The sequence below is a fragment of the Citrobacter sp. VF227 genome (genome assembly GCF_052950715.1).
In genome coordinates this window covers 57672-173014 of the sequence record NZ_JBRFVF010000007.1, presented here as the reverse complement: position 1 = coordinate 173014, position 115343 = coordinate 57672, and the positions used below count along the sequence as shown (strand labels likewise).

Sequence of the window (115343 nt, the reverse complement as noted above, 5' to 3'; positions counted from 1 at the left end):
TGGCGGTGAACAATCATCACCAGCAGGCGCTGGAAACGGCAAAAATGCTGCATCAGCAGCGTCAACATTATGCTCAGGAACTGGGACAACTTATTACAGAGAGCATGCATGCTCTCTCGATGCCGCACGGTGTCTTTTGTATTGATGTGAAATTTGAGGAACACCATCTGAGCGCAGACGGTGCCGATCGCGTGGAATTTAAAGTTACCACTAACCCCGGTCAGCCGTTACAGCCCATTGCGAAAGTCGCTTCTGGCGGCGAGCTGTCTCGCATTGCGCTGGCTATTCAGGTCATCACCGCACGTAAAATGGAAACCCCTGCCCTGATTTTCGATGAGGTGGATGTCGGTATTAGCGGCCCGACTGCTGCTGTGGTGGGTAAAATGCTGCGTCAGCTAGGTGAGTCAACCCAGGTTATGTGTGTGACTCACCTGCCGCAGGTTGCTGGCTGCGGTCATCAACATTTCTATGTCAGCAAAGAAACTGACGGCGCAATGACCGAAACACACATGCAGCCGCTTGATAAACGCGCTCGTCTGCAGGAATTAGCCCGCCTGCTTGGCGGGAGCGAAGTGACGCGCAATACCCTCGCAAATGCAAAAGAACTGCTGGCGGCATAAACTTTTTTACCTTGTGAAGGTCTGAGTTCAACATAAAATCGCCGACCGACCCGACAGCAAAAGGTTTTAAAGTGGTGAAAGGTCTATTATCATCGGCATATTACATATGAGCCGCGTACTGCTCGGGCCCGAAAAGGAATCAAATCACTATGCGCTGTAAAACGCTGACTGCTGCTGCAGCAGTACTACTGATGTTGACTGCAGGCTGTTCCACTCTGGAGCGAGTGGTTTACCGCCCTGACATCAACCAGGGAAATTATCTGACACCTACCGATGTCGCCAAAGTGCGTACAGGTATGACGCAACAGCAAGTTGCTTATGCTCTGGGTACACCAATGATGTCCGATCCTTTTGGTACTAACACCTGGTTTTATGTGTTCCGTCAGCAGCCTGGGCATGAAGGTGTAACACAGCAAACGCTGACGCTGACCTTTAACAGCAGCGGCGTATTGACCAACATTGATAACAAACCCGCTCTGACCGACAACAAGTAGGTTTGAGAGATCAAAAAAGGTGCTCAATGAGCACCTTTTTTATTGTCTGTTATTTTTTAGCGGATTTTTCTGCTCGCTGCCTGCGCAGTTCTTTTGGATCAGCAATCAATGGCCGATAAATTTCCACCCGATCGCCGTCATGCAGAACATCAGCTAGCTTAACCGGACGGCTGTAGACGCCCACTTTATTTTTACTGAGATCGATATCGGTACGTAATTCCAGCAGCCCGGAAGCACGAATAGCCTCTTCCACCGTTGCACCCTGCTGCAGCGTGACGCGCTGTAAATACTGTTTCTCGGGCAGCGCGTACGCTACTTCAACAACAATTTTAGCCGACGCTGACACTGTAAACCTCTTTCGCGCGAAGCGTGAAGGCCTGCACCATGTTAGAAGCCAGCTCTTTAAAGATGCGGCCAAACGCCAGCTCGATTAACTTATTGGTGAACTCAAAATCGAGATGAAACTCGATACGACACGCTTCATGGCTTAGTGGCGTAAACTTCCAGCCGCCAATCAGTTTCTTGAACGGTCCATCGACCAGATGCATCAGGATGCTCTGATTACTGGTCAGTTGATTGCGCGTGGTGAACGTTTTGCTGATCCCTGCTTTCGAGACATCCACAGCGGCCGTCATTTGTCCTGGAGTCGACTCCAGCACGCGGCTACCGGTGCAACCCGGTAAAAACTGGGGATAGGATTTAACATCATTCACTAGCTGATACATCTGTTCCGCACTGTAAGGTACTAAAGCGGTCCGGCTAATCTGAGGCATAACAATTTCCATCAATATCAATCACGCAAATAATACCATTTATCCCCTGCTAAAAAAAACGCTATAGCCTAACTCGTGCTAAGATAGCGCCTTGCGCCCCGCTGGATGAAATGGGGTGTTTTTCGATTCCAGATTACCTATACTGAGCGGCATTATGACGAAGAAAAAATCACACAAACCTGGCTCAGCCACAATCGCGCTTAACAAGCGCGCACGACACGAATACTTTATTGAAGAAGAGTTCGAAGCAGGCCTCGCCTTGCAGGGTTGGGAAGTCAAATCCCTGCGCGCGGGTAAAGCTAACATCGGCGACAGCTATGTCATTCTTAAAGACGGCGAAGCGTTCCTGTTTGGCGCCAACTTCACGCCGATGGCGGTGGCCTCAACGCACGTAGTATGCGATCCCACTCGCACCCGTAAGTTGTTGTTAAACCAGCGCGAGCTCGACTCCTTGTATGGTCGAATGAATCGTGATGGTTATACCGTTGTTGCGCTTTCGCTGTACTGGAAAAATGCCTGGTGCAAAGTGAAAATTGGCGTTGCAAAAGGTAAGAAACAGCACGACAAACGCTCTGATGTCAAAGAACGCGAATGGCAGTTAGATAAAGCGCGTATTATGAAAAATGCTGGCCGCTAAACGCCACTCCACTGCAACCAGTCTCTCATCTTGAGGCTGGTTCTTATTTTTTAGTTATTGAACCCGCCCAATACATTCACTCAACTTATAGTATATTTATGCTGAATCGTCCAAAGATGAAATAACCCCTCTATCATTATGGTAGCTGTCTATAGTCTAATAATATAAAAGTTCAAGATCATAAATTCGTATTTTATTTTATTGAATAACACTATTATTACTGGCGTTTATTATATTATATAAAATCCAAATAAAGACAATTAATACAAGAGGTTAACAAGTAAACCTCCGTTAAAATCATACTGGAAAGAATCCTTTTCAAATGACTAAATATTTTTTTAAAATGGATAAGTTGCAGAATAGTTTCTTTCTGACTATATCATCTAATACGAAAGAACTATTCAGCCAAAAGGGCCCAAACGCAATACGTCAATAAAATAACATCTGCTTGACCTAATCAATGTAATTACATGTGTAAATTCATTTTTATGATGAACCGGGCCCCTGTCTGCTCATTTTCCCAGCGCTGTTGCGGATTAATACTCCCGGCATGCCATCAGGAGTGAACATATGCGTCTACTCGCCGTTGTATCAAAATTAACTGGCGTTTCCACAAATGTTGAAACCTCTGAAGTTACGCTCAGTTCACCTTCTATAGTGAAACTGTCGGTGTCGCGTGAGGAAGTAAGCCAACTGACACGCGTTAATCAGGATCTGGTTGTCACACTCCGTTCAGGTGAAACCATCACCATTAAAAACTTCTACGTCGGAAAAGGTGATGCGCAAAACCAGCTTGTTCTGGAAGACAGCAATGGCGCGCTGTGGTGGGTCCAGGATACCGATGGCGCTTTCCACTTCCAGCATTTAGACGATCTCACTCCGCTGATGACAGCCGAAGGTGGTCATGAAGGTGGAGCTGTCTGGCCCTGGGTTCTTGGTGGGATCGCGGTTGCTGGTGGAATAGGCCTTGCTGCAGGAGGCGGTGGCGGTGGTGGCAGCGGTGGGAGTGATAACAATGCCGGAAACGGTAATAGTGGCAACGGCAACGGCAATGGCAATGGCAATGGTGATGGTGATGGTGATGGTGATGGTGATGGTAACGGCGATGGCGGCACTCCGCCAACGACAACACCTAACATACCAGGCGTGCCCGTTATTACCAGCGTAATCGATAATCAGGAGCTGATTACAGGTCCTGTCAATCAACAGGAATCTACCAACGATAATACGCCTACTCTCCAGGGCACCGGCCCCGCTAATGCCACCTTACATATTTTTGATAACGGTGTCGAAATAGGCCAGGTCACTATCGATGCCAACGGCAACTGGTCGTTTACGCCATCATCTCCGCTCGCGGACGGTACCCACCAGTTTACCGTCAGCGCCTCAGACAGTACGGGCAGCAGTGGAATGTCGGACAGTTGGGAAATTACTGTTGATACGCTTGCCCCCGACGCCCCTGTAGCGACAGAAGTCGCTGATGATTTTGGTTCAATCACCGGTCTTATCGCCAATAATGGCGTAACCGACGATGCCACACCGACGCTCACTGGCACTGGCGAAGCTGGTTCTTACATCAGTATTTCTGATAACGGCATTCTGATTGGCATGGTCCAGGTGGATGACAATGGTTTCTGGACGTTTACACCGGACACGCCGCTCAGCGACGGTGTTCACAACCTGACGCTGACGCAAACAGATGCCGCAGGTAACGTGAGCGCGCAAACAACCGTGCCAACATTTACCGTTGATACGACTCCGCCTGCAGCCGCGATCATTTCTTCCGTTAATCCGGAAGGTACAACGGTAACCGGTAGCGCGGAAGCTGGAAGCCTGGTCATTATCATCGGCAGTAATAATCAGGTTTTAGGTTCTACAACGGTCGACCAAACCGGCAATTTCTCCATCGCGATTTCACCGTCACAGACGCACGGAGAAGCGCTGATCGCGAAGATCCAGGATCAGGCAGGTAATATCGGGCCAAATACGTCCTTCAATGCCACCAATTCAGGCTACCCGGGCGTACCCATTATCGTCAGCGTTATGGATGATGTCGCCCCCTCAACCGGGCCATTGAGCAACAATCAGGCCACCAATGACCCGACGCCCACGCTCTCAGGTATCGCAGACGCCAACAGCACGGTAAACATTTATAACAATGGCAGCCTGCTGGCGAGCGTTACTGCTGATGCTAACGGAAACTGGAACTGGGCTTCGCCAACCAACCTGCCTGATGGTCCTCACGCCTTTACCGTCGATGCAACGAACGCATCAGGAACCGGAGGAATGTCGGCAGCATTCACTATCAACATTGACACACAACCACCGTTGCCACCGGATGATCTGAGTGTATCCGCTGATGGCACTGTCGTCACCGGAACCACCGAGCCCGGCAATACCGTGGTTATCACCGACGCTGGCAATAATCCTATCGGCAGCGGTGTCGCCGGACCCGATGGCTCATTTTCTATCACTATTAACCCGCCGCAGACCAATGGCGAAACCATTACCGCTGTCGCTACCGACCCGGCAGGAAACCTAAGCCCATCGGAAACGGCGCTCGCGCCAGACATCACGGCCCCGCAGCCGCCTGCTAATCTGGTGATTAATCCCACCGGCGATCAGGTGACCGGCACCGCAGAACCCAACAGTACGGTGCATATCCTGGCTCCCGGCGGCGCGATTATTGGAACAGCAACCGCAGGCTCAGGTGGGAGTTTCACCGCCACGCTGGTTCCACCACAGACCAATGGAGAACATCTCGTCGCCAACGCGACGGACGCGGCAGGTAATACCAGCGCCAACAGCCCAGTTACCGCACCGGATACCACAGCGCCTGATGCGCCAACTGGCGTCACCGTCTCAGGAGACGGCAGTTCTGTGAGTGGACATGCTGAAGCGGGGAGCACCGTCACCGTCAAAGACAGCAACGGTAACCAGATTGGCGTAGGCCAAGCTGACAGCGGCGGCAACTTCGCCGTGTCTATAACACCGTCGCAAAAGAACGGCGAAATGGTAAACGTCACCGCAACGGACAGCAGCAATAACGAGAGTCTGCCGACTTCCGCGTTGGCGCCGGATATCACCGCCCCCGACACCCCGATCATTACCGCCGTGACGGATGACCAGCCCATGTACCAGGGCCCTCTCAATAACGGCGACGTCACCAACGATAGCAAGCCTAAACTGGAAGGCACCGCCGAAGCGGGTTCTCAGGTCAAAATTTACGATAACGGCACCCTGCTAACAACCATTACCGCTGATATCAACGGTAACTGGAACTATACACCCACCTCTGCGTTGGGCCAGGGGGCGCACGTATTTACAGTGACGGCAACCGATGCCGCCAACAATACCAGCAGCGCGGCAAGCTGGAAAATCATTGTCGATAGCATCGCGCCGACAGCACCCGCCATTACATTGGTGAACGATGATGTCGGGACGATAACCGGCAATGTCGCCAACAATGGCGGCATCACCAATGACAACACGCCGACGATTTCAGGTACCGGTGAACCCGGTTCGTTGGTCAGTTTGTTTGATAATGGCGTTTTGCTAAATACTGTCCTGGTCACCAGTTCCGGCACATGGCGCTATACGGTGCCGGATAGCGCTCCACTCACTGATCGGGTGCATAATTTCACGGTATCGGCCACGGACATGGCAGGTAACGTCACCACCTCACCAATCGTGGTGTCTGTTACGGTGGATACGCAAGCGCCCGCCGCACCTGTCATTGTCAGTATGACGGATGATGTCGGTAGCATCCAAAGCGATCTGCCCACCAACAAGAGTACGGACGATACTCTGCCAAAACTGAACGGTACGGGGGTTGCAGGTTCAACCGTCACGCTCTATGACGGTACGACGCCTGTTGGCAGCGTGGTAGTGCCGCCTGGAGGTAACTGGAGCATCCAGTTGACTCAACCGCTAAGCGAAGGGCCACACACTCTGACAGCTGTGGCGACGGATGCCGCAGGTAATGCCAGCGCGCCGGGAAGCTTTACGTTAACCATTGATACCACCCCACCAGCGGCTCCGGTGATTACCGTCGGTGAAGGAATCGTGGGCAACACCACCGTTGCTCTGGCGAACGGAGGTAGTACGAAAAGTACCGCACCGGCCCTCTCCGGTACGGGTGAGCCGGGCGCAACCATTACTATTTTTGACAATAACGCCAGTATTGGTATCGCCACCGTTCAGCCAAATGGCACCTGGACATTTACCCCGGACCCCGTACTCATAGAGGGTCCACACAAATTTACCGCCACGGCAACTGACGCTGCAGGTAATACGGGGATCCCATCGGCTAGTTTCACTCTGACGGTAGACAACACGCCTCCCGCTCAGCCTGGTGCCCCCATAATTACTGACGATGCGGCTCCGATAACAGGCGTAGTCACGAATGGCAATACCAACGACACCACGCCTACCTTTAGCGGCACCGGCACGGCTGGTGATGTGATCTCGGTGTATCTCGACGGTAGTGCCACGCCGCTGGGCACCACAAAAGTTGGCGCAGATGGCACCTGGAGCTTTACACCAACCACACCTATTAATCCGGACACTTATCAGGTTACCGTTACCGCAACCGATCCAGCGGGCAACGTCAGCCAGGCTTCGACTCCTGTTACCTTGAACATTGATATTACCCCTCCCGCAACGCCCACAATCCTTGCCGCAAATGACGACGTAGGCGCTGTTCAGGGAGACATCGCAGCAAACGGCACTACCGATGACAGCACACCAACTGTGCGCGGAACCGGCGAAAGCGGCTCGATCATTACGCTGTATAACGGCACGACGGTTATCGGCACCACCACCGTCGTGAATGGTTTGTGGAGCATCACGCCGACGACGGCGCTGCCCAATGGCACCTACACGCTGACGGCGGTCGCCACCGATGCCGCTGGCAACCCCAGCAACGCATCAAATAGCATCTCGTTTACGGTGAATTCGACGCCGCTTACCGCCCCGCTGGTGACAGATATCGAGGATAACGTCGGCGTGATTACCGGTACACTCGGCAGTGGCAGCGTGACGGACGATCTCTCACCGACCGTCAGCGGTACCGGAACGCCGGGTAGTACGATCCTAATCTATGATAATGGCAATCCCATCCCGCTGATCATCACAATGGTGGGAGCCGATGGTAAGTGGAGCGTGGACGTCCCACTCTCGGCCAACGTGAAACACACGCTGACCTTTGGCGCGCAGGATGCAGCAGGTAATAGCCTCCCGGCGGTCAACCCGATCGTTATAACAACCGATACGCAAGCGCCGGGCGCCCCCGCTGTAGACACCATAGATAATAGCGGTACGCTGGTGAGCGGGACAGCCGAACCGGGCAGCACCGTCATCATCAGAAACGGTACAACGGTGCTGGGCCAGGCCGTCGCAGATAGCATTACCGGCGCTTACACCATCACAATTTCACCGGCACAGACGGCGGGTGAATCATTGAACGCAATTGCCCAGGATCCAGCGGGTAACCAAAGCGGAGAAACACCGTTTACCGCCTCAATCTCGGGCCTTCCGCATCCGCCAACTCTGCAAATTATCGACGATGTTGCCCCCGGAACAGGTGATATTGGCAACGGGAAAACCACCAATGACACGCAGCCAACCTTACAAGGCGTGGCAACCGCCGGAGCTGATGTAAATATCTACCAAAACGGGCTCCTGCTGACCACCGTCCCGGCTGACGCGAGTACCGGTGCCTGGAGCTACACCCTCCCCGCCGCGCTGGCAGACGGCACAACCTGGAGCTACGCTGTGTCGCAAACGGTGGGAAATGACACCAGCGGCAAGTCGCCAAACTATGTCATTACTATCGATACCACCGCGCCGCTTGCGCCGAGCATCACCGCCGTTACTGATGACGTCGCCCCAGTAACGGGCAACGTCGGCAGTGGACAAAGCACCAACGACGCGCGTCCAACACTAAGTGGTTCAGGCGAGATTGGCGCGACCATTACGGTTTATGACGGTGGCGTATCCATCGGCACCACTACCGTTAACAGCAGCGGAAACTGGAGCTTTACCCCGCAGAACGCCCTAAATGACGGCTCTCATACTTTCACCGTACGCGCCACCGACGCCGCCGGAAATCAGGGGCTCGCATCAGCCCCCTATCCGATAACGGTTGATACAGGCCTACCTTCAGCACCGGTCATTGTGTCGGTAACCGATGATGTAGGTGTAACATCCACGCTCATTTCCGGGCAGACAACCAACGATAATACGCCAACCCTGGCAGGTACCACCGAAGCCAATAGCCTGGTCACTCTTCGCGATAACGGCACGGTGATTGGCACCACCACCAGCGACGGAAGCGGCAACTGGAGCTTTACGCCTTCTCCGGCACTCGGCGAAGGCAATCACGCGTTGACCGCCACGGTCACGGACGCTGCTGGCAACGTTAGCCCGGCGACATCGCCGTTCTCGCTGTTGGTCGACACACTCCCGCCAGCAGTACCAACGATTGTGTCAGTCATCGACGATCAGCCGGGAAGCACGCTGTTGACCAACGGCCAACTGACTAATGATGCCCAACCCACTCTGAGTGGCACGACCGAAGCTAATGCTATTGTCACCATTCGTAGTAACGGAACGATCATTGGCACCGCAAATGCCGATGGCTCCGGTAGCTGGAGCTTGACCCCAACAAACGCGCTGGCGCAGGGGGAAAATATCTTTACGGTGACCGCGACGGATGCAGCGGGCAACACCAGCGGAGCTTCTGCCTCGTTCACCGTTTTAGTCGATTCGATTGCGCCGACAGCACCGATAATTCTGACCGTTCAGGACAACACAGCCCCGACAACCGGGCCTATCTCTAACGGGCAAATCAGTAACGAAAGTCGCCCGGCGCTCAGCGGTACGGGTGAAGTTGGCGCGACCATTACTGTCCTGAGCGATGGCCAACCCATTGGCACCACTATCGTCGGCGCGGGTGGAACCTGGAGCTTTACACCCTCAGCAGCGTTAGGTAACGGCCTGCATACGCTGACCGCCACGGCGACAGATAGCGCAGGCAATACCAGCCTTCCTTCAGGTGGCTTTACCTACACCGTCGACACGCTGGCACCGACAGCACCAGCTATTACTCAGGCCGCCGATGATTTCGGGTCGCAGCAAGGGAACTTAACCAACGGTCAGTCAACGGATGACGCACGCCCCGCCTTGAGCGGCACGGCCGAAGCCAATGCCACGGTGAGAATTTACGATAACGGAGCGTTTATCGGTTTAACCACAGCAGATGGCACGGGCGCCTGGAGCTTCACGCCGGGAACCGCGCTTGGCAACGGGAATCACACGCTGACAGCGACAGCAACCGACGCGGCTGGAAACGTAAGCCCAATGTCCGCTGGATTTAACATCGTTGTTGATACCGTGGCCCCGCTAGCGCCAACAATTATCCAGGCTTTTGATGACGTACTGCCAGGTACCGGAACGCTGTCGAACGGTGCTTACACCAATGATACCCGTCCCGTACTGAACGGTTCGGCGGAAGCCGGTGCCCGGATAACTATCTACGATAATGGCACGCTGCTGGCAACAGTAACTGCGGCGATAGACGGCAGCTGGGAATATCTGCCGGCTACGCTGAGCAACGGTCAGCACGTGTTTACCGCTATCGCCGCCGATGCCGCCGGGAATGAGAGCCCCATATCAGGCGGGTTTACTCTTAATGTCGACACCATTGCGCCTTCCGTCCCGCTGCTGGTCTCAGTGGTAGATGATGTCGCAGGCGGCGTGTTCAATGCGGCGCTCAGCAACGGACAACTGACCAATGATGCACGCCCGACTCTAAACGGTACCGCTGAGGCAGGCAGCACTGTCAGCATCTATGACGGCAGCACCCTGCTGGGCACGGCGCTGGTGCAAAGCAATAACAGCTGGTCGTTCACCCCCACCACGCCACTGGCGAATGGATCGCATACGTTCACCGTCACCGCCACCGATGCGGCGGGCAACACCAGCGGTGCGACGGCAGGCTTTAACGTGGTGGTCGACACCACGGCACCGACGCAGCCTTCAATCAGCAATATTATTGACGATGTTGGACCAAACACGGGGGCGATTGGCAGTAATCAGCCAACCAACGACGCACGCCCAACGTTAAACGGCACCACCGAGGCCAACGCGCGGGTCGATATTTATGATAATGGCACCTTTGTCACCAGCGTGACGGCGGACGGCAGCGGCAACTGGAGCTACACCCCGGCAACCGCGCTGGCACAAGGTACCCACTCGTTTACCATCACCGCAACGGACAGTGCGGGGAATACCAGTGGTACATCGTCTGCGGCAGCGATTGTGGTCGATACCGTCGCCCCGGGCATCCCTACGGGGCTGGCGGTCAACGCCAACGGCACCACGCTTACTGGCATTGCCGAACCAAACAGCACGGTCATTATTACCTCCAGCGGCGGAACGGTGATCGGTACGGCAACCGCCAACGGCTCCGGTAATTTCACTTTCACGCTGAATCCACCCCAAATCAGTGGGCAAACGCTGCTGGTTAGCGCACAGGACGCCGCAGGCAACATCGGCACGGCGGGTAACGTGCTCGCACCGTTTACCGGCGTACCGCCTGCGCCGGTTATTGCCAGCGTGTTCGATGACGTCGGCACGATCACGGGGCTGGTCGCGGCCGGAAAAACCACCAATGATACCCTGCCTACGCTCAGCGGAACGGCACAGGCTAACGCCATCATCAATCTGTACAACAATGGCGCGCTCATGGGCACCACGACCGCAGACGGTAACGGGCTCTGGAGCTTTACGCCATCCGGCGCACTCAGCGAAGGTAGCCACACGTTTACCGCCACGGCAACAAACGTCAACGGCGCAAGCGGGTTGTCCAGTTCGTTCAGCGTGATTGTGGATACCACGCCACCGACCGCGCCAACGATACTGATCAGCGCCGATGGCGGTACCGTCAGCGGCGTCGCCGAAGCGGGAAGCACGGTCACCATCTCTCTACCCGGCGGCACCAGCGTGACAGCAATCGCCAACGGCAGCGGTGTTTACAGCGTCAACCTGCCGGTTCGCCAGATTGAAGGGCAGTCGCTGTCCGCCACGGCAACCGATGCAGCGGGAAATACCTCATCACCAACAAGCGCTATCGCGCCGGTATTGCCGCTGCTGGCTGAAGACAATGTCACCAGTCTGCCACTACAAACCGATGTGATCGTCAGCACCGAGCATCAAAGCGATTATGGCTTCCTGTTGGTTAATGCGCTGGGAAATGTCGCCAACGTGCTGGGGAACGATACAGCAGCCGTCAATTTCAGCATCGCCCCTGGCGGCAGCGGATCCATTACGATCAATGCCGCCGCCACCGGCGTGGTCCTGTCGCTGCTGAGCACCATGGAAATTGTCATCCAGCGCTTTGACACCGCGCTGAATGCCTGGGTAACGGTGGTGGATACCGGTAAACCAGACTTTGCCAGCCTACTCACCCTGGGCGCCTCAGGGGTTACGCTCAATTACGGTGGACTGACTGGTGGTGATTACCGTGTGGTCAGCTACAACACCAACCTGCTGGCTACCGGGGCATACACCAGCCTTGATGTCTCGGTGGTGAAAGCCAGCGCAGGGACCATCATTGGCGGTACCACAGAATCCGGCAACATCATCACGGATACCGATCCCGCTAACGGGCAAGATAATGCACCTTCCGGCACGCTGGTCACCGCCGTTACTGACGGTAACGGCAACGTCGTGAACGTCCCGGCGGGCGGCATTGATGTGCAGGGGAAATACGGCATTCTGCATATCAACCAGAATGGTAGCTACACCTATACCCTGACCAATACGTCAATCTCAGTGTATGGACGTTCCGAAAGCTTCACCTACACGCTAACGCATGGCAGCGATCACTCCTCGGCAAAACTGGTGGTCACGCTGGGTCAGGCCCCAACCACCAGTACGGTAACGGCGGCAGACGATGTGGCTGCGCTGACTTACGGGACGCAGGTTATCGCAGTTGATCATGGCTCATCCCAACAAACCGGCTTCACCCTCGCCAGCGTTGGGCTCGGCAATGTGCTGGACGTGAGTCTGGTCAACGGTCTGACTAACCCGATTAAGTTCAACGTTGACGATGGCGCAACCCGCACGTTAACCGTCAAGGCCAGCGTTCTTGGCGTAACGGTGGGCGGTTTTGATCTCTATGTTTATCGTTTCAACGAATCTATTCAGCAGTATGAACAGTTCCGCGTGAAGCCCAATTGGGTCACGGCGCTGCTGGGTGGCAACTCAACGGACTACACCATCACCCTGCCGGGCGGTGACTATCTGTTCCTGCTTAACGCTTCCGGCGGCCTGACGCTGCTGACCGGCTATACCCTGAATATTCTGGCCGATCATACCTACGCCGTTGACAGCCTGAGTGCGGCAACCAATGGAAATCTGCTGGCCAACGACTCGGCTCCGGCTAATAGCGTTATCACCGAAGTGAACGGTGTCACCGTGAATGGGACGGGTACGACCACGATTAATGGGCAGTACGGCACGCTGACTATTGATGCAAAAGGGAACTATACCTACACGCTGAAAAGCGGACTGGGCGCAGACGGTATCAACACACCGGACAGCTTCGTGTATAAGGTCAGGGCACCAAATGGCGATACCGGCAGCGCGTCACTGAACATTACAGCAACCCCGCAGGCGCTGGATGCCGTAAACGACATCAGCAGTCAAATGGCAGTCACCACGCAGGCGGATACTTCCCGGTCGTTCACCGATAGCAGCGTTGGGAGTGCCAGCTGGAACGCCCAACTCCTTTCACCTACCTCACAAAATGGTACCGGCGTCATTGAGGTCGGGACGGGAACGGCGGTGCAAAACGCCATACTGCATTTTAACGTTGCTTCAGGTCTGACGCTGGGCGGGCTAACCGTCACCTGGGCGCTGTATGACAGCAACAACGTCAAGGTTGCCGGCAGCTCATTCAATGGTGGATTACTGGTTGGCGGCAATATCGATATTGCCCTGAGCGGGGTAGTGCTGCACCCCGGCAACTATCGCCTCGACTACACCGGCAGCGTCGGGGCTCTGGGGGTGGGGAATATCACCATCACCCCCAGCGTAAAAGGCACGATAATCGACCTGCAGAACTTCGAGACTTCCGCAGCAAACAGCGTCACTGGCAATATTTATGACGGAGACCATATTGCCAGCGTACATACTCTGCTGACGGTGAACGGCGCGGGCGGTAGCACCGCCACGCTGGATCCGCTGAGCAGCACGACCAGCGCCATCATTAACGGGCTATACGGCAAACTGACCATTGGAATTGATGGTCATTACACCTACGCCCTCAACAGCGATGTCTCACTCTCCACCATCATCACCAAAGAGACATTTACCTACACCCTTAACGACCAGAATGGTCATACCGATACCGCAACGCTAACTATCAACATGAATCCGCAGGTGGTGAGCACCGTCGATGCAGATCGTTTTACCGGCAGTGTCTACGGCGATACGCTGATTTATCACCTGCTTAATGCCAACGACGCTACCGGTGGTAACGTTGGCAATGTTGGCATTGGACCTACCGACACCTGGACCAACTTCTCGCTGGCCCAGGGCGACAAAATCGATATCGGCGACCTGCTGGTGGGCTGGAACGGACAGAACGCGACGCTCGGTAACTACCTCACCGTGACCACTAACGGTAACAACACGGTAATTGCCATCGACCGCGACGGTACGGGCAACACTTATCACTCAACCAATCTCATAACGCTGGAGAACGTACACACCACGCTCGATGAGCTGGTGCAACAAAATCACATTGTGCCCTGACGTTAACGTATAGCGTTAAAGCGCCATAACTACAGCCCCGGATGCCATGACGTCCGGGGCAATAACAGTCGTCGCTGCCGTATTTTGTAAGGGATAATCTATGAGAAATGTCGCGCCTGTTGCCTTGCTGCTGGCATTAACGCTCTGTGCCATGCGGGTGAATGCCGAAGATGAACCGCAAATTATTACGCCGGAAGGTCTGGCCACCAGCCAGATGCTTCCCTCGCTGGACGGCGCGGTTGCCGATCTGCCGCTTAGTGCCGCCGCTCCCGGCAGCCTGACGCTCAATGACGCAGTGAGTCGCGCCGTGAGCTGGCATCCTTCTATTCGTGAATCCATCGGCAAGCTGCTCTCACAAAATGAGCAGATCGACGTGGCGAAATCAAAATATTACCCGCAGGTTTCTGCCGGAATGAACAACGGTTACAGCAATACTTACACCGACCACGGCTTTAGCCCGGCGCTGGTTATTTCGGTGTCGCAAATGCTGTACGACTTCGGCAAAGTGGCAAGCCAGGTCCGCGCTGAAACTGCCGGAGCCGCACAACAGCAGGCGAATGTGCTACTCAGTATTGATACCATCGCCCATGCCACCGCCAATGCGATAGTCCAGGTGCAGACGTGGCAGCAAATGGTGGACGCCGCCGAAGAGCAACTTAACGCCCTGAACGGCATTGGCCGACTGACCCGCCAGCGTAATGATGAAGGGGCAACCTCACTGTCGGACGTGGTGCAAACCGATGCGCGTATCGAGTCCGCACGTTCTCAACTGGCGCAGTATCAAGCCAATCTCGACAGCAGCAAGGCAACGCTGATGAGCTTCCTCGGCTGGAACTCGCTTAACGGCATCAGCAATGAATTTCCGGTCAAACTGGACAGCAGTTGTGATGTAGTCAAACCAGAAGATAAACTGGTTCCTGCGGTGTTGGCGGCATGGGCGCAGGCGAATGTGGCGCAGGCAAACCTCGACTACGCCAACGCGCAGATGACGCCCACCATCTCTCTGGAGCCTTCGGTTCAGCACTATCTCAACGACAAATACCCCAGCCATGAGGTACTCGACAAAACCCAGTATTCTGCATGGGTAAAAGTTGAAATGCCGCTGTATCAGGGAGGCGGACTCACCGCCAGACGCAACGCCGCCAGCCACGCGGTAGAGTCTGCACAGTACTCCATCCAGCGCACCCGACTTGAAGTACGACAGAAATTACTTGAGTCCCGTAGCCAGGCAATGAGCCTCGCCACCGCCCTGCAGATTCTGCGTCGCCAACAGCGGTTGAGCGAACAAACGCGCGAGCTTTATCAACAGCAATATCTGGACCTTGGTTCGCGTCCACTGCTCGACGTGCTTAACGCTGAGCAGGAGGTATATCAGGCCCGTTTTGCCGAACTTCAGACTCAAAATCAGCTGCGCCAGCTACAGCTGAACTGCCTTTATAACACCGGCTCACTTCGTCAGGCGTTCGCCTTAAATAATCGCAGCATTCAATCGGTGGAGATCACGCTATGAGCGACGTCGATTCACATGCTAAAGATGCGATTAGTGAACACGCCCTGAGCCAGTGGGCGCAGGCGATGACGCATATTGCCAGCCACTATCGCGTTACCTGTTCGCCAGGCGCAATCCAGGCCAACGCCCCGTGGTTTGCAGGAAAAAGTCGGGCGATGGCTCTGTCACAGCTGGCGCGGCAGGCGGGACTGTCATTTCATGCGCTGGATACTGCTGCACAGGCGTTCGGTCAGTGGCGTTTACCAGTGATAGCGGAACTGCGCGACGGCCAACTGATGGTGATAGAACATTTCAACGGTGAAGATGTCCTGGATGTTTTTATCATCGTCGATGAGGGCCAGCGTAACCGACTCGCGGTTGCAGAACTTTTGCCAGAGATCGTAAGCATTACCGCACTGCGTCCGCTGTCGGCGCTGAAGGATAGTCGGGTTGACCGCTATATTTCGCGCTTCAAGCCCGACTGGATGCGCGAACTGGTATTACAGGACATCCGCCCTTACCTGCCGGTCATGATTGCCGCCTTTCTGATTAACGTCCTGTCGCTCGCCGGGATTATCTTTTCGATGCAGGTTTATGACCGGGTAATCCCCGCCCAGTCTTATCCAACGCTGTATGTTCTCTCAACCGGCGTTCTGGTCGCAGTACTGTTTGGTTTTCTGCTGCGCGAAGCGCGTACCCACATAATGGACCTGCTCGGCAAACGCGCCGATATGCGCATTTCCGATCGCGTGTTTAGCCACGCCTTGCGGCTGCGCAACAGCGCCGTCCCCCGTTCGACAGGGAGCTTTATTTCTCAACTGCGCGAGCTGGAACAGGTTCGTGAGATGATCACTTCCTCGACTATGTCGACCATTGTCGATCTGCCGTTTTTCTTTCTGTTTATCGTAGTGCTGGCCTGTATTGCCCCGCCACTAGCGTGGATAGCCCCCGTCGCTGCCTTGTTGATGATTCTGCCTGGCTTGCTGTTACAGAAAAAGCTGGCAGTGCTTGCCAACCAGGCTGCGCATGAATCCACTCTGCGCAACGCGGTGCTGGTCGAGAGCGTTCAGGGGCTGGAAGACATCAAGCTGATGCAGGCGGAAAACCGCTTTTTACAGCAGTGGAACAGCTATATCCGTATTACTGGAGAGTCAGGGCTGCGCACGCGTAAGCTCACTCAGGGGCTGATTGGCTGGGGCATGTCGGTGCAAAGCCTGGTCTACGCCGCCATCATTATGTTCGGCGCGCCGATGGTCATTGAAGGTACGATGACCACCGGGGCCGTGGTGGCGGCATCGATGCTCGGTTCCAGAATGATTGCCCCAATGGCTAACCTGTGCGGTGTGCTGGCCCGCTGGCAACAGGTGAAGGCGGCGAAGGTGGGGTTGGACAGCATCATGCAGCTCCCTACCGAAACGCAGTACGATGAAGACCGCGTGCATCAGGAGACTTTTCACGGCCATTATCTGTTTGAAAACGCACACTTCCGCTACCACAGCGACGATCAGCGCGTTCCACTGCGGATCTCGCGTCTGGAGGTCATGCCCGGCGAACGGGTGGCGATCCTCGGGCGTAACGGCGCCGGAAAATCAACGCTGCTACAGGCCATGGCAGGTGGCGTGGAGATTATCCAGGGTGATGTCCGGCTCGATAACCTGAGCCTGGCACAAATCGACATGGCCGATTTACGCCGTAACATCGGTTTTCTCAGCCAGAATGCGCGGCTGTTTTTCGGTACCTTGCGCGAGAACCTGACCCTCGGCGCACCGCATGCCAGCGACGCACAGATCTTCGACGCGCTGGAGGTCAGCGGCGCGGCGGCTTTCGTTAAACAGCTCGCCAAAGGACTAGCGCATCCTATTATGGAAGGCGGCAGCGGTTTATCCGGCGGCCAACGGCAGTCGATCCTGCTGGCAAGAATGCTGCTGCGCTCACCCAATATTGTGCTGCTCGACGAACCCAGCGCCTCGTTAGATGAACATACCGAACGGGAGTTTATTCAGCGCCTGAACCTGTGGCTGGGCAACCGCACATTGATTGTTGCAACCCATCGCGTTCCGGTTCTGGAACTGGTCGAACGCGTGGTGGTGTTGAAAGAAGGCCAACTGGTCATGGATGCCCCGAAAGCGCAGGCGTTGAATGCGAGCCGGGCACCTGCCCCAACTCACGGTCGGGAGTGGAAAAATGAAAACCAATCCGCATGACGCCGCCATGGACGACCTCGATATTCGCCGCGAGCACCGTTTTTCCGGGGCCAGCCGCATTATTCTGCTCAGCACGCTACTGTTTGCTGTCCTGGGGATCTGGGCGTATTTCGGCAAGCTGGATGAAGTCTCGACCGGCAGCGGGAAAGTGATCCCCAGCTCGCGTGAACAAGTCTTGCAGTCACTGGATGGCGGTATTCTCGCCGAGCTGACTGTCCGTGAGGGAGATAAAGTTCAGGCCAATCAAATTGTGGCGCGCCTCGACCCCACCCGTTCGGAGTCCAACGTTGGGGAAAGCGCCGCCCGCTATCGTGCCTCGCTGGCTTCCAGCGCAAGGCTCAATGCCGAAGTTAACGATCTGCCACTGGTCTTTCCCGATTCACTGCGCGCCTGGCCGGAACTTATCGCTTCCGAAACGCGTTTGTATAAAAGCCGTCGCGCGCAGCTTGCTGATTCTATGGCGGAGCTACAAGATGCGCTGGTTTCGGTAAATAAAGAACTGGCCATTACTCAGCGGCTGGAGAAAAGCGGTGCCGCCAGCCACGTAGAAGTGCTGCGCCTGCAACGCCAAAAAAGCGATCTGGGATTAAAAATCACCGACCTGCGCTCGCAATACTTCGTGCAGGCACGGGAAGCACTGTCAAAAGCCAACGCCGAAGTGGATATGCTGGCGGCTATTTTAAAAGGTCGAGAGGATTCCGTGACCCGCCTGACCGTGCGCGCGCCGATGCGCGGTATTGTAAAAAATATCCAGGTCACCACCATTGGCGGCGTTATTCCGCCTAACGGCGAGATGATGGAGATTGTACCGCTGGACGATCATCTGCTGATAGAAACCCGCCTGTCTCCGCGCGATATCGCGTTCATCCACCCCGGGCAGCGGGCGCTGGTGAAGATAACCGCCTATGATTACGCTATTTACGGCGGTCTGGAAGGCGTAGTCGAAACCATCTCCCCGGACACCATCCAGGACAAAGTGAAACCAGAAATTTTCTACTACCGCGTGTTTATCCGTACCCATCAGGACTTCTTGCAGAACAAACTCGGACGCCATTTCTCCATCGTACCGGGCATGATTGCTACCGTGGATATAAAAACAGGTGAAAAAACCATCGTCGACTATTTAATCAAACCATTTAATCGTGCAAAAGAAGCACTGCGCGAGCGGTAAATCCTTGAGGATTAGGGGTTGCAGGGGCTGGTCACGCGTGTCACAAGTCTGTTATACTTGCTCTCACACATTGGGGCTGATTCTGGATTCGACGGGATTCGCGAAACCCAAGGTGCATGCCGAGGGGCGGTTGGCCTCGTAAAAAGCCGCAAAAAAATAGTCGCAAACGACGAAAACTACGCTTTAGCAGCTTAATAACCTGCTCTGAGCCCTCTCTCCCTAGCTTCCGCTCTTAAGACGGGGATCAAAGAGAGGTCAAACCCAAAAGAGATCGCGTGGAGGCCCTGCCTGGGGTTGAAGCGTTAAATCTAATCAGGCTAGTCTGGTAGTGGCGTGTCTGTCCGCAGGTGCCAGGCGAATGTAAAGACTGACTAAGCATGTAGTACCGAGGATGTAGGAATTTCGGACGCGGGTTCAACTCCCGCCAGCTCCACCAATCATGATTGGACAGTGCCAGGACAGCACTAGTAAAACAGGAAGTTAGCAGTCTCAGCAGGACACCGACCAGACGGTGAGGAGACAAAAAAGGATACACAAAGGAGCCGCGGCTCCCGAGTGACAAAAAAGCCCGCATCAGCGGGCTTTTTTGTTTCTGCTTTCTAGCCTCATTCGCCACGCTCAATGCAACCACAATCAACAACCCACTTTTCTTTCACCTTAGTCTGTAATCTTCCTCTCATACCTGCTTTTAGCCATAACTGATGTGAGCATCCGCTATGAGCGAAAAGTGGAGGTCACCACTATGCTTTGATTCAGCTTATGGCGTCAGCCAATAATGCGACTGCACCAGACCTGAAGGGAAGCTGCGGCTGGATAATAGCGTCAAATCGATATCATGGGGCAGAACTCCGAACAGCGGTTTTCCCGAACCGAGCAGGACAGGAACGGTAGTGATAACGATATCGGCGACCAGACCTTCGCGCAGGAACGACTGTATTAACTGCCCACCATCGATATAGACCCGGTGCACGTTCTTCTCCATCAGGTCAGCAAGAGCTTCCCCTGGCGTAAGGCATGAAAACTGCACTTTATCCTTCAGCGCCTCGGGCACGGTGGTATCGGTTAGCTGCCGGGAAAGCACCAGCACGGGCAGATCATAAGGCCATTCGTTAAAAGTCAGCACCTTCTCATAGCTGCCTCGACCCATAATGATCCAATCTTTGTCCGCGATGAATGCGGCATAGCCATGATCTTCTGTCGGGTCATCGCGCTTTAACAGCCAGTCGATATCACCATCCTGCCGAGCGATAAAACCATCAAGACTGACCGCGATGAAAACATGTGTGGTGACCATCATGTGCTCCGTGTTCAGATTGCATATATCTCGTTGAGTTTAGCAGTGTTAGCGATATTGATATGTTCCGATAAAGCCACATCACAATGTTAGCAACGTCCACCAGAGCCTCAACCACCTCCCACACCAATTACAAGGACGCCAGCCGGTGATTACCAGTGTCATCCGATAAGTCCTAAGAGCCCGCACGGCGCAAGCTCTGCGGGCTTTTTTGTGCCCTCATTTTATCCAGCGAAGTCCGAAGAGAACCCATTAAATCCGAACCTTTTAGACACTTTGTTACCAGGCATAGGCCTCAGGAGCTTCCCCGCCTGGTCCTGGCCAAATAGCATCCAGTTTTTCAAGTGTTTCAGGCGTTAACGTTACAGACAGCGCATTGAGATTCTGACGAAGTTGTTCAACCGTGCGTGGCCCGCTGAGTACGCTGGTGACGGTCGGATTTTGCAATAGCCAGGCAAGCGCAACGTCAGCCGGCGTTTCACCCATTTCATCGCAAAGCTGCTCCCAGGCTTCCAGCTGTGGCCGCAGATGATTGATTTGCACCTGCATATGCGGTGTTGCCCTGCGCCCCTCTGTCATTTTACGCAGCACACCGCCCAGCATTCCCCTCCCTACCGGACTCCATGGGATAAGGCCAATGCCGTAATGACGCAGCGCAGGGATCACCTCCAGCTCAACCGTGCGCTGGGTCAGATTGTACAGGCTCTGTTCAGATGCCAGTCCCAGCAGGTTACGTACGTCGGCCTTACATTGTGCGGTAGCAATGTCCCAGCCAGCAAAGTTACTGCTGCCCACATAACTAATTTTACCCTCACGGATCAGCTGTTCCATAGCCTGCCAGATCTCCTCCTAGGGGGTGTTCCGGTCGATATGGTGCATCTGATAGAGATCGATATGGTCCGTTTTGAGCCTTTTCAGGCTGGCTTCACATGCCCGGCGAATATGGTAAGCGGACAAATATTTATCGTTCGGACCCGTATCCATCGGCTGATAAACTTTTGTGGCCAGCACGATCCGCTCGCGCTTTCCGCTGCGCGCCAGCCAGTTGCCGATGATCTCTTCGGATGTCCCGTACCCCTTTGCCATATCCGGCGACTGCGGTCCGCCGTAAACATCGGCGGTATCGAAAAAGTTGATACCCGCATCCACCGCCTCATCCATGATCCTGAAGCTGGTTGGCTCATCCGTCAGTTCACCAAAGTTCATAGTCCCAAGACCGATACGGCTCACCCGCAGGCCTGTTCGGCCCAGATGTTTGTAGTTCATGTCGCATGCTCCTTAACTGACGCGTTATTTGAGGTTCTTACGGAAAAAGTCGGCCAATTTGTCGAAGGGGATCACGTCTGTGCGATCGTACAGATCGACGTGCCCAGCCCCCGGAACGACATACAGCTCTTTAGGCTGAGCGGCGCGTTTGAAGGCGTCCTCGCTGAACTCTTTTGAATGAGCCTGATCGCCGGTGATAAAGAGCATCGGACGCGGTGAAATGGCTTCAATATCGTTGAACGGGTAGAAGTTCATAAACTTGCCAATACTGCTCAGCATCGGTTTTGTCGTCAGTTCTTCTTTCTCGCCCTGCGGGGTGTAGCCGCCGCGTTCGGTGCGGTAGAAATCAAAGAACTCGCGCTGAATTTCTGGCGTGGAGGTGTCCAGTTTATTTACAGTGCCCGGAATGTAAGCCGTCTCTCCCCCTTTAAACTCAGCAAACCGCTGCTCAATGGCCGACTGGATGAAGGCCTTACGTTGTTCAAGCGTCTGGGAATGGTTAAGCCCGTTACGGAACGCAGCTCCCATGTCATACATGCTAACGGTGGCGATGGCTTTCATACGTGGGTCAATCTTCGCGGCGCTGATGACAAAACTTCCGCTACCGCAGATGCCCAGCACGCCGATATTTTCCGGATCAACAAATGGTTGTGTGCTGAGATAATCAACCGCCGCGCTGAAATCATCCGCGTAGATTTCCGGTGAAATCAGGTGCCCTGGCTTACCTTCGCTTTCTCCCCAGAACGAGAGATCAATCGCCAGCGTGACAAAACCCTGCTCCGCCAGTTTCTGCGCGTACAGGTTTGAGCCCTGCTCTTTGACTGCGCCCATCGGGTGGCCCACGATGACCGCCGGGTTTTTGGCGTTCTGAACGATCGTTTTCGGGACAAACAGATTGCCAACCACGTTCATCTGATACTGGTTTTTAAAGGTGACTTTTTGCTGCGTCACCTTATCGCTTTTATAAAAGTTATCCGCACCTCTGGACATATCCGCCGCGGAGGCGGCAAATGCGCTGATGAACATCCCCAGGGCTAACGTAAATTTATTCATGATGGTTTCCTTATCAGGACGAGTGTGATGAATGGCCACCGGCAGACGCGTCTGCTCGTGAGGTCAGGAATATCAGTACGGTTGCGATAATCAGCATTGCGGCGCTGACCAGAAAGGTGCTCTGGAAACCGTGATGGTCGAACAGCAGGCCTCCCACGGTGGATCCCAGCGCAATGGACAGTTGCACCATCGCCACCATTAGCCCACCTCCCGCTTCGGCATCCTGCGGGAACGTGCGTGGAACCCATGCCCACCATCCCACTGGCGCGGCGGTTGAAATCAGCCCCCACAGTCCGAGCAGTATCGTCACGATGGCCGCCTGGTTGCTAAACGCGATCAGGGCCAGCGCGATGATCGCCATCAGTACAGGAATCGCCATCAGGGTCGGGTAGAATCCGCGCTTCAATACCCGGCTAATCAACGTAGTGCCGATGAAGCCCGCCATACCGATGACCAACAGGATGAGAGTCACCGCTGAAGCGTCCACCTTCGTTACCGCTTCGAGGAAGGGTCGGATATAGGTAAAGAGCGTGAACTGTCCCATAAAGAAGATCCCCACCCCTAGCATGCCCAGCGTGACCACCCGGTGGCGGAACAGCATGAAGACGTTTCCAGCGCCCATATGCGGGCGGGTAACCGGCATAGAGGGCAGACTGAGCAGTTGCCAGACAAACGCGACGATGGCGACGGGTAGCAGGCAGAAGAAGGTCCCCCGCCAGCCGATGACCGAACCCAGCCAACTGCCCAGAGGTGCGGCCACGACAGTGGCTAGCGCATTGCCGCTGTTAAAAATAGCCAGCGCCAACGGAACACGGTGCACTGGCACCAGACGCATCGCCGTCGCCGCCGACATCGACCAGAACCCGCCGACTACAATGCCAATCAGAGCCCGACCCGTCATATAGGTCAGGTAGTTGGGGGCCATCGCAATAACGGCCCCGGACAGCGCCATGATGCACGTCAGGCCGAGCAGCAGAGTTTTCCGGTTAAGCGCGCCTGCCAGTCGGGAAATAAACAGGCTGGTCACCACCGCAAACACGCCGGAAATGGCGATTCCCTGCCCGGCTATGCCTTCGGTGACGTTCAGGGACTGCGCCATCGGCGTCAGGAGGCTGACCGGCATAAATTCGGAGGCGATCAGGGCGAAGACGCACAGTGTCATGGCAAACACGCCGCCCCAGTGCGCCGGTTGTTTTTCACTTTCTCCGTTTTTGTTTCTGGTTTCAGTTTTCTGATTACGCATTTAGCCTTTCTTTTTTGTTGATAATGCGATGCCCTCCCCTGCGCCTTCAGGAGACTTTGACGCGTCGGCGTGGGGACAAGCACGGTAGTAAAAGGGAACGATGGGTATGAAAGGAACGACTGCTCAGTCCACGATCCTGATCTGCACCTTAAGCGGTCCATGGCGCTGCAGGGCGGACAATCCCGAATCGACTTTGCCAACCGGGATCAGTGATCGGGCGTAAGGCCTGCCCTGGGCAAAAATCGCCAGGTTGCCCCAGGGCGCGTAGAAAGTAATATCCCCGGCTTCCGGCGTCATGCCTTCCGGAGCCTGTGCAGTGGAAAGCCTGCGCGGCAGATCGCTAATGCGCTCAATATCGGCGTAATCTTGCAGCGTGAGGCTGAGGGGAAGCAGTGATGCAAAATCCCGCCCTGTCGGCGTGTCATAGAGGGTGGCGGTGGCGGTCTCACCATTCACAACGATCTCAATTTTCATAAGCTTCTCCTGTACAGCGACCCGTTCGTTGCCACCCGCCATCACGGACTGCGTAACGCATAGCAGCCAGACAAGAAGGAACATCAGCAGCAGCAACGTTTTGCGGTGCATGTTTTGCATATCGTTTAGCGTTGACTTTTTCATCGCATTATTGTTACCAATAGGCAGCGGGGAAACTAGCTAATGAATGCTTAATAGGCTTATAAGTAAAATTTATAAATAGACCGGAACTGAACATGGCCAGACGCAACCTTAACGATTTACTCTCTTTCGTCACCGTGGCGCGGGAAGGCAGCTTTACGCGTGCCGCCGCGCAGCTTGGCGTGACTCAGCCCGCGCTGAGCCAGGCGATTTCCGGGCTGGAAGAGCGGATGCAAATCCGCCTGCTGACGCGGACCACCCGCAGCGTCGCCCCGACGGCCGCCGGTGAACGACTGCTGCAGTCAGTGGGCCATCGCATTGACGAGATTGAGGCCGAACTGGATATGCTGACTGAACTGCGGGACAAGCCAGCAGGAACCGTCCGCATCACCTGCGGGCCGAACGTGCTGAAAACGACCCTGCTGCCCAAGCTGACGCCGCTGCTGCGCGAATATCCGGATATTCATATCGAATTCGATGCCAACCACGGATTCCGTGACATCGTGGCAGATCGGTTCGATGCGGGCGTGCGGCTTGGCGATACGATCGATAAAGATATGATAGCGATGCCCATCGGTCCGAAACTTCGTATGGCAGCGGCCGCCTCGCCAGATTATTTCGAGCGATACCCGGTACCGCAAACGCCTCATGATCTGACGCAGCATCAGTGTATTAATCTGCGTATGGTCCGATCCGGGGGGATTTATGTCTGGGAATTCGATCACGAGGGAGGAGAGCTGAACGTTCGGGTTAACGGACAGTTGACGTTTAATACGTCGGAACATGTTGTTGACGCCGCGCTGGCAGGGTTGGGTATTGCCTTTTTACCTGAGGAGGAGTTTGGCTCACACCTCAAAGAGGGTCGTCTCGTTCGCGTACTTGAATCCTGGTGTCATCCTTTTCCGGGCTACTATCTTTATTATCCCAGCCGCAAGCAGCCTTCCCCGGCCTTTTCACTCGTTGTTGATGCGCTGCGCATTAACCGGAAAATTTAGGGGTAGATGAAGCAGATAACCTGATATCCGACACTCCTCCAGGAGAATCAATGTGGGGAGGATTTTGAAAAAATATTAATAACCAGAACCCCGGCACAAATAAGGACCATGCCTGCAATCGCCGGAAAATCAAGCTTTTGCCCACTTACTAACCAGCCCAGAAGGCTGATTAAAACGATTCCAGCACCTGACCAAATTGCGTACGCAATACCCGTTGGAATGGTCGATAACGTCTGGGCAAGAAGATAAAAAGCAGTGCAGTAGCACACTATTGTGGCTACAGATGGCCAAAGGCGTGTAAATCCGTCAGAGAACTTCATCAGGGTTGTACCTATAACTTCAGCTACGATGGCTCCTGCAAGAAAAATGTATGAATTCACAATCTGACCTCATGTGACAAGCTGAAACCGCCATCGTATCACAAAGGGTTAGGTGGTTTTAAACACTACCAAAACTACTTTAGTTTAGCCGCGAAATGTCCGCATCTTGCACAAACGCACCGAAGGAAACACCGCCCCTAAAGTTTCTACCGGGGCATCAACCAATGCGTAAAATTCTGTTCCCCCACAGCCACTCGTTATTTAACCCAATATTAAAAGTGGGTTTGACCCAACAAAAAATAACCATATTGATGGTTCGTGAGTGCATTAATCAGATAAATAGTTTTTTCTGCACTTACAGTTTTTTCCTAAAGCCAGCGCTTCGTTTACGTGCCACGCTTATTCACGCTAATAACTTATAACGCTAAGCGAGGATATTATGAAAAAGACAATTATCGCATTATCTGCAATTTTGCTGGCTTCTCCGGTTATTGCCGCTACGACACACGCAACTGATAATGATGTAGCTGCCGCACACGAAAACGCTAATACCGCAAAAGAAAAACTGCATCAGGCGCAGAATCAGGGCGAAGAGCAGAAATTAAAAGCTAAACATGCTGCGGAAGGTAAACAAGATAACCTGAGTAGCAAAGTGAGCGAAGGTTCGCAAAAAGCCTGGAATAAAACTAAAGAAGGCACTGAAAAAGGTTGGAATGCAACCAAAGAAGGCACAGAGAAAGGCTGGAATAAGACCAAAGAAGGTGCTGCATCCGTTGAGAAAAAAATCAGCGAATAATTTCCCAGCCATTTAATAAAGTCATTTAATAATGAAAGCCGCTTTCGCGTTTTTTATTATTATTTAACCACAATCCAGGATTGCTGACCTGACTCAATCCTTTTTACAGCGAAACCAGAGCAGGGCCACAGTAACGCACAGGCCCTGACTCCAAATCTGCTTTCACCGCAGCCAAACACTTTCATCCTTATTTATCGACCGGATAATCCCTGTTAATCCACGCGTGATCATCTTCCCAGGTGAACATCCATTTGCGGACCGGCCCGGCCATAACGTTGAGGTAATAGCTGTCATACCCAGCCATCGTCGCCACCGGGTGATACCCCTTCGGCACCATGACCACGTCACGGTTATAGACCGCCATACATTCATCCAACATTCTGTCGTCAGTGTAGACGCGCTGCATGCAGAACCCCTGTTCCGGGTTGAGACGATGATAGTAGGTCTCCTCCAGATAGGTCTCCTGCGGTGGGTTATCTGTGTCATGCTTATGGCTTGGGTAGGAACTGGTGCAGCCTTCATTGGTCCACACCTCCACCACCAGCAGGCTATCTGCGGGTTTATCTTCCGGTAAGATGTTATGCACATAACGCTGGTTATTGCCCTTGCCGCGCGCTTCTCCCTCGATATCCTGTGGTGCGATCAGCCGCGTCGGGTACGTTCCTTTCCCCGGCGCAGCACAAACTGCCAGCTCCAGTCTGGTCACAGCCTGAATCTGTATTGCCTCACCAGAGGTGACATACACCGCCCACGGTTTACTGCGTTCGAACGGGCTCATCCGCTCGCCGATATCCGTAAAGGTTGCGCCCGGCGTGGTGATGGTTGCGCGTCCGGCGACCAGTACCAGACAGCGTTCTTCGCTGACTGCGGGCAGCGTAAGCTGCTGCCCCTCCTCCAGTTCATACGCTGCAAATCCGACATATCCCCAGCCAGCACGTTCTGGGGTCACCGACTGCGTTCGCCCTTGTGCGTCAGGTTGCTGCCAGCGTGATAATAAACGTGACATGTCACCTCCTTAGATAAGCCCGGCATCCCGCGCCAGACGGCTAAGGTTGTTATAGCCCAGACGCGCATACGTCAGCGGGTGCGCGATGGCCGGATCCTGCTCCGCTTCCACTACCAGCCAACCCTGATATTGATTCGCCTTCAGCAAGGCCATGATCGGCGGATAGTCAACGCAACCATCTCCCGGCACGGTAAAAACACCGCTCAGTACTGCATCAAGAAAGCTGGTTTTGCGATTTTTGACATCCGCCAGCACGTCGGCACGCACGTCTTTACAGTGAACATGGTTGATACGCGATGCCCAACGCTGTGCCACCGCCAGCGGATCGGCACCTGCGAAGGTCAAATGGCCGGTGTCGAGCAGCAATCCGACTTCATCACCGGTATGGGTCATCAGGTTGTCCACGTCGTCGGCGGACTCAATCACCGTGCCCATATGGTGATGATAGGCAATCTGTACCCCCTGCTGCTGTGTGTAGCGGGCAAATTCAGTGAGTTTTTCGCCGTACTCTTGCCAGCGTGCCTGCGGGAAGCGCGGACGCAGATGTACCGGTGTCTGCTGCTCGCCGTGAATACAGCCACTCACTTCGGCAAATACCAACACCTTCGCCCCCAGTTCGCGCAGTAACGTCAGGTGCGATTGCACGGCGGCAATCTCCTCCTCTACGCTACGCTCCAGCAGACGACCGGAGTACCAGCCGGAAACCAGTTGCAGCTCGTGGCGCTGCAAAATGGGGCCGAGCAGTCGCGCCTCGCGCGGGAATTTATTGCCCAGTTCGAAACCAGCAAACCCGGCCTCTTTGCCTTCGCTCAGACAAGTATCCAGCGAGGTCTCGGCGCCCAGAGAAGGCAGATCGTCATTCGTCCATGTCAGTGGATTAATACCTAATTGTACCGTCATTATCTTCTCCTGAATTATGCTTGTCCGCGATCGCGCCACCAGGCGATAAGCTGCAGGTAGTTATCCTTAATGCGCGCCACCAGCTGCGCATCATCAATATCGTGTTTCAACCACGCGCGAGAGGCGTCGCCAAACAGCGTACGTCCCACGGCGAAACCCTTGACCAGCGTTTGTCCTGCAGCGGCTTTGAAGTCGGCGCGCAGTTGCTCTGCCGGGGCATCCAGACCGAGGATCACCACCCCACGGCAGTGTGGGTCACGGCGCGCGATAATTTCACTCAGCGCCGTCCAGCCGCTGGCCGAGAGCGGTGGCAGTTTCCACCAGTCGGGGGAAATCCCCAAGTTGTAGAAACGGGAGATGGCACGCAGGTAGAGATCGTCGCTGCGCGGCATGCTGGCGGGCAATATCACCTCCAGCAGCAGCTCATGCCCGGACTGGCAGCAGGCGTGGTACACCTCGGCAATTTTCTGTTCTTGCTCCAGACGCAGCGCATGGGCATCTTCCGGATGGAAAAAGACCAGACACTTCACCACATGCTCCTGCGGCCAGCTGATGAGCTGCGAACCTATATTGCCGTGTTCCATCTCCAGCGGGCGCGAACCCGGCAGTTCGATAGGGCGACCTATCCACCAGCCCTCTCCGGTTATCGCATTCAGCGCATCCTGACCAAACGTACCGTCGCACAGCAGCCCGGCCTTACCCTCCAGCCCGGCGCTGTTGGCCGCCTCGCGGCTGGCCTGCAGGATCAGCTGCTTCAGCGCCGGAATACGTTTCAGAGACGAGCCGCACTGCAGCGCCATCTCCTCAAGCTGACTGCGGTGATCGAAGGCCATCACACACAGTTCCGGCCATTCGCGGCGACGGGTAGTGACGCGGTGCAGATGGTTTAGACGCGGGTCAAGATCCGGACGCGGAACGAGTGCGGCGCGGGAGAGATAATCATCCAGCTCGATTTTGCTCGGCATCGCCGGGGCACAGCCATGGCGCGACACTACCAGCGCGCCGCAGGCATTGGCATAGCGGCACGCCTGCTCCCAGCCCTCATCGTTCAGGTAGCCCCGCAGCAGGCCGGACATAAACGCATCCCCTGCGCCAAGCACGTTAAGCACCTCGACGCGCACGCCGGTCACCGTCAGGCCATCGTCCAGCCGGGGTGGGATGGCATCGATATACACCGAGCAGCCGAGCGCGCCGCGTTTGCAGACCAGCGTAGCCTGACTCACACCACGCACCTTCTCCAGCGCCTGCAGCGTTTCAGTGCTGCCGCCCGCGATATGAAACTCCTCCTCGGTGCCGACGATGACGTCGAACAGGTGCAGCACATCCTGCAATTGACGCGTCACCTGCTCAGCGGCGATAAAACGCGTTTCGCCGTCGCCTAAGGACGTTAACCCCCATAACACCGGACGGTAGTCGATATCCAGCACCGTGCGCACGCCGTGGCGGCGGGCATAACCCAGCGCCGTCAGCACCGCCTCGCGGGTCTGGGGATGAGAAAGATGGGTTCCGGTGATGGCAAGACAGCGGGCAGACGCGATGTACTGTTCATCAACATCGCTGGCAGTAATCGCCATATCCGCGCAGTTATCACGGTAAAAAATCAGAGGAAAGGTATCCCGGTCTTTAATGCCGAGTAGCACCAGCGCCGTCAGGCGGTCTTTATCGGTAATCAGATGGCTGGTGTCACAGCCCACCTGGTTTAACTCTTCCCGCAGAAAACGCCCCATATGTTCGTCGCCAACCCGCGCCAACATTGAAGAACGCAATCCCTGGCGCGCCGTGCCGTACGCCACATTGCCCGACGAACCGCCAAGGTATTTGGCAAAGCTCGACACATCTTCCAGGCGTGCGCCAATCTGCTGACTGTAGAGGTCAACCGCCACGCGGCCCATGCATATCACATCAAACTGCTTTTCCACGTTGAACCCTCTTCAGACAATGTCGTTCACGTTCAGCCAGCGGCCTTCCAGGTGCGAGAGTGCGATGGCGTCAAGCACACGCGACACCTTCCAGCCCTCTTCGAAGTCCGGCCACATCGGCGCATCGGCGGCAATGCCGTCCACCAGATCGCGCACTTCCACGGTTTTTTGATCGTTAAAGCCAATCCCATGGCCTGCCCCCATGCAGAACGCACCGTAGTCCGGGTGAGCCGGGCCGACGAGCAGCGTGCGGAATCCCTGACGGTTCACCGGGTCGTCATGCAGATAGAGCTTCAGCTCGGCCATGCGCTCCTGAGTGAAACTGATGGCACCTTTCGTCCCGGTGATGACATATGACAGCCCCATCTTGCGGCCGCAGGCGACGCGGGAGGTTTCAATGACGCCCTGCGCCCCGCCCGCAAAACGCACCATCGCGTGGGCCTGATCCTCGTTTTCGACGGCAATCATCTCTGCCGAACCCGCCTTCGCCGGACGTGCCGGGACCACGATCTTCAGGTCACCGCAGACCTGCTCGATATCCCCCACCAGATACTGGGCCATATTGACGATATGCGCCGCGAGATCGCCCAGCGCGCCCAGACCCGCCGTTTCTTTAAAACAGTGCCAGTGGATCGGCGAAAGCGGGTCGGCCATATAGTCTTCGTTGTGGGTACCGTAGAAATGGATCACCTCGCCAATTTCGCCGCGCTCAATGATCTCTTTCGCCAGCTGCGCGGTCGGGTTCTTCATGTAGTTGAAACCCACCAGCGTTTTCACTCCGGCCCGTTGTGCCGCCTCCACCATTTCACGCGCGTCATGGGCGTTCAGCGCCAGCGGCTTCTCCGAGTAGACGTGCTTGCCGTGACGGATCGCCTCCAGCGCCATCTCTTTATGCAGATGGTTAGGCGAACAAATATCAACCACGTCAATGGCCGGGTCGGCCACCAGCGCACGCCAGTCTCCGGTTGAGCGATTGAAGCCAAAGGCCTGCGCCCGTTCGGCCGCCAGCTCCGGCGTGACTTCCGCCACCATTTCGCGCACCAGTTTGCCGCGCAGGTTGAACACCGTCGGGGCTTGGGCATAGGCGATGGCATGCGCCTTGCCGATATACCCGGTGCCAATTAGTCCAATACGAACTTCTTTCATCGTGATCCTCACAGTGCGCCGCGACGGCTCTTGGCGTAGGTATCGAACGCCACCGCCAGAACGATAATTAAGCCGGTTATAATTTGTTGGTAATAAGCCGAGACGTTCATCAGCACCAGGCCGTTAATCAGGATGCCCATGATGATCGAGCCGATAATGGTGCCACCGATGCGTCCGTAGCCCCCCATCAGCGACGTGCCGCCAATCACCACGGAAGCGATGACGCGCAGCTCAAACGAGATCCCGGCGACCGCTTCCGCACTGCCCAAACGCGCACTGAGGATGAAGCCCGCCAGCCCCGCCAGACAGCCAATCAGCACGTAGACGCTGACCAACACGCGCTTGACGTTGACCCCGGCCAGGCGCGCCGCCTCCGGGTTGCCGCCGATGGCGTACACGAAGCGCCCCCAACGGGTTTTATGCAGCGCCAGATAACCACCCACCGCCACCAAAGCGAAGATCCAGATCGGAATGGAAATGCCGAGCAGTTCACCACGCCCCCACCAGCGGTAACCCGCGTCGAACCCGGCAATCGGCGCGCCGTCGTTAATGACCAGCGTCAGGCCGCGCCAGATGGTCATCCCGCCGAGGGTGACGATAAACGGCGGCAGACGCAGGCGGGTCACGCCGAGGCCATGCAGAAAACCAATCGCGGTGCCCATCGCCATACAGATCCCAAGGCCAATCAGCCAGCTCATGCCGCCCCAGGCGTTCGGATCGACGGTGGTGAAGTTGTCGCCCTTAATCACATACGCGGCGGTCATGGCGCAGACTGCCAGGATGGAGCCTACCGACAGATCGATTCCGGCGGTCAGAATGACAAACGTCATACCGACAGCCATGATCCCGTAGATGGAGACTTCGGTCAGGATGTTGAAAATATTGCGTTCAGAAAGAAAATTGCTGTTCTGCAACTGAAAGAAAATCAGCAGCAGGATCATGAAAATCAGTACCCCAAAGCGCTCAAAAAAGGCTATAGGATCGAGACGTCCGCCGCGTTTGGCTGGAACCTGCGTTTTAGAAATAATCTGCGTCATGAATCACTCCGTTATGCCGCATTCAGGGCGTTGTGGTTGATGGCCATCATCGTCATTAACCGCTCTTCGTTGGCGTCATCGCCATGGATCTCGCCAGTCACCCGGCCTTCACTCAGCGTGATGATCCGATCGGAAACCGCCATGACTTCAGGCAGATCGGAGGAGATCACGATCACCGCCACGCCCTTCTTCGCCATATCAAACAACACCTGATGGACTTCTGATTTGGTACCAACATCGATGCCACGCGTCGGCTCATCGACAATCAGCACCCGCGGATTAAGTGCCATGCAGCGCGCGAGGATCACCTTTTGCTGGTTGCCACCAGAGAGCTTGCGTACCTCCTGCGCGCTGTTGACCATTTTGATCTGCAGCGCCTGACGGTAAGACTCGATCAGGGCATCCTCTTTGCGGGTATTCACAAACCAGCGCCACTGCAGCAGTGATGACAGGCTGGAAAGCGACAGGTTGTCGCGGATCGACAACCCCAACACCGCGCCCTCTTTTTTACGATCTTCCGGCACCAGCGCCAGCCCCTGATCCAGCGCAAACAGCGGATCGCGCGGCTGATACGGCACGCCATCAAGCTCAAAGCTACCGGAGGTAAACCCGTCGGCGCCAAACAGGCAGCGGGCCACTTCAGTGCGCCCGGCACCAACCAGCCCGGCGATGCCTAATACTTCTCCGGCATGAACGTGGAAACTAATGTCGTGTAGCGCGATGCCATGCGGATCCAACGGCGGCTTTTCACGGCTGAGTCCCTTTACCGCCAGACGCACAGGTTTATCTTGATGGTGAGTTTCACTGGCCGGGCGGCGATTAAAGGCCACATCACGCCCCACCATCAGGCGAATCAGCTGTTCTACAGTGGTCTGTGCAACCGCACCATTGCCGGTAAAACGTCCATCCTGGAAAACGGTAAACTGGTCGCAAAGTTGAAAGACTTCATGCAGACGATGGGTGACATAGATAATGCTCACGCCCCGCCCTTTAAGTTCCCGCACCACCCGGTGCAGACTTTCTACTTCGCTGTCGCTCAGCGCGGCGGAAGGTTCGTCCATGATGATAAGCTTTGCGTTCAACGTCAGCGCCCGCGCAATTTCCACCATTTGCTGCTGTGCCACACTCAGTCGGGCCACGGCAGTGGTTGGCGCAACGTTCAGTTGCAAATAATCCAGAATCACCTGCGCTTCCTGATTCACCGCCTTTTCATCCACAATCAGATTGCGCTTGCGCGGTTCACGCCCGAGGAACATATTCTCGGCGACGGTCATGTTGGGCAGCAGATTAAATTCCTGATAAATAGTGATAATGCCCTTGTTCTGCCGCTCGACCGGAGAGTCCTCTACCGGCAACGTTTCGCCGTTAAACCAAATCTCCCCACGCGTTTGCGGCTGCGCGCCCGCCAGCGCTTTCAGCAGGGTCGATTTTCCGGCACCGTTTTCACCTAACAGCGCGTGGATTTCTCCCGCACCAACGGTCAGTTGTGCGCTGCTTAGCGCCCAGACGCCGGAAAAGCTTTTCGCCAGGTCGGTCACTTTCAGTAAGGGTTGCGACATCGGTCTGCTCCTCCTCATAGTGAGCCGCCACTTACGCAGCGGCTCTGGACATATCAGTTACCGGCCTCACCGATACGCTCAGCCTGCTGCAGATTTTCTTGAGTTATCAGCGTTGGCGGATAGTCAGCACCGGTGATTGCGGTCTTCTCACGGACGTTATTCACCAGTTGGCTCATGGCCGTTTTCACCGCAAAACCAGGACGCTGATCCGCCGTTACCGCCAGCCAGCCGTCACGCACGCGTGCCAGCGCTTCCGGTACAGCATCAAAGCCCGTGACCAGAACTTCACCCGGTTTCAGACCTTGCCCCTGTAACGCTTCAATCGCGCCCAGCGCCATGTCGTCGTTAGCGGAGAGGATCACCTGAGGGCGTTTCGGCAGTGAAGGCAGCACGCTTTCGACAATGCGCATCCCTTCAGAACGCATCCAGTTACCCGTCTGATCGGCGACGATCTTGTACTTTTCACCGCCCGCCTTCAGGCTGTCGCGAATACCTTTAGTACGTTCTATGTTGGAGGAGGAGCCTGGCTGGCCGGTCAGCAGAATAATGTCCGCCCCGTCAGGAAATTTGGTTTTTACAAAGTCGCCAATCGCCTGGCCGCCTTTGTAGTTATTCGCGCCGAAGTGCGGCACTTTTTTCTGGCTATCGACGGAGCGGTCGAGAGTAACAACGGGTAGTTTCGCATCCTGAATTTCATCTACCGCACTGGACACCGCGTTAACATCGTTCGGTGAAACGATAAAACCCTGTGCGCCACGGGTGATGGCGTTTTCCAGGTCAGCGACCTGTTTCGGCGAGCTACCCTGCCCGTCCAGAACCTGCAAATTCACACCCATCTCTTTTGCGGCTTTCACCGCCGTGCGCTGCATGTGAACTTCAAATGGCATCGCCAGATTTGGCGTACTAAAAACAATTTGCTCATTTTCAGCAATGGCTGCCCCGGATGTCATGGCGATGAGGACAGCTAAGATCAGTTTTTTCATTATTATGTCTCTCTGTGTAGGGTTGGTTGTGATGACAATCAGAGGAGAACTTCACGCTGGCTATGCAGTGACTCCAGCGCTTTATCCGCCAGATACAGCGCACGCTCACCGTCGTCCCCGCTGCAATCCGGGACCGCTTCGCCGCGCAGTACCGCAACAAAGTGCTCCCATTCCGCGGCATAGGCCGATTTATAACGCTGCAGGAAGAAATGTTCAGGCAGCGCGCTGTTGCAGCCCTGTTTGCCGTAGTGCTGCACCTGGTTTTCGAGAATATTGCCCGCACACAGCAGCCCTTCAGAGCCGTGCAACTCAAGGCGCTGGTCGTAGCCGTAGGATGAGCGGCGGCTATTGACGATGGTCGCCATCGCGCCGGAAGCATATTTCAGAACGATAAATGCGGTGTCGATATCGCCCGCCTCACCAATCGCCGGATCCACCAGATTACTGCCCTGGGCATACACCGACACCGGCTCTTCGCCCATGATAAAGCGCGCCATGTCAAAATCGTGGATGGTCATATCGCGGAACATGCCGCCGGAGACGCGCACGTATTCCGCAGGCGGCGGAGACGGGTCGCGGGAGATAATCAGCAGCGATTCCGGCTTACCGATACGCCCGGCCAGTGCGTCGGTTTTCACGCGGCGAAACTGCGGGTCAAAACGGCGGTTAAAGCCGATAAACAGCGGCACGTCGTACTCTTTAACCACTTTCAGACAGTCGCGCACGCGGGCCAGATCCAGGTGGACGGGCTTTTCGCAGAAGATAGCTTTGCCGTGACGAGCAGCCAGTTCAATCAGGTCTGCGTGGGTATCTGTCGCGGAGGCGATCAACACGGCGTGAACGTTTCGATCAGTCATTGCCTCATCCAGACTTTGCAGACGGGCCTGGTACTGGGTGGCAAGACGAGTGGCAAATTCCTGATTCGGGTCGACGACGGACCAGAGCGTGGTGGCACTGTGACTGGCAATGTTAGCTGCATGTACCTGGCCAATTCGGCCAGCGCCCAGTAAAGCAATGTTAAACATAACGGCTCCCGGTGTTGGTGAATGCGATGAACTAACGACCCCTTAAATAAAACATTTATTTCATTTTTATAAATAGTGAAAATTATATTTTTGAGTGCAAGTTAACACTTTTGAGACGAATGAGATAAAATCTGTTATCAATATCACAACATGATATAAGGAAAGATGCAGGAATTGGCCCCCTTCCGTTCAGGAAGGAGGCGGTGGATGAGGCGGTGGATCAAGAGAAAAGAAAAATGAAATGAAAATTTCGTCGGGAAGGATTGCCGGATGGCGGCTTTGCTTATCCGGCATAACTCTGCGTCAGTACTGGCGCGCTTTTTTCACCTGCTCAAACGTCTGCTCAGCGGCTTTGCGCACCGACGGCGAATCGGCCACCTGCGCGTCGCCAGTGCGCCACCAGGCGGCGTAATCGTGGGTCATGGTTTTCGGCAGGACTTTGATATCCAGCAGCGCAGGACCAGGATGCGCACGGGAGGCTTCCAGCGCCGCCAGAAGGCTTTGTTCATCATGTACCCGCCACGCCCGACAGCCGTAGCTCTGCGCGTTTTGGGCAAAATCGACTTTTACCAAAGGCCCATCCAGTCGCCCGGTTTGCGGGTTACGGTGGCGGTTTTCCGTGCCGAAACTCCCCATCCCGTGTCCCATCTGCAGATTATTAATACAGCCGAAGCCGGCGTTATCAAACAGCAGAATGGTCACCTTTATCCCTTCCTGAACGGCAGTTTGCAGCTCGGAATGTAGCATCATGTACGAGCCATCTCCCACCATGGCATAAACCGGCTGCTGTGGCTTCGCCAGCCTGGCCCCAATAGCAGCTGCAATTTCATAGCCCATACAGGAGTAGCCGTATTCCAGATGATAGCTGTCAGGGGTTTTGACCTGCCAGATGCGCTGTAAATCGCCAGGCAGCGAGCCAGCCGCGCCGACGACAATAGCGTTGTCTTCGATGTGCTGATTGATAAGCCCCAGCACCTTAGTCTGGGTCAACCGGGTGTTAAGGGTGTCGCCATATTCTGCCAGTTGGGCGTCAAGATGCCCCGCCACTTCAGGTTCGTCGTCAGGACGCCAGTCACGATCCCACAAACGCTGGCACTCATCGCGCCAGGCCGCTTGCACCTGCGCTACCTCATTCCCCCAATCGCTGCGGTAATCTTTCAACGTTTCGGTTAGTGCATTCAGCCCGGTACGGGCGTCGGCGATAAGCGCAGTAGCATCAAGCTTCAGCGCATCAAACTCCGCCACGTTCAGCAGCAGGAATTCAACGTCCCGATGAGAAAACAGCGCTTTCGAGCCGGTGGTAAAGTCGGTGAGACGCGTGCCGATGCCGATCACCAGATCGGCCTTCGGCGCGAGCTGATTGGCGGCCATCCCCCCGGTAACCCCAATGCCACCAAGGTTAAGTGGGTGGTCACTAACCAGCGCCCCCTTTCCGGCCTGAGTTTCGGCAAATGGCAGTTGCAGCGTTTCAACAAACGTTTGAAATGCCTCATGCGCACCGGAATAGCGAACCCCGCCGCCGCATACCGCCAGCGGACGACGTTTGCGGGCAATCAGCGCCCGCGCCATCGCCAGACGCTGCGGATCGGGTGGACGACGTTCAATCAAATGCACGCGGCGCGCAAAGAAGCTCTGCGGGTAATCCCAGACTTCCCCTTGCACATCCTGTGGCAGGCAAATAGTGACTGCTCCAGTATCTGCGGGGTCAGTAAGCACTCGCATCGCGTTCAGCATCGCGCTCATTAACTGCTCCGGGCGATTAATCCGATCCCAGTAACGCGAGACAGGCCGGAAACAGTCATTCGTGCTGATGCCAAGGTCATGGTATTGCTCAATTTGTTGCAGTACCGGATCCGGCTGGCGGCTGGCATAGACATCCCCGGGCAACAGCAACAGCGGAATACGGTTCGCCGTCGCGGTCGCCGCGGCAGTCACCATATTCGCCGCCCCCGGTCCAACCGACGACGTGACGGCAAAAATACGCTGGCGTCGATGCTGTTTGGCGAATCCAGTCGCCATATGCGCAATTCCCTGTTCGTTACAGCCCTGCATCACCTGCAGGTGACCGGGATCCTGCTCCAGCGCCTGGCCGACACCCAGCACGTTACCGTGACCAAAGATGGTCGCCACACCCTCGACAAAAGGCGCTTCCTGTCCATCGACACAGATATATTGTTGATTAAGGAATTTGACCAGCGCCTGAGCCATGGTCATACGTTCGGTTTGCATAAACCCTCCTGTCAGCCCAGCGTCGGCATGGAGAACGCGGCCCCCGTGTCCTGCAGCATTTCTGGCCAGCGTGCGGTAACGGTTTTCATCCGCGTATAGAAACGTACGCCATCGTTGCCGTGAACGTTGAGCGCACCAAAAATGGAACGCTTCCAGCCGCCAAAACTGTGGAACGCCATCGGCACCGGAATAGGCACATTAACGCCCACCATACCCGCCTGAACCTCTTCGCAGAAGCGACGCGCACAGCCGCCATCACGTGTGAAAATCGCCGTGCCATTACCATATTCGTGGCGATTAATCAGTTCCAACGAGCTGCTGTAATCTGCTACGCGCACCACAGAAAGTACCGGCCCGAAAATCTCTTCTTTGTAGATCGTCATTTCCGGGGTGACGTTATCAAACAGGGTCGGCCCGACAAAATAGCCCTGCTCATGACCTTTGACGCTAAAACGTCGACCATCCACACGCAGGCTGGCCCCTTGAGATTCCCCACTGTCGATATACCCGAGCACTTTATTCCTATGTGCCGAGGAAATAAGCGGCCCCATTTCGTTTTCCGGCGTCTGATCAAGCCCCGGCCCGACACGCAGTGCAGCAATCTGTTTTTCCAGTCGTGAGCACAGCTCATCTGCCGTTTTATCGCCCACCGCCAACACGACAGAAAGCGCCATGCAGCGTTCTCCCGCTGCGCCGAAAGCTGCGCCCATAATGGCGTTAGTCGCCATATCCATGTCGGCATCCGGCATTAAAATGCAATGGTTTTTAGCACCGCCCAACGCCTGGCAACGCTTACCGTGGGCCGAAGCCGTCTGATAAATATATTCCGCAATCGGCGTTGAGCCGACGAAGCTCACGGCCTGTACGCGCGGGTCGGTCAGCAGCACATCAACGGACTCTTTATCGCCCTGGACGACGTTGAACACACTGTCCGGCAGACCTGCTTCTTGCAGTAATTTCGCCAGCGCCAATGCAAGAGAAGGATCTTTTTCCGAGGGCTTCAGTACGAAGGTATTCCCGGTCGCTAATGCGATGGGGAACATCCACATCGGCACCATTGCCGGAAAGTTAAACGGTGTGATCCCCACACAAACCCCGAGCGGTTGCATCAGCGAATGACTATCGACTCCGGTCCCTACATTGGCTGAGTGTTCACCCTTTTGCAGATGTGGGATGCCACAGGCAAACTCCACCACCTCCAGGCCGCGCGTCAATTCACCGACTGCGTCAGAGAACACCTTGCCATGTTCTTCACTGATGATGCGCGCCAACTGATCCATGTTCTCTTCCAGCAGCGCCTTAAAGCGGAACATCACTCGCGCACGTTTTAGTGGAGAGTGTCGCGCCCAGGCAGGGAACGCGTCATACGCTGCCGCGATGGCCTGTTCGGTTTCCTGTGTTGTACTCATCACCACCTGGCGGATCTGTTCGCCGGTGGCCGGGTTGAAGATCGCCTGAACGCGCTGGCCTGAACCGGTGACACATTCGCCATGAATAAAATTCGCTACCGTCTCCATCCTTAACCTCTCGCTGTTGATACGTGACTGTTACCTGAACGCTGCTATCTGTGTACTATATATGAAACAAACATTCCATTTTAAGTTGAAATAAAATAAATAATGATTAATGTGATCAAGGATGGGTTTTTATGTTAACAAGTGAAATTGCATGATTCACCTGCACTGGCAGAACGTTTCAGCAGGAGATAAGTCTGAAGCTTTTGTTTCGTTTTTTCGGTCGGATGAATGAGTGACATTTCAAAGACGCGGTTTTGCGTTTAGAATCATAAAACTATGCAACAGGAGGTAAAATGACGACAGCAACCAGCCTGAACGAACTGCAGCAGCAAATCCGCGATCGCTACGATGGACTGAGCAAGAGGCTGCAGCAGGTGTCCCGCTATGTGCTGGATAATACAAATAGCGTGGCTTTTGATACGGTTGCCGTCATTGCCGAGCGGGCCGGAGTGCCTCCCTCAACGCTTATCCGCTTCGCCAACGCCTTTGACTTCACCGGCTTCAACGAAATGAAACAGCTGTTTCGTATGAACCTGGTGGAGGAAACTGCCAGCTACAGCGATCGCGCGCGCCTGTTCCGGGAGATGGAAAGCGAAGCCGTGCCAGAAACGCCGCTTGATATCCTGCAGGAGTTCGCCCGTTCGAATACTCAGGCCCTACAGCAGCTGGCGGCCCGTGCCGAACCTGAAATGTTAGAACGCGCCGTACAATTACTGGCAGAAGCCGAGACCATCTACATCGCCGGTCTGCGTCGTTCGTTTAGCGTAGCCGCCTATCTCACCTACGCTCTGAGCCATCTTGAATGTCGCCCTATTTTGCTCGACGGTATGGGTGGGATGTTGCGCGAGCAAATTAACCGCATCAAAGCGCGCGATATTGTTGTGTCGATAAGCTTCTCGCCGTATGCGGAAGAAACGGTGATGGTCAGCGAAACCGCGGCCAATGCGGGCGCGCGCCAGATAGTCATAACCGACAGCCAGATAAGCCCGCTGGCAACGTTCAGCGATCTCTGCTTTGTGGTGAAAGAGGCGCAGGTTGACGCGTTTCGCTCTCAGTCAGCGACGCTGTGTCTGGTACAGTCGCTAGTGGTTGCGCTGGCTTACCGCCTGGGTGACGGGAGCAATGAACGCGGTCATTCTGTCGGGTAACCGGGCAGTCCACAAATTGATGGCCCGTCTTTTTATATTCCCGTCACGTGACGGGAATATGTCCAAAAATACTCTCTATTATTACCATAAGCTACAATTATACGACTATTAGCCAATCAACAATGTGCGTGCTGACAATAATGGGCAAAGGTTTACTATAGGCCTGTCTTTTTTAGCAGGAAAGTAAAAATGAATAAAGTAAAAGGGTTGCTGGTTATTGCCCTTACATTCGCCCTGGCAGCATGTGCTTCAATTCCTGAGAATATCAAAGGTAATAATCAATCCGATATTCAAAAAAACTTTATCTCAGTGCACAACCAACCCGGGTTATATACCGGTCAGCAGGCTCGCTTTGGGGGTAAAGTCATCAATGTGATTAACACCAAAACAGATACGCTACTGGAAATCGCCGTATTACCACTGAACAGCTACGCCAAACCACAAATAGACGCGAACTATCAGGGACGTATACTTGCCCAGCAGAAAGGGTTTCTCGACCCGGTAAACTACAGAAACCATTTCGTGACTATTTTAGGGACAATTCAAGGGGAAGAACCTGGATTCATCAATAAGGTCCCGTACAACTTTGTGAAAGTTGATTTACAGGGCATTCAGATTTGGCATTTAACAGATACTGTCAACACCACCTATAACCTGTGGGATTACGGATACGGCGCGTTCTGGCCTGAACCGATGTGGGGAGGCCCCTACTACACAAATACCGTAACCGAGGTTACACCGGAGCTCGTAAAATAACCCCGTAGTTAGATGGCGCTAATCTATCGCGGAATTTGATACAGGCGAAACATCCTTATCATCTTCCGTGTTTATCTTATTGCGCCATGCCACTGAATGCGATCCTTCGGCTAACATGAATTCTTCCTGTTACCTATAATTTACCCGCTAGCACTTTAGCGAAAAATGGGCTTTAGTCGTCTCATGCCTGAGCATCTTTTGTTATTTATCGATCACTCTCCCATCCTGCATGCAATACAAAAACATTTGTGTTTACACATTATTCAGGGATAACTATGAACAGAAAATGCTTACTCTTGATACCATTATTTTTTAGTAGCGTCATTATCACCGCCTGCGATAATAAACCAGCAGTAAAAAACACCGCCATAGAGCCCGAAGTCGGCGTTATTACCTTAGCGCCCTCTTCAGTAAATATTAAAAGTGAACTTCCGGGCCGCGCGGTTTCATTCGAGATCGCCGAAATCCGGCCTCAGGTTGGCGGGATAATCATAAAACGCAATTTTATTGAGGGTGATAAAGTCAGTAAAGGAGCATCACTGTATCAAATTGATCCTGCTCCGCTGCAGGCGCAACTGGATTCAGCCAAAGGCGCACTGGCAAAGGCATTAGCGACGGCCAATAATGTGCGTCTCACATTAAATCGGCAGTCAGCGTTACTTAAATCTAATTACGTCAGCCGTCAGGACTACGACACAACACGCTCCCAGCTGAATGAAGCGCAAGCCAATGTCGCTGTCGCCAAAGCGGATCTTGAGCAGGCCACCATCAACCTTCGTTACGCCAATGTCACCTCGCCGATTTATGGCATCAGCGGTAAATCATCCGTGACCGTGGGTGCCCTGGTCACTGCCAACCAGCAAAACGCACTGGTCACCGTTCAGCGTTTGGATCCTATTTATGTTGATTTAACGCAGTCAGTACAAGACTTCTTACGCCTGAAAGAAGAGAAAGCCAACGGCAAAATCGCCCAGCAACAGGGCAAAATTCCTGTTGAGCTGATGCTGGAAAACGGCAAACCCTATCGTCATACCGGTACGCTTGAGTTTGCCGATCCCGCCGTCGATGAGACCACTGGTTCGGTAACCCTGCGCGCGGTGTTCCCGAATCCTGAAGGTGAAATTTTACCCGGGATGTATGTCACGGCGTTGCTGGACGAAGGCAGTCAGCAGAACGTTTTGATGGTCCCCCAACAAGGGGTTACGCATAACGCGCAAGGAAAAGCCACCGTGCTTCTCCTTGACCAGGAAAACGTGGTGCAACTGCGCGAAATAAACGCCGTGAAGGCCGTTGGCAATCAATGGCTGGTGACCGCAGGTCTACGTCCCGGCGATCGGGTCATTGTGTCCGGACTACAACGAATTCGTCCGGGAGTCAAAGCCCGGGTCCTCCCTTCAAAACTGAACCCCCCTGATGCGGTAACAAAACAGTAATATTTCAGGTATTAAGGACACTCTCTTCATGGCCAACTTTTTTATTGAGCGCCCGGTTTTCGCATGGGTGCTTGCCATTATCATGATGTTTACCGGCGGTATCGCAATAATGAATCTGCCGATCGCCCAATATCCACAAATTGCTCCCCCGACCATTACCATCAGCGCCGCCTACCCAGGGGCTGACGCCAAGACCGTTGAAGACTCCGTGACTCAGGTGATTGAACAGAATATGAATGGTCTTGATGGCCTGATGTATATGTCATCCACCAGCGATGCGGCAGGTAATGCGTCAATCATCCTGACCTTCAAAACGGGCACATCGCCCGATATTGCGCAGGTTCAGGTACAGAATAAGCTGCAACTGGCAATGCCATCCTTGCCGCAGGAGGTACAGCAGCAAGGGATCAGCGTTGATAAATCGAGCAGCAATATTTTAATGGTCGCCGGCTTTATCTCTGATAATAACAGTCTGAGCCAATATGATATTGCCGACTATGTGGCCTCGAACATTAAAGACCCGCTAAGCCGTACTGCTGGGGTGGGGAGCGTGCAGCTATTCGGTTCACAATACGCTATGCGCATATGGCTTGATCCGCAAAAACTCGACAAGTATAACCTCACCCCGCAGGACGTCATTACCCAGCTCAAAGTTCAGAACAATCAGATCTCAGGCGGACAATTGGGGGGCATGCCACAGGCTGCCGATCAGCAGCTAAATGCGTCGATCATCGTCCAGACGCGCCTGCAAACTACCGATGAGTTTGGCAAGATCTTCCTCAAAGTTCAGCAAGATGGCTCCCAGGTTTTGCTGCGTGATGTCGCCCGCATTGAACTGGGCGCGGAAAATTATGCTACGGTTGCTCGTTACAACGGCAAACCCGCAGCCGGGATTGCGATTAAACTTGCCGCTGGCGCCAATGCTCTGGAAACATCTCAGGCGGTCAAACACGAACTGAACCGATTATCGGCCTGGTTTCCGGCCAGCATGAAAACCGTTTATCCTTATGACACCACGCCGTTTATCGAGATTTCAATTCAGGGTGTTTTTCATACATTGATCGAGGCAATCATTCTGGTGTTCCTCGTCATGTATCTGTTTTTACAAAGCTTCCGGGCAACGCTTATCCCCACAATCGCCGTTCCGGTGGTTATCCTCGGCACCTTTGCCATTCTCGACGTCGCCGGTTTCTCGATTAATACGCTCACGATGTTTGGCATGGTGCTGGCGATAGGGTTGTTAGTCGATGATGCTATCGTGGTAGTGGAGAACGTAGAACGTATTATTGCCGAAGAACACTTGTCACCCAAAGCGGCAACGCATAAAGCAATGGGCCAGCTCCAGAGGGCGCTGGTTGGTATTGCCGTCGTGTTATCCGCCGTATTTATGCCGATGGCATTTATGAGCGGCGCGACAGGAGAAATTTTCCGTCAGTTTTCCATCACCTTGATCTCCTCCATGCTGCTGTCGGTGTTTGTGGCGATGAGCCTGACGCCAGCACTCTGTGCCATGCTGTTAAAAGCACACGATGACGAGCAGGCAAATACGCATTTTCTGTTTGCCCGATTCAATCATTTCATGGAGAAATGCACTCAGCACTACACGGACAGCACCCGAAAACTGTTACGTTGCACTGGCCGTTACATGGTCGTTTACTTAGTCATTGGCGCGGGCATGATGGTGCTGTTTTTACGTACGCCGACCTCCTTTTTGCCTGAAGAAGACCAGGGGGTATTCATGACCACGGCGCAATTGCCCTCAGGTTCAACGATGGTAAACACCAGCAAAGTGCTTGGAGAAATAACGGATTACTACCTGACGAAAGAACAGAAAAACGTCGCGTCTGTTTTTACCGTAGGCGGATTTGGTTTTAGCGGTCAGGGACAAAACAATGGCCTGGCGTTTATCAGCCTGAAGCCGTGGTCAGAACGCATTGGCGAAGAAAACTCGGTTACCGCCATTATTCGACGGGCAATGATGGCCTTAAGTACCATCAATAATGCCGTCGTGTATCCGTTTAATTTACCCGCAGTGGCAGAATTGGGTACGGCTTCAGGTTTTGATATGGAGCTGCTGGATAACGGTAACCTTGGGCATGAAAAAATGATGCAGGCTCGAAACGAGCTTTTGGCTCTGGCCAGTCAGTCGTCCGGTGAGGTCGACGGGGTGCGTCCGAATGGTCTTGAAGACACGCCGATGTTCCGCATTCACGTCGACGCAAGGAAAGCGGAAGCCATGGGCGTCGCATTAGCGGATATCAATCAGACTCTCTCCACGGCCTTCGGTAGTCGCTATGTCAATGATTTTCTGAACCAGGGACGCGTTAAAAAAGTGTATGTCCAGGCTGATACGCCATTCCGTATGTTGCCGGACAATATCAATCGCTGGTACGTACGTAATGCCTCTGGCGCGATGACGCCGCTTTCCGCGTACTCATCAACCGAGTGGACCTACGGCTCTCCACGCCTTGAACGCTACAATGGTCAGCCAGCAATGGAAATTCTGGGCCAACCGGTTGAAGGGAAAAGCAGCGGTGATGCGATGAAATTTATGGCCTCGCTGATTAATAAACTGCCCGCGGGCGTCGGCTATGCCTGGACTGGCCTGTCTTATCAGGAAGCGCTGTCCACAAACCAGGCACCAATGCTGTACGGCATTTCGCTGATCGTCGTATTTCTGGCGCTGGCGGCGCTGTATGAAAGCTGGTCGATCCCATTTTCCGTGATGCTGGTTGTGCCAATCGGGGTGGTCGGCGCGTTGCTGGCAACCGATCTGCGCGGCCTGAGCAATGATGTTTACTTCCAGGTCGGCTTGCTCACCACCATGGGACTGTCGGCTAAAAACGCCATTCTGATCGTCGAGTTCGCCGTCGAGATTATGCAAAAAGAAGGGAAAACGCCGCTTGAAGCCGCGGTGGAAGCGGCCAAAATGCGCTTACGCCCTATTTTGATGACGTCACTGGCTTTCATTCTTGGAGTTATTCCACTGGCTATAAACAATGGCGCGGGTTCTGGCGCGCAAAATGCTGTCGGTACAGGTGTTATCGGTGGGATGCTGGCCGCAACGGTGCTGGCAATCTATTTTGTTCCGCTCTTCTTTGTGCTTGTTGAAAACATGCTGGCGCGATTTAAAGCACGGCGCTGATACCCTGCCCTATCCCTGGGATAAAGATATAAGATCCCAGGGATAGCGCTTCACTTGTGAGATCTACGAGTATTAGCGGACCCGGCTATCCAGCGAGTTTCTCGCGGATAGCTGGTTTTCTTGTAGGGGAACGACCGGGGTAGGTACAGAGGTTGTCAATTCTAACTAATGCCAGGCTATCAAAACGGTTAATCAATAGTGCAGGCCGGTATCCTGCAGATTTACAGCCAGTTCACCCAATTTAGCATCAGGATGTTGATGACACATTTTAACACTCACAATGCACTCCAGGGGCGCATTAATTTTTATCAGCGAGTTTATCAGTTTGTGCCAAGGTCGTATTTTTGCGCAGACTGATAAAAGCCAAAGAACTAAAGATCATCTCCACACCAATAAAGATGGAGGTAAACACATAAGATCTGTCAGGATCCATATTCAGCCACGCGCCAGCAATAAGCAGGTCAAAAATACCAATAAAGATATTCCATCCATAGCCCGGACTGCGGAACATTTTGACACCGGAAGCAACACGGAATATACCGCCGAGAATAAACAGGCAGCAAAAAACCATTGCCAGCGAATTCATGCCAATCACCGGATTAACAAGGAAACAGTATCCCAACAGTAACCACGCCATAGCAAAAAAGGCGTAAGTGAATCTGGCTTTCAACTGTTTTTTACCCGCGCTGAACAGGCTATAAATAGAATAGAAGCCACACACCAGGAACATAAAACCTGTGGCATAGCTTAAGTAAACGCCTGCGGCGATTGGATAGATTAAGCAGCAGATGCCGCAAATCAATAACAGCACTGCCATGATCGTGGCGTGTCTTTTATAGTGAAATAGTGTTTTTTCATTGAACGCTTTCAGGCTGCGCTGGTTAAAAACAAACATACATCCTCCGTCACATAGCAATGCAATGTAACCTGCAAATAAAAGAATAATACTCAGTTGATACATATCAATTACCATGGAATGATAAGACTTCCACTCAGGATTCGTATATAAGAATAAAGGAAATCCGTTATCCGTAAAATCCTACACACGTCAGACGTCTGACATCTGTAAGATTAAACGCTCATTATTCCTTCCTGGCTCTGATTCCTCTCATTTAATTTATTTAATATGCTTATTTCGTTTGGTGACATATACCAACTTTATTCAGGAGAAAGTAATGAAAAAGATTATTCTTGCGGGTCTGCTAGCAACCATGATGGGTTCAGCACCGGTAATGGCAGCGACCACTACCACTCCGGCACAAACTGCTACAGCAAATGTACAAAAAGAAGCTGCCGATATTATGCAGGTCGCGGTACAAGGTGCAAATGCGATGCGTGATATTCAGCTTGCCCGTCTGGCTCTGTTTCATGGACAACCTGACAGTGCAAAAAAATTAACAGATGACGCCGCTTCCCTGTTGGCAGGTGACAGCCACGACTGGGCGAAATTTGTAAAGGCTGCGCCTAAAGCCAAGATGATTGACGATCAGTACGTGGTCATCAATGCGACGGTTGCGCTGTCAGAAGATTATATTGCTACTCCGGCCAAAGAATCTGCTATCAAAACAGCGAATGGCAAAATGGCCAAAGGCGACTGGAAAGGTGCAGTGGATACTTTGCAACTGGCTGGTATCAGCGTACTTCAGACTCAATATCTGATGCCCCTGAATCAGACGCGTAAAGCCGTTACCAGCGCGCAGAAACTGCTGTCTTCAGGTAAATACTATGAAGCAAACCTTGTGTTAAAGGGGGCTGAAGAAGGCATTGTGATCGATAGCGAGATGCTGGGCGCAGGCCAGTAATACTCAGCACTACGGCGTGTTGAACCAGGACTTTCTCTCCTGCCCGGGCAGCTACGGCTACCCGAGCGGGAGGGTTAATGGCTAATCAGACTGTCGATCTCAATCTCAATTTCCCGCATCACAGCAACAATCTTTTGTAATGCTTCCTGACATACCGCCAGAGGAATATCCTCATGTCGCATAGATTCAAAAGGTTTGCATAGCGTCTGAAGCGCGGTAATCCCCAGAATTTGCGCTGAACCATGCAGCCGGTGCAGGGCGCGCAAAAACAGCTGAGGTTCATCTTCCCTAACGGCTTTCTCTGCCGCCTGTAGATCGCTGAGCGTGGCCTCACGAAATGTTTCGAGTATCTCGTTCATTAACGTGCGATCGCCGCCGGTATTTTCCGTCAAGACATTGAATTTCAGATGTCGGATTGCACCAGGAGACGAATAACCGGTTTCGATTTTACTCAATTCATGCGTCAGGGTCTGAATAGACACGGGCTTAAACAGACATAAATTCATTCCGTTTTGCAGACATCGATCGCGAGACTGCGGAAGTGCACTTGCCGTCAGCCCCCAGATTTGTAAATGGGGCTGCTGCTGACGTAGCGAAGCCGCGAGATCAAACCCGTCCTTCTTCGGCATATTCACATCAGTTATCAACAGATCGTATGATTTTTTAGCCAGTTTGGCTTCAGCTTCCTCACCATCACAGGCTTCATCCACACTGTAACCAATGGTGTTCAGCTGTCGCTTAAGCAGCAGGCGATTAGTTGGGTTGTCATCGGCTATCAAAATAGACAGACACGGCAGCGGCAACAGAGTACCTGGCGTGTCGCCATCCGGTACAACCGACTGGCGGGCAGTCTCGACCGGCAGCGTTATGGTAAACGTGGTTCCTTGCGACGGGATACTCATCAGCTCCAGCGTGCCGCCCATCAGCGTCACCAGCTCTTTGCAGATAAATAATCCCAGACCAGACCCCGTTTGCTGACGTCCGCAACACCCTTGAGCGTAACGATGAAACAGCCCAGCCTGCTCCTCTTCGCTAATCCCGCAACCTGTGTCGCTAATGGTGATGATCAGGGTACCGTGATTCTCCTCGTCAGGCGTCAAACGGGCCGTCACATGAATACTCCCCTGTTCGGTAAACTTCAGCGCATTGCCCACGAGGTTGGTAATAATTTGCCGCAAAGCCTGTTGGTCGACAAATACCCGCTCGTTTGCCGGCAATTGGCTCGTGCAAGCAAGCGTTATGCCTTTCTGTCTGGCTAAAGCATCAAAAGAGTGGCACTGCAATGCAAGGAGCTGTGAGAGATCCGTCCATTGAGGAACAACCTGGTATTTACCAGACTCAATCTTATCCACGTCCAGAATCTTACCGATCAGCCCAAGCAAGGACTGAGCCGTCGCCCCGGTAAGGGCAATCGCCTCTTTTCGCTGCGCCGGACTGAGTTCTGAACTCGACAGTAATTCCAGAAAGCCAACAATAGAGCTTACTGGGGTACGCAATTCATGGCTCATGCTCGCAAGAAAACGGCTTTTGGCCTTGGTCGCTTCAATCGCTTTGTTCTTTTCGATCTCCAGCTCTTGAGATAAAGCCTCTTTGAGATGAAGTTGTTCTTCCAATAGCCGCTGAGATTGTTTTCTTTTATTTACCTCACGAGAGAGTGAAATCCCCCAGATCAGGCTAACCGCTATCAGCAAAAGCGCAAACACCACCAGTTGATAGAACTGTTTGCTATATCGACTCCAGATATCGACCTGCGTATTAGAAATTTTCGACCACTTCTCCGTCATCTGCAAAATCTCACGCGGCGGAATGGCCTGGAGCGCTTTATCCATAACAGACTTCAACATGGGCTCGCGGGGAGAAACTGCAAAGCTCACGGAGGCGCCAGGCATATCCGGAAGCCTAAAAAAGTGCATATTTTTCTGGTAGTAATGATCGACCATGTACCTTGCCGACAATTCGGTAGCGATCGCCGCGTCAACCTTACCCTCCCTGAGCATAGACATCGCGACGCTGCCTGTATCAGCATCCACCCAGGTGGCCTGGGGATAGCGTTGTCTCAAATCACTTTCCAATGCATGTCCGGCGGGCAACGCAATACGGATCGGTTTATTCAGTAGCGAGTCGGCTGCTTCCTCGCGGGAAGTGATCATCACAAATGCGACATTCATCAGCGGATCGCTAAAGGTCGAGTTTCGCTGATTTTGCGTAGTCAGCGTAATGGTGGGATACATATCCCAGTCTTCACCGCTGATTATTTTCATCTGTTCGCTTTTGGAATCAGCTAAAATAGGTTCAAAATCGAGACCCGTTTGCAGATGAACAATATTCAGCAAATCACCAAGAATACCGCGAAGCTCCCCGCTGCGATCGACCAGAGTATACGGTGGGTAGTCTGGGTTGATCAAAATACGAATAGTGTGTTTTTTCTCCAGCCACGCTTTTTCCTGATGAGTGAAAGGAATAGGCGCATTCAGATAAGCAAGGTTACCGCGGTTCAGCCAGTTCTGCATGACCTGCATATGGATTTCATTACTGATTGACGTAATGAAACTATCAAGAATAGTTCTTAATACCGGCTGGTCTTCCTTTACTACAAAATAATTATATTGTTCTTGCTGATTAAAGTAGTGCGTAATAACCAGTGATTGCGAAAAATATCGTGAGATACAATGACTGCTGGTGATATTGTTACCAATATAATATTGGTTCTCATCATTTACTACCGACGCCATAGCCTGATATTCGTCGTCGTAGAATGAAACTTTAGCCTCAGGAAAAGCATCCTGGATAACATCAAGAAAAGGACAATCTCGCACACACGCGACGCTAACCTGATGCCCGGAGGTCAGCGGCAGCATGGTGTTTTTTAGCGAAGTCACCAACGTCGGCCACGTCGTCAACAAGGCAGAAGTACGCAATAAATGCCCGCCGATCTCCTGGCGCCTTGAAAGCTGGGTTATCAACGTATCAACGTCGTTACTGGCAAGTGCGGCCAACGCTTCTTTCTCATTATCATACTGCTTTATAACAATTTTTAGATTGAGAATCTTTTGCATCAGCGCCAGATAGTCTGCGTTGACTCCCCGATAATATTCACCGCTATTTTGATAAACAATGGGGGAAACTTCCGGTAACCAGGTGCCAACAACCAAGGTTTTCTTATGCGCTAACCAGTTTGTTTCTTCCTTGTTCAAGCTGATATTCTGTACTGAGGTATTATAGTTACTTTTTAGCTCAACTTGCCGAGCCGAGCTTACACCCATAGACAACCCGATGGTAAATATGACCATCAAAAAAATAAACAAGCGTGCCAGCATTACTCTATCCTATTTTATTTCTCTGCGCATAATCATAAATTTCCATTAATGATGAGCAATCTAATTTTTCCATTAAACGACTTTTATAGGTGCTTACTGTTTTATTACTGATGTTCATTTTGCTGGCAATAGTGCTGTAATCCATACCGTTAAGAATATAGCGCAACACTCTCATTTCCTGGGTTGACAACGTATCAAGCTTATCCTGCTCGCTAACAGATGAACCAGTGAAATGCTCAAGGGAAAAGGGGAAATAGCTATAGCCATTTTTTGCTGCTTCGATTGCGGCGAGAATATTATTCATACCTTCTTTTTTACTCACAAATCCGTTAGCGCCATATTCGGCGCTACGTTTGCCGTAAAAAAATTCATTTTTGGCTGAAATGATAATGATTACACCAGCATAGTGTCGCTTTCGCAGTTGCTCCAGTACTTCGATGCCGCTGATCCCCGGAATATCCACATCAATAATCAGCAGTTCAGGCTTCATTTTTTCAACGGTTTGAACCACTTGCTCCCCGCTGTCAAGCTCGGTGGTTACGGTAATACCATTAGTGTCGAGCAAATTGCGGATGGCTATGCGAGCTAATGGGTGATCGTCAACGATTATCGCGTTCATTGCGTGTAAGAATCCCGATAAATAAAGAGAGGCGATGGCTATAGAGCAGGTGTGCCTTCAACGTTATGATTTATGAAAATAAGGCTTTTTCAGGTAAATCCTAACATAATTACTCGTCTGTTTTATTCATTTTTTTATAAAAACGAAGATCAAGGCATAAACGCAACACTGTAATTTACAAATTTTAAACCTTGAACCTATCTAAATATCAAACTATTAACACAATATAAAGGAATATTCTTACACGTGTAGGACAAATCGCTCATTTATTATAATTTATTCTTAATGACCAGGAACATATAGTCGGAATATTGTTCATCAGAACTGCGGGGGCGTATATGAAAAATAGCTATCTAAAAATCAATTTTATACCCGACCAAATATAGAGAAAACCTGCTGAATTTAGAGAGAAACTCCCTGCGGCTCTGGAACAGCAGTGCCACAGGGAGGCCGCTATTAATCAGGCTTTACTGGGCAATGCCCCTATTGCATGCGAGCTTTTCACCGTCAGCGTAACGACGGCAGAACACAACAGCGCGGCAATCATAAAGATAAAAGCACTGTTATAACTTCCGCCGCTGCTTTGAATCAGCCAGCCGATGATCGGAGCAGAAACAACGCCCGCCATCTGCCCACCAAAGTTAACGATACCGGATGCCCGTCCCATAATGTTGCTGGGAATGGTATCCATCAGAATGCCCCAGAATGTCGCCATGGCGAAGAACATGAACAGGGCTGAAATACACTGATACACCACTGCCATATCTGCACTGCTCACGCTGAAAGTCAGATACAGGAAACCCGCAGCAATAACCGAGGTCACGACATACAACGTTTTACGCTGGGGTTTAAATTTATCTGAGCAATAGCCGCCCAATAATGTTCCACCTGCGCCAAACAGGAAAGGAATAGCCGCCATAACACCGGTTTTTGCCAGAGAAAACTCACGAACGGTGATCAGGTAGCTAGGCAGCCAGGTTGAAAACCCCCAGAAGGTGATATCAAACAAAAACCAAATACTTGCCATTTGCCAGAGCACCGGCATTTTCAACACATCTTTAAACGCGATACCGCTGGTGTTTTGTAGGCTCCCCTGTTCGTCAGCAGCCAGCTCCGCTAGATCCTGCTGCGTAATGGCAGGGTGATCTTTCGGGTTATCACGAGTAAATAAGTAGATGCCCGCCGCAATAAACAGACCCGGAATACCCAGCACGATAAAGACCATGTGCCAGCCAAAAGCCCCGATTATACTTGCCGCTACAACTACTGCCAGCGCTGGGCCTAAGGTGTTTACCGTCGACTGAATCGCTGTGGCGCGGCCACGCTCTTTCGACGGGAAATAGGTCGATATCATCTTCCACGACGCCGATGGGAAGCAACCTTCACCAACACCAAAGAAGAAGCGAACGGCCAGCATCAATGGCAGCGTCAATACGGCGCCGGTCAAGCTGGTGAAAACAGACCACCAGGCAATACCGATGGCCATGATTTTGCGCGAGCCAAACTTATCCGCCAGCAAACCGCCGGGAATTTGAAACGCAGCATAACCAATAAAAAAGGCGCTAATAATTAACCCTTGTTGGGTCGTATCCAGATTTAAATCTTTGCCGATATAAGGGAGCGAGACGCTCATCACCATTCTGTCGAGAAAAGAGAGCAGCCACGCCAGCCAGATCAATGTCAGGACGGTATATCTTGCTTTCCAGGTCTTTGGTTTACCTGAAGGTAAAGATGTTTGTAGGTTCATTGTGATGTCCTTAGGGTGTAGTGATCTACCGCGGCCATAAATGGTCGCGATAAATCAATGCGTGTTTAGCGTTATTTATTAATATTGTTTTCTAATAACCGTACCGCTACAGGCATAACTTTCAGTGCCATTGATTAAGGCTATGCGTCCATTAACCATGACAATTTCAATCCCTTCCGGATATTGATTAGGTTCAACAAAGGTACCCTTATCAGCAATGGTGTTCGGATCGAACATCACAATATCCGCCGCGTACCCCACCTTCAGCAGTCCGCGATCCTGCAGGCCTAATACCTCCGCAGGTTTACCCGTCATCTTACGGATTGCCGCCTCCCAGCTCAGACATCCCTCTTCACGCACATATTTACCGAGCACGCGAGGGAATGCGCCAAAAACGCGCGGGTGCGGTTTGCCAGCACCCATTAAACCGTCGGTACAAACGTTTTGCTCCGGGCGGCAAAGGAACTTAATCACATGTTCTTCAGTACCGTAAAAGTCGACCATCCCCACGGCGTTTTCTTCTTCAAACAGCAGATCGAAGGTGGCGTTGTAGGGATCTTTTCCGCGTAGCTCCCCCAGTTGCACAAGGTTCAGACCGACGGCATCCTGGTTTTTTGCCGTTTTCACGCTGGTGACAAAAATCTGATCCAACCCAGCAAAATCGATAAAGTTATCCCAGCCGGGAATGCCTTGCTGAATATCGTCAATCATTTTGGCGCGCAGTTCAGGCGAGGCCAGGCGCTCAAGCAATTTATCCGTTCCACCCGAATGGACCCACGGCGGTAGGATCACGCCGAGCATCGTGCTGCCCGCCACGTAGGGATACTGGTCGAAAGAGATACGAATCCCGGCTTCCTGCGCCTGTTCCAGCATGCCCAGCATCTGGTCAATCAGCCCCCAGTTTTTCTTACCGCAAACCTTCATATGCGAAATATGCAGCCAGACGCCAGTAGCTGTGGCGATATCAATCAGCTCCTGTGTGGAGTTGATAATATCGTCCGCTTCACTGCGCTGATGCACCACAAAGATCCCGTCATATTTCGCCGTCACTTTGCATAGTTCAATCATTTCGGCGGTATCACCAAAGGCGCAAGGCATATAGATAAGCCCAGTTGAAAGACCAAATGCTCCGGCTTTTAATTCCCGTTCCAGGACTTCGCACATCTTCGCCACATCTTCACGAGTGGAAGGACGACCATCCAGACCCATGGCTTCCATACGCACGTTGCCATGTGGCACTAAATACGCAAGGTTTGTCGCCGGATGACGCGATGCCAGCAGATTGAGGTAACCGTCAGTATTTTTATATTTCCAGTCTATTTTGTCAGTATCGCCATCCAGGCCAGCGATATTTTTACGCCAGGCCGGAATGTATTCTTCAGGCAACGGTGCCAAAGCAACACCATCCTGCCCTAATAACTCGGTGGTAATACCCTGGCGAATTTTTGCCGACAGTGCGGGGTTAATAATGGCCGAAAGGTCAGAGTGCGTATGAGTATCAATAAAACCGGGACAAATAATTTTACCTGTTGCATCAATAACCTGATCATTAACGCCAACATCAATTTCGCCGATTGCGACAATACGTCCTTCATCAACCATCACATCGGCAATTCTGCCGTCGCAGCCCGTCCCATCGATTACATTTCCGTTTTTGAAAATGGTTTTCATCGTTATTCTCCATAGCGATGTCGATTTACGACACCGCTTGTAAGGTAAGAGGTGGTTTCTTTATTGTTATTGGCGATAGAGTGTCTGGATGATGCTGTAATAGCCGCTGGCCGAGCCGGTTAACTGCTCGATCTCAATATACTCATCAATGGTGTGGGCCAGATTTTCCCGCGAAGGACCAAAGCCGATGGTTTTGATTCCCGCTTCTCCCGCATAGTGGCTGCCGTTGGTACAAAATGAGTACTGCGTGATAGTTGGATTAAACCCGGCCTCGCGAATGCCAGCCAGAGCGGCCTGCACGAATTCGTCGGACTCGTCATACACCCAACCCGGGAAGAAGCGCTCGCCCTCAATCGTGGCACCGGTATAGCAAGACTCCTGACCCACCGCGTAGGAAACACAGGCTTTAAACTGTGGATCCTGTGCGGTAAGTTCCGCGAGCGCATTTTCCAGTGGGGCAATAACGCTTTCTTTGGTTTCACCCACCAGCAAACGACGATCGTAGGTTGCGCGACAGTAATCTGGCACGACCGAAGCTCCTGGGTACGGCGAAGATTTAATGTCGGTAAGTTCAAGGATGCCTGGCCCCAGAATTGGGTGCGTTGGCGGTGTAATTGTGCGAATTTTGTCGATCAATTGCGCCATTTTGTACACCGCGTTAATTCCTGCCTGCGGGTTGGCGGAGTGCGCAGGTTTACCGAACGTTTCGACCACAATTTCTGCGCGGCCACGCTGACCAATTTTCAGGTTTAACTCGGAAGCTTCACCGATAATCACGTAATCCGGCTTATAGCGCTCGCTGACCAGCCGAGCGGCAATGCCTTCAAAGCACTCTTCATGCACAATACAGGCAACGTAGATTTTGCCGGCGAAATTACGTTGATTGTCCTGACCAAAAAAACCCACGGCGGAGATCATTGCCGCCACGGCACCTTTCATGTCAGTTGTGCCGCGACCATAAATTTTGCCATCTTCGATATCGCCGCCGTACGGATTGCGGCTCCACTTCTCTTCGTTGACCGGTACGGTATCAATATGTCCATCGAGAACCAGCGTTTTCCCCGGCTGATTACCGACAATACCACCAACTATGTTGCCGTACTTATCAACATGGATGTCATCAAACTGGTAATGCTGCATCATTATTTTTATGGCATTAACCACATCCCCTTCCTGACCCGAATAACTTTTTTGTTGGATTAGCGCCTGACAGTTTCTAATGACTTCATCAATACGGTTTGCAGATAACATGGGTTTCTCCGTTATTTCTCACAATCAGGAAACGAGTTGTTGATGCCCGGGTACTGACCGCCCCAGACAATATTCAGGTATTGTTGCGGGTCGGTATCTCCCTCGGTGCTGATCAGCAACACCCGGGAATGCACATCCAGCCCCAATTGTTCACGCGTATGCGCCAGTTCAGGCGATGTCATCAGCAGCGCCAGCAGGCCGGTAGTGACCGCACCTGACTCGCCAGATACGATCTGCGGATCGCCCGCCAGCGGATTACCCAGCATGCGCATACCCAGCGCCGCAACTTCATCAGGGCAGGAGGCAAATGCGTTGGCATAATCACGCAGCAGTTTCCAGCCGATACTATTTGCCTCACCGCAGGCGAGACCAGCCATCACGGTGAGTAAATCACCGCCCACCGCGATCGCATCCCCCTCTTTAGAACGTGCGGAGCGGTAAAGACAATCGGCAATCAATGCCTCGGCGACAATCACTTTTGGACGATTTTCCCCCCAGGCTGCCGTCACCATTCCCTGAACCATTCCAGCAAACGAACCAACGCCTGCCTGAACAAAAATATGCGTCGGTGCAACCTGATGCAGTTGATCTATCGCTTCCAGCATTAGCGTGCCGTAACCCTGCATAATCCACTGCGGGATTTTTTCATATCCTTCCCAGGCAGTATCCTGCACCACAATCCAGCCATGTTTTTGTGCCTGTTCCGCGGTCATACGCACCGCATCGTCATAGTTCATATCGACGATTTCAGCGGTAGCGCCTTCATTACGGATGGACGTCAGACGCTGCTGCGAAGAGCCTTTAGGCATGTAAACCACCGCTTTTTGCTTCAGTTGACGCGCCATCCATGCCACGCCGCGACCGTGGTTACCATCAGTGGTGGTGGCAAACGTAACGGTTTGTAGATCGCGGCGCACCTCTTCGCTGGTCATCACGTCAAACGGCAGGTCACTGATATCCTTGCCGACTAATTCAGCGATATGGCAAGCCATCGCATAGGACCCGCCCAACGCTTTGAAGGCTTTCAGGCCAAAACGTTGAGACTCATCCTTGAGATAGATATTTTTAACACCCAGCCTTTGTGCAAGAGCCGGCAGCGCATATAACGGCGTCGGCGCATAGCCCGGAATAGACCGATGAAAATTCAACGCTTTTACCAGTTCCTGGCGACTAAACGGTGCCAGCGGCGCGCTCGGATGTTCGGTAAACGGTGTCTGGTTGATAAAAAATGATAAGTTTTCCTGCATCATAAAACCTCATTGTCCTGGTATTTCATTCCCTGTAGTTAAGGTAATACAGAGATATTTACGCTATCGGTATTCCCAATAGAGCAAAATGCTTACCAGTTTTTTATGCCTTGAGTAAAATCTTAGGAATATTTTAATAAAGACTTTATTTTCAAGTAATTAAAGCAACACCATGATTGATACTAAAAATACTACAGCGTCAGTTTATCGCCTGAATTTGAGAAATTCTCACTGTTGATAAATAGTGTGATCGAGGAAGATAAAACAGAAAAAACATAATAAAACAAAGCAGTAGATTGATTTTTCGCAAATCATTTCCGTAGTGGTTCGCCTATTTATCATTTTCTTTGAGAAATACGACACACTGCCGGAGAAGTACCATGATTTCAGTACTCAGCAATATTCAGGATGATATATGCAATTATGCCGACGCGATTTCTGGCATAACCGGTACGGACGTTGAAATCATCGATGAATCTTTAATGCGCATCGCTGGTACCGGTAAATACCGGCATATGCTCAATGAGAACGTGGCAAAAAATGGCTACATCTACCGCCACGTTTTGCAGGTCAGAGAAACGGTTCTTATCAAAAACCCCGGCGAACATCCGCTTTGTCAGTTATGTGAAAAACACCGCTACTGTTCTGAAATGCTCGATTTGAACGCACCTATTTTTCTCAACAACCGCGTGATTGGAGTAATCGGCATTATTTGCTCAACCCAGACGCAGCGTGACACGTTATTGAGCCAGATTGATAAATTTGTCACTTTTATTGAGCAAATCGCGGTGATGATCTCCAGTAAGGTATTTGAATGTCTGGAGCGTTTACGTGCGCAGGAAACGCTCGGCGCATTTCGACGTCTGATAGATGCCATGGACCGCGGCGTTGTGGCAATTGATGGCAATGGTCTTATCTGGCATGCCAATCACTCAGCCGATCGTATTCTTAACCGCGAGGTTCAGGGATTACCACTGACTATTGAAATAACCGGGGACAGCTTGTATGGCGATGAAGAAGCGTGGCTGACGCTTGAAGGCCAGAAACACCATGTACTGTGCAAACAAATTTCGCTCTCCTCGCTGGATAACGATCGCTTAACTATGGTCATCTTTCGTGATGCATACGACTACCTGAGTACCCTTACCCCATCCCCTTATGAATCAGACGCGCAGGTGCGGCTGATTGGTCACTCTTCTTCAATGGAACAGCTCAGAAGCACCATTGGCAAAATTGCCAAAAGCTATGCCAGCGTGCTCATCACCGGGGAAAGCGGCTCGGGTAAAGAGGTCGTGGCATTTGCCATTCACCAAAACAGCCCACGCAAAGCCGCCCCTTTCGTGACAATTAACTGCGCGGCAATCCCCGAGCAACTCCTGGAAAGCGAACTGTTTGGCTACGTGCGTGGTGCATTTAGCGGTGCAGACCCCAAAGGACGAATGGGGAAATTTGAACTGGCCAACGGCGGCAGTCTGTTTCTGGATGAGATCGGTGATATGCCATTGCACCTGCAGGCCAAGCTGCTCAGGGTTTTGCAGGAAAAGGCAATTACCCGCGTTGGTTCTAATAACACCATCAATATTGATGTGCGCATTATTGCCGCGACTAACAAAAATATTAGTGCGATGGTGGAGAATAATCAGTTTCGCGAAGACTTATTCTATCGTCTGAATGTTGTCCCTCTGGTACTTCCTTCCCTGCGCGAACGTCGGGCTGATATCGCTGTTCTCGCACAATATTTTGCCGATGAATTTTCGGTCAGTTACCAGCGTTCACCGCAGAAGCTGCCCGACGACGTTATTAACCGCCTTTATGCCTGGCACTGGCCGGGTAACATTCGTGAATTACGCAATGTCATCGAATACATTTTTGTGATGCGCGGAGAAGCTGCCGGTATCAATGCCAGCCATCTGCCCCCTTATTTACTCACCTCGGCTGACGGCAGAAAAACAACGATGACCGAGCCCCCCCGACTTTTGGCGAACCAAGGGAAACAAGCGAAAAGGGACGCCATCGAAAATGCCATCCAGCGATTTGGATCAAGTGTGGAGGGCAAAAAACAGGCCGCGTCAGAACTGGGGATCAGTATTGCCACACTCTATCGAAAAATAAAACTGTACGGACTGTAAGCTTTCCTTATTAACTGAGAAGCCCGCACAACGCGGGCTTCTCATCGGTATAACAGAGCAAATTAAGCCCGAAAATACTTAATCAAACACACCATTAATTACCGCGGTGACAATCGCCGTACTCAGTGCAATCAACACCAGATTGTCGCCCACAACCTGCCATTCATAACCTGGATAATACGGCAATTGGTTCAGCATAGAGGATGGAACACTTTTCTTAGCGATCCCCGGAGGAAGCGGCTTTCCTCGCGCCAGATTTTTGGCGATACCCGGAGGCAGTGACTTATAGCCCGTCAAACCATATCTGACGGCATACTGTCTGGCCACGTTATAGCTGATGTCACTATCAACATGGTCCGGCTTACCATAATTTTTACGTTGTTCTGCCTGCGAACTGCTTTTCTGGCTATTGCCCTTATTCCCGCTATTACCATGATTGCTACTATTTCCATGGTTGCCACTATTTCCATGGTTGCCACTATTACCATTGCCGTTGCCATTACCGGGGTTGGCCAATACTGGGGTGGCGCACATCGTCATCGCGGCAACGGCGACTAAAGCTGTTGCTAAAGCACGAAGTCTGGACATGATGATTCCTTAAAATGTGGATACATATAAAAATGTACGGTATCGCGTGAATACTGGCTATCGCTATAACTCCGATTTATTGGCATAAAAGGGGAAAGCACGTAGCGCACATCACGCTATTCGCCTCGCCGCGGTGGAGAAAAGTTAGCCAAAGATGTTGCAGAACTGCTATAAAGTCTTTCTCTTCTGTCGGCTGGTGTTAAACTGGAAAGTGTGATCTTCATCATAACCTGCTTAAACAGAGAAAAGAGACACTGCTATGCAACATATCATTGAGGGCTTCCTCAACTTCCAAAAAGAGATTTTCCCTCAACGCAAGGAACTCTTTCGCAGCCTGGCATCCAGCCAAAATCCTAAAGCGCTTTTCATCTCCTGTTCCGATAGCCGCCTGGTGCCAGAACTCGTTACTCAGCAAGACCCCGGACAGCTTTTCGTTATCCGCAACGCCGGTAATATCGTCCCCTCTTTCGGCCCGGAACCGGGTGGCGTATCCGCGACTATTGAATACGCGGTTGTGGCACTTGGCGTGACGGATATCGTCATCTGCGGACACTCCAACTGCGGCGCAATGAAAGCCATCGCCGATAGCCAGCCTCTGGATCCGATGCCTGCTGTGGCTCACTGGCTGCACTATGCCGATGCCGCGAAAGCCGTGGTCGAGAAAAAAACCTGGGCTAACCCAATCGATAAAGTTAACGCCATGGTGGAAGAGAACGTTATCGCGCAGCTCAACAACATTAAAACGCATCCTTGTGTCGCGGTTGGACTGCGAAATAATGCGCTTCGTCTGCACGGCTGGGTATATGACATCGAAAGCGGTGAAATCCGTACCCTGGATAAAAACAGCAAAACCTACGTTTCCCTTGCTGAAAACCCGCAGGTGCATTTCGAGTAATTCTTCCACTGGAGCAAGGATGCTCTGGATAGTTTTTACCTACTTTGGTGCTATGGACAAAAAACATCCTTGTTACTAACATTAAAATAACCGCAGGTGTTACCACGCGGTTTTCGCACATTCATACAACATTGCGACATTGCGACAAGTCTCATGAGCTGCCCCGCAAGTAGCTGTTCATACATGGTGCAAGCGATAAAAAGGAGCAGGTACGAATGCAAGCGAAAATAAAAAGAATAATAAACATGTTATTCTATCATGAGTCGTGGGATATCATGATTATTAAGGATCATGGTATACACTTCTTTCCTGATAACACGCTGGAAATATTGAATAAATCTACTGCGCAGCAGTTAAAAAAGAAATATACGTTTCAGGCCGATCCTTTTCTTATTGAAAAAGACGACAAACTGTATGTTTTTTATGAAGCTTTTAGCTTCCGCAACTCGAAAGGCACGCTCCGCTGCCGCATTCTTGATCGTGAACTAACTGAAATTGATGATGTGAAACTTGAAGGATTTGACGACCTGAGGTGTCATTTGTCATTCCCTTTCCTGATTAATATTAACAATCAACTCTTCATGATCCCGGAATCATCAGAAAGAAAAGAAGTGCTCCTGTTCCAGTCGGTAGAGTTTCCTGCGCGCTGGAAGAAAATTAAAGTTCTACTCTCTGATACCGAAGTCACAGATAACATTTTTCTTTCAATAAATGAAACTTGCTATCTTTTGTCGACCACCATGGATAATAAAATAATTATTCATTCCGCAGAGCATCTTCACGGTCAGTGGCAGCGGATCACCCCTACATTAAAGGTGAGTAATCATCATCATCGAGGAGCTGGTACCCCTTATCTTGTCGATAATAAAATGTACTTCCTCACCCAGGAATGCACGCCCGAAACTTATGGAAAATCTATCTATATCAAAGAACTAGTTACACTTAACGATATTAACTTTGATGAGAATCTGATCGAACAAATCAATTCATCGATCAACCACAGTGACGGTGTTCATACGCTGAATTTCTCAAATAATTTCATTGCTTATGATACAAAAATCAATAAGTTCAGTCTGTTGGCTATCTTAAAAAAACTATCATATAAATTTATGGTAAAATACAGAAACATCTACCTTTCCCGGCAACACAACTGATTCACTGGATTCTCAGGTGACATTGGTAGAAAATTGTTCGGGTTTCTAGCATTTTTCTGGAGTCTGTATGGCAATTCTTGTCACAGGTGGTGCAGGTTATATTGGTTCACATACTGTTTTATCACTACTGGAAAGAGGCGATGATGTCGTTGTCATCGATAATCTGGCAAATGCGAGTCGGATATCGCTGGACAGGGTCGCGGAACTTACCGGAAAGGAACCCATTGTCTATATCGCCGATGTTCTCGACAGACAGGCCTTAAAAAACATTTTTACCGACCATCACATCACCGATGTCATTCATTTTGCAGGGCTCAAATCGGTTTCCGAGTCGATAAAAGAACCTCTTGCCTACTATGAAAACAACGTCACAGGAACGCTGGTTTTACTGGATGAGATGCTGGCCGCAGGCGTTAACCGGTTCATTTTTAGCTCATCAGCTACGGTATACGGTAATCCGGAAAGCGTGCCGTTGAGCGAGCAATCACGCACGGGCGGTACCACCAATCCCTACGGCACCTCTAAATTAATGGTCGAACAGATTCTGGCCGATTTCTCGCGTGCGCAACCTGATTTCCGCATTACCTGCCTGCGCTATTTCAACCCAGTCGGCGCTCATCCATCGGGTCGCATTGGTGAAGATCCTAACGGTATCCCAAACAACCTGGTGCCATACATCTCCCAGGTCGCGATTGGTAAGCTAAAAACCGTATCGGTGTATGGTAATGACTATCCAACCCCTGACGGAACCGGCGTGCGTGATTATATCCACGTCATGGATCTGGCGACTGGTCATTTAGCCGCGCTTGATTGCCAGAACAAAGGCGCTGCCTATAAGGTGATTAATCTCGGTACCGGGGTCGGTTATTCCGTGATTGATCTGATTAAGGCGTTTGAGAAAGCGGCCCAGACCAAAATTCATTATCAGTTTGTCGCCAGAAGACCCGGAGACATTGCCGAATGTTGGTCTGACCCGTCACTGGCATACAAAGAGCTCGGTTGGAAGGCGGTCTACAACCTTGATGAAATGATGCGTGACACCTGGAACTGGCAAAAAAATAACCCGAATGGTTATAACATCTGATATGCCCTGTAACGAGCCTGACGGTCAGGCTCGTTGTCGTAACGGGCTAGCGTGCAGTAATCGTTGATACGCGATACCAGCCGCTGCTCTGCTTCCCTTCGTTAGCAAAGTTAATTCGTGCCGCGCCGGATTTATCCAGTATCGCGACCTCAATCGCGTATTGACCTTTCGCGAGTTGTCCCGGGATGGGCAACGCATAGCTGACCTGATACTTTCCAGGCAACCAGTGCCGTATATCATCCGCCGCATTACCCTGCGCAACGACCTTATTAGCGCTATCCACCACACGAAATGCCAACGTGTAGGGCAGATAAATCGGTGCGTTACCCTCGTTATACCAGATACTGTTTAATACCAGCGTTGGTCCACCGTCCCACACTGATTCATGACTCAGAGACGCTAAGCGATACCGATAGCCCAGTTTGGTCAGCGCATCGTCGACAATCGGTCGATAATCGCTTGGGATCGTTCTCGATTTCAGGTTGATGGTGCTGGCGTGCTGCTTGACCGCCCAGTCAAAAATACCCTGCACTTCGGCACGCGTATAATGAAAAGTATTCTTCCAGTCTTGCATATATGAACAGATTTCCAGACTGACCGGCGCACGTTTCCAGGCATCGTTAAACCCTGCATAACTCTGCTGTGCTGCCAGTAATCGCTGCGGGTAATCATCGGCCATATGGTTCCAGTTTTCTGAAAATACGCGCAGATCACCCCAGCAGTCCGCGCGCCATCCCGCCCCTCGCGCCACCGCATTCGCCAGGCTTTGTCCACCGCTCATCAACATAATTTTCGGGGTCGAGGGGAAGGCGGAAAAATGCATTGCAACATAGCGGTCCAACTGCGCCGTGGTGTATCGCTCCAATAGTGGCTGCAGATTAGGGAAATTGCTGTTATGCCACTCTCCCCAGGCCCCCACCATGCCGATATCGACAAAAGCGAGATTCTCATTACCGTCGTAGCGTTTTCCGAATGCGTTCAGCAGACGCTGGCTGTATTCAATAAACAGAAGGTCATCTAAATCCGGAATAAATGTTTTATTATCGGGTGTCCACGTACCTTTCACGCCTTTTTTAATTAGCCAGTCGGGAATTTTTGAACCGTCCCCTGGGTCGGCTAGCGCCATAAACCGTAACCCGACGTTCATCGCAGGACGATGTGCCGCCGCGTATTTGAAGGCAGCATCCACCAGCGCAAAATTATACTGACCTTCAACAGGTTCCAGTTCTTGCCAGTAAAACCGGTCGTATTCAAACCCGGTATTGGGGTAATCAGCCAGACCCAGCGTTTCACCGTATCCCTGATGAAAACTTGCCACGCCGATCCCCGGATTGGTCAGCGGGCCAGTTAATGCTTTGGGGGTTACGGTCGTTAATGCGGAGATGACCGTTAACGGAAAGGACATTAACAACAGCGCAGAAACCCATTTACACTTCATCGCAGTAATGCCTCCACAGGTTTGTTAACGCTAGTGGTTTTTCAGACTTAACCACCAATCCCAGATACCTACGTGAAAATTTTGGAACACATCAATACCTAACGCGGATTTGATCATATACAGCGTCAACAATACGCAGCAGGTGACGAACAGCACGGCAATCAGCAGCAAAAAAGTGAGCAACATTCTCGACAGGGTCGATTCCTGGCGGTGCTGGCGGCGTAAATCTCTGCCAAACAAAAAAACCAGATAATAACGCTTACTGAAAAAGGGAAAACTTCGCCGAATATCGATCTGATGCCGCGAAGCCAGAGTCGAGGCCAGAATCGCATTTTCCACCCCTTCTTTCTGTTCAGGGGTCAATTCCTGCGCAATCGTCTCATCAAGATGAGTATAAAATCGTTCGATGACAGGGGGACGGTTTTGATAACTGGTCAAAATTAACCTATATCTTTATTAATTGAGTGATAGACGTTAACCGTCTTTTTGGCGATTTCATGCCAGTTATAGTGTTGTAAATATACACGATAGTCCACACTATGGGTTGGCGCCCACTGGGTTAATTTCTCGGCAAGACTAACCACATCTCCGACCTTAAAATAGGCCTCGGCGGGAAGTTGAACTTCGAGGTTTGCCGGAATATCACTGACGACGGCAGGAAGAGAAAATGACATCGCTTCCAGCAGCGCAATGGGCAAACCTTCATGGTATGAAGGCATCACAAACAGCCGGGCCTGCGAAAACACCGCCTGCAGCTCATCACCGCGTAAAAAACCAGTCATCACAACGCCTGGTGTATCTGCGGCAAGCTTTTTGAGGCGAATGCTGTATTCGGTTGGATGATCCGCATCGCCAATTAGCACCAACGGCATGGTCAAACCGCTGCACTGATAGGCGGCGATGGCATCATGCATCCCTTTTTCTTCCACAAACCGCCCAACCACCACAAGGTAATTTTTCGGCTGTAGCCCAAAGCGGGAGAGCGTATTGTCGATGGTCTGTTCAGATAGCAACCGCGGCTCATTGACGCCATTGTGAATTAAATGCGCATCATAGCGACCGTGTTTTTTCTGGATCAGTTGATTAATGACTTCAGAGATCACAATCACTTCGTTGGCATATCGCACTGCCCAACGTTCGCCCAGCAACAATATTTTTTTGGCAACGAATCCCCACTTCTGACGGTCGTAATCGGGCCCATGGTGAGTGAAAACCACCTTCTTGCCTAACATGCGTAGTAATGGGATCACAAGGCCAGGCCCAATAGCATGGACATGCACAATATCCGAATGGTCGATACTTGTCCTGAACGCCGCTAAAACGGAATGGACAATCGCTTCCAGCGAACGCTTTTTGGGAGCCCACAGCGCGTAAGTTTCGACCTTCTTATAGATCGAACGTTTGTAATTTACATACGGCGAGCGAGCAATCACACATATATCAACGTCAAACTGCTGTTTAATGGCTGGATAAAGATTTTGGCAATGTGTCTCCACACCGCCCAATACATCAGGAATTCCACGCGTACCAAAAACCGTTATTTTTTTACTCATGCTATGGCCTGCTCAGCAATTCTTTATACAGCGCCTGTAGGGTATCCATATGTTTACTCAACGCATATTTCTCACTCAACCGCGCACGACCCTGCAGCCCCATAGTCCGCGCCTTTTCTGGCGAGTCGGCCAGGGCGTCCATCCCATTTGCCAACTCCTGCGCATTGCCAGGTTCAAATAAAATCCCTTCAATACCGTCACGAATTTGTTCCGGGATGCCGCCGATGCGCGACCCGATCACCGGCTTGCCCAAGGACATCGCCTCTAATATCGCCATCGAACAGTTTTCATAGCATTCAGAAGGAAGGATCACCGCCCGCGCATGCTTGATAAGTTTGTCGAGAGCCTCCCCTTGTTGCACATAACCTAAAAACTCAACATCCGGGTATTGGGCAACCAATTCGTCGTGCAACGGGCCGTGGCCCACAATTTTCAGCGGCGCTTTATTCTGCATTTTCTGATGCGCCGCCAACAACGTTGCCACTCCCTTTTCACGGCTCAGGCGACCGAAGTAAAGCATATAGCCCTCATCGCTTATCTCACCCAAGGGACGGCTATCATCAACGCCATTAACGATGACATCAATGCGAGAGTTCGGCAGCTTACGTAGCAATACGCCGCGTAAAAAGACGCTTGGCGAAACGATCACATCCAGCGCCTGGTAATTTTGCGCAATATACTGCCAGGTCGCCTCTAAAGAGAGCAGTAAGCTTTTTGAGGCGGAACCTTCCTGACAACGATACCTGAAGGCATTGAAAACCGTCCCGGTAATACAAGAATCACACACTTTGCCATCGCGCAGCATCGAATAGGCGGGACAGACGATCTTGTAGTCATGCGCGGTCAGCACCGTTTTGCAGCCAAAATTGCGCGCTACTTTAATCAATGCCGGCGTTAACTGATGGTAAATATTATGAAAGTGAACAATATCCGGACGCTCTTTTTGTAATAACGCCAGCATCTTTTTGCAGGCCTGGGAATTATGAATAAAGTTAACCGCCGTTTTGAGCCCGCCCAGCAGATTACTTTCTTTATGATAATCCACATTGTTGACGAAATAATCCGCATAGTCCGAAGGGAAATTGTTCTCATGCTGCATAGAGAAATCAATAACCTGCACTCCGGCCTGTTTCAGCATATCGCGCTCTTGAAAATAAACCGTTTCCGCGCCGCCTTTAATGAAAAAAAACTTATTCACTAATAAAACTTTCATTGCGCCAGCCTTGGTTATTCATGAATGATTTTACTGTCAGGCGGAGTCAACGGATCGCGTATCGGTTTAGTCAACCCTTTAACAAGCCCCGCAGAAAGCACGGCCAGATTCATTACGCTCTGTAATCCGTTTAATAACGATCGGTTCTGCACGGTTTTCAAGACAACAAAGACAAGCAACGGAAGAAATGCAATATCGAAAAGCTCGAGATTGAAGGTCACTGCCGCAATGAACAAGGCAATCAGGTAAACAGCAAAAATCGCCTCGTTCTTAACCATTTTTAACGCTTTACTGAAATAAGGTTTTCCCCAGGCGCAGCGTAGAAGCTCGCCAGGAGCCTGATAGTATCCGCTTGTCCAGCGGTGCTTCAGCAACTGAAAGGTCGGCATGGTATGCGAAGTATGAATAAAATACGGAATATTCAGACGGCGCAATTTATAACCCGCATCAAGTAAACGCAGACCCAGTTCGGCTTCCTCATAAGCATGCAAATTACGGTTGGTAAGATAACCAATTTTCTCTATCGCCGAGCGGCGATATAATCCGCCACCGCCTAAATGGTCGCTATCCCCCAGGGGATAAATCTTATTTATTCGCTGCTTACGCGATTTAAACTCATAGTTAACGGCATCGTCCATTTCAACGGTTCCCGCGACGCCTGCATATTCCGGCTCAGCCTGCAAGAACGCGACGGCCTGATCCACAAAGCCCTCTTCCAACTCCATGTCGCCATCCATCAGCAACAGATATTCCCCTTCACTATAAAGATAACCCAACTGATGCCCGACGCCGCAGCAACGATCGTTTGGGTTAGTTAATGACACTACGGTCGCCCCTTTATCGATCGCAAGCTGTTGGGTGTTATCCGTTGAAAGACTGTCGGCCACAATAATTTTGTGTGGATAATCAACAAGCTGCTTACGGATACTGTCAATCGTTTTCTCAATACATTCAGATTCATTGAGCGTTTTAATACTCACTGAAATAAACGGTTTATAGTCCATACAATTACCCTACGCAGCGAAGGACGGTTCGACGAATCACCAAACTCGATCCTAGTGATAAATAGAACAGGAATTGTAACATCGGTATAATCATCAGTATCTGACTGTAAGGTAAGCTGATTAAGCAACTGATAGCAAAAGCGTTAAACGCTGGTGCAAAACTCAGCAACTGGAGATCCTGCTGGTCCAGCTGTGCAAGTGTCAGTAATGGCTTTGGCTGACAAACTTTCAGGATATAAATGAACAAGCTAATAAAAAGCAACGTGCCGATAACGCCGACCTCCCACAGCAGCATACTCAGAGAAGTCGAGTCGAGGATTAAGTTATAGATAATATTCAAAAAGCCCGGCGATACCGTACTACCGCTGTTAGTGGCATTGAGTCCGTAGCCAAATAACGTTCCTGTAAGTCCCCACAAATCGTTATTTTTCAACCAGAACAGGAAGGTCGTAAAACGCCCTAACTCCCCGGTAGACATAATGTAGTTCGGATCAAAGATATAGCTTAAGGAGTCAATAAAAATGCTCAACGCGCTTTTCGACGGATCGCCGCCAAACGCGGAAGAATAATAGTACGCAAGGATCACTATCGACAGACTAACGAGCAACAGCATTCCTGCGACAATAATCAGCAATGTCTTTAGATTAACCTTACTCACGTCTTTGACATAGCTCGGGGAGATCCACACCCACGCGAGGAATATTGGTGAAAGTAGTATAACGAACTTCACTTCACCCATAATGCATAACCCGATCCCAAGAACGATATGCAAGGCCATGGATTTAAACGTGGTCAGCCCGTGCTTATACTCAGAAACTTTTAACAACATAATCAACAGGCAAAACAGGCCCATTGCGGCAGTATTACCGCCCCCCATGGGATCTCCGCCGAACGTACCAACCACGGAATCCCATTTCTCATCTTCTCCACGCACCGCGACGCGCTGGGGAACGACCAGTAAAACCTGATAAATCATTACCGGGATCTGCGCGTAAAACACCCAGTACAGAAAGCGTGTAACACGATAAATCTGCGATTCCCGACAAAATCCCAGCAGCAAGCAGATCATCACCAACGACAATGCGATTTCGTTTTTGAATGCCACAATCGCAACGGTAATCCCGCCCTGAATCAGCGTTGATGTTCCGGCCAAAATAAGAAACGAGAAGTACAGCGCCAGCACAATCGTTTCCTGCGCGTCCAGTTGCAGGGAGCCATCGCGCGTCTGCATCACCAACAATCCCACCATCAACAGGGTCAGGAAAAAGGGGATCCACAGCACCGACTGCAAGCCGGTAAAGTATTGCACCAGACCACACAGAATCAGCGTGACAAAAGTATAAACCTGTAAATAGTATCCGGTATTCAGCGTCATAGTATCACCGGCTTGTCTTTCAGAAGATTGGCTCGCTTATTCATTTTCAGATAAATGAAGGCGTAGCGAATAAATGTCAGGGAAGAAAACAGAATGACCGACGTGGCGTAGTCTTTATAAAAATAAGGGACGACGACAAAAGCGAATAACACAATCGCCAGCTGTTCCAGTTGGATGCGCAGAAAGTAGCGGTGAGAGCCAAAAATAAGCTCGATCACCGTTAGGGGGCTTATCGCCAGCGCTGGGAATAAATAGGGCAACATGTAGCGTGAAGTCTCAATGGAGTTAATCCAGTCTTCGCTGAAGCCCAGCCGCATTACTATCGGATAGAAAATAAATACCCCGAGGGTACAGATAACCCCCAGTAACAACAACAGCATCCGTACCCTGGTATATTCCTGATAATTAAAGGTGTTATTTCTGAAGTCGATAGACCACTTGGAAAAAATAGTATTGCGCACCGCGTTTCCGATGATCACCACCGGCGCAAGACAGAAGCGGCTAACCACGGAAAAATAACCCGCCGTCAGCGCGGAGAACCAAAAGTTAATCAGCATAATCGGCAAATTGCTGCTGGCCATCGCCAACACCTCCGCGCTGCCGACTTTGGTAATGTGATGAATATTCTGTTTGAAAAAATGCCAATTACTGGTAGGCCGCAGATGTTGAATTGCCACCGAACGAACGTCAAACGAATGCAAAATGCAGCTGACGGTCAGTGCCATTGTCGCGCACGCCCATGCCCAATAAAACAGCTGCACATGGTGCGTCACCAGTACCGAAAGGAATACCACTACCGAGACAGAAATGCGTTGGAAAATCAGAAAACGAAAGTTAGCCGTGCGTAGAGACAGGTTCTCTGAGATTAAAACCCACGCCGTTGCCAGCGTCAGCAAATAGAGAAACAGGATATTCTGGTGAAACAACCATGCGGTCACTACGGCGTACGGTAAGGCAATAATCGTGCTTTGGATCAGACAGAACACGACGTTCTGCACCAGTTCTTCTTCCTGTTGTTTCGGAATTAACAGCTGTGATGCAAAGGTACATACCTGAGCGCCCACCACGGCGATACTGTAGTTGAGCGCATACAGCCCCACCTCCGCCATATCATACTTGTGTGAAATCAACCAGATAGACAGCGCACCAATCAATTGCGAAATGACTGATGAACCGGCTATCGTGGAAGCGCTCTTCAGTAGACTCATACGCGGCCTGGCGTGGTCATCAGTTGATCGGTACTAAAGTTGAGTGAACGTAAACCTTCTTGCGTCTCAAGATCTTTTTCTTCAACCGCATTGAGTACCGCGCCAATAACCGCGCCGTTATTTTCCTCCAACTTATCCAGCGCGTTGGCGATTTGCCCGGCGGACCCCGCCCCAGCTTTCACGACGAAAATCACCCCATCAACGGCGCGTTTAATCAGTTGAACATCCTGACTCTGATTCACAGCTGCGACATCAATAATGATGCGCTGATAGTGCGATTTCAGCTCGCGCATTAAGGGCTCAACGTGACCCGACGACAGCATCAGTAAAGAAGAGATTGCGCTCTTGCCGTGCGGAATAAAATCGAGATTATCACTGAGCGTAATCCGCGCCTGTTTAAGCTCAGTCTCCCCGCGCAACAGTTCCGCCAGACCTGCGGATGTTGCCGACGCCAGTTCAGAAGAGAGCCCATCAGTATCAAAGAAATCCGCATCAATAAGCAGAGTTTTCTGATCGAAACTAAAGGAGTTCGCCAACAAACTCGCCAGCAGAGAACGTCCTTCACCGTGCTCCGTTGACGCCACGATGAGCGTCTGTAATGACCGGTTATCGAGCATAATCCGGGTACGGATACCGTGCACAATATCGGCATTCAGCGGGTTCTTCAGGATCATGTCACGCACCTGCGCGCGCCCAGAGATCCCACTAAAACGACGGATTTCACCAAGCGGTACAACGTTCAGGCGTTTTCTCATACGACTCAACGTACCGATTGAGTTATCCATCGCCGCTTTGACAATGAAATACATGATGCTGAACACCACCACCAGCATGACCACCATCACCAACAGCAGTGATTTATTCGGCTTCGCCGGTTTCAATGCTGGAACAGCCGGATCGTATAACACCGCATCAGCATTCACGCCGGAGAGCGACAGCTCCTGAGTACGCTGATAAAGCGATTTGTACAGATCTTCCATTTTATCTAACGCCAGTTTTTGGCTGTTCCAGGCATCCCGTTTTGACGCCATTTTCTGGAAGATCGCTTTCTGCTCAGCCAATTGTTGCTGGTAGTTCTTTTCATCCGCAAGCGCCGCCAGATATTGCTGGCGTAAACCCACTTTCAGTTCACCCAACACCCGTCCCGTTTGGCTTTGGATCGACTGCACATCAGCTTCTGCTTTTAAAATGGCCGGGTTTTTTGGCCCATAGACTTTGCGCAATTCAGACAACGTACGCTGCGCCTGAATTAACGCAATGCGTAAATCCTGAATCTGGGCGTGGTTAGAGACCGAAGGTAGCGAGATAACACTCTCAGCGGACTTCCCTCCCCCGTTCACCTCGTTATAGACAGATTCCGCGGCAACACGACGCTGAGTCGCATCGGCCAGGCGATTGGTCACGATACTTAACTGCTCGGTTTCAAAACCATCAATACCGCGAAAGGTCAGCAGCCCGGCATTTTTCAGATAACTCTCCATATCTTCTTTTTGCTTCGCTATCGACTTCTGAATTTCTTCCATTTTTTCATAATTCAGTTTGCGGGCTTGCTCCACTTTCAGACGCTTTTGCTCCACCGTATAGTTGATGAAAGCCTGCGCGACACCGTTGGCGATGTCCGCCGCAACCTGAGGCGAAGTCGATTCATAGGTAATCGAGGCCAGGTTCGTTGTACGAATACCAATGACATTCAGGTTTTTCGACAACGTTTTCAGCGCCTGCTCTATTCTCAGTTGCCGACTTTCACTGCTATCCGCCCCTTGAGCATCGGTTTTTTCCCCGATAAATTCTGGGTTCTCATCCAGCTTCATATCGCGAACGGCTTGCTCGAGCACAATCCGTGAATGCATCAACGCGTATTGCGTTTCATAGTAACCACTGCGCGTTGAATCGAAACCATCAACCTGTGGAAACGGAGAAACGTTATCGGCCTGCGCCTTAATCAGCACCGTTGCCGTTGACACATACTTTGAGGACATCATGCTGATTAACAGATAAGCAACGACCCCGGCAACGATACCGGCTAGCGCGATTTTCCAGGCGTTCTTTTTCAACTCTTTAGCAAAGCGGGAGAATTCGACAGTGCTTTCTCGTTTTTTGCCGTTTTCCACTATAGATAGTTTCATCGTTAGAAGAACCCCATGCCAATAATCACGACATCCCCAGGATGAACAGAGTGCGTTAAATCGACATTCTCAAGCAGCTGATTGCTACCCGACAGGCGAATGTTGATATCTTGACGGTCTGCACGGTCTGTAAACCCCCCCGCCTGCGCAATAGACTTCTCGACGGTAAGACCTGGCTCATAGGCGTATCCATTCGGACTTTTCACCTCGCCAGAAACATAGTATTTACGGAACTCGGCAATACTCACTGTCACCATCGGAGTGGTAAAATAATCTCCAGTCAGACGCTGAGTTAATTCTTTAGTCACCTGATCGACGGTTTTATCGTTTAATTTAAGAGCACCCACGAATGGGAAATTAATCTCGCCACTCTTATCCAAAATAAACCGCATCGTCATATCGGGTTGGCCATGAACAGCGATATTGACAGTATCCCCCGCGCCAAGCCGGTAATCCTGCTGAACAGCAGCAGGATCGTCCATTAATCTCGGGCTGGACGTTGTGCATCCGACCATCAGGATACTGAATAGCAAAACCGCGCACAGTTCTATTATTTTCATTTTAGATCTGAACCTTAGCTTTAAGCATAATCATAGAATTATCATAACCCAACGTTCTAATGACTTCCTGATTGTCGTTGGGACCGATATAAAACGAGTCAGTATCCTTATTCGAATTCAATGTATCTATTTGATATTTAATCTCAAAATTAACCGACGGCGTGTAGTCATAGCTCATGGTTACGCTAAATACTCCATCTTTATCATGTCGATCCTTATTCTGTTTTTTATAATCTTCCGAGGTAAATGAGTAATCCAGTAAGGTAGAAAAACGGTTGCCTAACCAGAAATGCTGGTAAGAAAGACCATACTGGGTCACTAAAATATATCCCCCAACTTCCGATGGGTCTTTAATGCTTTGCGCCGAGTGGACGGTGAATACAGACTGTTGTAACGGTTTCCACTCTCCTTTTATGTCCCAGTTTAGACCATTAAAATCCTGCGAGTTGGCACTGTTTTCAAATGTCTTGTACAACCATGAAATATTCATGTCGACATTGGTTTTCCCCGTCAACTGCGATTTCAGGCCATACAGTAAATAATACTCATTTGTGTCTTTTTCTGAGTTGTTATCATAGTGACGTTGGTTAGTAATAAAGCTATAGCGAAAGCGCGTCCTGGATGTGTACTGGTCAAAAATTTCTGCCACCAGGCTATTTTCGTGCCATTCCTGTTCCTGAATATAATTGTAGAAATCGTCACTGCTGTCCCGTACATCAGACGTGTTGCCGAAAGTGAGTTTTTTATACAACAACGCCAGTTCAGCTTTCCCACGCCCATCAGGTGCGCCGTAACTGTAACGCAATTCACTGTTGATAAAATTCGTCGTCAGTGGAGATGTAATCCCATACTGCTCGAATTGGCCCGGGAGAAAACCCTCGGTAATACCGCGGCCACGGGATTCATGCCCAAGCGTATCTTCCAGATTGAGGGTTAGACCATGCTTGAGCCCGTACCGCCAGGCACCGTTAAAACGGAAAAAATGATCGTTATAGTTATCAGCGGAATCACTGGAGTAGTTACGATAATCTCCGGAGTACATCAGTAAATACTTATCCTGGCCGCGCTCTCCGATCATACTCAGTACAGGCGCTGCGCTCTGAAACGAGGAACCGATAGCATCGCTGCTATGTGGCTGATAAGAAACGTTATCATTATAACCATAATCCACAGCGACCTTGCCCTGGAAGTCGATTCCCGCAAAGCCAATGTGTGATTTCGGGGTTAAATCAGCCCATGCGGGCTGCGATATCACGATTCCGGTAATCACTATCAATTTAGTATGCATTCTTACCGACAAATCCTTTGAAAATAGTTTTAATGATGATTTTGATATCCAGCCATAACGACCAGTTTTGAATGTACTCAATATCGTACTGAACCCGTTTTTCCATCTTATAAAGCGCATCGATTTCCCCGCGGAAACCGTTGATCTGTGCAAGCCCAGTGATCCCAGGCTTCACTTTATGGCGGATCATGTAATTTTCGACCTGTTTGCGGTACTGCTCATTATGCGTAACCGCATGGGGTCTGGGGCCGACAATCGACATACTTCCCTGCAATACGTTAATAAATTGCGGGAGTTCATCAAGCGAGGTACGGCGCAAGAAACTCCCGAATTTCGTTACACGTGGATCGTTTTTTGTCGCCTGAATAACCGTATCGGCGTTCTCCATCACACGCATCGAGCGAAACTTCCAGACCTTAATTTTTTGCCCACTCAGGCCATACCTATCTTGCTTGAAAAATACCGGCCCGCGGGAAGTGAGTTTAATACCAATGGCTATTGCCAACATCAGTGAAGAAATCATCACCATAATGATGCTGCCCAGCACCAGATCTTCCGCTCGCTTAATAAACGACCCCGCCCCTTCAAACGGCGAACTAAAGATACCGATAGTTTGCAGATTGTGGATGGAGCGCAACTTGGACATGTTGTTACTGTAGGTATAGAAATCCGGGACAATATAGGTATCGACGGTGGTGTCTGACATCATCGCCAGGAAATGACGAATACGGTGCAAGGCCACCATCGGTAAAGCGATATAGATTTCGTCGATATTGCCCTGCCTGGCTTCCTCGACCAGATTAATCACCGGGCCACGAAAGGGGCTTTTGACTTTATCAACGATATCTCCACAACGGGATAAGGCGCGCTCATCATAAAATGACAAATCTAATGTGATGTTGGCGTATTCGTTCATTAACGCGTTTTCTGCGGCCAGACCATTGTCAGTCAGACCAATAATCGCTACGCGCATACTCTTTTTCGTTGAATATTTAAAAATGAAAAAGCGAATGTAATAAAGAAAAGGTAATGGAATGAAGTACCAGTAAATAATCGCTGAATAAAAAGGCGCAGGCAGTCGGTCTAAGGCTCCGAGCGATTCAGGTTCAGCCACGGCGACAGTGACCAGCTCGTTACAAAAAATGGCCAGAAGCGTACAAACAACCAACCGTTTTTGGTTTCGCAGACCGATTGTTTTAATCTTTTGCTGATACATTTTGATGTATTCAGCAAATAGCAAATAAAAAACTGAGAACAGAATGCTCAGGATGGCAATAGTGTTAAAGGGCTCCACTCCCAGCAGATGGGCGCTAAAGATTAACGTCGCATTGATAACAATGAAATCGACCAGTTTTAGAAAGACTGGATATCCCTGGCTGCTAATCTTTAGCGAGTTTTTAAGCATAGCTCAGCCTATTATTTATTGATCTTTAATCATTTTTTTCCCATTTAATGTTGCTAATTATATCACAAGTCTAAAAAACGCAATGGCACACTGTCAGTAAATGTAAAAAACAATGTAATACAATGTGATGAGTTTCGCACCACATAAACTTAACATATTGATTAAATTAAGCATTTATTGACGTTTATTTTTGATTGTATCATATAAAAATATGGCTAATTGCAACATAATTGCCATTGACAGATCACAACCCATAAGCTATGAACAGATAGAATCAAGTGATACCACCTGACAACAGGTTAACCTTACAAGCAGTAACACTTCTTCCAACCCTGACAGTGTTACGCCCTGCAGCAAAAGCCCCGGTGAACGACAGAGATAATCAATAATTATATTAATAATATTCGTTATAAAAAGAACATAGCAATACATTCACAGCATAATAATTAGCAACGTTATCATTACCCATACTAAAAATATGTATTACATATCACTAATGTCAACATTCTGCGTGCAAACACCTTTAACACCAGAATTTTCAGCACTCATCAACATGTTTATGAAAATAAACAAAAGAGAATAAATGACAACATTAAAAACTTGTTAAAAATAGAGCAAACCACTCCAATAAATTTTTACACACCTTTGTTAAGGCATATATACAAAAGCCTCATAAAGCTACTTAATCATTTCAAAAAATTTAGTTTACTTACTTATCGCAAATAAATAGCATCCGCAGCGGATGACTTGCTGAGCGATTTACGCACGTTAATCGTTTCATTTCAAATGAAGCCCTACATCATTTTTTGACGTTGATGTACTCCAGCTGAATTTGTGCCTCTGACAAGTAATCTTCTGGGTAAATAATAAATTTAACGGAGTTATGATGAAAAAAACTTTACTCATCAGCAGTATGCTGGTCGCTTTGCTTGCCGCGAATACTGGCGCAGCAGCGAATAACGGACGTTGATGCTATGGATGGCACTGTTCCCTGAGTCTGGAAAGTACACCTGATGAATAAAGTATCCTTTTATCTGTTGCTGTGCGTCGTTAGCACCACACACAGCGCAATTAACTTGAGGCAAACTCGCATTATTTATAATGAGAATGATAAAGCGGCGATGTTTGACGTCAACAATAATACAGACAAGCCAAATATGGTACAGACGTGGCTGGATAAGGGTAATCCCGTTGAGACGCCAGCTAACTTGCAATGTTAATTACGCCACCAATTCTGAAACTCGACGGCCATAAGTCAGCCGTTTAGGGCTAGTCAATGCGACGATGACCTTTAAATAACGGGCGCAGGGCGCCCCTGCTCTTCTCGCTCCAGACATAAAAAACGCATCCGCACGCTTAACCCACCTAGTGCTTCACTCCGTGATAGCTTCGGGTGCGTGCGGTGCAGACGAGCAATGTCATTGACCAGCGCCAGACCGATTCCTGCCCCGGGAACATTGCCGACGTTATCCAGGCGATGAAACGGGAGCAGCGCCTGATGCACCATTTGTTCATCAATGCCTGGCCCGCTATCTTCAACCACCAATACCACTGCTTCTCCCTCTCGCCGCAGTCGGGCAGTCACTACGCCATGCGGCGGCGTGTATTTCAGTGCGTTATCCAGCAGATTTCCGCACAGTTCCCCGAGCAGGACTTCATCGCCCTCAACCCACACCGCGTCCTGTTCCCCTTCATAGCCCAGATCGATCCCTTTACTGCGCGCCTGCGCCAGTCGCGTGAAACAGCTGGTTTGCACCACCTCATACAAATTAACCGGTGAAAAGTGCCTTTCTCCTTGCTCTTTACGCTTCACCGCCGACAGCTGTAACAGCCTTTCAGTCAGTTGAATGGTGTTATCCAGCGTGGTACTCATAGCCTGTAAACTCTCATACCACTGCTGCGGTTGCTGACTGGCCAGAGCCACCGCCGCCTGAGTTTTCAGCACTGCCAGCGGCGTTTTAAGCTGATGGGAAGCATCCGCACTGAAGCGTTCCTGGCGAGAGATCAGGCCGCGAAGTCGGTCCAGATAGCGGTTGAATGCCACAATCAACAGGCGGGTTTCCGACCACGGTAACAGCTCCGGCAGCGGCGTCAGCAGCCCCGGCTCACGACGCACCATCAGCGAAGACAGCTGGCACATCGGGCGTAATACCCGGCGCAGCAGCCAGCCAACCAGCACCAGCGTGAGCAGCACCAGCAGCCCTTGCGAAACCCACGATGAAAACAACAGCTGCCGCGCCAGATAACGTCGCGATTGCAGCGTTTCGGCGACATAAATCTCAGCCATGCCGACAATACCGCCCTCATTGACGGGCTGCAGCAGGCGCGCTACGCGAATGGCCTCGCCACGATATTCAGTGTGATAAAACCACGCCAGCGCCGGATAAAGCCGCGTGCGCGAAGTTGCTGGCGGCATCGCAGGTAAATCGTCATAACCAGAGATAACCTTCCCCGCTGGATCGACCACCTTGTAATACAATCTGTCGTTCATATTCAGTTCAAAGCTGTCCAGTACCACCCACGGCACATTCACTTCCAACTGTTTATTGCGTACTACCAGCCGCTCGGAGACAGTTCTGGCAGACGAGAGCAACGTCCGGTCATACGCCTGCGTCGCCGCCTGTAGCGCGCTGACATAGCTATTAAATGCCGACAGCCCCCACAACAACAGGAGCGGCAGGCCCAGAAACATCAGCAGTTGTAGATACAACGATTGGGGTTTAACCCACTTCATCGCTGCGCTCCAGCACATAGCCCAGGCCGCGTAGCGTGGCAATACGCACATCGCTTCCCTGTAGCTTTTTACGCAGACGATGGATGTACAGCTCAATGCTTTCAGGGCTGACCTCATCGCTTAGACTGAAGACCTGTTCAAATAACTGCTGACGCGAAACCGGTCGCAATCGACGATACATCAGCACCGTAAGCAATGCCTGTTCGCGCGGGGTGAGTGCCAGCGGTTGCCCCTGCAAGAGAAAATAGCCTTCATCGTGAAACGCCAGTTCCCCTAATTGCTGTATACCTTGTACCTGCCCCGCACTGCGCCGTAGCAGGGCCCGCAGCCGGGCATCCAGTTCCTCGATTTCAAACGGCTTTGCCAGATAATCATCGGCCCCAACGTTCAATCCTTTCACCCGATCGGCCACCGCGCTGCGCGCCGTCAGCAGCAGAACGGGAAGCGTCTGCCCGCGTTTGCGCAGGCGCTGAACGACTTCAAGGCCATCCAACCCCGGCATATTGATGTCCAGCACCGCCAACGCGTACGTTTCACTATGTAAAAGGTGATCGGCCGCCAGGCCATCAAAAACGCAGTCGACGGCAAAACCGTTTTGCACCAGCGCTTTCTCCAGCCAGTGAGCTAACTCACGATTATCCTCCGCTAATAAGAGACGCATATCACATCCTGTAAAGTTTCTGCCGCATTGAAAGGGAATTGAAAGGTTAATGTTTTAACAATCATGCAACCGAACTGCTACACATCGGCTCACATAATCACAAAAATAATCTTCCGTACCTGAAATCCGGTCATCCGGCGTGAGGATAAATAATGAAAAAACAATTACTTCGTACCCTTACTGCAAGCATGTTATTGATGAGTACCTCTGTTCTGGCGGAACAAGCGCCATCGCGCACGGAATGTATCGCCCCTGCTAAACCCGGCGGTGGTTTTGATCTCACCTGTAAGTTGATTCAGGTGAGCATGATGGAAACCGGCGCTATCGAAAAACCGATGCGCGTAACCTACATGCCCGGTGGCGTGGGAGCTGTGGCATATAACGCTATCGTCGCGCAACGTCCTGCCGAAGCGGGTACCGTCGTTGCCTTCTCCGGCGGCTCGCTGCTGAACCTGTCACAAGGCAAGTTTGGTCGCTACGGCGTGGATGATGTCCGCTGGTTGGCAAGCGTAGGCACTGACTACGGCATGATTGCCGTACGCCAGGACTCACCGTGGAAAACGCTGAAAGACCTGCTGACGGCGATGGAGAAAGATCCCAACAGCGTGGTGATTGGCGCGGGAGCTTCTATTGGTAGTCAGGACTGGATGAAGTCGGCGCTACTGGCGCAAAAAGCAAACGTCGATCCGCACAAAATGCGCTACGTCGCCTTTGAAGGCGGCGGCGAACCGGTTACCGCGCTGATGGGGAATCACGTTCAGGTAGTTTCCGGCGATCTCAGTGAGATGGTGCCGTATCTCAACGGCGACAAAATCCGCGTGCTCGCGGTGTTCTCCGATCAACGTCTGCCGGGCCAGTTAGCCAACGTCCCCACCGCCAAAGAGCAAGGCTATGACCTCGTGTGGCCGATCATCCGTGGTTTCTACGTTGGGCCAAAAGTCAGCGACGCCGAGTATCAGTGGTGGGTCGATGCCTTTAACAAACTCCAGCAAACCGATGAGTTTAAAAAGCAGCGCGATCTCCGTGGCCTGTTCGAGTTCAACATGAGCGGGAAGCAGCTCGACGAGTACGTGAAGAAGCAGGTCACGGATTATCGTGAGCAGGCGAAAGCCTTCGGTCTGGCGAAATAAGCACAGAGGCAAAGATGATGAGCGATCGTATTTTTGCAGGTATCTGGTTGTTGCTCTGTATAGCCGGGCTGTTCGTGGCCTGGCAAATCACCAGCGAATATAGCTATGAGCCAGTTGGGCCGCGTCCCTTTCCGCTGGGCATTATCAGTCTGATGCTGGTCTGTGCCGTGGCGCTGCTGTTGCGCCATCCCGACACTATCAGTTGGCCCCGCCGTCACGTGCTGCAAAAGCTGCTGACGATGGTAATTGTGCTGTTGATGTACGCCTGGGGTTTCGAATGGCTCGGTTTTCCCATCGCCACCGCCATTCTCACCGTAGTGATTGGCATGCTGTTCGGCGCAACCATTCCGGCTGCGGGTATTTCGGGCGCGGTGCTCGGCATTCTGCTGTGGTATGCCTTTGACCGCCTGCTTGACGTCACCTTACCTCTCGGCGCCTGGCTGGGTTAACGGAGAAACGATGGATACCTGGATTTATCTTTCACAAGGTTTCGCGGTGGCCATGACGCCGGAAAACCTGGTCATCGCCCTGATTGGCTGTTTTGTCGGTACCATTGTCGGGCTGTTGCCTGGACTGGGGCCAATCAACGGTGTGGCGATCCTCCTGCCTCTGGCCTTCGCTTTGCACCTGCCTGCTGAGTCTGCGCTGATCCTGCTGGCGACAGTCTATATCGGCTGTGAATACGGCGGGCGAATCTCGTCGATTTTGCTGAACGTGCCCGGCGATGCGGCGGCGATTATGACCGCGCTGGATGGTTACCCGATGGCGCAGCAAGGCCGCGGTGGTGTGGCGCTTTCTATCTCTGCGGTCAGCTCTTTCTTTGGTTCGCTCATCGCTATCGGCGGCATCATTCTGTTTGCCCCGGCATTAGCCCAGTGGTCGCTGGCCTTCGGTCCGGCTGAATACTTTGCCTTAATGGTTTTCGCCATTGCATGCCTCGGCAGCATGATGGCGCAAAATCCGCTGAAATCATTTCTGGCAGCGCTCATCGGTCTGGGACTCGCGACCGTCGGCGTAGACGCCAATACCGGGGTTTATCGCTTTACCTTTGACAGTGTCCATCTTTCCGACGGTGTGCAGTTTATCGTGGTGGTGATTGGGCTGTTCTCTGTCTCAGAAATATTGTTAATGCTGGAACATACCAGCAGTGGCCAGACGCTGGTGCGTAAAACGGGTCGCATGCTATTTAACGCTAAAGAAGGCGCGCAGTGCGCTGGCGCAACCTTGCGCTCGTCGGTGATTGGCTTTTTCGTCGGGGTCCTGCCCGGCGCAGGCGCGACCATTGCGAGTGCTATCACCTACATGACGGAGAAAAAACTCAGCGGCAACAGCGACAGCTTCGGTAAAGGTGATATACGTGGAGTGGCGGCCCCCGAAGCAGCAAACAACGCCTCGGCCTGCGGCTCGTTCATTCCGATGCTGACGCTCGGCGTGCCGGGTTCCGGCACCACGGCGGTAATGATGGGCGCGCTAACGCTTTACAACATCACACCGGGGCCGGCCATGTTTACCGAGCAGCCGGATATCGTCTGGGGGCTGATTGCAGCGCTGCTGATTGCCAACGTGATGCTGCTGGTGATGAACATCCCGCTGATCGGTTTGTTTACCCGTATGCTGACCATCCCGCTGTGGTTTTTAGTACCGGCTATTGCAGCGGTTTCAGCCGTGGGCGTGTATGCCGTCCACAGCACCACCTTCGATCTGGTGCTGATGGTTGCCTTAGGCGTGCTGGGCTACATATTGCGTAAAATGCACTTCCCGATGTCGCCGTTAATTTTAGGCTTCGTTCTCGGGGAAATGTTGGAGCAGAACCTGCGCCGGGCGCTGTCCATCAGTAACGGGAGTTTGGATATTCTGTGGGCCAGCGGCGTGGCAAAAGTGCTGTTGGTAATGGCGGTAGTAGTTATTGTGGTCCCGCCGGTGCTGCGCCTGATCCGTAAACGTAACAGTAAACCGCAGGTAGATGCAGGTTAGTCAATATTGCCGGCCAACTACGCGATGGCGTTGTTGGCCGGCTAACATACTGCTGGTTATGGCTGTACGCACGGACACGTTAGCTCGTGGGGACCGCAGTAATACATCACTTTATTTCTGCCTGCATTTTTTGCGGCGTAAAGTGCAGCATCAGCATAGGAAACGACTTTATCACCCGATTCATCTTTCGGAGAACTAAAATAAACCCCGATGCTTATTGTCATCTGTTCTTTAATACCAAATACATTTGGCGGTAACGTGAGTTTTTCTACATTTTGTCGAATCCGCTCAGCCACCACCATAGCCTCCTGTTTATCATTGCATTTCAATAAAATGCCAAACTCCTCTCCCCCCACCCGAGCAAATACATCGGAGTCACGAATCGATTTATTAATGATATAAACGATGGAGACGATCACTTTATCTCCCTCCTGATGTCCATAAGTGTCGTTAATCCTCTTAAATTTATCAATATCAAGCATCAACACACAAACATTTCCACGTAGCATGGCAGAGTTAAGTGTTTTATAGAACAGCTTACGATTATAAATTTTGGTTAGTGCATCTCTCATAGAGGATTCCGTTTCTCTTTTTAGTAGCAGGAAAGTATTAAACATTAAAATTGAGATTACGCATAATGCGCTTATTATTTCAAGCCCGCGACTGACGTACCAGATATACATACTGTACTCATCAAGAGTGATAAGTAATAAATTGGTTAATATCGCCGAGCAGCACATCAGAGCGATACTGACCCACAACGCATTGTTCAATCGGGTTTTCAATGTAAGGTAGACTAAAGCTATGGCCCAACCTGCAATTAACGAATAAATGTATCTTAATTCCCAATGCAACGTCACCAGATCGTCTTTTAAACAGGTGATATCTATCACGACATCGGGATTATAACTTGATAAATTATGAGCAAGAATACCTATTGCGACCACAACGATGACCGTTATCATCTCCAGTATCGGCTTCTTTTGTTTATCCTCAATGACAATCGTATCGTTTCTATACGCTTTAATGCCGATACACAGCGTAATGATAAAACTCAATTGCCGAAAGTAGTAAAAGATAGCAATGTCATTGCTTCTCTGTTCGATTGAAACACTATCATTAATCAGCGCCTGCACAATATAGATCGTTTCAATAAAATAGATATCACAGCTAATAAATGCTATACCCAGAATAAAGATATAGGATAACTCTTTTCGACATAGATATTGAAACAGCATAAACAAAAACATTATTGTATAGAGAAACAACAGTCCCACAATGACGATTAAGTATGTTGTTTGCGGGACGTTTTTTACACTTATTTTAAATTGCGAAAGACATAACCCCACGCCCAAATACAAGACGATCAATATAACATAAAAACCAATAATCCACCCATTACTAAATCTATACGTTTTTTTGTTCATACTTATCCAGGTGATGAATATTTGTGGCATTTTTATATTATTTATCTTTCCTTTGCAAATAAAGTTTATTAGTCATAATACAACTGTATGTTTTCTAAGAAAATTAAATTACTCATCAGCCAGATGTATAAAATTTATTATTGACATAAAATTCACTATTTTGTGTCGATATTGTTACCACACACAAAAAAATTATAATTTTCATAATAGCAAGTAATCCTCCTAAAAAAAATTAACGTAGGTGCCTTAGAGATTTTTAAAAATTTATACTCGTATGGCTTACACATCCAGTTACCAGAAGTACTTATGCTTTCATCACACAAAAGAGTTAATTTGCACCAGTCGGTTGTCTGGCAATGCATTGCACATTTCTTATGTTAGATCGATGCACATTTTAGTCCACATGGTAATTATTAGATTTTAATTCAAATTATATTATTTTTAATAAATTTAACATTTAATAAACATCAATTTTCTATTATATTGATTAAACCTTTATCATTATTTAATAAATACCAGGAGCATTATCGCCAAATTCATCAAAACACATAATGTTATAATTAACAAAAAAACATCTTCACAATTGATTTTATTGGATTTTTTGTAACCCCTGAATTAAATCAACCCGCAAAAATGCCAAATATAAAACTGTGAGCTATTTACTAAATCAATGTTAAAGCTATTATTAAAGAAGAGTTCATCAATGAACCATTCAAGCCAATAGTTATCATTTTGCGCCATGAGGAAGAAATGAACATTAAGGATGGCTTTGCAGAACATTACTCTTCTATTCCAGCGCCAGGGACCCTAACACCAGGAATGGTAGATAAAACCCATTTCCATTTACTTATTGATATATCCAGTATATATAGTGAAAAGATTATATACGCACTCGAACTTCATTTAGTTAATGGATTAAAACGAAATGAAGCTTGTCTTATCAGCGGCATCTCACAGAGTTGTCTGTCAATTAAACTCAGGCAATTGCAACGCATTAGTCGCTCCGTCGTACAGATGTACCCTTGGTATTGTGCAAATATTAATTAACTTACCTAATTCATATAAAATGAGTAATAATATTAAGATCGTGTGCGTATCGGCTAATAGCTATCTGAAGTTAGCCATCCAGAACCTGGTGGATTTCACATGGATAAATGAATCAGACCTTTCGCCTGCGTTTTGCTATCCATCAGCAAGCATCGGCATCATGTTGCTAGTAACCACGGGTAGTACCCTTAAACAACGTATCAAAATGCTCGATATGACGCGTAAGATTTCCAACAACTACGGCTGGAAAGGCATTGTGTTATATGATCAAAAAAATGCGAATGAAAGACGTTTTGTCGATATGACCGGACTGAGGGCCTATGACATCAGAACGCCGATTGCGGATTTAAAAGATTCCATTGAAAGAAGTACTTATCTTCGCTCCCGTCATCCTCACTGTGCTAACGGCATATTGGGGCTTACAAAATATCAATGGGAAGCATTATGGCTCTCATTTATAGGTGTTGAGATAAAAGAGATTGCAGAAAAGACTGGACGTACACCACCAACATTGTATGCGCACAGGAAAGCAGGTCTAAACTATTTAAAATTGAATCATCTTCATGAATTCAAAAATGTCATAGCTAGCTTTTAATGTAGATACTTGAGAAAATCATTCTACTCCATTTTAAGTTCCTCTCCTCTATACGTTAATGAATATTTTAACGCCCCTTATCGATGCAAATCATCAGGGGCGTAATTACGTTAAGTGGAGCAGTTTACTTAATATTAAACTGACAATTTATACATTTATTTTCTTCTTGACGGTTATGGTAGCTTAACATCACCAATAACAAAGAAAAAATAAGTCCTACAAGCGCTGACAATAAAAGAACCATAGTTGTATTGTATCGAGCCACCACTACCGGCTCTGATATAATAACAATATCGCCCTTATCCAAATAACGTTTCGTTGCCACTGCGATTAGATAGGCACGCGATAGGGTCTCTGTTGATTTATTATCAGCGTGCCGCGCATTTAACTCCTGCAATACGTTGTCGACATCATCTGCATACCATGCATTGAGTGCGGCGTTAAGAGAGAGCAGTGAGTTCTCAATTTCATTTGCTTCATTCCTGGAAACCAAGGCTTTCAGATTCAGGGTATTACTTTTTTTATTTTCATTGACACTAAAGCGACTATCAACTCTGGACACCAATAATGTTTTGAATATTTCATTACGGCATTCAACATCATCGCTGCATGAAGTGTAAAAAAATGGTGAGTAAACTTTCGGTGTAATATCAAGTGTTAACGTCACCTTATCGTTATTGATGTAACAAAACACGCCACCTATTACAATACAGAAAAACACGATAAATGATATTAGTAGATATTTATTAAAGGCATACTTTATAAAATCTAATAAATCAATTTCTTCATTAGAGCTCATTTTTTCACCCCACATTTACAAAGTGACAATCCAGGAAAGCAAGCATGCGATAAAAACTGTGCTTACAGCCAGAGCACTAATGAATATCTTTGCTGATAAAGTATACTTCATTTAATCATCCATCTATCCCAGCCATATTTAACTTTGTATTATGATAGTAAAATAAGACCAAGTGTAAACATGGAAAAAAAGTGGCTATTTTTTTTGTTATTCAGCCTAACAAATACACAGTAAATTGTTAATAAAATAGTTAACGAATTGTGACATAAAAATGCACGTATCGTTATTACAAATAAAAGTTATATAAATTTAATAAAATATATCGCTATACAAAGAATAATCCATAACTCAAGTTAAAATGTAACAATATATTTCATCAACCAAAGAAAAATAATCACCACCGCAAAATTTCATAAAAACACTTGAAAACCTACTCTATACATCGCCGCCCAGGATCGATAAACACTTAATCATTCGCTCATGGTTCACAATAGTGAACTCGTTATATATATCATTTTTTATATAAATTTATATAAAATTAGATTATTGATTTTTACGGATTTTAGATTAAATTAGAGTTATTACAAATTATTAAATTTTATATTTTTCTATGGCAAAAAATGAACTTTTGAAACCAAAGCCATGGATCCTTTTATGTCACAGCGCCATCCTTCTCAGTCACACTGCCGTCCACGTAGCTATCGTTCTTTGTCAAATGGAAGCCTCAGCGAAGAACATTTCAATGTTTTAATTAAAATCGCTCGCATCAACAGCAGGAATAATATTGCAGCACTAAAAGATTTCCTGGTCGTCGGGAAGAAACGCAAAGATGCCTGCAACGCGAATAAAACTTCATTAAGTTACTTCTCAGTTAAACTGCGTCAGTTACAGAGTATTAGCGACGATATTATTACCATCTACCCTTTCTACGCCGAGTATTCACAGTCGTATTCGGTCTCTGTCAATAGCGCAACTGAGCAATCAAAGCAGTCGCCATAAATCTGAAGAAGAAAAAGACTAATTGGCCACGTGGAACACGTGGCACCACTCAAAAAATTCATTAATAACCAAAAAGTTAGATAGACAAAAACTCTGCTGGTATGACACCTGATAGCTCGCCTTCCCGCCTCACCCCGTGATATCCACACCGTTTGCAATGTTAAATAATTGTTGCTTTTGATCACAAATAATAAACAAAGAAGCTCATTCTGTGCGCGTTTTTCAAAAATGTAGATATTTTTAATTTATGGCTACGAAACGAGCTGCGCCATATCTCCCTGACAATCTACTGAGAGGAACGATTTGATGAACGCACTGACTGCCGTAAAACCTAACGCAGAAGATCCAGCCCAGCACTACAGCGGTTTCACGTTGAAACCATCAGCCCAGTCCCCACGCCTGCTCGAGCTGACTTTTTCCGCTGAGACCACTGAGCAATTTCTGCAAGCCGTGGCGCAGTGGCCGGTACAGGCACTGGAATACAAATCCTTCCTGCGATTCAAAGTCGGCAAAATCCTTGATGACCTTTGCGGCAATCAGTTGCAACCTCTGCTGCTGAAAACGTTGCTCGATCGTGCCGAAGGCGCACTGCTGATCAATGCCGTTGGCGTGGATGATGTGGCGCAGGCAGAAGAGATGGTCAAGCTGGCGACGGCGGTTGCGCATCTTATTGGACGCTCCAATTTTGATGCGATGAGTGGGCAATACTATGCACGTTTTGTAGTGAAAAATGTCGATAACTCAGACAGCTATCTGCGTCAGCCGCACCGTGTTATGGAGCTACATAACGACGGAACCTACCTCGAAGAGGTAACAGACTATGTACTGATGATGAAGATTGACGAGCAGAACATGACCGGCGGTAACTCGCTGCTGCTGCACCTCGACGACTGGGAACATCTGGAGCAGTACTTTACCCATCCGCTGGCACGCCGCCCCATGCGCTTTGCCGCGCCGCCAAGCAAAAACGTGAGCCAGGAAGTGTTCCATCCGGTGTTTGACGTTGACCAGCAGGGTCGTCCGGTAATGCGTTACATCGACCAGTTCGTCCAGCCAAAAGACTATGAAGAAGGCGTCTGGCTGAGCGACCTGTCCGACGCGCTGGAAACCAGCAAAAGCATTATTTCCGTACCGGTTTCAGTCGGTAAATTCCTGCTGATCAACAACCTGTTCTGGCTGCACGGTCGCGATCGTTTCACTTCGCATCCTGACCTGCGCCGCGAACTGATGCGCCAGCGTGGTTATTTCGCTTACGCGACCAACCACTACCAGACCCATCAGTAAGCGCGAAGGAAAAAAGCGGATGTATGATTTTGTGATTATTGGCGGCGGTATTATCGGCATGTCGACCGCCATGCAACTGATTGATGTCTATCCGGACGCCAGAATCGCGCTGCTGGAAAAAGAGTCCGGCCCGGCCTGTCACCAGACGGGCCATAACAGCGGTGTGATCCACGCCGGGGTCTATTACACGCCTGGCAGCCTGAAGGCGCAGTTTTGCCTGGCCGGAAATCGCGCCACCAAAGCCTTTTGTGATCAAAACAGCATCCGCTACGACGTCTGCGGAAAAATGCTGGTTGCCACCTCCTCTCTGGAAATGGAGCGCATGCGTGCGCTATGGGATCGCACCGCCGCTAACGGCCTTGAGCGTGAATGGTTGAATGCACAAGAGCTTCGCGAGCGTGAACCGAATATCACCGGTCTGGGCGGTATTTTCGTCCCGTCGAGCGGGATCGTCAGCTACCGTGAAGTGACCGCCGCGATGGCGAAGATTTTCCAGGCCAAGGGCGGTGAGATTGTTTACAACGCCGAGGTCAGCGCGCTGAAAGAGCATGCCGCGGGCGTGATCGTCCATACGCGTCAGGGTCAGGAGTATGAAGGTGCGACGCTAATTAGCTGCTCCGGGCTGATGGCGGATCGACTGGTGAAAATGCTCGGTGTCGAACCCGGCTTTATCATATGTCCGTTCCGTGGCGAATACTTTCGTCTGGCATCAGAACATAACCAGATAGTTAATCATCTGATTTACCCGATCCCCGATCCGGCGATGCCGTTTCTCGGCGTGCATCTCACCCGGATGATCGACGGCAGCGTCACGGTCGGCCCCAACGCGGTGCTGGCGTTTAAACGCGAAGGCTACCGTAAGCGCGACTTCTCACTGAGCGATACGCTGGAGATCTTCGGCTCTTCCGGTATTCGCCGCGTGCTGCAAAACAACCTGCGATCCGGGCTTGGCGAAATGAAGAATTCGTTGTGCAAAAGCGGTTATCTGCGACTGGTGCAAAAGTACTGCCCGAGCCTGACACAACACGATCTGCAGCCCTGGCCTGCGGGCGTGCGGGCACAGGCGGTATCACCTGACGGCAAACTGATCGATGATTTTCTGTTTGTGACCACGCCACGTTCAATTCATACCTGTAATGCCCCTTCTCCTGCGGCAACGTCAGCAATCCCTATCGGCGCGCATATTGTCAGTAAAGTTCATGCGCTGCTTGAGAACCAGAGTAATCCCGGACGCACGCTGCGTGCGGCACGTAGCGTGGAGACATTACACGCCGCATTCACCCGCTAAAACGATGAAGACAGGAAGCAATTATGCAACTTAACGATCCAACCTTATTTCGCCAGCAGGCACTGATCGACGGCAACTGGCGTGACGCCAACAGCGGCGAGACCCTCGCGGTGACCAACCCCGCCAACGGTCAGCAATTGGGTAGCGTACCGAAAATGGGGGCGGATGAAACCCGCGAAGCGATTAACGCCGCCAACCGCGCGCTGCCCGCCTGGCGTGCGCTGACCGCCAAAGAGCGGGCCAACATTCTGCGCCGCTGGTTCAATCTGATGATTGAGCATCAAGACGATCTCGCCCGTCTGATGACCCTGGAACAGGGAAAACCACTGGCGGAGGCCAAAGGCGAAATTACCTACGCCGCCTCCTTTATTGAGTGGTTTGCCGAAGAGGGCAAACGCATTTATGGCGATACGATACCTGGCCATCAGGCTGACAAACGCCTGATCGTCATCAAACAGCCGATCGGCGTTACCGCCGCGATTACGCCGTGGAACTTCCCGGCGGCGATGATCACCCGCAAAGCAGGTCCGGCGCTGGCGGCAGGTTGCACCATGGTGCTCAAACCCGCCAGCCAGACGCCATTCTCCGCACTGGCGCTGGCAGAGCTTGCTAATCGCGCCGGGATCCCGGCAGGCGTTTTCAGCGTGGTGACCGGTTCAGCCAGCGCAGTCGGTAACGAGCTGACCGGCAACCCGCTGGTGCGCAAGCTGTCATTTACCGGTTCAACTGAAATTGGCCGTCAGTTAATGCAACAGTGCGCCAAAGACATCAAAAAAGTGTCGCTGGAACTGGGCGGCAATGCACCGTTTATCGTCTTTGACGATGCCGATCTCGACAAAGCCGTGGAAGGCGCGCTGGCCTCGAAATTCCGTAACGCCGGGCAGACCTGCGTCTGCGCCAACCGTCTGTACGTGCAGGACGGTGTGTATGAGCGTTTTGCCGAAAAACTTCAGCAGGCTGTGAGCAAACTGCACCTCGGCGATGGTCTGCAACCTGACGTCACCACCGGACCGCTGATCGACGAAAAAGCGGTCGCCAAGGTGCAGGAGCACATCGCCGATGCCCTGGATAAAGGCGCGCGCATTATCGCGGGCGGTAAACCTCACTCGCTCGGCGGGAACTTCTTCCAGCCCACCATTCTGGTGGATGTGCCTGACAACGCAAAGGTCGCCAAAGAAGAGACGTTTGGCCCACTGGCGCCGCTGTTTCGCTTTAAAGACGAAGCAGATGTCATCGCTCAGGCCAACGACACCGAGTTTGGTCTGGCAGCCTATTTCTACGCCCGTGATTTGAGCCGCGTTTTCAGGGTTGGCGAAGCGCTGGAATACGGCATCGTCGGCATTAACACCGGCATCATCTCCAACGAAGTCGCTCCATTTGGAGGAATCAAAGCCTCCGGTCTTGGCCGTGAAGGTTCAAAATACGGCATCGAAGACTACTTAGAAATCAAATACATGTGCATCGGCCTTTAATAAAACAAATACTGGAGAACACCTGATGAGCACCAACAAAGAACTCATGCAACGTCGCAGCAACGCCGTTCCCCGTGGCGTAGGACAGATCCACCCTATTTTCGCCGAGCGAGCAGAAAACTGTCGGGTCTGGGACGTTGAAGGCCGCGAATTCCTCGATTTTGCCGGTGGTATCGCAGTGCTAAACACCGGCCACCTGCACCCGCAGATTGTCTCTGCGGTAGAAGCGCAGTTGAAAAAACTGTCCCATACCTGTTTCCAGGTGCTGGCCTATGAGCCTTACCTGGAGCTGTGCGAAATCATGAACAAGAAAGTGCCGGGCGATTTTGCCAAGAAAACTCTGCTGGTAACGACTGGTTCTGAAGCGGTGGAAAACGCGGTAAAAATCGCCCGCGCCGCCACCAAACGCACCGGCACAATCGCCTTTAGCGGCGCTTACCACGGTCGTACCCATTACACTTTGTCTCTGACCGGGAAAGTAAACCCGTACTCTGCCGGAATGGGGCTGATGCCTGGCCATGTGTATCGCGCGCTTTACCCGTGCCCGCTGCATGGCATCAGTGACGACGATGCTATCGCCAGCATTCATCGCATCTTCAAAAATGATGCCGCGCCGGAAGACGTTGCCGCCATCGTGATTGAACCTGTTCAGGGCGAGGGAGGTTTTTACGCCGCCTCACCGGCCTTTATGCAACGGCTGCGCGCCATTTGTGATGAGCACGGCATCATGCTGATTGCTGACGAAGTCCAGAGTGGCGCGGGCCGTACCGGTACACTGTTTGCCATGGAGCAGATGGGCGTTGCGCCCGATCTCACCACCTTCGCAAAATCCATCGCCGGAGGTTTCCCGCTGGCGGGCGTGACCGGACGCGCCGACGTCATGGACGCTATTCCACCGGGCGGGCTGGGCGGTACTTATGCTGGTAATCCGATTGCCTGTGCCGCCGCGCTGGCGGTACTGAACATTTTCGAGCAGGAAAATCTGCTGCAAAAAGCCAACGAGTTGGGGCAAACCCTGCGTGAAGGTCTGCTGGCTATTGCGGAAACCCACCGCGAGATTGGCGACGTTCGCGGGCTGGGGGCGATGATTGCTATCGAACTGTTCGAAGATGGCGACCATGCAAAACCAGACGCCAAACTGACCGCCGAAATTGTCGCGCGTGCGCGTGATAAAGGACTGATCCTGCTCTCCTGCGGGCCTTACTACAACGTCCTGCGCATCCTTGTCCCGCTGACCATTGAAGATGCGCAAATCCACCAGGGGCTGGACATCATCGCTCAATGTTTTGCCGAGGCGAAGCAAGGTTAACACCCCTGCATCCGAGCCGGATGGCGATGCAAATGCGCCTTATCCGGCAAACAGATCAATAACAATAATACGCGTGCCCCGGCGCGGGAATGCCGGGGTGCTCTCCCAAGTGCAATACTTTCGAGAGGTTTAAACGATGGGGCAAGTGTCACAATCACATGATTTAGGGGGCGGGCTGAAATCACGCCACGTTACCATGCTGTCTATTGCCGGAGTTATCGGCGCAAGTTTATTTGTCGGTTCAAGCGTGGCGATAGCAGAAGCCGGTCCCGCAGTGCTATTAGCGTACCTGTTCGCTGGGTTACTGGTGGTGATGATTATGCGTATGCTGGCCGAAATGGCCGTCGCCACCCCGGATACCGGATCGTTTTCTACCTATGCCGATAAGGCCATCGGCCCGTGGGCAGGTTATACCATCGGTTGGTTGTACTGGTGGTTCTGGGTGTTGGTGATCCCACTGGAAGCGAATATTGCCGCCATTATTCTTCACTCCTGGGTCCCGGGCATCCCTATCTGGCTGTTTTCTCTGGTTATCACGCTGGCATTAACCGGCAGTAATTTGCTGAGCGTCAAAAATTATGGTGAGTTCGAGTTCTGGCTGGCGCTGTGCAAAGTGATTGCCATTCTGGCGTTTATAACCCTCGGCGCGGTGGCGATTAGTGGTTTCTACCCTTATGCCGAAGTCAGTGGGGTTTCGCGCCTGTGGGATCATGGCGGCTTCATGCCCAACGGTTTCGGCGCTGTGCTCAGCGCGATGCTGATCACCATGTTCTCCTTTATGGGCGCGGAAATTGTCACTATCGCCGCCGCCGAATCCGATACCCCGGATAAACACATCGTCCGCGCCACCAACTCGGTTATCTGGCGTATCTCCATCTTCTATCTGTGCTCTATTTTCGTGGTAGTGGCGCTGATCCCATGGAACATGCCGGGACTGAAAGAAGTGGGCTCTTATCGTTCTGTGCTGGAGTTACTGCATATCCCACATGCGAAGCTGATCATGGACTGCGTCATTTTGTTGTCGGTGACTAGTTGTCTGAACTCCGCACTGTATACCTCATCACGCATGCTCTACTCCCTGAGTCGTCGCGGCGATGCACCCGCTTTTATGGGCAAAACAAACCGCAGTAAAACGCCTTATGTTGCAGTGTTACTGTCGACAGGTGCCGCCTTTCTCACTGTGGTCGTCAACTATTATGCCCCGGCCAAAGTATTCAAATTCCTGATCGACAGCTCCGGCGCAATCGCACTGTTGGTGTATCTGGTGATTGCGATTTCCCAACTGCGGATGCGTAAAATCCTGCTGGCGCGAGGTGGTGAAATCAAACTGAAAATGTGGCTTTATCCGTGGCTAACCTGGCTGGTGATCGCGTTTATTATCTTTGTGCTAGTGGTAATGCTGTTTCGCCCGGCACAACAGCTGGAAGTTATCTCTACCGGGTTGTTAGCCATAGGAATTATTTGTACCGTGCCCATTATGTCGCGCTGGAAAAAACTGCTATCGTGGCAAAAAGCACCATTGCAAAATACGCATTAAACCTGTTCCCGGCTCAGGCCGGGAAATCCGTTCAGGAGTGAAACCATGACCGCCATTCACCAACCGACGGCCATTGATGGATACCGCTGGCTGAAGAACGACATCATCCGCGGTGTGTATCAGCCTGATGAAAAACTGCGTATGAGCCTGCTGACCTCGCGTTATGATCTTGGCGTGGGACCGCTACGCGAAGCGCTTTCGCAACTGGTTGCCGAGCGGCTGGTCACGGTGGTCAATCAGAAAGGATATCGTGTCGCCCCAATGTCCGAGCAGGAGTTGCTCGATATTTTCGATGCCCGCGCCAATATGGAGGCCATGCTGGTCGCGCTGGCGATTGAACGCGGCGACGATGCCTGGGAAGCTGAAATTCTGGCGCGGGCGCATATGCTCGCTAAGCTTGAAGCGATTGACGCCAGTGAACAGATGCTCGACGAGTGGGATCAGCGCCATCAGGCGTTTCACTCAGCGATTGTCTCCGGCTGCGGTTCACAATATTTGCTGCAAATGCGCGAACGACTGTTCGATTTGGCGGCGCGCTACCGGTTTATCTGGCTGCGAAAAACGGTGCTGTCGGTTGAGATGTTGGAAGATAAACACGATCAGCACCAAACGCTGATCGAAGCAATTCTGGCACGCGATGCCCCGCGAGCCAGCGAATTAATGCGTCAGCACCTGCTGACGCCGATTCCGATTATTCAACAGGCGATGTCCGGCAAATTGCTGACGCAATAAACCTGAACATTATTATTGTTGCGGAATACGTAAAACCTGCCCGGGATAAATTTTATCCGGGCTTTTCAGCATCGGTTTATTTGCTTCAAATATTTGATTATACAGATTAGCGTTGCCGTAAACCTGTTTGGCAATAGCGCTCAGGGTATCCCCCGATTTCACGGTATAAAACTGGCTTTCACTCGCGGGCGCAGAGGTTTTAACCTGGTCGTCGACACTGGCAATACCAGAGATATTACCAATCGCTATCAGGATTTTTTCTTTCGCCTCCTGACTTAATCCATCGCCAGAAACGGTGGCTTTGCCTTCGTTAATTTGGACGTCCACTTTATCCGCATCTGGAATACCGGTTTTATTCAGGTGTTCCTGCACTTTTTTTGCCAGATCGGCTGTGTCATGATTTCCAGTGACCGCATCCCACAGTTTCTCACCCGCATCTTTTACAAAATTGAAGAGACCCATATCCACCTCGATAATAAACAATCAACCTGAAAAGTGTAGCAGAGGAGAAAGGAGCACAACGAAAACGGCGCCAAAGCGCCGTTGTAGAAGGGGAATTAGTTACGCGTCTGTATCCAGAAGGCGTGGATCAGACCTGGGATGTAGCCCAGCAGCGTCAGAACGATATTGAGAATAAAAGCCCAACCGAATCCTTTACCCAGCAGCACGCCGAGCGGAGGCAAAATAATAGTAAAAACGATTCTCCAGAAACCCATACATACTCCCTACAAGCAAAAAATTAACCATTGTTTAAAAAGAGATTTTATCTCTAAGACTAATCAGTGTAGCTAACTCCTCCCGTCTCGCCCTGTTGTTTTACCCTCTTTTACGCTTTTGACGCTGGCGTAGGTTGATTTTTTATTTTAGAATTTACTTAATTTAGATTATGCTTAAATACATATGACAGAACTTGAACAACTCCAGGCCAGCGCGGAACAGGCTGCCGCTCTGCTCAAAGCGATGAGTAACCCGAAGCGGTTGCTGATTTTGTGCATGCTCTGCGGTTCGCCCGGTACCAGCGCGGGCGAGTTAGCCCGTATTACCGGTCTCAGTCCCTCCGCCACTTCGCAGCACCTGGCACGTATGCGAGAAGAAGGCCTGATAGACAGCCAACGCGATGCCCAGCGCATCCTGTACTCCATCAAAAATGCGGCCGTGAATTCGCTGATCGCCACATTAAAGACACTTTATTGCCCATAAGGAGCCATCATGACTATTGGGACGATTTCCCCACGCGAAGCGCAGACGCTGGTCGCACAAGGCGCAAAACTGATTGATATCCGCGATGCTGACGAGTATCTGCACGAACATATCCCTGAGGCGCATCTGGCCCCGTTATCGACGCTCGAGCATGGGGCGTTGCCTGCGAATCTCCGCGCCGAAAAGATTATCTTTCACTGTCAGTCTGGCAAACGTACACAAAACGCGGCGACAAAACTGAGTGCTCTTGCCGCTCCTGCGCAGGTCTGGTTGTTGGAGGGCGGAATTGACGGCTGGAAATCTGCAGGTTTGCCGGTGGCAAAAGACAGTTCACAACCGTTACCGCTGATGCGTCAGGTGCAGATAGCCGCAGGTAGCCTTGCCCTGTTCGGCGTCATACTGGGTTACGCCGTCAATAGCGCCTTCTTCCTGCTGAGCGGTTTTGTCGGCGCGGGGCTGATACTCGCTGGTGTGACCGGCTTTTGCGGCATGGCACGATTACTGGACATCATGCCCTGGAACCGACGTACTCATTAAGCGGTAAACCTTGAAACAGCGCTGTACCCGCCGATTGACGTGATCTATGGTGAGTTCTGCGATAAATAAAGGAGTGCACTATGTTTCAACCTGGCGATCTGGTTCAACCGCGCATGGGCGGCCCCAAACTGAAAGTTGTCGAAGTCAATGACGATCAAATTGTGGCGGTACAAGCCAGTAATGAAAGCGGTGAGAAATTCACGCTGAAAGCGGCTGATGTGACGCGATATACCGAAGAAGGTGATTTCGGCGTTTGCTGAAAATAAGCGGTGAGGACACCCTCACCGCATTCATAATTAGATCAAAAAGTCATCAAGCGATTTACCGGCAGCCAGCGCCTCGGCAATTGGCTTCGGTGTGCGACCTTGTCCAGTCCATGTTTTTGTTTCACCATTGAGATCGGTAAAACGATATTTCGCCGGGCGCGGCAGACGTTTTTTAACTGAACGTGCCGTCACAGACGTTATGCTCAGCAGCTCTTCCGGATTGATCCCGTCTGCCTGCATCAGCGCCAGCAAGGTATTAATTTTTTCCTGCTGTTCTGCACGTTGGCGCTGTAGCTGTTCTTCTTCATCGCGCCGTTCTTTGGTCACAACTCTGAATTTTTCAAGCATATCTTCCAGCACTTCAACAGAAAATTCTCGAGCCATTGCTCGCAGCGAGCGGATATTATTTAAGTTTTTTAACATTGAACTCATATTAACAAAACCTCTTTAACGTAAAACATAAAAATGGTATTACGCTAAATATTGTATGCAACTACCTATTATATTTCCAGTCTAATTTATTCGTATGTTATAAAACAAAAAGCCAACACAGGTATTTATGGCATCAATTTTTATATTATCTATATAATATTTCCGTTCCTCTGATAGCCACGATAAATATACCTTCAAGGTATCTCGATGCGTCACTTGATAACCAGGCCACACTATCGCGCAGAATCGACGAGTAGATATATTGAACATTGGTCAACATTCAGAAAAGGAGCGCAAAAAATTCATAAAAACAAATAACCATAACCAGTTGATCTAAAACATTTTTTCTTAACCCAGCAACGAAAACACCAAAACGAACAAAAAACACACCATTACAGAGCATTTTATCGACAAAAAGGTAATAAATAAAAATTTTAAGCTAGTTGATAGTTATTATCCAGCCAGATATCCTATTTAAACGCGAATGCAGCAAGACAAATCACTAGCAGAAAGGTATTCAAAACCTTTTTTTCTCTTTTTACAAGGAGCATTAACATGTTCTCTCCGCAGTCACGCTTGCGTCATGCAGTAGCAGACACGTTCGCGATGGTTGTTTATTGTTCTGTCGTGAACATGTTGATCGAAATATTCCTTTCAGGAATGAGCTTCGAACAGTCCCTGTACTCCAGACTCGTTGCTATCCCCATTAACATACTGATCGCGTGGCCATACGGCATGTACCGCGATTTATTTATGCGCGCGGCACGCAAAACCACGCAGGCTGGGTGGGGGAAAAATCTGGCGGACGTGCTGGCTTATGTCACCTTCCAGTCGCCAGTGTATGTGATTATTCTGTTGACGGTTGGCGCAGACTGGCACCAGATTACGGCTGCAGTCAGTTCGAATATCGTGGTATCAATGCTGATGGGCGCGGTCTATGGCTACTTTCTTGATTATTGCCGCCGCCTGTTTAAGGTCAGCAGCTATCACCAGGCTAAAGCCTGACAGGTCTCTTCGCGACTGGCCCTGCCAGTCGCATTATTAGTTTGAGCTAACGTCGCCAAACAACCCACTCAGATAACGCTCCAACGCAATTCGCGAGCTAAAGCCGTGCGGAATACCATAGTGTTCGTGTGTCTCACCGGCTAAATACAGTGGAAATTGTTGGTAATGATCGCAGGTTTTAATATCCGTCGCAGGTTCTGCCAGCGAAGAGCTTCGCTCTTTTAGCGTGGGATGGATAATTAATGCGGTACGTCCCATGCGTGCTTCACGGTTAACGTACACATAATTTTCGCCACGACGATAGCCATACGTTTTCTGAGTCACTACATCAACGGTAAAGCCCACTTTTTCAAGTACGCGCGCCACCTCATCAGGTCGTAAATACATATTATTTTCCTCGTTATCTTTTACTGCGGGCTTACCTTACCTGATTCAGCATTAGCAACGCTTTCAGAAAAGTCCATAAACGAGTGACCAGGGTGGGACGAATATCGTAAGAACCATACAGATTATGTCAGTGCCAGCCGCAGTTGATTTGCCGCCTGTTGCGCCATTACAACCGAGCTGATGTTGGTAAACGACAGCAAGATCCCCCCCTTTCCAGCCGAAGTTATTCGCCAACGGCTCAACGCCTGAACCGCAAGCCCGGCCTGATTCGCTTTGCGCACTAACGCAACATCATCTCCCTCTACGGTCATCACCAGTTGGATCCCCCCTTCCTGAGGAATGACGCTGAATCCTTGTTCAGTCAGGGCGTTCTCCATCCACTGACGCCGCTCGGCATAATGCTGGCGCATGCGTTTTAAGTGCCGCCAGAAATGACCATCTTGCATAAAATCCGCCAGCGTTTGCTGCCATAAAACCGGAACGCTACAGGCCGTTAGCGCCGCCTGCTGACGAAAACGTTCGACCTGAGTCAGAGGGACCACCAACCATGCCGTGCGCAACGCCGGAAACATCGATTTACTGAACGTGCCGGCATAAATCACTCGCTGGGGCGCATCCAGGCTTTTAAGTGGCGGTAACGGCTTACCGTGGTAGCGAAATTCACTGTCGTAATCATCTTCAATAATCCACGCCTGTTCGCGAGCCGCCCACTCCAGCAACCGATGGCGACGGTCTAATGACAGGGCCACACCCAGCGGGCTTTGGTGTGCGGGTGTGAGCATGACAAAACGCGCCTGTGGAAAGTCGCGGATCCCAGCGCAGACATCCAGACCATCGCTATCCACCGCCACCGGCATCAGCTCAATCTGTTCCTGAGCCACCACGGGCCGAATCAGCGGAAAGCCGGGATCTTCGACCCACATTCCCTCACCAGGTTGAGACAGAGCGCGCAGAATTAACGTTACTGATGCCGCATAGCCTGACGTAATAAAAATCTGCTCCGGCTGGCACTCAATGCTGCGTGAAACGCGCAGGTAATCCACAATCGCCTGACGTAACGCGCGTTCGCCGCAAACATCGCCCACCGCGAGATCAAAACGCGTTTGGGTGCGTAAACGCCGACCCATCACTCGCGCCCAGACGTCACGTGGGAAGAGATCGAGTGCGGGTAATCCCATCTGAAAAGCTTGCGGTCTGGGGTTTTCTCCGGCGAAGATCGTGGGAGACGCAGGTGCCTTTTCCAGGCGCAATTGCTCACTGACAAATGTTCCTGCCTGTCCTCGCCGCGCGAGCCAGCCCTGAGCCACCAGCTCGGCATAGGCATGTTCCACCGTCGAACGCGAAACCCCCAGTTCCTGGGACCACGTCCGGCTGGAGGGCAATCTTGTGCCTGGTTTGAGTTCACCTGTCTCAATGGCATTTTTTAACTGGCGGGCGATTTGTTGATAGCGCGGCATTTATGGTCTGCTTTTTTTGCAACAATATGGCTCTCTGTAGCAGTCCATTATAGTGCTACATTGCGGGTTATCCAAACGAGGAGAAATACCATGACCATGTTACGCCAGCCCTATTATGAACTCAGTCCTGAAATCTATAACGCTCTGGTTCAGGCAAGCAAAGCGCTGGAGAACTGCGCGCTGGAACCTACGCTGACGGAACTGATTTACCTGCGGGTCTCGCAAATCAACGGCTGCGCCTTTTGTCTGGAAATGCACAGTAAAGCGCTGCGCAAAGCAGGCGTTGCGCAGGCTAAACTGGACGCGCTGGCAGGCTGGCGGGTGAGTCACCACTTCAGCGAGCAGGAACGTGCGGCGCTGGCGTGGGCCGAGTCCGTCACCGATATCGCCAGCACCCATGCCGGAGACGATGTTTATCTGCCGCTGCTCGACCATTTTAGCGCGAAAGAAATTAGCGACCTGACGTTTGCCATTAGCCTGATGAACTGCTTTAACCGCCTGGCTGTGGGAATGCGCATGTGATTTATCGGTTGCCGGATAGCTCTGTCCGGCAACAATCTTCTTCCCCGCCACACTCCTCACTCATGCCCTAATCAACCTAAAATTCCCATATCTTGTATGGTTGAATATTTTTAAAACTACATCTAGTATCATCTGTATCAAGATGCACACAACCTGACGCTGTCTGTCGCGTCATTCTTTCACCCTTCAATAGAAATACGAATCATGCTCATTGTTATTTACACTCGCAATAACTGTGTTCAGTGCCACGCCACCAAGAAAGCGATGGAAAGCCGTGGCCTCGACTTTGAGATGGTGAACGTCGATTTACAGCCCGACCAGGCTGATAGCTTGCGCGCTCAAGGCTTTCGCCAGCTACCGGTCGTGGTCGCAGGGGAAACCAGTTGGTCAGGATTTCGCCCGGATATGATCAACCGTCTGCGTCCTGAACCTCAAGTGGTCAGCGCATGAGTCAACTCGTCTACTTTTCCAGCAGCTCCGAAAATACGCACCGCTTTATGCAGCGTCTGGGGATGCCTGCCATTCGCATCCCGCTTAATGAACGCGAGCGGATCCGGGTAGACGAACCTTACATTTTAATCGTGCCGTCCTATGGTGGTGGCGGCACGGCTGGCGCTGTTCCGAGACAGGTGATCCGCTTTTTAAACGATACGCACAACCGGGCGTTAATCCGTGGCGTGATCGCCTCCGGCAACCGCAATTTCGGTGATGCCTACGGTCGCGCGGGTGATGTCATTTCACAAAAATGCGGCGTGCCGTGGCTTTATCGTTTTGAGCTAATGGGCACCCAAAGCGATATCAACAACGTTCGAAAAGGAGTGAGCGAATTTTGGCAACGACAACCGCAGAACGTGTAATGCAGCAGACGCTGGATTATCACGCCCTGAACGCCATGCTGAATCTGTACGATAAAGCCGGGCGCATTCAGTTCGACAAAGACCATCAGGCGGTGGAGGCTTTCTTTGCCGCCCACGTCCGCCCCAATTCGGTGGCGTTTGCCAGCCAGCAGGCGCGTCTCGAAACGTTGGTGGATGAAGGCTACTACGATGCCAGCGTGTTAAGCCGCTACAATCGCGCGTTTGTGCTGAAGCTATTTGACCACGCCCACGCCAGTGGATTCCGTTTTCAGACATTCCTCGGCGCATGGAAGTTCTACACCAGCTATACGCTGAAAACGTTCGACGGTAAGCGCTATCTGGAAGACTTTGAGGATCGGGTGACGATGGTGGCGCTCACTCTGGCGCAGGGCGATGAAGCGCTTGCGACGCAACTGACCGATGAAATGCTCTCCGGGCGCTTTCAGCCCGCCACGCCAACCTTTTTAAACTGCGGTAAACAGCAACGCGGCGAGCTGGTCTCCTGTTTCCTGTTACGTATTGAAGACAACATGGAGTCAATCGGACGCGCGGTCAACTCGGCGCTGCAGCTCTCCAAACGCGGCGGCGGCGTGGCTTTTTTGCTCTCTAACCTGCGCGAGGCGGGTGCGCCCATTAAACGCATTGAGAACCAGTCCTCCGGGGTGATCCCGGTCATGAAAATGCTGGAAGATGCGTTTTCTTATGCAAATCAGCTCGGTGCGCGTCAGGGCGCGGGCGCGGTGTACCTGCACGCGCACCATCCGGATATTTTGCGTTTTCTAGATACTAAACGTGAAAACGCCGACGAAAAAATCCGTATCAAAACGCTCTCGCTTGGCGTGGTAATCCCCGACATCACCTTCCGGTTGGCGAAAGAAAATGCCCGGATGGCGCTGTTTTCACCGTATGACGTGGAACGCATTTACGGCAAACCGTTCGGTGATATCGCCGTGAGTGAACGGTATGACGAACTGGTCGCCGACGAACGCGTACGCAAAAAATACATTAACGCCCGCGATTTCTTCCAGCGGCTGGCAGAGATCCAGTTCGAGTCAGGCTACCCATACATCATGTTTGAAGACACGGTGAATCGTGCCAATCCAATTGCCGGTCGGATCAATATGAGCAATCTGTGCTCAGAGATTTTGCAGGTTAACAGCGCCTCCACCTACGATGAAAACCTCAATTACGCGCATACAGGGCATGATATCTCCTGCAATCTCGGCTCGTTGAACATTGCCCATACCATGGATTCACCCGACTTTGGCCGCACCGTGGAGACAGCTGTTCGCGGCTTAACCGCCGTTTCGGACATGAGCCATATTCGCAGCGTACCCTCGATTGAAGCAGGAAACAGCGCGTCGCACGCGATTGGCCTTGGGCAGATGAACCTGCACGGGTATCTGGCGCGGGAAGGGATTGCCTATGGTTCGCCGGAAGGACTGGATTTCACCAATCTCTATTTCTACACCATCACCTGGCATGCATTGAATACATCGATGAAGCTCGCCCGCGAGCGCGGTAAAACCTTTGCCGGATTCCAGCAGTCCCGCTACGCCAGCGGCGAGTATTTTAGCCAGTATCTGCAGGGCGACTGGCAGCCAAAAACCGACAAGGTCCGCACACTGTTTGCCGCCAGCGGCATTACGCTACCGACGCGCGCGATGTGGGCGCAACTGCGTGAAGATGTGATGCGCTACGGTATTTATAACCAGAATTTACAGGCGGTTCCGCCCACTGGTTCTATCTCCTACATCAACCATGCCACGTCAAGCATTCATCCGATTGTGTCGAAAGTGGAGATTCGTAAAGAGGGCAAAACCGGGCGCGTTTACTACCCTGCCCCGTTCATGACCAATGAAAATCTGGCCTTGTATCAGGATGCCTGGGAGATTGGTCCGCAAAAAATCATCGATACCTACGCTGAGGCAACGCGCCATGTCGATCAGGGGCTTTCACTGACGCTCTTTTTCCCCGATACCGCCACTACGCGCGATATCAACAAAGCGCAGATTTACGCCTGGCGTAAGGGCATCAAATCGCTGTACTACATCCGACTACGTCAGTTGGCGCTGGAAGGGACCGAAATAGAAGGCTGCGTGTCATGCGCGCTGTAAGGAGAACAAAATGACATTATCCCGCGTTAGCGCCATCAACTGGAACAAGATTGAGGATAATAAAGATCTCGAAGTCTGGAATCGCCTGACCAGTAACTTCTGGCTACCGGAAAAAGTTCCGCTTTCCAATGATATCCCGGCCTGGCAAACGTTGAACGCTGCTGAACAGCAACTGACGATCCGCGTTTTTACCGGGCTGACGCTGCTCGACACCATTCAGAATATTGCCGGCGCGCCAGCATTAATGGCAGATTCATTAACACCGCATGAAGAGGCGGTGCTGTCGAATATCAGTTTTATGGAAGCGGTGCACGCCCGTTCCTACAGCTCTATTTTTTCCACCCTGTGCCAGACCAAAGATGTGGATGCGGCTTACGCCTGGAGTGAAGAAAGTCCCCCACTCCAGCGCAAAGCACAGATCGTTTTGGCACATTACGCCAGCGACGAACCGCTGAAGAAGAAAATTGCCAGCGTGTTTCTGGAATCTTTCCTGTTCTATTCCGGTTTCTGGTTGCCGATGTATTTTTCCAGCCGCGGCAAATTGACCAATACTGCCGATCTTATTCGTCTGATCATTCGTGATGAAGCCGTTCATGGGTATTACATTGGTTATAAATTTCAAAAAGGTCTGGAACATATTTCCGAATCCGCACGTGAGGAGTTAAAGAATTTTGCCTTCGACCTGTTGATGGAATTGTATGATAACGAAGCGCGCTATACGGAAGAATTGTATGCAAAGACCGGTTGGGTAGATGACGTCAAAGCCTTCCTTTGTTACAACGCCAATAAGGCATTAATGAATTTGGGATATGAGGCATTATTCCCGCCAGAAATGGCGGAGGTCAATCCGGCAATCCTTGCCGCACTATCGCCTAACGCTGACGAAAACCACGATTTCTTCTCGGGTTCTGGCTCATCTTACGTGATGGGAAAAGCGGTCGAAACTGAAGACGACGACTGGAATTTCTAGCACTCATTTTCGCGGGAAATTCCTTACAATTTTCGCGGAAATATTTTAACAGGATCACACTTTTATCGCGCAAATATAATTGTGTGATCTACACTCAATACCAGCCGCATTATTCGCCTGCATTTCATCAATTCAGGCGTTTTTCCCTTGCCATTTACAAAAAATATCAAGCAACTCACATTCGCGTTCAGCCCTTATATCATGGGAAATCCCGCCACCTGGCCTTCGGCAATATTCGTGCCACAGCCAAATTCAGGGTTGTCTCAGATTCTCAGTATGTTAGGGTAGAAAAAGGTCACTATTTCCATCAGGTAATATATCGATATAAACAAATAACAGGAATCATTCTATTGCATGGCAATTAAATTAGAAGTTAAAAATCTCTATAAGATATTTGGAGAGCATCCGCAGAGAGCCTTCAAATATATTGAAAAAGGACTTTCAAAAGAGCAGATTCTGGATAAAACAGGGCTATCGCTTGGCGTTAAGAACGCCAGTCTGGCCATTGAAGAAGGCGAGATATTTGTCATCATGGGATTATCTGGTTCGGGTAAATCCACAATGGTACGCCTTCTCAATCGCCTGATTGAACCCACCCGCGGACAGGTATTGATTGACGGTGTAGACATCGCCCGGATATCCGATGCCGAGCTTCGCGAGGTGCGCAGAAAAAAGATTGCGATGGTCTTCCAGTCCTTTGCCCTGATGCCGCACATGACGGTTCTGGACAATACGGCATTCGGTATGGAATTAGCCGGTGTTGGCGCCGATGAACGTCGTGAAAAAGCCTTAGATGCGCTACGTCAGGTTGGTCTGGAGAATTACGCTCACGGATACCCGGATGAACTCTCCGGAGGGATGCGCCAGCGTGTGGGACTTGCCCGTGCGTTAGCCATTAATCCTGACATCTTATTAATGGATGAGGCTTTCTCAGCACTCGATCCTTTAATTCGTACAGAGATGCAGGATGAACTAGTAAAACTGCAGTCGAAGCATCAACGTACCGTGGTCTTTATTTCGCACGACCTCGACGAAGCCATGCGTATTGGCGACAGAATTGCCATTATGCAAAACGGTGAAGTGGTGCAGGTCGGTACGCCAGATGAAATTCTGAATAATCCGGCCAATGATTATGTCCGCACCTTCTTCCGTGGCGTTGATATTAGCCAGGTCTTCAGTGCGAAAGATATATCGCGCCGTAGCCCCGAGGGTTTAATTCGAAAAACGCCCGGGGTGGGCCCACGTTCTGCGCTGCAATTATTGCAGGACAAAGATCGCGAATATGGTTATGTGATCGAGCGAGGCAACAAATTCGTCGGTGTTGTCTCTATCGACTCATTAAAAACAGCGTTAAGTCAGGCGCAAGGTATTGAAGCGGCATTGATCGATGAACCGCTAGCCGTCGATGCACAAACTCCTCTCAGCGAGTTGCTTTCTCATGTCGGCCAGGCCCCGTGCGCGGTGCCGGTTGTTGATGAGGAACAGCAGTATGTGGGCGTCATTTCAAAACGCATGCTGTTACAGGCTTTAGATCGTGAGGGGGTAAACAATGGCTGATCAAACTAATCCGTGGGATACCACACCAGCGACTGACAGCGCCGCACAAACTGCCGATGCCTGGAGTACGCCATCCGGTGCGCCCGCTGACGGCGGTGGCGCGGACTGGCTGACCAGCGCCCCCGCGCCGGCGCCAGAGCATTTCAATATTATGGATCCGTTCCATAAAACGCTGATCCCGCTCGATAGCTGGGTCACTGAGGGGATCGACTGGGTTGTTACTCATTTCCGTCCGGTCTTCCAGGGCATTCGTGTCCCGGTGGATTACATTCTCAACGGCTTTCAACAGCTGCTGTTAGGTATGCCAGCCCCGGCGGCGATTATCCTGTTCGCCTTGATTGCCTGGCAGATTTCCGGCGTTGGAATGGGCGTTGCTACGCTGATTTCATTGATTGCAATCGGTGCCATCGGCGCGTGGTCGCAGGCCATGATAACCCTGGCACTGGTGCTGACTGCGCTGCTGTTCTGCGTGGTGATCGGTCTGCCGATGGGGATCTGGTTAGCACGTAGCCCTCGGGCGGCAAAAATTGTTCGCCCGCTGCTGGATGCGATGCAAACCACACCTGCGTTCGTCTATCTGGTGCCGATTGTCATGCTGTTCGGTATTGGTAACGTCCCGGGCGTGGTGGTGACGATTATCTTCGCCCTGCCGCCAATTGTGCGTCTGACCATTCTGGGGATTAACCAGGTGCCAGCCGATCTGATTGAAGCCTCACGCTCGTTTGGTGCCAGCCCGCGCCAGATGCTGTTTAAAGTGCAGCTCCCGCTGGCAATGCCCACCATCATGGCCGGGGTTAACCAGACGCTGATGCTGGCGCTCTCAATGGTCGTCATCGCATCGATGATTGCCGTCGGCGGACTGGGTCAGATGGTTCTGCGCGGCATCGGTCGTCTGGATATGGGGCTTGCCACCGTTGGCGGAGTTGGGATTGTGATCCTCGCCATCATTCTCGACCGCCTGACGCAGGCCGTCGGTCGCGACTCGCGTAGCCGTGGCAACCGCCGCTGGTACACCACAGGTCCCGTTGGGCTTATCACTCGCCCTTTCACGAAGTAATTCACCCGTTGCCCGGTAGCGCATGGCTTACCGGGCCTACAATTCATTAACTTGCGCAAAATCGTTCAAGTTGCATCGCGGCGGCAAACGAATGTATCCCCGGGAGCGTACAAGTAGTACATGACTGGGGTGCATGAGTGCAGCCAACAAAGAGGCGGCTTGAAGGATGAAGTGCAATAAGGAACAACGATGCGACAGAAAATCATTATTGCCACAGCGTTTGCCACCCTTGTCTCCACCAGCGCTTTCGCTTCTGACCTGCCGGGCAAAGGCATCACCGTACAGCCAATCCAGAGCACTATCTCTGAAGAATCTTTCCAGACGCAGCTGGTCGCCCGCGCGCTGGAGAAGCTGGGTTATACCGTTAACAAAACCAGCGAAGTTGACTACAACGTCGGCTATACCTCCATTGCCTCTGGCGATGCAACGTTTACCGCTGTGAACTGGCAGCCGCTGCATGATGATATGTACGCCGCGGCGGGCGGAGATAAAAAGTTTTATCGCGAGGGGGTATTCGTTACGGGGGCGGCACAGGGTTACCTGATCGATAAAAAAACCGCTGAGCAGTACAAAATCACCAACATCGCCCAGTTAAAAGATCCGAAGATCGCCAAAATCTTTGACACCAACGGCGACGGAAAAGCAGACATGATGGGCTGCTCACCGGGCTGGGGCTGTGAAGCGGTTATTAACCACCAGAACAAAGCCTTCGATCTGGAAAAAACCGTCGAGGTCAGCCACGGGAACTATGCGGCGATGATGGCCGACACCATTACGCGTTTTAAAGAAGGCAAACCCATTCTTTACTACACCTGGACACCGTACTGGGTAAGCGACGTGATGAAACCGGGTAAAGATGTGGTCTGGCTGCAGGTGCCGTTCTCTTCCCTGCCAGGCGAACAGAAAGGCATTGATACCAAACTGCCAAACGGTGCCAACTACGGCTTCCCGGTGAACACGATGCATATCGTCGCCAATCAAGCCTGGGCGGAGAAAAACCCGGCCGCCGCGAAACTGTTCGCTATCATGAAGCTGCCGCTGGCAGATATTAACGCGCAGAACGCGATGATGCATGATGGGAAAGCCTCGGAAGCTGACGTACAGGGTCACGTTGACGGCTGGATCAAAGCCCACCAGCAACAGTTCGACGGCTGGGTGAATGAAGCGCTGGCTGCGCAGAAATAACATCGCCTGAGTGCCGGATACGCTAAGGCATATCCGGCCTGCTTCCCTCTATCTCCTCTAAACCGCACAATCCATCACCCAACAAATCAGCAACATTTAATCACTTCCGTTATGATTGTTTTCTGCAATCCATTATTCAGTTGAAAACCATGACGAAAACCACTCAGGGACTTAGCCCTTCGCTAATCCTGTTAATGTCTATCGCCACCGGCCTTGCCGTCGCCAGTAACTATTATGCACAGCCGCTGCTCGACACCATTGCGCGTAACTTTTCGCTATCTGCCAGTACTGCAGGGTTTATCGTCACCGCTGCCCAACTTGGCTATGCCGCCGGCCTGCTGTTTTTAGTACCGCTTGGCGATATGTTTGAGCGTCGAATGCTGATCGTTTCTATGACACTGTTAGCGGCAGGCGGCATGCTGATTACCGCCAGCAGCCAGTCGTTGGCCATGCTGATCCTCGGCACCGCTCTGACCGGGTTGTTCTCCGTCGTGGCACAAATTTTGGTTCCGCTGGCGGCAACGCTTGCGACGCCGGACAAGCGCGGTAAGGTTGTCGGCACAATTATGAGCGGTCTGCTGTTGGGCATTCTGCTGGCGCGCACCGTAGCGGGATTACTGGCTAATCTTGGCGGCTGGCGTACCGTATTTTGGGTCGCATCGGTATTAATGGCGCTGATGGCGATTGCGCTCTGGCGCGGCCTGCCAAAGATGAAATCAGAGACTCATCTTAACTATCCACAGCTGTTAGGCTCCGTATTCAGTCTGTTTACCCATGATAAATTGCTGCGTACCCGCGCGATGCTGGGCTGCCTGACCTTTGCTAATTTCAGTATTCTCTGGACCTCAATGGCGTTTTTGCTCGCCGCACCGCCGTTTAACTATTCCGAAGGCACCATCGGACTGTTTGGCCTGGCTGGCGCTGCCGGAGCGTTAGGTGCGCGTCCGGCGGGTGGTTTTGCCGATAAGGGAAAATCGCATCTCACCACCACTGCAGGTTTGTTATTACTGCTGCTCTCCTGGTGGGCCATCTGGTTGGGGCATAGTTCCGTACCCATGCTGATTATCGGCATCCTGGTACTGGATCTCACCGTTCAGGGTGTACATATCACCAACCAGACGGTTATCTATCGCATTCACCCAGACGCACGTAATCGCCTGACCGCCGGATACATGACCAGCTATTTTATCGGCGGGGCGGCCGGTTCGCTGATTTCAGCTTCTGCCTGGCAGCACGCCGGGTGGGCTGGCGTTTGTCTGGCAGGTATGACCGTTGCCATACTCAACCTGTTAGTCTGGTGGCGAGGTTTTCACCGCCAGGAAGCCGTAAATTAAGCGTATAGCGCATGTTTACCGTTGATTGGGCTCCGCAGGGTGTTAAGGAGCCCATCAGTCTGCTAAGGTTATAACTCATTGAACCAAGTTATATTAATTTCGGTAATGAAGCCTATAGCCCTATGGAAAGCCCTGTTCCCCAACCTGAACCCAGTTCTGCAACGCTAACTGAAGGTTTCAAAGATAGCCTGCCGATAGTCATCAGCTATATTCCAGTCGCTTTTGCTTTTGGTCTTAGTGCCACTCGTCTTGGCTTTAGTCCCGTTGAAAGCGTCTTTTTCTCCTGCATTATCTATGCTGGAGCCAGCCAGTTTGTCATCACCACGATGCTCGCCGCAGGCAGTTCACTGTGGGTCGCGGCCCTTACTGTTATGGCGATGGACGTCCGTCATATTTTGTATGGCCCTTCCCTGCGCAGCCGCATCGCTCAGCGACTGAGCAAGCCCAAAAGCGCACTATGGGCTTTTGGCCTCACCGATGAAGTCTTTGCTGCCGCAACGGCGAAGCTGGTACGGGATAACCGGCGCTGGAGTGAAAACTGGATGATCGGTATTGCGCTATGCTCCTGGGCCTCTTGGGTGTTTGGTACGGTGATCGGCGCGTTTTCCGGCAGCGGTTTACTCAAGGATTACCCGGCGGTTGAGGCGGCGTTAGGCTTCATGCTCCCGGCACTGTTCATGAGCTTCCTGCTCGCCTCTTTCCAGCGTCAACAGGCGCTCTGCGTAACTGCTGCACTGGCCGGGGCGTTAGCTGGCGTTACGCTGTTTTCCATTCCAGCAGCTATCCTTTCAGGCATTGTCTGCGGATGTCTGACCGCACTCATCCAGTCATTTTGGCAGGGAGGTCCTGATGAGCTATGAGGTTCTGCTGCTTGGCCTGCTGGTCGGCTGTGTTAACTACTGTTTCCGCTATTTGCCGCTTCGTCTTGGCGTGGGGAATGTTCGCCCGGCGAAGCGTGGCGCGATGGGGATATTACTCGACACCATTGGCATTGCATCAATTTGCGCCCTGCTGGTGGTGTCTACCGCACCGGAAGTGATGCACGACACTCGTCGGTTTGTGCCTACACTGGTGGGGTTTGTCATACTGGGCGCAAGCTTCTATAAGACCCGCAGCATCATCATTCCAACGTTACTGAGTGCTCTGGGCTATGGATTAGCCTGGAAAATGCTGGTTGGATTATAGATAAAAAAAATCATTTTAAATAAATAATACATTTACTTTATTTGTCACTGTCGTTACTATATCGGCTGAAATTAATGAGGTTATACCCAAATGGATAGTTCGTTTACGCCCATTGAACAAATGCTAAAATTTCGCGCCAGCCGCTACGAAGAGTTCCCTTATCAGGAAGTGCTTCTGACCCGTCTCTGCATGCACATGCAAGGCAAGCTGCTGGAAAACCGCAATAAGATGCTGAAAGCTCAAGGGATTAACGAGACATTGTTTATGGCGTTAATTACGCTGGAGTCTCAGGAAAACCACAGTATTCAGCCTTCTGAACTGAGTTGCGCGCTTGGATCGTCACGTACTAACGCCACCCGCATCGCGGATGAGTTAGAAAAACGTGGCTGGATCGAACGTCGTGAAAGCGATAACGATCGCCGCTGTCTGCATCTGCAATTGACCGAGAAAGGCCATGCATTTTTGCAGGAGGTGTTACCGCCTCAGCATAACTGCCTGCACCAGCTCTGGTCATCTCTTAGCACCACCGAAAAAGATCAGCTTGAGCAAATTACCCGTAAACTTCTGACCCGTCTTGATCAGATGGAGCAGGATGGCGCGGTGTTAGAAGCGCTGCGCTAAGGCGTCGACTCGCTCAGAAATCCAGATTTATAAATGAAAAAACCGACAGGCCAGCACGCATACTGCTGGCCTGTCTGATAAACAGGTCGGCTCAGCCGATGTGATAAAAAGAAGATCGTGGAGAACAACATGAGCGCAAATGCGGAGACTCAAACCCCGCAGCAACCGGTCAAGAAGAATGGCAAACGTAAAAGTATGCTTCTCCTTTTGACCTTGCTCTTTATTATCATTGCCGTGGCATATGGGATTTATTGGTTTTTAGTACTGCGTCATTACGAAGATACAGACGATGCGTACGTGGCAGGGAATCAGGTTCAAATCATGGCGCAGGTATCAGGCAGCGTGACAAAAGTCTGGGCTGATAACACTGATTTTGTTAAAGAAGGCGATGTGCTGGTCACCCTCGACCAGACTGATGCCAAACAGGCATTTGAAAAAGCCAAAACTGCGCTGGCTTCCAGCGTGCGTCAGACGCACCAGTTGATGATCAACAGCAAGCAGTTACAGGCCAGCATTGAGGTGCAGAGAACCGCGCTGGCGCAGGCACAAAGCGACTTTAATCGTCGTGTCCCGCTGGGCAACGCCAACCTGATTGGCCGCGAAGAGCTGCAACATGCGCGTGATGCCGTTGCCAGCGCTCAGGCTCAGCTTGATGTCGCTATCCAGCAGTATAATGCTAACCAGGCAATGATTCTCGGTAGCAAGCTGGAAGATCAACCCGCCGTACAACAGGCCGCCACCGAAGTGCGCGATGCCTGGCTGGCGCTGGAACGTACCAGAATCGTCAGCCCTATGACCGGCTATGTATCCCGCCGTGCCGTACAGCCAGGGGCACAGATTAGCCCAACAACGCCATTGATGGCGGTTGTCCCGGCCACTAACCTGTGGGTGGATGCCAACTTTAAAGAAACACAGCTCGCCCATATTCGTATTGGTCAACCCGCGACGGTTGTCACCGATATTTATGGCGATGACGTGAAGTATACCGGTAAAGTTGTCGGCCTCGATATGGGGACGGGCAGCGCCTTTTCACTGCTGCCGGCCCAAAACGCGACCGGTAACTGGATCAAAGTCGTCCAGCGTCTGCCGGTACGTATCGAACTGGATGAGCAGCAGTTGGCACAGCATCCACTGCGGATCGGTTTGTCTACGCTGGTTACGGTGGATACTTCCAATCGTGACGGACAAATTCTGGCAAGCCAGGTCCGCACCACGCCGGTATCAGAAAGTAATGCACGTGAAATCAACCTTGCTCCGGTCAATAAGATGATCGAAGAGATCGTGCGGGCCAACGCGGGCTAATTCAAAGGTGCGTGTGATGCAACAGCAAAAACCGCTGGAAGGCGCGCAGCTCGTCATTATGACGATCGCGCTATCCCTGGCGACATTCATGCAGGTGCTGGACTCCACCATTGCTAACGTGGCGATCCCCACTATCGCCGGGAACCTCGGCTCTTCACTGAGCCAGGGAACCTGGGTGATCACCTCATTTGGGGTGGCAAACGCTATCTCAATTCCGATCACCGGCTGGCTGGCAAAGCGCTTTGGTGAAGTAAGACTATTCATATGGTCAACGACTGCCTTCGTCATTGCATCATGGGCATGTGGGATGTCCACCAGCCTGAACATGCTGATTTTCTTCCGCGTGATCCAAGGGATTGTCGCTGGTCCATTGATTCCGCTGTCACAAAGCCTGTTACTGAATAACTATCCTCCCGCCAAACGTTCCATCGCCCTGGCGCTGTGGTCGATGACGGTGATCGTTGCCCCAATATGTGGCCCTATTCTTGGGGGTTACATCAGCGACAACTATCACTGGGGCTGGATATTTTTCATCAACGTGCCAATCGGTGCTGTAGTAGTGTTGATGACCCTGCAAACACTGCGTGGTCGGGAAACAAAAACCGAGCAGCGGCGCATCGACGCCATTGGTCTGGCACTGCTGGTCATTGGTATCGGTAGTTTGCAGATTATGCTCGACCGTGGCAAAGAGCTGGACTGGTTTGCCTCTCAGGAGATTATTCTCCTGACGGTGGTCGCCGTGGTGGCTATCAGCTTCCTGATCGTCTGGGAGCTTACCGACGAGCACCCCATTGTCGATCTCTCGCTGTTTAAGTCGCGCAACTTTACCATCGGCTGTCTGTGTATCAGCCTGGCCTATATGCTCTACTTCGGCGCCATCGTCCTGCTGCCGCAGCTATTGCAGGAGGTTTACGGCTATACGGCAACCTGGGCCGGTCTGGCGTCCGCGCCGGTAGGGATCATTCCGGTGATCCTGTCGCCAATTATCGGCCGCTTTGCGCACAAGCTGGATATGCGTCGGTTGGTGACATTCAGTTTTATTATGTACGCCGTCTGTTTCTACTGGCGCGCGTGGACGTTCGAACCGGGTATGG

94 protein-coding genes, 1 other RNA gene and 1 pseudogene (2 of these 96 cut by a window edge) are annotated in these 115343 nt (G+C 51.2%); 50 read left to right on the top strand and 46 right to left on the bottom strand.

Annotated features, from left to right (window positions below; genetic code table 11):
- Both recN and bamE read left to right on the top strand, forming a co-directional pair.
- Positions 1-620, top strand: partial view of a DNA repair protein RecN gene (gene recN, locus ACU8YC_RS19735; protein ID WP_446895670.1) — the 3' end only. 1042 nt of this gene lie to the left of the window's left edge; only the last 620 of its 1662 coding nucleotides appear in the window; the start codon falls outside the window, past its left edge; the stop codon is at positions 618-620.
- A gap of 149 nt (positions 621-769) precedes the next feature.
- The gene (gene bamE, locus ACU8YC_RS19730) at positions 770-1114 is read left to right on the top strand and encodes an outer membrane protein assembly factor BamE (RefSeq protein WP_003826401.1); all 345 of its coding nucleotides are present in this window, start codon (positions 770-772) and stop codon (positions 1112-1114) included.
- Positions 1115-1163: 49 nt separating this feature from the next.
- On the opposite strand, the gene ACU8YC_RS19725 is transcribed toward bamE, so the two are convergent.
- Together ACU8YC_RS19725 and ratA are read right to left on the bottom strand one after the other, a co-directional pair.
- The gene (locus tag ACU8YC_RS19725) at positions 1164-1460 is read right to left on the bottom strand and encodes an RnfH family protein (protein ID WP_151218118.1); all 297 of its coding nucleotides are present in this window, start codon (positions 1458-1460) and stop codon (positions 1164-1166) included.
- Positions 1444-1887, bottom strand: coding sequence for a type II toxin-antitoxin system RatA family toxin (gene ratA, locus ACU8YC_RS19720; RefSeq protein ID WP_210905271.1), 444 nt, complete (start codon positions 1885-1887; stop codon positions 1444-1446). The genes ACU8YC_RS19725 and ratA overlap by 17 nt, the downstream gene beginning before the upstream one ends.
- Positions 1888-2041: 154 nt before the next feature.
- Between ratA and smpB the strand changes: the two genes are divergently transcribed.
- The 6 genes from smpB to ssrA all read left to right on the top strand — a co-directional run bounded on the left by smpB (position 2042) and on the right by ssrA (position 19647).
- Entirely contained in the window at positions 2042-2524 is a 483-nt protein-coding gene (gene smpB, locus ACU8YC_RS19715; protein ID WP_446895669.1) for an SsrA-binding protein SmpB, read from the top strand.
- Between the two features lie 570 nt (positions 2525-3094).
- Positions 3095-14347: a BapA/Bap/LapF family large adhesin gene (locus ACU8YC_RS19710; protein ID WP_446895668.1), complete on the top strand. Its 11253-nt coding sequence runs from the start codon at positions 3095-3097 to the stop codon at positions 14345-14347.
- Positions 14348-14447: 100 nt separating this feature from the next.
- Entirely contained in the window at positions 14448-15857 is a 1410-nt protein-coding gene (locus tag ACU8YC_RS19705) for a TolC family outer membrane protein (RefSeq protein WP_151218121.1), read from the top strand.
- A complete protein-coding gene (locus ACU8YC_RS19700; RefSeq protein ID WP_370619833.1) occupies positions 15854-18040 on the top strand; it encodes a type I secretion system permease/ATPase in 2187 nt (728 codons plus the stop codon). Before ACU8YC_RS19705 ends, ACU8YC_RS19700 begins: the two co-directional genes overlap by 4 nt.
- Positions 18041-18047: 7 nt before the next feature.
- A complete protein-coding gene (locus tag ACU8YC_RS19695) occupies positions 18048-19211 on the top strand; it encodes an HlyD family efflux transporter periplasmic adaptor subunit (protein ID WP_151218389.1) in 1164 nt (387 codons plus the stop codon).
- Between the two features lie 72 nt (positions 19212-19283).
- Positions 19284-19647: a transfer-messenger RNA gene (ssrA, locus tag ACU8YC_RS19690) on the top strand.
- 321 nt (positions 19648-19968) lie between these two features.
- On the opposite strand, the gene ACU8YC_RS19685 is transcribed toward ssrA, so the two are convergent.
- The 5 genes and pseudogenes from ACU8YC_RS19685 to ACU8YC_RS19665 form a co-directional block, all read right to left on the bottom strand.
- A complete protein-coding gene (locus tag ACU8YC_RS19685; protein WP_446895673.1) occupies positions 19969-20505 on the bottom strand; it encodes a dihydrofolate reductase family protein in 537 nt (178 codons plus the stop codon).
- A 279-nt stretch (positions 20506-20784) separates the two neighbouring features.
- Positions 20785-21771 (bottom strand): annotated as a pseudogene (locus ACU8YC_RS19680) (aldo/keto reductase).
- A 24-nt stretch (positions 21772-21795) separates the two neighbouring features.
- Positions 21796-22824, bottom strand: coding sequence for an alpha/beta hydrolase (locus tag ACU8YC_RS19675; RefSeq protein ID WP_187253061.1), 1029 nt, complete (start codon positions 22822-22824; stop codon positions 21796-21798).
- A gap of 13 nt (positions 22825-22837) precedes the next feature.
- Positions 22838-24067: an MFS transporter gene (locus ACU8YC_RS19670; protein WP_446895667.1), complete on the bottom strand. Its 1230-nt coding sequence runs from the start codon at positions 24065-24067 to the stop codon at positions 22838-22840.
- A gap of 123 nt (positions 24068-24190) precedes the next feature.
- Positions 24191-24685, bottom strand: coding sequence for a cyclophilin-like fold protein (locus ACU8YC_RS19665; protein WP_279574291.1), 495 nt, complete (start codon positions 24683-24685; stop codon positions 24191-24193).
- Between the two features lie 92 nt (positions 24686-24777).
- Here ACU8YC_RS19665 and ACU8YC_RS19660 point away from each other — a divergent pair, with 92 nt between their 5' ends.
- Entirely contained in the window at positions 24778-25677 is a 900-nt protein-coding gene (locus ACU8YC_RS19660; RefSeq protein WP_151218130.1) for a LysR family transcriptional regulator, read from the top strand.
- 47 nt (positions 25678-25724) lie between these two features.
- Here ACU8YC_RS19660 and ACU8YC_RS19655 read toward each other — a convergent pair whose 3' ends face one another.
- Positions 25725-26057, bottom strand: coding sequence for an EmrE family multidrug efflux SMR transporter (locus ACU8YC_RS19655; RefSeq protein WP_151218131.1), 333 nt, complete (start codon positions 26055-26057; stop codon positions 25725-25727).
- A 379-nt stretch (positions 26058-26436) separates the two neighbouring features.
- On the opposite strand from ACU8YC_RS19655, the gene ACU8YC_RS19650 reads away from it, so the two are divergent.
- Positions 26437-26793 (top strand): hypothetical protein, encoded by a 357-nt coding sequence (locus tag ACU8YC_RS19650; protein WP_187258872.1) that lies wholly within the window; start codon positions 26437-26439, stop codon positions 26791-26793.
- A gap of 187 nt (positions 26794-26980) precedes the next feature.
- Here ACU8YC_RS19650 and iolB read toward each other — a convergent pair whose 3' ends face one another.
- The 10 genes from iolB to ACU8YC_RS19600 all read right to left on the bottom strand — a co-directional run bounded on the left by iolB (position 26981) and on the right by ACU8YC_RS19600 (position 40114).
- Positions 26981-27799: a 5-deoxy-glucuronate isomerase gene (gene iolB / locus ACU8YC_RS19645; protein ID WP_370619799.1), complete on the bottom strand. Its 819-nt coding sequence runs from the start codon at positions 27797-27799 to the stop codon at positions 26981-26983.
- A 9-nt stretch (positions 27800-27808) separates the two neighbouring features.
- Complete coding sequence (iolE, locus tag ACU8YC_RS19640) at positions 27809-28699, bottom strand: myo-inosose-2 dehydratase (protein ID WP_151218133.1); 891 nt, start codon at positions 28697-28699, stop codon at positions 27809-27811.
- Between the two features lie 14 nt (positions 28700-28713).
- A complete protein-coding gene (locus tag ACU8YC_RS19635) occupies positions 28714-30618 on the bottom strand; it encodes a bifunctional 5-dehydro-2-deoxygluconokinase/5-dehydro-2-deoxyphosphogluconate aldolase (RefSeq protein WP_446895666.1) in 1905 nt (634 codons plus the stop codon).
- Between the two features lie 12 nt (positions 30619-30630).
- On the bottom strand, positions 30631-31764 hold the full coding sequence (locus tag ACU8YC_RS19630; RefSeq protein WP_286542272.1) for a Gfo/Idh/MocA family protein: 1134 nt from the start codon (positions 31762-31764) through the stop codon (positions 30631-30633).
- Between the two features lie 8 nt (positions 31765-31772).
- The gene (locus tag ACU8YC_RS19625; RefSeq protein ID WP_003826102.1) at positions 31773-32801 is read right to left on the bottom strand and encodes an ABC transporter permease; all 1029 of its coding nucleotides are present in this window, start codon (positions 32799-32801) and stop codon (positions 31773-31775) included.
- Between the two features lie 11 nt (positions 32802-32812).
- Complete coding sequence (locus ACU8YC_RS19620) at positions 32813-34360, bottom strand: sugar ABC transporter ATP-binding protein (protein ID WP_151224215.1); 1548 nt, start codon at positions 34358-34360, stop codon at positions 32813-32815.
- A 53-nt stretch (positions 34361-34413) separates the two neighbouring features.
- Positions 34414-35343 carry a sugar ABC transporter substrate-binding protein gene (locus tag ACU8YC_RS19615; protein WP_370607998.1) on the bottom strand — a complete coding sequence of 310 codons (930 nt, stop codon included), beginning with the start codon at positions 35341-35343 and terminating at the stop codon, positions 34414-34416.
- A 38-nt stretch (positions 35344-35381) separates the two neighbouring features.
- Entirely contained in the window at positions 35382-36368 is a 987-nt protein-coding gene (gene iolG / locus ACU8YC_RS19610) for an inositol 2-dehydrogenase (protein WP_151224216.1), read from the bottom strand.
- Between the two features lie 303 nt (positions 36369-36671).
- A complete protein-coding gene (gene iolD / locus ACU8YC_RS19605; protein WP_252838683.1) occupies positions 36672-38597 on the bottom strand; it encodes a 3D-(3,5/4)-trihydroxycyclohexane-1,2-dione acylhydrolase (decyclizing) in 1926 nt (641 codons plus the stop codon).
- 11 nt (positions 38598-38608) lie between these two features.
- Positions 38609-40114 (bottom strand): CoA-acylating methylmalonate-semialdehyde dehydrogenase, encoded by a 1506-nt coding sequence (locus tag ACU8YC_RS19600; RefSeq protein ID WP_446895665.1) that lies wholly within the window; start codon positions 40112-40114, stop codon positions 38609-38611.
- Positions 40115-40407: 293 nt separating this feature from the next.
- Between ACU8YC_RS19600 and ACU8YC_RS19595 the strand changes: the two genes are divergently transcribed.
- From ACU8YC_RS19595 to ACU8YC_RS19580, 4 genes are all read left to right on the top strand, one after another.
- A complete protein-coding gene (locus ACU8YC_RS19595) occupies positions 40408-41262 on the top strand; it encodes a MurR/RpiR family transcriptional regulator (RefSeq protein WP_151218140.1) in 855 nt (284 codons plus the stop codon).
- Positions 41263-41451: 189 nt separating this feature from the next.
- The gene (locus ACU8YC_RS19590) at positions 41452-42018 is read left to right on the top strand and encodes a Slp family lipoprotein (RefSeq protein ID WP_151224217.1); all 567 of its coding nucleotides are present in this window, start codon (positions 41452-41454) and stop codon (positions 42016-42018) included.
- Between the two features lie 275 nt (positions 42019-42293).
- Positions 42294-43451 (top strand): efflux RND transporter periplasmic adaptor subunit, encoded by a 1158-nt coding sequence (locus tag ACU8YC_RS19585; protein WP_278238497.1) that lies wholly within the window; start codon positions 42294-42296, stop codon positions 43449-43451.
- Between the two features lie 28 nt (positions 43452-43479).
- Positions 43480-46596 carry an efflux RND transporter permease subunit gene (locus ACU8YC_RS19580; protein ID WP_187253071.1) on the top strand — a complete coding sequence of 1039 codons (3117 nt, stop codon included), beginning with the start codon at positions 43480-43482 and terminating at the stop codon, positions 46594-46596.
- Positions 46597-46894: 298 nt separating this feature from the next.
- Here ACU8YC_RS19580 and ACU8YC_RS19575 read toward each other — a convergent pair whose 3' ends face one another.
- Complete coding sequence (locus ACU8YC_RS19575) at positions 46895-47491, bottom strand: DUF308 domain-containing protein (protein WP_278238515.1); 597 nt, start codon at positions 47489-47491, stop codon at positions 46895-46897.
- A gap of 280 nt (positions 47492-47771) precedes the next feature.
- Here ACU8YC_RS19575 and ACU8YC_RS19570 point away from each other — a divergent pair, with 280 nt between their 5' ends.
- A complete protein-coding gene (locus tag ACU8YC_RS19570; protein ID WP_151218142.1) occupies positions 47772-48398 on the top strand; it encodes a YfdX family protein in 627 nt (208 codons plus the stop codon).
- A gap of 74 nt (positions 48399-48472) precedes the next feature.
- Here the strand turns inward: ACU8YC_RS19570 and ACU8YC_RS19565 are convergent, their stop codons facing one another.
- The 6 genes from ACU8YC_RS19565 to dpaL all read right to left on the bottom strand — a co-directional run bounded on the left by ACU8YC_RS19565 (position 48473) and on the right by dpaL (position 58250).
- A complete protein-coding gene (locus tag ACU8YC_RS19565) occupies positions 48473-51715 on the bottom strand; it encodes a response regulator (protein WP_446895664.1) in 3243 nt (1080 codons plus the stop codon).
- A 4-nt stretch (positions 51716-51719) separates the two neighbouring features.
- Complete coding sequence (gene evgA, locus ACU8YC_RS19560) at positions 51720-52334, bottom strand: acid-sensing system DNA-binding response regulator EvgA (RefSeq protein WP_151218143.1); 615 nt, start codon at positions 52332-52334, stop codon at positions 51720-51722.
- A 460-nt stretch (positions 52335-52794) separates the two neighbouring features.
- Positions 52795-54081, bottom strand: a complete 1287-nt coding sequence (locus ACU8YC_RS19555) for an MFS transporter (RefSeq protein ID WP_047358943.1) — start codon at positions 54079-54081, stop codon at positions 52795-52797.
- Between the two features lie 78 nt (positions 54082-54159).
- A complete protein-coding gene (locus ACU8YC_RS19550; protein WP_446895663.1) occupies positions 54160-55752 on the bottom strand; it encodes an N-acyl-D-amino-acid deacylase family protein in 1593 nt (530 codons plus the stop codon).
- Between the two features lie 66 nt (positions 55753-55818).
- Positions 55819-57003, bottom strand: coding sequence for a YgeY family selenium metabolism-linked hydrolase (locus ACU8YC_RS19545; protein ID WP_252838680.1), 1185 nt, complete (start codon positions 57001-57003; stop codon positions 55819-55821).
- An 11-nt stretch (positions 57004-57014) separates the two neighbouring features.
- Entirely contained in the window at positions 57015-58250 is a 1236-nt protein-coding gene (gene dpaL, locus ACU8YC_RS19540) for a diaminopropionate ammonia-lyase (protein ID WP_151218395.1), read from the bottom strand.
- 380 nt (positions 58251-58630) lie between these two features.
- Here dpaL and ACU8YC_RS19535 point away from each other — a divergent pair, with 380 nt between their 5' ends.
- Complete coding sequence (locus tag ACU8YC_RS19535; RefSeq protein WP_151218146.1) at positions 58631-60379, top strand: sigma-54 interaction domain-containing protein; 1749 nt, start codon at positions 58631-58633, stop codon at positions 60377-60379.
- Between the two features lie 78 nt (positions 60380-60457).
- Here the strand turns inward: ACU8YC_RS19535 and ACU8YC_RS19530 are convergent, their stop codons facing one another.
- Positions 60458-60967 (bottom strand): anti-virulence regulator CigR family protein, encoded by a 510-nt coding sequence (locus ACU8YC_RS19530; RefSeq protein ID WP_286542284.1) that lies wholly within the window; start codon positions 60965-60967, stop codon positions 60458-60460.
- 259 nt (positions 60968-61226) lie between these two features.
- On the opposite strand from ACU8YC_RS19530, the gene ACU8YC_RS19525 reads away from it, so the two are divergent.
- The 3 genes from ACU8YC_RS19525 to galE all read left to right on the top strand — a co-directional run bounded on the left by ACU8YC_RS19525 (position 61227) and on the right by galE (position 64100).
- Positions 61227-61862, top strand: coding sequence for a carbonic anhydrase (locus ACU8YC_RS19525; protein WP_003037157.1), 636 nt, complete (start codon positions 61227-61229; stop codon positions 61860-61862).
- A gap of 215 nt (positions 61863-62077) precedes the next feature.
- Positions 62078-63016, top strand: coding sequence for a glucosamine inositolphosphorylceramide transferase family protein (locus ACU8YC_RS19520; protein ID WP_446895662.1), 939 nt, complete (start codon positions 62078-62080; stop codon positions 63014-63016).
- A gap of 67 nt (positions 63017-63083) precedes the next feature.
- Complete coding sequence (gene galE, locus ACU8YC_RS19515) at positions 63084-64100, top strand: UDP-glucose 4-epimerase GalE (protein ID WP_252838679.1); 1017 nt, start codon at positions 63084-63086, stop codon at positions 64098-64100.
- Positions 64101-64146: 46 nt separating this feature from the next.
- Here the strand turns inward: galE and ACU8YC_RS19510 are convergent, their stop codons facing one another.
- From ACU8YC_RS19510 to ACU8YC_RS19460, 11 genes are read right to left on the bottom strand one after another with little or no spacing between them, the layout of a single operon-like run.
- The gene (locus ACU8YC_RS19510; RefSeq protein ID WP_252838678.1) at positions 64147-65538 is read right to left on the bottom strand and encodes a DUF4832 domain-containing protein; all 1392 of its coding nucleotides are present in this window, start codon (positions 65536-65538) and stop codon (positions 64147-64149) included.
- A 30-nt stretch (positions 65539-65568) separates the two neighbouring features.
- A complete protein-coding gene (locus ACU8YC_RS19505) occupies positions 65569-65976 on the bottom strand; it encodes a hypothetical protein (protein WP_151218151.1) in 408 nt (135 codons plus the stop codon).
- A gap of 2 nt (positions 65977-65978) precedes the next feature.
- Positions 65979-67091 (bottom strand): glycosyltransferase family 4 protein, encoded by a 1113-nt coding sequence (locus tag ACU8YC_RS19500; protein WP_187253078.1) that lies wholly within the window; start codon positions 67089-67091, stop codon positions 65979-65981.
- 1 nt (position 67092) lies between these two features.
- A complete protein-coding gene (locus ACU8YC_RS19495; RefSeq protein WP_151224223.1) occupies positions 67093-68304 on the bottom strand; it encodes a glycosyltransferase family 4 protein in 1212 nt (403 codons plus the stop codon).
- Positions 68305-68318: 14 nt separating this feature from the next.
- The gene (locus tag ACU8YC_RS19490; RefSeq protein ID WP_151218153.1) at positions 68319-69308 is read right to left on the bottom strand and encodes a glycosyltransferase; all 990 of its coding nucleotides are present in this window, start codon (positions 69306-69308) and stop codon (positions 68319-68321) included.
- Positions 69309-69312: 4 nt separating this feature from the next.
- A complete protein-coding gene (locus tag ACU8YC_RS19485; protein WP_151218154.1) occupies positions 69313-70683 on the bottom strand; it encodes a capsular biosynthesis protein in 1371 nt (456 codons plus the stop codon).
- Positions 70680-71891, bottom strand: a complete 1212-nt coding sequence (locus tag ACU8YC_RS19480) for a lipopolysaccharide biosynthesis protein (protein ID WP_151224225.1) — start codon at positions 71889-71891, stop codon at positions 70680-70682. The genes ACU8YC_RS19485 and ACU8YC_RS19480 overlap by 4 nt, the downstream gene beginning before the upstream one ends.
- Positions 71888-74017: a GumC family protein gene (locus tag ACU8YC_RS19475; protein ID WP_446895661.1), complete on the bottom strand. Its 2130-nt coding sequence runs from the start codon at positions 74015-74017 to the stop codon at positions 71888-71890. The genes ACU8YC_RS19480 and ACU8YC_RS19475 overlap by 4 nt, the downstream gene beginning before the upstream one ends.
- Positions 74018-74019: 2 nt before the next feature.
- Complete coding sequence (locus ACU8YC_RS19470) at positions 74020-74577, bottom strand: polysaccharide biosynthesis/export family protein (protein WP_151218156.1); 558 nt, start codon at positions 74575-74577, stop codon at positions 74020-74022.
- 1 nt (position 74578) lies between these two features.
- Entirely contained in the window at positions 74579-75865 is a 1287-nt protein-coding gene (locus tag ACU8YC_RS19465) for an outer membrane beta-barrel protein (protein WP_151218157.1), read from the bottom strand.
- On the bottom strand, positions 75855-77270 hold the full coding sequence (locus ACU8YC_RS19460; RefSeq protein WP_151218158.1) for an undecaprenyl-phosphate glucose phosphotransferase: 1416 nt from the start codon (positions 77268-77270) through the stop codon (positions 75855-75857). Before ACU8YC_RS19460 ends, ACU8YC_RS19465 begins: the two co-directional genes overlap by 11 nt.
- Positions 77271-78283: 1013 nt before the next feature.
- Here ACU8YC_RS19460 and ACU8YC_RS19455 point away from each other — a divergent pair.
- Positions 78284-78490, top strand: coding sequence for a fimbria/pilus periplasmic chaperone (locus ACU8YC_RS19455; protein ID WP_414438435.1), 207 nt, complete (start codon positions 78284-78286; stop codon positions 78488-78490).
- A 71-nt stretch (positions 78491-78561) separates the two neighbouring features.
- On the opposite strand, the gene ACU8YC_RS19450 is transcribed toward ACU8YC_RS19455, so the two are convergent.
- Together ACU8YC_RS19450 and tctD are read right to left on the bottom strand one after the other, a co-directional pair.
- The gene (locus ACU8YC_RS19450; RefSeq protein WP_414438434.1) at positions 78562-80004 is read right to left on the bottom strand and encodes a sensor histidine kinase; all 1443 of its coding nucleotides are present in this window, start codon (positions 80002-80004) and stop codon (positions 78562-78564) included.
- A complete protein-coding gene (gene tctD / locus ACU8YC_RS19445; protein ID WP_003826032.1) occupies positions 79991-80665 on the bottom strand; it encodes a transcriptional regulator TctD in 675 nt (224 codons plus the stop codon). The genes ACU8YC_RS19450 and tctD overlap by 14 nt, the downstream gene beginning before the upstream one ends.
- Before the next feature lie 152 nt (positions 80666-80817).
- On the opposite strand from tctD, the gene ACU8YC_RS19440 reads away from it, so the two are divergent.
- From ACU8YC_RS19440 to ACU8YC_RS19430, 3 genes are read left to right on the top strand one after another with little or no spacing between them, the layout of a single operon-like run.
- The gene (locus tag ACU8YC_RS19440; protein ID WP_151218159.1) at positions 80818-81795 is read left to right on the top strand and encodes a Bug family tripartite tricarboxylate transporter substrate binding protein; all 978 of its coding nucleotides are present in this window, start codon (positions 80818-80820) and stop codon (positions 81793-81795) included.
- A gap of 14 nt (positions 81796-81809) precedes the next feature.
- Positions 81810-82244, top strand: coding sequence for a tripartite tricarboxylate transporter TctB family protein (locus tag ACU8YC_RS19435; RefSeq protein ID WP_087050849.1), 435 nt, complete (start codon positions 81810-81812; stop codon positions 82242-82244).
- Between the two features lie 10 nt (positions 82245-82254).
- Positions 82255-83769, top strand: a complete 1515-nt coding sequence (locus ACU8YC_RS19430) for a tripartite tricarboxylate transporter permease (RefSeq protein ID WP_151224227.1) — start codon at positions 82255-82257, stop codon at positions 83767-83769.
- A gap of 56 nt (positions 83770-83825) precedes the next feature.
- Here ACU8YC_RS19430 and ACU8YC_RS19425 read toward each other — a convergent pair whose 3' ends face one another.
- Positions 83826-85196 (bottom strand): sensor domain-containing diguanylate cyclase, encoded by a 1371-nt coding sequence (locus ACU8YC_RS19425; protein WP_052755115.1) that lies wholly within the window; start codon positions 85194-85196, stop codon positions 83826-83828.
- A 750-nt stretch (positions 85197-85946) separates the two neighbouring features.
- On the opposite strand from ACU8YC_RS19425, the gene ACU8YC_RS19420 reads away from it, so the two are divergent.
- Together ACU8YC_RS19420 and ACU8YC_RS19415 are read left to right on the top strand one after the other, a co-directional pair.
- Positions 85947-86243, top strand: coding sequence for a PapB/FocB family fimbrial expression transcriptional regulator (locus ACU8YC_RS19420; protein ID WP_071891781.1), 297 nt, complete (start codon positions 85947-85949; stop codon positions 86241-86243).
- Positions 86244-86262: 19 nt separating this feature from the next.
- Complete coding sequence (locus ACU8YC_RS19415) at positions 86263-86838, top strand: hypothetical protein (protein WP_071891779.1); 576 nt, start codon at positions 86263-86265, stop codon at positions 86836-86838.
- Between the two features lie 124 nt (positions 86839-86962).
- Here the strand turns inward: ACU8YC_RS19415 and ACU8YC_RS19410 are convergent, their stop codons facing one another.
- A complete protein-coding gene (locus ACU8YC_RS19410) occupies positions 86963-87637 on the bottom strand; it encodes a hypothetical protein (protein ID WP_446895660.1) in 675 nt (224 codons plus the stop codon).
- 654 nt (positions 87638-88291) lie between these two features.
- Between ACU8YC_RS19410 and ACU8YC_RS19405 the strand changes: the two genes are divergently transcribed.
- The 7 genes from ACU8YC_RS19405 (at position 88292) to csiR (ending at position 96258) form a co-directional block, all read left to right on the top strand.
- Positions 88292-88636 (top strand): PapB/FocB family fimbrial expression transcriptional regulator, encoded by a 345-nt coding sequence (locus ACU8YC_RS19405; RefSeq protein WP_446895659.1) that lies wholly within the window; start codon positions 88292-88294, stop codon positions 88634-88636.
- A 306-nt stretch (positions 88637-88942) separates the two neighbouring features.
- Positions 88943-89920 (top strand): glutarate dioxygenase GlaH, encoded by a 978-nt coding sequence (gene glaH, locus ACU8YC_RS19400; RefSeq protein ID WP_151218162.1) that lies wholly within the window; start codon positions 88943-88945, stop codon positions 89918-89920.
- 19 nt (positions 89921-89939) lie between these two features.
- Positions 89940-91208, top strand: a complete 1269-nt coding sequence (lhgO, locus tag ACU8YC_RS19395; protein WP_370619770.1) for an L-2-hydroxyglutarate oxidase — start codon at positions 89940-89942, stop codon at positions 91206-91208.
- Positions 91209-91231: 23 nt separating this feature from the next.
- The gene (gabD, locus tag ACU8YC_RS19390) at positions 91232-92680 is read left to right on the top strand and encodes an NADP-dependent succinate-semialdehyde dehydrogenase (RefSeq protein ID WP_151224231.1); all 1449 of its coding nucleotides are present in this window, start codon (positions 91232-91234) and stop codon (positions 92678-92680) included.
- Positions 92681-92705: 25 nt separating this feature from the next.
- Positions 92706-93989: a 4-aminobutyrate--2-oxoglutarate transaminase gene (gene gabT / locus ACU8YC_RS19385; protein WP_151218164.1), complete on the top strand. Its 1284-nt coding sequence runs from the start codon at positions 92706-92708 to the stop codon at positions 93987-93989.
- Positions 93990-94125: 136 nt separating this feature from the next.
- Positions 94126-95526 (top strand): GABA permease, encoded by a 1401-nt coding sequence (gabP, locus tag ACU8YC_RS19380; RefSeq protein ID WP_187253086.1) that lies wholly within the window; start codon positions 94126-94128, stop codon positions 95524-95526.
- Positions 95527-95571: 45 nt separating this feature from the next.
- A complete protein-coding gene (gene csiR, locus ACU8YC_RS19375; protein ID WP_151218165.1) occupies positions 95572-96258 on the top strand; it encodes a DNA-binding transcriptional regulator CsiR in 687 nt (228 codons plus the stop codon).
- Between the two features lie 12 nt (positions 96259-96270).
- On the opposite strand, the gene lysM is transcribed toward csiR, so the two are convergent.
- On the bottom strand, positions 96271-96720 hold the full coding sequence (gene lysM / locus ACU8YC_RS19370) for a peptidoglycan-binding protein LysM (RefSeq protein ID WP_137376263.1): 450 nt from the start codon (positions 96718-96720) through the stop codon (positions 96271-96273).
- Positions 96721-96815: 95 nt separating this feature from the next.
- The gene (locus ACU8YC_RS19365; RefSeq protein ID WP_003037242.1) at positions 96816-96974 is read right to left on the bottom strand and encodes a YqaE/Pmp3 family membrane protein; all 159 of its coding nucleotides are present in this window, start codon (positions 96972-96974) and stop codon (positions 96816-96818) included.
- Between the two features lie 184 nt (positions 96975-97158).
- On the opposite strand from ACU8YC_RS19365, the gene ACU8YC_RS19360 reads away from it, so the two are divergent.
- The 3 genes from ACU8YC_RS19360 to ACU8YC_RS19350 all read left to right on the top strand — a co-directional run bounded on the left by ACU8YC_RS19360 (position 97159) and on the right by ACU8YC_RS19350 (position 98255).
- On the top strand, positions 97159-97458 hold the full coding sequence (locus tag ACU8YC_RS19360) for an ArsR/SmtB family transcription factor (protein ID WP_137346398.1): 300 nt from the start codon (positions 97159-97161) through the stop codon (positions 97456-97458).
- 9 nt (positions 97459-97467) lie between these two features.
- Entirely contained in the window at positions 97468-97995 is a 528-nt protein-coding gene (locus ACU8YC_RS19355; RefSeq protein WP_151218166.1) for a rhodanese family protein, read from the top strand.
- A gap of 80 nt (positions 97996-98075) precedes the next feature.
- Positions 98076-98255 carry a hypothetical protein gene (locus ACU8YC_RS19350; protein WP_151218167.1) on the top strand — a complete coding sequence of 60 codons (180 nt, stop codon included), beginning with the start codon at positions 98076-98078 and terminating at the stop codon, positions 98253-98255.
- 36 nt (positions 98256-98291) lie between these two features.
- Here the strand turns inward: ACU8YC_RS19350 and stpA are convergent, their stop codons facing one another.
- Positions 98292-98693: a DNA-binding protein StpA gene (gene stpA, locus ACU8YC_RS19345; RefSeq protein ID WP_210905297.1), complete on the bottom strand. Its 402-nt coding sequence runs from the start codon at positions 98691-98693 to the stop codon at positions 98292-98294.
- A gap of 555 nt (positions 98694-99248) precedes the next feature.
- Here stpA and alaE point away from each other — a divergent pair.
- Complete coding sequence (gene alaE, locus ACU8YC_RS19340) at positions 99249-99698, top strand: L-alanine exporter AlaE (protein WP_151218168.1); 450 nt, start codon at positions 99249-99251, stop codon at positions 99696-99698.
- Positions 99699-99734: 36 nt separating this feature from the next.
- Here alaE and ACU8YC_RS19335 read toward each other — a convergent pair whose 3' ends face one another.
- Both ACU8YC_RS19335 and pdxR read right to left on the bottom strand, forming a co-directional pair.
- Entirely contained in the window at positions 99735-100085 is a 351-nt protein-coding gene (locus tag ACU8YC_RS19335; protein WP_061068432.1) for a DUF2002 family protein, read from the bottom strand.
- Between the two features lie 122 nt (positions 100086-100207).
- Complete coding sequence (gene pdxR / locus ACU8YC_RS19330; protein ID WP_210905298.1) at positions 100208-101542, bottom strand: MocR-like pyridoxine biosynthesis transcription factor PdxR; 1335 nt, start codon at positions 101540-101542, stop codon at positions 100208-100210.
- Positions 101543-101632: 90 nt separating this feature from the next.
- Here pdxR and ACU8YC_RS19325 point away from each other — a divergent pair, with 90 nt between their 5' ends.
- From ACU8YC_RS19325 to emrB, 14 genes are all read left to right on the top strand, one after another.
- Positions 101633-102064 carry a carboxymuconolactone decarboxylase family protein gene (locus ACU8YC_RS19325; protein WP_151218169.1) on the top strand — a complete coding sequence of 144 codons (432 nt, stop codon included), beginning with the start codon at positions 101633-101635 and terminating at the stop codon, positions 102062-102064.
- 204 nt (positions 102065-102268) lie between these two features.
- Positions 102269-102514 (top strand): glutaredoxin-like protein NrdH, encoded by a 246-nt coding sequence (gene nrdH, locus ACU8YC_RS19320; protein WP_151218170.1) that lies wholly within the window; start codon positions 102269-102271, stop codon positions 102512-102514.
- Positions 102511-102921 (top strand): class Ib ribonucleoside-diphosphate reductase assembly flavoprotein NrdI, encoded by a 411-nt coding sequence (gene nrdI, locus ACU8YC_RS19315; RefSeq protein ID WP_210905299.1) that lies wholly within the window; start codon positions 102511-102513, stop codon positions 102919-102921. Before nrdH ends, nrdI begins: the two co-directional genes overlap by 4 nt.
- Positions 102894-105038 carry a class 1b ribonucleoside-diphosphate reductase subunit alpha gene (gene nrdE, locus ACU8YC_RS19310; protein ID WP_446895658.1) on the top strand — a complete coding sequence of 715 codons (2145 nt, stop codon included), beginning with the start codon at positions 102894-102896 and terminating at the stop codon, positions 105036-105038. The genes nrdI and nrdE overlap by 28 nt, the downstream gene beginning before the upstream one ends.
- 10 nt (positions 105039-105048) lie before the next feature.
- The gene (gene nrdF / locus ACU8YC_RS19305) at positions 105049-106008 is read left to right on the top strand and encodes a class 1b ribonucleoside-diphosphate reductase subunit beta (protein WP_151218172.1); all 960 of its coding nucleotides are present in this window, start codon (positions 105049-105051) and stop codon (positions 106006-106008) included.
- A 354-nt stretch (positions 106009-106362) separates the two neighbouring features.
- A complete protein-coding gene (gene proV / locus ACU8YC_RS19300; RefSeq protein WP_151218173.1) occupies positions 106363-107565 on the top strand; it encodes a glycine betaine/L-proline ABC transporter ATP-binding protein ProV in 1203 nt (400 codons plus the stop codon).
- On the top strand, positions 107558-108622 hold the full coding sequence (proW, locus tag ACU8YC_RS19295; RefSeq protein ID WP_210905301.1) for a glycine betaine/L-proline ABC transporter permease ProW: 1065 nt from the start codon (positions 107558-107560) through the stop codon (positions 108620-108622). The genes proV and proW overlap by 8 nt, the downstream gene beginning before the upstream one ends.
- 189 nt (positions 108623-108811) lie before the next feature.
- On the top strand, positions 108812-109807 hold the full coding sequence (gene proX / locus ACU8YC_RS19290; RefSeq protein WP_446895657.1) for a glycine betaine/L-proline ABC transporter substrate-binding protein ProX: 996 nt from the start codon (positions 108812-108814) through the stop codon (positions 109805-109807).
- Positions 109808-109956: 149 nt separating this feature from the next.
- Positions 109957-111141 carry an MFS transporter gene (locus tag ACU8YC_RS19285; RefSeq protein ID WP_187253094.1) on the top strand — a complete coding sequence of 395 codons (1185 nt, stop codon included), beginning with the start codon at positions 109957-109959 and terminating at the stop codon, positions 111139-111141.
- A 122-nt stretch (positions 111142-111263) separates the two neighbouring features.
- Positions 111264-112001 carry an AzlC family ABC transporter permease gene (locus tag ACU8YC_RS19280; protein WP_151218177.1) on the top strand — a complete coding sequence of 246 codons (738 nt, stop codon included), beginning with the start codon at positions 111264-111266 and terminating at the stop codon, positions 111999-112001.
- Positions 111991-112326 (top strand): L-valine transporter subunit YgaH, encoded by a 336-nt coding sequence (gene ygaH, locus ACU8YC_RS19275; protein ID WP_151218178.1) that lies wholly within the window; start codon positions 111991-111993, stop codon positions 112324-112326. Before ACU8YC_RS19280 ends, ygaH begins: the two co-directional genes overlap by 11 nt.
- 90 nt (positions 112327-112416) lie before the next feature.
- Positions 112417-112947, top strand: a complete 531-nt coding sequence (gene emrR, locus ACU8YC_RS19270; protein WP_003037300.1) for a multidrug efflux transporter EmrAB transcriptional repressor EmrR — start codon at positions 112417-112419, stop codon at positions 112945-112947.
- A gap of 129 nt (positions 112948-113076) precedes the next feature.
- Positions 113077-114249, top strand: coding sequence for a multidrug efflux MFS transporter periplasmic adaptor subunit EmrA (gene emrA, locus ACU8YC_RS19265; protein WP_151224236.1), 1173 nt, complete (start codon positions 113077-113079; stop codon positions 114247-114249).
- Positions 114250-114265: 16 nt separating this feature from the next.
- Positions 114266-115343: the 5' portion of a multidrug efflux MFS transporter permease subunit EmrB gene (gene emrB, locus ACU8YC_RS19260; RefSeq protein WP_151218180.1), read on the top strand. 461 nt of this gene lie beyond the right edge of the window; the window shows 1078 of its 1539 coding nt (coding positions 1-1078); its start codon is at positions 114266-114268; the stop codon falls past the right edge of the window.

Excerpts from the sequence above, each read along its gene's own strand:
- bamE (WP_003826401.1), top strand. The coding sequence starts at position 770 with ATGCGCTGTAAAACGCTGACTGCTGCTGCAGCAGTACTACTGATGTTG.
- ratA (WP_210905271.1), bottom strand. The coding sequence starts at position 1,887 with ATGCCTCAGATTAGCCGGACCGCTTTAGTACCTTACAGTGCGGAACAG.
- smpB (WP_446895669.1), top strand. The coding sequence starts at position 2,042 with ATGACGAAGAAAAAATCACACAAACCTGGCTCAGCCACAATCGCGCTT.
- ACU8YC_RS19710 (WP_446895668.1), top strand. The coding sequence starts at position 3,095 with ATGCGTCTACTCGCCGTTGTATCAAAATTAACTGGCGTTTCCACAAAT.
- ACU8YC_RS19705 (WP_151218121.1), top strand. The coding sequence starts at position 14,448 with ATGAGAAATGTCGCGCCTGTTGCCTTGCTGCTGGCATTAACGCTCTGT.
- ACU8YC_RS19700 (WP_370619833.1), top strand. The coding sequence starts at position 15,854 with ATGAGCGACGTCGATTCACATGCTAAAGATGCGATTAGTGAACACGCC.
- ACU8YC_RS19695 (WP_151218389.1), top strand. The coding sequence starts at position 18,048 with ATGGACGACCTCGATATTCGCCGCGAGCACCGTTTTTCCGGGGCCAGC.
- ACU8YC_RS19685 (WP_446895673.1), bottom strand. The coding sequence starts at position 20,505 with ATGGTCACCACACATGTTTTCATCGCGGTCAGTCTTGATGGTTTTATC.
- ACU8YC_RS19675 (WP_187253061.1), bottom strand. The coding sequence starts at position 22,824 with ATGAATAAATTTACGTTAGCCCTGGGGATGTTCATCAGCGCATTTGCC.
- ACU8YC_RS19670 (WP_446895667.1), bottom strand. The coding sequence starts at position 24,067 with ATGCGTAATCAGAAAACTGAAACCAGAAACAAAAACGGAGAAAGTGAA.
- ACU8YC_RS19665 (WP_279574291.1), bottom strand. The coding sequence starts at position 24,685 with ATGAAAAAGTCAACGCTAAACGATATGCAAAACATGCACCGCAAAACG.
- ACU8YC_RS19660 (WP_151218130.1), top strand. The coding sequence starts at position 24,778 with ATGGCCAGACGCAACCTTAACGATTTACTCTCTTTCGTCACCGTGGCG.
- ACU8YC_RS19650 (WP_187258872.1), top strand. The coding sequence starts at position 26,437 with ATGAAAAAGACAATTATCGCATTATCTGCAATTTTGCTGGCTTCTCCG.
- iolB (WP_370619799.1), bottom strand. The coding sequence starts at position 27,799 with ATGTCACGTTTATTATCACGCTGGCAGCAACCTGACGCACAAGGGCGA.
- iolE (WP_151218133.1), bottom strand. The coding sequence starts at position 28,699 with ATGACGGTACAATTAGGTATTAATCCACTGACATGGACGAATGACGAT.
- ACU8YC_RS19630 (WP_286542272.1), bottom strand. The coding sequence starts at position 31,764 with ATGAAAGAAGTTCGTATTGGACTAATTGGCACCGGGTATATCGGCAAG.
- ACU8YC_RS19625 (WP_003826102.1), bottom strand. The coding sequence starts at position 32,801 with ATGACGCAGATTATTTCTAAAACGCAGGTTCCAGCCAAACGCGGCGGA.
- ACU8YC_RS19620 (WP_151224215.1), bottom strand. The coding sequence starts at position 34,360 with ATGTCGCAACCCTTACTGAAAGTGACCGACCTGGCGAAAAGCTTTTCC.
- ACU8YC_RS19615 (WP_370607998.1), bottom strand. The coding sequence starts at position 35,343 with ATGAAAAAACTGATCTTAGCTGTCCTCATCGCCATGACATCCGGGGCA.
- iolG (WP_151224216.1), bottom strand. The coding sequence starts at position 36,368 with ATGTTTAACATTGCTTTACTGGGCGCTGGCCGAATTGGCCAGGTACAT.
- iolD (WP_252838683.1), bottom strand. The coding sequence starts at position 38,597 with ATGCAAACCGAACGTATGACCATGGCTCAGGCGCTGGTCAAATTCCTT.
- ACU8YC_RS19600 (WP_446895665.1), bottom strand. The coding sequence starts at position 40,114 with ATGGAGACGGTAGCGAATTTTATTCATGGCGAATGTGTCACCGGTTCA.
- ACU8YC_RS19595 (WP_151218140.1), top strand. The coding sequence starts at position 40,408 with ATGACGACAGCAACCAGCCTGAACGAACTGCAGCAGCAAATCCGCGAT.
- ACU8YC_RS19590 (WP_151224217.1), top strand. The coding sequence starts at position 41,452 with ATGAATAAAGTAAAAGGGTTGCTGGTTATTGCCCTTACATTCGCCCTG.
- ACU8YC_RS19585 (WP_278238497.1), top strand. The coding sequence starts at position 42,294 with ATGAACAGAAAATGCTTACTCTTGATACCATTATTTTTTAGTAGCGTC.
- ACU8YC_RS19580 (WP_187253071.1), top strand. The coding sequence starts at position 43,480 with ATGGCCAACTTTTTTATTGAGCGCCCGGTTTTCGCATGGGTGCTTGCC.
- ACU8YC_RS19575 (WP_278238515.1), bottom strand. The coding sequence starts at position 47,491 with ATGTTTGTTTTTAACCAGCGCAGCCTGAAAGCGTTCAATGAAAAAACA.
- ACU8YC_RS19570 (WP_151218142.1), top strand. The coding sequence starts at position 47,772 with ATGAAAAAGATTATTCTTGCGGGTCTGCTAGCAACCATGATGGGTTCA.
- ACU8YC_RS19565 (WP_446895664.1), bottom strand. The coding sequence starts at position 51,715 with ATGCTGGCACGCTTGTTTATTTTTTTGATGGTCATATTTACCATCGGG.
- evgA (WP_151218143.1), bottom strand. The coding sequence starts at position 52,334 with ATGAACGCGATAATCGTTGACGATCACCCATTAGCTCGCATAGCCATC.
- ACU8YC_RS19555 (WP_047358943.1), bottom strand. The coding sequence starts at position 54,081 with ATGAACCTACAAACATCTTTACCTTCAGGTAAACCAAAGACCTGGAAA.
- ACU8YC_RS19550 (WP_446895663.1), bottom strand. The coding sequence starts at position 55,752 with ATGAAAACCATTTTCAAAAACGGAAATGTAATCGATGGGACGGGCTGC.
- ACU8YC_RS19545 (WP_252838680.1), bottom strand. The coding sequence starts at position 57,003 with ATGTTATCTGCAAACCGTATTGATGAAGTCATTAGAAACTGTCAGGCG.
- dpaL (WP_151218395.1), bottom strand. The coding sequence starts at position 58,250 with ATGCAGGAAAACTTATCATTTTTTATCAACCAGACACCGTTTACCGAA.
- ACU8YC_RS19535 (WP_151218146.1), top strand. The coding sequence starts at position 58,631 with ATGATTTCAGTACTCAGCAATATTCAGGATGATATATGCAATTATGCC.
- ACU8YC_RS19530 (WP_286542284.1), bottom strand. The coding sequence starts at position 60,967 with ATGTCCAGACTTCGTGCTTTAGCAACAGCTTTAGTCGCCGTTGCCGCG.
- ACU8YC_RS19525 (WP_003037157.1), top strand. The coding sequence starts at position 61,227 with ATGCAACATATCATTGAGGGCTTCCTCAACTTCCAAAAAGAGATTTTC.
- ACU8YC_RS19520 (WP_446895662.1), top strand. The coding sequence starts at position 62,078 with ATGCAAGCGAAAATAAAAAGAATAATAAACATGTTATTCTATCATGAG.
- galE (WP_252838679.1), top strand. The coding sequence starts at position 63,084 with ATGGCAATTCTTGTCACAGGTGGTGCAGGTTATATTGGTTCACATACT.
- ACU8YC_RS19510 (WP_252838678.1), bottom strand. The coding sequence starts at position 65,538 with ATGAAGTGTAAATGGGTTTCTGCGCTGTTGTTAATGTCCTTTCCGTTA.
- ACU8YC_RS19500 (WP_187253078.1), bottom strand. The coding sequence starts at position 67,091 with ATGAGTAAAAAAATAACGGTTTTTGGTACGCGTGGAATTCCTGATGTA.
- ACU8YC_RS19495 (WP_151224223.1), bottom strand. The coding sequence starts at position 68,304 with ATGAAAGTTTTATTAGTGAATAAGTTTTTTTTCATTAAAGGCGGCGCG.
- ACU8YC_RS19490 (WP_151218153.1), bottom strand. The coding sequence starts at position 69,308 with ATGGACTATAAACCGTTTATTTCAGTGAGTATTAAAACGCTCAATGAA.
- ACU8YC_RS19485 (WP_151218154.1), bottom strand. The coding sequence starts at position 70,683 with ATGACGCTGAATACCGGATACTATTTACAGGTTTATACTTTTGTCACG.
- ACU8YC_RS19480 (WP_151224225.1), bottom strand. The coding sequence starts at position 71,891 with ATGAGTCTACTGAAGAGCGCTTCCACGATAGCCGGTTCATCAGTCATT.
- ACU8YC_RS19475 (WP_446895661.1), bottom strand. The coding sequence starts at position 74,017 with ATGAAACTATCTATAGTGGAAAACGGCAAAAAACGAGAAAGCACTGTC.
- ACU8YC_RS19470 (WP_151218156.1), bottom strand. The coding sequence starts at position 74,577 with ATGAAAATAATAGAACTGTGCGCGGTTTTGCTATTCAGTATCCTGATG.
- ACU8YC_RS19465 (WP_151218157.1), bottom strand. The coding sequence starts at position 75,865 with ATGCATACTAAATTGATAGTGATTACCGGAATCGTGATATCGCAGCCC.
- ACU8YC_RS19460 (WP_151218158.1), bottom strand. The coding sequence starts at position 77,270 with ATGCTTAAAAACTCGCTAAAGATTAGCAGCCAGGGATATCCAGTCTTT.
- ACU8YC_RS19455 (WP_414438435.1), top strand. The coding sequence starts at position 78,284 with ATGAATAAAGTATCCTTTTATCTGTTGCTGTGCGTCGTTAGCACCACA.
- ACU8YC_RS19450 (WP_414438434.1), bottom strand. The coding sequence starts at position 80,004 with ATGAAGTGGGTTAAACCCCAATCGTTGTATCTACAACTGCTGATGTTT.
- tctD (WP_003826032.1), bottom strand. The coding sequence starts at position 80,665 with ATGCGTCTCTTATTAGCGGAGGATAATCGTGAGTTAGCTCACTGGCTG.
- ACU8YC_RS19440 (WP_151218159.1), top strand. The coding sequence starts at position 80,818 with ATGAAAAAACAATTACTTCGTACCCTTACTGCAAGCATGTTATTGATG.
- ACU8YC_RS19435 (WP_087050849.1), top strand. The coding sequence starts at position 81,810 with ATGATGAGCGATCGTATTTTTGCAGGTATCTGGTTGTTGCTCTGTATA.
- ACU8YC_RS19430 (WP_151224227.1), top strand. The coding sequence starts at position 82,255 with ATGGATACCTGGATTTATCTTTCACAAGGTTTCGCGGTGGCCATGACG.
- ACU8YC_RS19425 (WP_052755115.1), bottom strand. The coding sequence starts at position 85,196 with ATGAACAAAAAAACGTATAGATTTAGTAATGGGTGGATTATTGGTTTT.
- ACU8YC_RS19420 (WP_071891781.1), top strand. The coding sequence starts at position 85,947 with ATGAACATTAAGGATGGCTTTGCAGAACATTACTCTTCTATTCCAGCG.
- ACU8YC_RS19415 (WP_071891779.1), top strand. The coding sequence starts at position 86,263 with ATGAGTAATAATATTAAGATCGTGTGCGTATCGGCTAATAGCTATCTG.
- ACU8YC_RS19410 (WP_446895660.1), bottom strand. The coding sequence starts at position 87,637 with ATGAGCTCTAATGAAGAAATTGATTTATTAGATTTTATAAAGTATGCC.
- ACU8YC_RS19405 (WP_446895659.1), top strand. The coding sequence starts at position 88,292 with ATGTCACAGCGCCATCCTTCTCAGTCACACTGCCGTCCACGTAGCTAT.
- glaH (WP_151218162.1), top strand. The coding sequence starts at position 88,943 with ATGAACGCACTGACTGCCGTAAAACCTAACGCAGAAGATCCAGCCCAG.
- lhgO (WP_370619770.1), top strand. The coding sequence starts at position 89,940 with ATGTATGATTTTGTGATTATTGGCGGCGGTATTATCGGCATGTCGACC.
- gabD (WP_151224231.1), top strand. The coding sequence starts at position 91,232 with ATGCAACTTAACGATCCAACCTTATTTCGCCAGCAGGCACTGATCGAC.
- gabT (WP_151218164.1), top strand. The coding sequence starts at position 92,706 with ATGAGCACCAACAAAGAACTCATGCAACGTCGCAGCAACGCCGTTCCC.
- gabP (WP_187253086.1), top strand. The coding sequence starts at position 94,126 with ATGGGGCAAGTGTCACAATCACATGATTTAGGGGGCGGGCTGAAATCA.
- csiR (WP_151218165.1), top strand. The coding sequence starts at position 95,572 with ATGACCGCCATTCACCAACCGACGGCCATTGATGGATACCGCTGGCTG.
- lysM (WP_137376263.1), bottom strand. The coding sequence starts at position 96,720 with ATGGGTCTCTTCAATTTTGTAAAAGATGCGGGTGAGAAACTGTGGGAT.
- ACU8YC_RS19365 (WP_003037242.1), bottom strand. The coding sequence starts at position 96,974 with ATGGGTTTCTGGAGAATCGTTTTTACTATTATTTTGCCTCCGCTCGGC.
- ACU8YC_RS19360 (WP_137346398.1), top strand. The coding sequence starts at position 97,159 with ATGACAGAACTTGAACAACTCCAGGCCAGCGCGGAACAGGCTGCCGCT.
- ACU8YC_RS19355 (WP_151218166.1), top strand. The coding sequence starts at position 97,468 with ATGACTATTGGGACGATTTCCCCACGCGAAGCGCAGACGCTGGTCGCA.
- ACU8YC_RS19350 (WP_151218167.1), top strand. The coding sequence starts at position 98,076 with ATGTTTCAACCTGGCGATCTGGTTCAACCGCGCATGGGCGGCCCCAAA.
- stpA (WP_210905297.1), bottom strand. The coding sequence starts at position 98,693 with ATGAGTTCAATGTTAAAAAACTTAAATAATATCCGCTCGCTGCGAGCA.
- alaE (WP_151218168.1), top strand. The coding sequence starts at position 99,249 with ATGTTCTCTCCGCAGTCACGCTTGCGTCATGCAGTAGCAGACACGTTC.
- ACU8YC_RS19335 (WP_061068432.1), bottom strand. The coding sequence starts at position 100,085 with ATGTATTTACGACCTGATGAGGTGGCGCGCGTACTTGAAAAAGTGGGC.
- pdxR (WP_210905298.1), bottom strand. The coding sequence starts at position 101,542 with ATGCCGCGCTATCAACAAATCGCCCGCCAGTTAAAAAATGCCATTGAG.
- ACU8YC_RS19325 (WP_151218169.1), top strand. The coding sequence starts at position 101,633 with ATGACCATGTTACGCCAGCCCTATTATGAACTCAGTCCTGAAATCTAT.
- nrdH (WP_151218170.1), top strand. The coding sequence starts at position 102,269 with ATGCTCATTGTTATTTACACTCGCAATAACTGTGTTCAGTGCCACGCC.
- nrdI (WP_210905299.1), top strand. The coding sequence starts at position 102,511 with ATGAGTCAACTCGTCTACTTTTCCAGCAGCTCCGAAAATACGCACCGC.
- nrdF (WP_151218172.1), top strand. The coding sequence starts at position 105,049 with ATGACATTATCCCGCGTTAGCGCCATCAACTGGAACAAGATTGAGGAT.
- proV (WP_151218173.1), top strand. The coding sequence starts at position 106,363 with ATGGCAATTAAATTAGAAGTTAAAAATCTCTATAAGATATTTGGAGAG.
- proW (WP_210905301.1), top strand. The coding sequence starts at position 107,558 with ATGGCTGATCAAACTAATCCGTGGGATACCACACCAGCGACTGACAGC.
- proX (WP_446895657.1), top strand. The coding sequence starts at position 108,812 with ATGCGACAGAAAATCATTATTGCCACAGCGTTTGCCACCCTTGTCTCC.
- ACU8YC_RS19285 (WP_187253094.1), top strand. The coding sequence starts at position 109,957 with ATGACGAAAACCACTCAGGGACTTAGCCCTTCGCTAATCCTGTTAATG.
- ACU8YC_RS19280 (WP_151218177.1), top strand. The coding sequence starts at position 111,264 with ATGGAAAGCCCTGTTCCCCAACCTGAACCCAGTTCTGCAACGCTAACT.
- ygaH (WP_151218178.1), top strand. The coding sequence starts at position 111,991 with ATGAGCTATGAGGTTCTGCTGCTTGGCCTGCTGGTCGGCTGTGTTAAC.
- emrR (WP_003037300.1), top strand. The coding sequence starts at position 112,417 with ATGGATAGTTCGTTTACGCCCATTGAACAAATGCTAAAATTTCGCGCC.
- emrA (WP_151224236.1), top strand. The coding sequence starts at position 113,077 with ATGAGCGCAAATGCGGAGACTCAAACCCCGCAGCAACCGGTCAAGAAG.